The organism is Xanthomonas hortorum pv. pelargonii, assembly GCF_024499015.1.
Lineage (GTDB): Bacteria > Pseudomonadota > Gammaproteobacteria > Xanthomonadales > Xanthomonadaceae > Xanthomonas > Xanthomonas hortorum_B.
The window spans coordinates 3,507,768-3,623,110 of record NZ_CP098604.1 but is presented as its reverse complement, the minus strand read 5'-3'; the positions used below and the strand labels follow the sequence as shown (position 1 = coordinate 3,623,110).

Genomic DNA, 115,343 nt, shown 5'->3' with positions numbered 1-115,343 from the left:
GCTTAGGCATGCAATCGACCCCTGGATGCGTGTGGCGTGCTGAGTGACCGGGCCGCTCCCCCAGACCGGCTGACACCGCAAATGCGGCATGCATCGACCATAACCAGCGCAGTTCCGCCGCAAGCCGCGCGCGGAGGGTAGGGGCAGCGCGGGTGGGTAGGTTGCTGCCGAATTCAACGATCTGAATACGTAATGTCCCCACCCACCTGCGCGCATCCGGTCATACCAGCTCTCGCATGCTTGCCATGACGTCGCAGATCGACAACGCTGCGCAGCCGCATCACGAATCCGCGCATGCCGCTTGCAGCACCCTCTCTGTTACTGCTCGATTTCGATGGCGTATTGGCCTGCTACTCGCGGCCGCGCCGCGTGGCTGCACTTGCTGCAGCAGCTGCCTGCACGCCGCAACGGGTGCAACAGGTGTTGTTCGAGCAAGGCCTGGAGCGTGCCTACGATGCCGGCGCGATCGACACGCAGGACTACCTGGCGCAGTTGAGCGAGGGGCTGGGCGGCGTGATCGATCGCGCCACCTGGATCGACGCACGCGTAGCGGCGTGCCGCGCGGACCCCTCGGTGGTGGCGCAGGTGCTGGCGGTATCGGCGACGACGGCCGTGGCGGTACTCACCAACAATGGGCCGTTGATGGTGGAGGCAATCGAGCGGATCGTGCGTGCGCTGTTTCCGTTATTGCAGGGCCGCGTGCTGTGCAGCGGCGCACTCGGCGGCCGCAAGCCCGACCTGCAGGTGTATCAGCGCGCGCTTGCACAGCTGGACGCCACTGCAGCAGCGCGCACCTTGTTTGTCGACGACCTGTTCGTCAACGTGCGTGGCGCGCGTGCAGCCGGCCTGCACGCGGAGACGGTGCGCGATGCGCGCGGCTTGCGGCGGGTGTTGAAGCGGTATGGAGTGGCGTAGGAGAGCCGGGATTCGAGATTGGGGAATCGGGAATCGCCGGCGAATCTTCCTTCGCCATCGTGGCCGGCGCGGTGCCGGCCACGATGGCGCAGAAAGCGCAGCTCTGCATCACTGCTGCGCGACGTACTCGGCAATCGCAAGGCGCAAACGTTCCAACCCATCAGCCAACTCGGCATCGGTCAGATTGAGTGCCGGCACGAAGCGCAGCACATCCGGCCCTGCCTGCAACAGCAGCAGGCCATGCTTGGCTGCAAAATCCAGGATCGCCCCGGCCTGCCCGGCATACGCCGGGGCCAGCACTGCACCCAGCATCAAGCCGCGCCCGCGGATCTGTGCGAACACGCCAAACTCGTCGTTGAGCGCGTCCAGACCGGCGCGCAGCGCGGCCGACTGCCGCGCCACGTTCTCGGCGATCTGCGGCGAGGCCAGCTTGCGCAGCGCCACGCGCGCCACCGCTGCGGCCAACGGATTGCCGCCGAAGGTGGTGCCATGCGCGCCGAACTGCATGGTCTCGGCCACCTTGGGGCCGGCCAGCATCGCGCCGATCGGGAAGCCGCCACCCAGCGCCTTGGCCAGCGTCACGATGTCCGGGGTCACCTGCTCCTGCCAGTGCGCAAACAGCGTGCCGGTACGGCCCATGCCGCACTGGATCTCGTCCAGCACCAGCAGCGCATCGTGCTGATCGCACAGCGCGCGCACGCGGCTCAGAAAGCCCGGCTCAGCCGGCATCACTCCGCCCTCGCCCTGAATCGGCTCCAGCATCACTGCAGCGACATCGCCCGCCGCCATGGCCGTTTCCAGTGCCGCCACATCGTTGAAATCCACATAGCGAAAGCCGCCGGGCAGCGGCTCGTAGCCTTCCTGATACTTGGGCTGTGCGGTCGCAGTGACCGAGGCCAGGGTGCGCCCATGGAAGCTGCCGCGGAAGGTCACGATGACGCGCTTGTCGGCCGGGCGGCCCTGATTGCTTGCCCACTTGCGCACCAGCTTGATCGCCGCCTCGTTGGCCTCGGTGCCCGAGTTGCAGAGAAAAACCTTCTGCGCGAAACGCGAAGCAGTGACCAGTTCCTCGGCCAGCTTCAGCGGCGGTGCGCTGAAGAACACGTTGCTGGTGTGCCACAGCTTGCCGGCCTGCTCGATCAGCGCAGACATCAGGTCCGGGTCGTTATGGCCCAGCCCGCTGACCGCGATACCGGCGGATAGATCCACATACTCGCGGCCCTGGTCGTCCCACACGCGACTGCCCTGTCCACGCTCCAGCACCACCTGGCGCGGGCGGTAGACCGGCAGGTAGTAATGCGCGAGGGACAGGGGCGAATCGGCAGCGGTGCTCATGATGGTGGGTCGCAGAAGCGGAGGGAGAACCCGCATTCTCGCGCATTCGCCGGCCTGCGGCACAATGCGCGCATGCGCCCTTTCTCCGATCCTCAGCTCACCCCTGCCACCGACCACGGCTGGCGCCGGCAATGGTTCGACATCATCTACCGGCACGACACCCGCCCCTCGCGCAATTTCGATCTGATGCTGGTGGTGGCGATCCTCACCAGCGTGGTGGTGATCATGATCGACAGCGTGCCGCGCATCCACTCGCACTCGGCGCACTGGTTGGTGCCGCTGGAATGGGCGTTCACGGTGCTGTTCACCATCGAATACGCATTGCGCCTGGCGGTGGTGCGGCGCCCGCTGCATTACGCGCTCAGCATCTGGGGGGTGATCGATTTATTGTCGATCCTGCCCAGCTATCTGTCGTTCTTCGTGCCTGGTGCGCAGACGCTGCTGGTCGTGCGCGTGCTGCGCATCCTGCGCCTGTTCCGCATCCTCAAGCTCACCCGCTATATCGAAGAAAGCGGGCAACTGGTGGATGCGCTGTGGCGCAGCCGGCGCAAGGTGCTGGTGTTCCTGTTCAGCGTACTCACCATCACCGTGATCGCCGGTGCCACGATGTACGTGATCGAAGGCCCGCAACACGGGTTCACCAGCATCCCGACCAGCATGTACTGGGCCATCGTGACCATGGCCACAGTGGGCTTCGGCGACCTGGTGCCGCAGACCACGCTGGGCCGCTTCGTGACATCGGCCTTGATCCTGATCGGCTACAGCATCATCGCGGTGCCCACCGGCATCTACACCGCCGAACTGGCCAGCACGCTGCGCGAAGGCGGCCACGCCGGCAAGCGCGATGTCCGCAATTGCCCGCGTTGCGGGCTGGAAAGCCATGCGCCGGATGCGCGTTATTGCCGGCAATGTGCAGAGCCGCTGCCGGAACTCTCCAACGGCTAAAGTGTCTTGGAGTGGTTGGGAAGTGCGGATCGATCAGGTATAGAGCGGCTGATCTGCGGCTTGGTTGCAGGGCCCTTGCCCGCTCACCGGCGCGGGACACGCCGCAAGTACGTCCGTGTAGGCTCTTACGCGGCATCCATGCCGCGTAAGGTCCCGCGCCGGTGAGCGGGCAAGGACCCGTCGAGATGGTCGGTGTGTGTGGTCCAAGCAATGCATGATGTGCTTCTACTTTGCTGGCTCACATGTAATTCTGCGACCCGCATCAGCAGGCCAATGCAACTCGCGAGACGGCCAGCTTTTTACGCAGTTACCGACCAACGCCCTGGTGCGGTGTCCTCACCGATTGCGGGACCGTGTGGCGGCATGGATGCCGCCACCGAGCCTCCATGGACGGATTCACGGCGTGTCCCGCGAGCGGTGAGGGCACCGCGCCCTCGATCACTGAGCTTTTGACTACATCTGAATTCAGCTACCACTCGAAATAGCGCTGCCTTCGGAACTTGCACAATCACCTGTTCGATGCGCTTCCACAACGCGAGAGACGCGTGCACAGCATCAATGCGACATGCGGTTGCTCATGTCGATCAGATCGTTGTAGCTGGCCAGCACTGCCTGGCGTGTGCCACCCGGCGGCATCGAGCCGCTTTCCAGCAGCATCTGCTCGCTCTTGTTCAATGGTGTCTTGGTGCGGATACGCTCGACCAGCCGCCCCGACTCGCGCGCAAGCTTGTCGGCGGAACGTTCCATATGGCCCCACATCGCATCGCCCTGCCCGATCTTGGCCTTCTGCGCCTCTTCCAGAATGCCTTGGTAGCGCGCCAGCTGGGACTGCGCTGCGGCAAGGTCCGGCGTGTCGTTGTCGAGCACCTGCACCAGCTGCTTGCCTTCGCCGATGATCTTCAGGTGATACCAGGAGGCGCTGCGGCCTTCTTCCTTTTCGATCGCATCGATCTGCGCCTGGCGACGCGTGTCTTCATTATGTTCAAGCGCGGTATTCATGGCTTCGCCGGCTTCGAAGAATGCCTGATAGGCCTGCATCAGCGGCGCGTGCAGTGCCTTCATGCCCTTGCCGTCGTCGCGCAGATAATCCTCGCGGTCGTAGTAGCGCACCGCTTCCCCGATACGTTCGTTGAGCGTGGTGAAACGTTCTTGATAGGTCTTGGCCACCGGGTCGAGCTCGGGGTTGGCCGGCGTTTGCGCCAATGCCGCAGTCATCGGCGCGCCACATTCGTCCACGTGATGCGAGAGCACCGTGCCCGGTGCATGGATACCGCTTTCCTTGCCGGTCGGACCAGCCTCGGGGTCCTGCATCCAGCCGATATACTGCTGATAGCTCTCATGGATCGGCTGCTCGACGCCGTTGAAGCAGGTGATGTAGGCGTTGATCTTGTCGGCGCCTTCCACCGCGGCGGCGGGTGCGTTTTTCTGGCAGCCGGCAAGCAGCGCAGCGAAAGCCATCGCCGCGGCGAGCGGCGCATAACGAAGTTCATGGGTCATCTTGCGTTCCATTGATGGGGTGAAGAAGGTGGCGCCGCAGCGTGCGGCCGAATGACATCTGGCGCAGCCGATCGCCCGGCACACGAACGATGGCTAAGGACAGCAGTGTTTACTCACGATTGCTTTCGGACACCAGTGCGTTGTAAGTGTTGAGCAACTTGCGCGACGAGCCTTCGGGCGCCAGCGAGGGGCTATTCAACCAGCCCTGTTCCAGCTTGCTATAGGGCGTTTTTTCGACCACGCGTTTCACCCGCGCCCTGGCTTGTCTGCGGAAGGTTTCTGCAGCGGTTTCGAAGCTGTTCCAGGTCAGCTTGCCCGGCTCCTGATCGGCCACCTTGGCATGCGCCTCATCGGAGAGACGGTTGAAGCCGTCCAGCAGCGCGGTGACACGTGGCACGTCGAACTGATCCTCTTCCAGCGCATCGGCGATCTTCTTGGCGTCGAGCATCATCGCCAGCCGGTAGTACTCGCGCGTGCGGCCCTCGCCCCGCTCCAGCATCTTGAGTTTTTCGCGTTGCGCCGCGTCGTTTTGCAGGTCCAGTTCGGCGCTGAAGGTTGTGCTGGCATCGGCGTAGGTCGCCAGCGCATCCATCAACTCCGGATGCAGCTGTTTGCCCTTGGCGAACTGGTCGTCTTCGTAGTCCTGCCGCGTGTAGTAATCGGCCACCGCGTGACTGATCGGCTGCAGCGCCTTCAATGCCGCGCGATAGTCGCGTGCCGCCTTGTCCAACGCAGACAGCGATGGTTTCGCCGCAGCGGCCGCACTGACCGGCGCATCGCACTGCTTCATGTCGTCGTGGTCGATATCGTATGGACCGGTCATGCCGGATTCGCGACCGGTCGGGCCGGCGAACGGGTCCTGCATCCAGCCGGTGTAGTACCTGGCGCCGGCGTGCACTTTCGCGTTGACGCGGTTGAAGCAGTCGATATAGGCGCCGAGCTTGGCGTTGACGCCCTGCAAGGAATCCACCTGCTTTTCAGTCGTCTTGGTATCGGCACCGGTTGCAGGCTGCTGCGACTTGCCGCCACAGGCGGTCGCCAGCACGGACACGCAAGCCACCAGGACAAGCACACGGAACTTCGGAGACACGCGCGGTACATCCCTGTTGGAAACGTTTTCAGCCGCGCACGATAACAAACCCTACTGTGAACTTTTTGTGCTCACTTCAGGACGGACGTAAGACAGCTGCATCTCGAAAGCGCGACCGCTGGTCTGCCACATCCGATCCTCAGAATCGCGGTCCCCCGCACGCCGATTCCCGGCGGCCCTCCGTATCCAGCCAAGCGCGCTGCGATGTTCGCCGCACTCAGTCGAGAAACAGATCCGGCAGCAACGCACGCGACGGGTCGACCGCATAGCCGCTCAGGTCGGTGATGCCGGCCTGGGCCAGCACCTCGTCGTCGATCAGGAACTGGCCATGAAATCCTGCCGCCTCGCGCGTGAGCACTGCATGCGCAGCGTCGGCCATGATCTCCGGCCGGCGACACGCGGCGGCATCCACGCCATCGATCATGTTGATCGCATCGGTGGCGATCACGGTGCGTGGCCATAGCGCGTTGACCGCCACGCCTTGCGGGCCGAACTCGGCGGCCAGCCCCAGGGTCACCAGACTCATGCCCATTTTGGCCAAGGTGTAACCGGTATGCGCGCCCCACCACGCCGGGTTCAAGGACGGTGGCGGCGCCAGGGTGAGGATGTGCGGATTGGCCGCCTGCAACAGATGCGGCAGGCACGCTTGTGCACACAGAAAACTGCCGCGCGCATTGACCTGCTGCATCAGATCGAAACGCTTCATCGGCGTGTCCAACGTGCCGCGCAACCAGATCGCGCTGGCGTTATTTATCAGGATGTCGATACCGCCGAACGCCTCGACAGTCGCGGCCACCGCCGCACGCACCTGTTCTTCTTCGCGAATATCGCACTTGAGCGCCAGCGCCTGCCCACCGGCCGCAGTCACCGCCGCGGCTGCGCTATGGATGGTGCCAGGCAACTTGGGGTTGGCCACTGCCGATTTGGCCGCAATCGCCACATTGGCGCCATCGCGCGCCGCCCGCAACGCAATCGCCAGGCCAATCCCGCGCGAGGCACCGGTGATGAACAGGGTTTTGCCGTTTAAGGTCATGGGAATCGGGAATCGAGAATGGGGAATCGCAAAAGCTTAGCGCCTCCTGATTAGCCCTGACCATCAGCCGCCTGTCGCAGGATCTGCGCCGCGCTGGGTGGATGCTGCTGTCACCTGAAGCCAACGAGGTGGCGTGATGAGTATCAATGCCGTGCAGTTCCAAGCGGGATTGTCGATGCCTGAGTTCTTCGCGTCCTACGGCACCGAAGCCAAGTGCTATCGCGCGCTTTACAAGTGGCGCTGGCCGCAAGGCTTTCGTTGCCCTGTTTGTGCCGGACGCGTGCGCTCGCGTTTCAAGCGGGGTGCTGCGATCTACTACCAATGCAGCGCGTGCCGGCATCAGACCAGCCTGATTGCAGGCACGATGTTCGAAGGCACCAAGCTGCCGCTGCGCACCTGGATGCTGGCGTTGCACCTGCTGACCTCGACCAAAACCAACATGGCCGCGCTGGAGTTGATGCGGCATCTGGGCGTCAACTACAAGACGGCCTGGCGGATGAAACACAAGATCATGCAGGTTATGGCCGAGCGCGAATCCATGCGGAAACTGGCGGGTTTCGTGCAGATCGACGATGCCTATCTCGGCGGCGAGCGTAACGGTGGCAAGGCCGGACGCGGATCGGAGAACAAACAAGCGTTCCTGATTGCGGTGCAGACCGATGCCACCTTCACCGCGCCGCGCTTTGTGGTGATCGAGCCGGTGCGCAGCTTCGATAACACCTCGCTGCAGGACTGGATTGCCCGTCGCTTGGCGCCCGAATGCGAGGTCTACACCGATGGGCTGGCCTGCTTCCGCCGGCTAGAAGACGCCGGCCACGCGCACACCACGCTGGACACTGGCGGTGGTCGTGCCGCGACCGAAACGGCCGGTGCACGTTGGCTCAACGTGGTGCTGGGCAATCTCAAGCGCGCCATCAGTGGCGTGTATCACGCCATCGCGCAAGGCAAATACGCAAGGCGTTACCTGGGAGAAGCGGCCTATCGTTTTAATCGTCGATTCCGCTTGCGCGAGATGCTGCCACGACTTGCCACGGCCATGATGCAATCCACACCATGCCCAGAGCCGGTTTTACGTGCAGCGAGCAATTTTCATGGCTGAGAGTCGGGGCTAATCAGGTAGCGCCTTGAACGTTCAGCAGCCGACGCACGATCAGCTGCCGCGATGCGCCCTACCGATTCCCTACTCCCGATTCCCGATTACCAGCACTTCAAGGCTTCGGCCCCTGCCCCTCGTTGTCTTCCCAATGCAACACGCGGCGGGTCACGAAGCGATAGACCGGTTTGCCAGTGGCGAACCACAGCTCGCGGACCCAGGAGGTGCGCTTGAGCACGCGGCGTTCCACCGGGGTGATGGCGGCCGGGCAATACATGCGCTTGTGCTTGAGCAAATGGCGCAGATCCTCGCGTGCAAGCAGACGCATCCAGCGCGCACGGGGATTGCCGCGCACCGCGAGCTGGAAATCGATCACCGCCGGGCTGCCGTCGTCCTGCACCAGCCAGTTGGCTTCCTTGGCCAGGTCGTTGTGCGCCACTCCGCAGCGATGCAGCTGCTGCAGCAACTTGCGTGCGGTGCGGAAGTAAGCAAGATCGCCGCGCGGCGGGCGCTGGTACATCGCATCGCCGGCCAGATAGCTGCGATCCAGCTGGCGTCCATCCCAGCGCAGCAGCCGTGGCGTCCGCGGCAAGCCATCCAGCTGACGCAAGGCCAAGGCTTCGCGTCGTGCCAACCACCAGGCCACGCCGCGCAACAACCACGGCGCTACGCTCAGGTCGCGCCGCACGAACACGCGATCGCCTTCGCGGATCAACAGGATGCGCCCGAAGGTATCGGACTTCAGCGGCAGATGGCCGGCGGGATCGTCACTCATCCCTGCATTGTAGGCGGGCCGTCCGCCTCGCCACACAGCGCGCGTTGCCTGCGTGTCACACAAGCGTGCAACGTTGCCCGCTCGCAACCTGAGGTGAAGCAGGCAGGCCGATGTGATGACGGCGCAAGTCCCCTCGTCGCCATGCCCACCTATAATTCGGCAATGAACTCATGGATCGACGCCACGCTGGAGTGGATCGGACACCACCCCACCTTGGCTGGCGTGGTGATCTTTGCCATCGCATTTTGCGATGCGGTGATCGTGCTCGGCGCCATCGTGCCGGCGCTGCCGTTGCTGTTCGCCATCGGCGTGCTGATCGGGCTCGGCCAGATCAACGGGCCGTATGCGGTGGTCTGCGCCACGTTGGGCGCCTTCGTCGGCGATGCGCTGAGCTTTTGGGTGGGCCATCGCTGGGGTCACCAGCTGCACACCTATTGGCCGTTTCGCCGCTACCCGCAATTGCTCGAACGCGGCGAGCTGTTGTTCCGGCGCAATGCCTTCAAGAGCATCCTGATCGCCCGCTACGTGGGCGCGGTGCGGCCGTTCGTCCCGGCCATCGCCGGCATGTCGCACATGCCGTTCAAGCGCTATCTGTTTGCCAGCGGCCTGGCCTGCATCTCGTGGGCGCTGCTGTTTCTGGTGCCGGGCTGGGTGCTGGGCACCGCTTACGATGCGGTTGCGGCAGTGGCCGGGCGTTTGTTCGTGGTGGTTACGCTATTGGTCGCGGTGATCGGGCTGGCCTGGGCGGTGGTGCTGTACTCGTATCGCTGGTCGGCCGGCCATCTGGATGCGCTGCTTGCGCGGCTGCTGGAGTGGTCGCATCGGCATCCGGTGCTGGGCAACTGGTCGGTGGGCGTGTTCGACCCGCGCCGTCGCGAGTCGGTGCCGCTGGCGATGATGGCGTTGATGCTGCTGTTGCTGGGCTGGGGCTGGTTCGTGCTGTTGATGGTGGTACTGGCGCTTGGCGAGCCGCTGCGCGTGGACCTGGCCGTGCACGATCTGATGCTGGCGCTGCGCAACCCGCTGGCCGACTACCCGATGGTGGCGCTGGCCTCGCTGGGCGACTGGCAGGTGCTGCTGCCGGCGATCGCCGCAGCGATGGGCTACCTGGCCTGGCGCCGACGCTGGATGGCGGTGGCGCATTGGGTGATCGCGCTGGCCTTTGGCCTGGCGTTGACCCAGTTGCTGGGCGCCACCGTGCAGGTGGTGCGCCCGCCTGCGGCCAGCAGCGGATTCGGGTTCCCGTCGGTGGCGGTCACCATGGCCACGATTGGCTTCGGCTTCTTCGCATTGCTGATCGCGCGCGAGCTGCCCGGCCGGCGGCGGGTGTGGCCGTACCTGGTCAGCGGCGCAATCGTCTCGCTCATTGGATTCGCACGGTTGTACCTGGGCGCGCACTGGCTGAGCGACGTGGTCGGCGGCATGTTGTTCGGCATTTTCTGGCTGCTGGTGCTGGGCATCGCCTATCGCCGCCGCGCCACGCGCGCGTTCTGGGTCAAGCCGGTGTCGTGGATGTTCTACGGCGTGTTCCTGACCTGCGCGATCGTGTTTGCCCCGCGCAATCTGGAAACCAAGCTGGCCAAGTTCGAACCGCCGCCGCCGCTGCTGATGGAGTTGCCGGCCAGCGACTGGTGGGACGGCCAGTGGCGCCTGCTACCGGCGCGCCGCAACGAATTCGACGACGACCAGCGCTGGCCGCTGGACGTGCAACTGGCCGGCCCGCTCGCACCCCTGCAGCGCCAACTCGAAGCACGCGGCTGGCGGGTGCAACCACAGGCCGGTTGGGAGCAAGCGCTGCATCTGCTCGATGTCAGCGGCCGCCCGGACGAGGTGCCGATCCTGCCGGCCACGCTGGATACGCAGGTCGAAGCGCTGTTGATGGTGCGTCACGCCGCGCCCGGCCATGTGCATGTGCTGCGCCTGTGGCCGGCAGCGGCTCGCCTGCAACCAGACGCGCAACCACTGTGGGTGGGCAGCACCCAGACGCTGCGCTACAGCCGTCATTTCAGCCTGATCGGGCTGTGGTATCCGCTGCGTGGCGTGGACCCGGCGCTGAGCGCATTGCGTGAAGCACTCGGCCCATTGCCGCATCGCGTCGAACAGCGTCGGCGCTCGCAGGTACCAGTGATCTTGATCGACAGCACTTCCGGAAATGCGGTGCGGCGAGAGGACAAAGACAACGCCGCACCACAGACGGAAACCACAGGGTCCGATTCGACTGCATCGGATCCGTCACAACAGCGTCGTTGATCGATCGGGATCAGCAGCGGCGGTCGGCTGGCGAACGCGCAGTCCTGTAGATAAGAGCTGCTAATAAAACGTCTTGAACGCTGTATCGATGGCGGCAACGGGTTCGCGTCACTTGGACGCAGTCGAATGTTTAGGTCAACAGCCTAGTTGGTCGAGTGCGCGGTGCCCTCACCGCTCGCGGGACACGCCGTAAATCCGTCCATGGAGGCTCGGTGGCGGCATCCATGCCGCCACACGGTCCCGCAATCGGTAAGGACACCGCACCAGAAAGTTAGTCGGCTGCTTTCTTAAAAGCTTGTCCATTGCTCGGCCTGTGTTGGGAAGATGACCGAACGCGCCGTTATCCGGACAACGGCCGTCATGCATTGCTTGCACCATGCGCACCGACCATCCCGACTGGTCCTTGCCCGCCCACCGTCGCGGGACCTTACGCGGCATGGATGCCGCGTAAGAGCCTACACGGACGTACTTGCGGCGTGTCCCGCGATGGTGGGTGGGCAAGGGCCCTGCAGCCAAACCGCAGATCAGCCGCTCTGCAATCGACTCGCAGTCTGCTTTGCTTAAAACCATGCACACCAACCATCTCCACTGGTCGTTGCCGGCCCACCGTCGCGGGACCTTACGCGGCATGGATGCCGCGTAAGAGCCTACATGGACGTACTTGCGGCGTATCCCGCGATGGTGGGCGGGCAAGGGCCCTGCAGCCAAGCCGCAGACCAGCCGCTCCACAACCGTCGCATCCGCACCGTTCGATTACCTGAGAGCTTGCGCTTCAGCGCCGTGGATGCGCACAAGCCACATTGGTCAAGGGCGCGATGCACTCACCACAGCACACCATCCACCGGCTGCATCGGCTCCAGCGCCTGCTCGCCAATCGCCTGCAACGCATCGATTTCCACCGTGCGGCACATGCTGTCCAGCGGCAGATCGTGGATGGTGTTGGCGAAGGGATCGACCAACTCGTCGCCGATCTTGAGCACTGCCAAGAACATCAAGCCCGCAACGGTCGAACCCACCGGTGTGGCGTATTGCAGCGTCTCCACCAGGCCGATCGGCAGCAACACGCAGAACAGCCGAGTAAACAGGTTCGGATAGAAGCGATATTGATACGGCAGCGGCGTATTTTTCAGCCGTTCCATACCGCCTTGTGCGTTGGCGATGTCCACCAGAATGCGCTCGACACTGGCCTGCTGGATGCTGTCGATCCAGCCATCGCGACGCGCCTGCTCGACGCTGCGCCCGGTGTTATCGAGCAGGCCATTGGCGACATTGGTACGCGTGATTACCGAAGCCACTTCATCGGCATCCAGCCGCGATTCCAGCACCGCATCCACTGGCAAACGACGTAGCTGACAGCGCAGCGCATGCACGTACGCGATCTGGCGCAATGCGATCGTGCGCCCCAGCGCTGCGGCTTCCGGCGCAGACAACACGCTGATGCTCAGACGTACCAGGTTGCGCGATGCATTGATCATCTGGCCCCACAGCACGCGCCCTTCCCACCAGCGTTGGTAGGTCGAATTGGCACGAAACCCCAGAAACAACGCCAACGCCGAACCGAAGATGGTCAACGGCAACGCAGGCGCGCGGAACGGCAGCACGTAGTAGATGATCGTGATCAACACGTCCCAGACGAACAACACCGCCAGGGTCCGCCAGACCTGGTCGAATACATCGGATACACGCGGTTTGACATCGATGATCAAGGCACACTCCATGGATCGATAACGAGTGACGCCGTTGCGCGCATCCAGTTCATGGATGCCATCGTCAGCGCACTCAAGCGTGGCGAGTGTGCCGCTGCAGCGGTGCAAGCGCGGTGATGGGTCACCCGCGCTCCAGCATCACCGCGTTATGGCATCCACGCCAGCAATTGATCCAGGCGCCGATGCGGATCGTCCTGTTGCAACAACGACAGACGTTGTTGTTCGGTCAGCGGCAGCAACTCGGCCAACCGCCACCCTACCCAGGCCGCTTGATCGAGCAGGCCAGGCCCGGCAGATGCGAATTCGCCATCCACCTGTTCGAGCATGCGCTCGAGCACGGTGGCCAACAGGCTGTGTTCGGGGCGCAGCTCGTCATCGTTGTCAGGCTCGCACCAACTCACCTCGCCCACGACAAGTCCGTTATCGCGGATGCGCGAACGCTGCACATGGAAGCGCCGCGTGCCGCGCAAGCGCAGTACCAGCACACAGTCGGCACCAACGTCGAAATCCTCGATACGCACTTCGGTGCCGAACGCCGCCGGTGTCGCCGGTACGCCGACTTCTGCGCCATCCAGAATCAGACACACCCCGAAACTGGTGCCGGTGCGGCCGCACTCGCGCACCAGGTCCAGATAGCGGCGCTCGAACACGCGCAAACCCATCGCAGCGCCCGGCAACAGCACGTTGTGCAGCGGAAACAGCGGCAGTGCGCTGCTGTCGGCAGTGGTGGTCATTTCGTTCATCAGGACAGCTGCGCCAGAAAGCGACGCGGCGCGCCGTCGAAGCCGCCATTGGACATAAACACCACATGGTCGCCGGGCTGCGCAATCTCGCCCAGCGTGTGCAGCAATGCATCCACGTCGTGCGCCACATGTGCATCACCGCGCACCTGCGCAACGATCGGCGTCGCATCCCAAGCCAATTCGGGCCGATGCAGAAACACCACCGCATCGGCATCTTGTAACGATGGCGCCAACGCCTGCGCATGCGCGCCCAGCCGCATCGAATTGCTGCGCGGCTCCATCGCCACCAGCACACGTGCCGCCCCGACCTTCGCACGCAAGCCCTGCAGCGTGGTCGCAATCGCGGTGGGGTGATGCGCAAAATCGTCGTACACAGTGATGTCGCGTGCCTGTCCCAGCACTTCCAGTCGCCGTTTGACGCTTTGGAAGCGCGCTAGCGCCGGCATCACCGTTGCCGGATCAATGCCCACTGCATGCACGGCGGCCAGCGCCGCCAACCCGTTGAGCACGTTATGCCGACCGACCAGCGGCCAGTGCACCTGGCCGATCTCCACACCGCGATGCAACACTGCAAACACGCTGCCATCGGCGGCGATCAAGCGTGCGCTCCACTCCAGCGCCGCATCGAAACCGAAGCGCTCCACAGGCGTCCAGCAGCCCATCGCCAGCACTTCGGCCAGGCGCGCATCTTCGCCGTTGACGATCAGCCGCCCGCGCGCCGGTACCGTGCGTACCAGATGATGAAACTGGCGCTGGATCGCCGCCACGTCGGCAAAGATGTCCGCATGGTCATATTCCAGGTTATTGAGGATCGCCACCAGTGGCCGGTAGTGCACGAACTTGCTGCGCTTGTCGAAGAACGCAGTGTCGTACTCGTCGGCTTCCACCACGAATTCGCGGCCCTGCCCCAACCGCGCCGACACGCCGAAGTCTTCGGCCACCCCGCCGATCAAAAAGCCCGGCGCACGCCCGGCCGCCTCAAGCAAAAAGCTCAAAATGGTGGTGGTGGTCGTCTTGCCATGGGTGCCGGCAACCGCCAGCGTATCGCGACCCGGTAGCACCTGCTCGGCCAGCCACTGCGCACCGGAGGTGTAGCGACGCCCCGCGTCCAGCACCGCTTCCACGGCGGGGTTGCCGCGCGACAAGGCATTGCCAATGACCACATCGGTGGTCTCGGCCGAAATATTGGACGGCGCGTACCCCTGCGCCAGCGCGATGCCGAGCGTTTCCAGCTGCGTGGACATTGGCGGATAGATGGCCTGGTCGCTGCCCTCTACCGGCCAGCCCAGCTCGCGCGCAAGGGCGGCGACACCGCCCATGAAGGTCCCGGCGATGCCGAGGATGTGGAGTTTGGTCATGCCGCACATTGTCGCCGATCGCCGGAGTTACGGGACATTCCGATCCATCGCCAAAGGCGCTGTCAGGAAACTCCTACCGTACTGTCGGGAATTTCCCGATATACGAACCTCGTCACATATCTCACTATGCTGAACGCCAGTCGCAGCACCCTTTTGGTCCTACTCCCCAAGTGGCCAGAATCCCCAGGGGGCTCATGCTGTCGGGGCTCTGAGCAAGCCCATCACTGGCGTTATTCCGCCCCGGCCGTCTTGTACGGCCGGGGTTTTTCTTTTTGCGGCATCGCACATGCGAAAAAGCCGCGCAGCCTGATGGCGCGCGGCCTTGTGAACCAGGTGCGTGGGCCAGGCGTCGCGCCCGGCCCCAGCCGACTCAGCGGCCCAGTGCCTTGCTGATGCGCTCGAGCACTTCGTCCAGCGAACCCACGCCATCCACGCGCGCCAGCTTGCCGCGCTGCTCGTAGAAGCCGATCACCGGTGCGGTGGAATCGGTATAGACCTGCAGGCGCTTGCGTACCGACTCGGGGTTGTCGTCTTCGCGGCCCTCGGCCTTGGCACGACCAGCGATGCGCTCGACCAGCAACTCGCTGGCGACGTCCAACTGCACCACTGCATCCAACGGCTGACCGATCTTGCCGAGCAATTCGTCCAGCGCATTGGCCTGCGCCACATTGCGCGGATAGCCGTCGAGGATGAACCCCTTGGCGACATCGGCCTGGCCGAGCCGCGCCTCCAGCATGCCGAGCAGAATTTCGTCGGACACCAGATCGCCACGCGCCATCACTTCCTTGGCCTTCAGGCCAAGCGGTGAACCAGCGGCCACTTCGGCGCGCAGCAGATCGCCGGTGGAAATATGCGGGATCTCAAAGGTGTCTTTGAGCCGTGTCGCCTGGGTGCCCTTGCCCGAACCGGGCGGTCCCAACAGAACCAATCGCATCAGTGGACTCCACTTTCGAATAAAAACGCGTTGCGGTTGGCGGCGTTAGACTCAGGTCTTCGCCAGCGCTGACCGTATGGTCGTGCAGCTTACCGCATCCGGGGAATGTCCCGGCACTGTCCCCTGCGCCATGCCCCCATTGAGGAGCCCGTCCCCTATGACCACTGGCAACTTGTTGTATGCCCAATCCGGCGGCGTCACCGCCGTCATCAACGCCACCGCCGCCGGTGTGATCACCGAAGCACGCGCACGCAAGATCAAGGTACTGGCCGCACGCAACGGCATCCTGGGCGCATTGCGCGAGGAGCTGATCGACACCTCGAAAGAATCCGCCGCCGCGATCGCCGCGCTGGCGCAGACCCCCGGCGGCGCATTCGGCTCGTGCCGCTACAAGCTCAAGTCGCTGGAAGAAGACAGCGCCAAGTACGAGCGCCTGCTGGATGTGCTGCGTGCGCACGACGTGCGCTGGTTCCTCTACAACGGCGGCAACGACTCGGCCGATACCGCCTGGAAAGTCTCGCAACTGGCCAAGGCCTACGGCTACCCGCTGCACTGCATCGGTGTGCCCAAGACCATCGACAACGATCTGGCGGTGACCGACACCTGCCCCGGCTTCGGCTCGGCAGCCAAATACACCGCGGTCTCGGTGCGCGAGGCCGCGCTGGATGTCGCCGCGATGGCCGACACCTCCACCAAGGTCTTCATCTACGAAGCGATGGGCCGCCACGCCGGTTGGCTCGCCGCTGCGGCAGGCCTGGCCGGTCAAGGTCCGGACGATGCACCGCAGATCATCCTGCTACCCGAGCGCGCCTACGACCAGGCGGTGTTCCTGGCCAAGGTGAAACAGGTCGTCGAGAAGGTTGGCTGGTGCGTGGTGGTCGCCAGCGAAGGCATCCAGGACGCACATGGCCGCTTCGTCGCCGACGCAGGTGGCGCAACCGACTCGTTCGGGCATGCGCAACTCGGCGGCGTGGCCTCGTATCTCGCAGCGCAGGTCAAGCAGGAGCTCGGCTACAAGGTGCACTGGACCCTGCCCGATTACCTGCAACGCTCCGCACGCCACCTCGCCTCCAAGACCGACTGGGAACAGGCGCAGGCCGTCGGCAAGGCCGCGGTGCAATACGCGCTCAAGGGCATGAACGCGGTGATCCCGGTGATCGAACGCGTCAGCGACGCACCGTACCGCTGGAAGATCGTGCCCGCCCCGCTGCACAAGGTGGCCAACCACGAAAAGAAGATGCCGCCCAGCTTCCTGCGCAAGGACGGCTTCGGCATCACCGAGCGTGCCCGCCGCTATTTCGCCCCACTGATCAAGGGCGAAGCGCCGCTGGCCTACGGCAGCGATGGGTTGCCGAAGTATGTGACCTTGAAGAATGTGGCGGTGGCGAAGAAATTGCCGGCTTGGGAGGGCTGAGTTTCAGGTGTTGCCAAGCGGAAGAATCCATCGCTTCCATCGAGAGGACCGCATGCGCAACCCGTCCTAGCCTTCTCAGCATCCTGTTGCAGAAAGCCGAGAGCAAAAGGCATCGGTGGACTCGCTGATTCCGCCAATGGAGCCTGGCAGCAAGAACTCGCTTGATTGTGCAATCACTTCAGCGCTACATCGTCGGCTTTCGAAGCCGACTAAAAGACAAAACAGCGCATCCCAACATTGCCGGGGTGCGCTGTTTTTAATATCTCGAAACGAAACGAAATGGCTCGTTTACTGACAAGCCTTGCCTTCCACCGTCATCTGCGCGGCAAACATCGGCACCTGCGGCATCTTTCCAGCGGCGGCCTGTTGCTTGGCGTCTTCCAGATAGATGCGTGACTGGCCTTGACCATCGAGTTGCGGCTTTGCCTCCACCGGCTTGCGCCAGATGCGCACCACGGCCTGCTGCGCCGGGCAGGCGGCGCTCGGGACGCGGACCACGTCGTTGAAGATCCAACCCGATGCGACGCTGGGCGTGGCCTTGGCGAAATCCACGAAGCGCGCGCGTGGCTGGCAGGTCGGGCTGCTACGCACGACCGAGAAGGTGTATGGCTGCGCAGCGTTACCGGTGAACACGCCTTCTAGGCGAGCGCAGGCTTCGGGAATCTGGCGCAAGGTGTGCACGGCACCGACCGCTTGCGCGGTGCCGGCAGCGCGTTGTTTCAACTCCGGCGTTGGCTCAGCAGCAAGCGCGTAGCTGGTGAACAACAAGGCTGCAATCGTCACGGCAGACTTCGACGCGGCATAGTTCGACATACACACTCCTGGATCGGGTCGATCACGTTGGGCCGCAGGCTGTCACGCCGCGACTGAACAACGTGCCAAAGCCGTGGTGGTGGCGGCCTCACAAGGTGCGGCGCATACTCGGCCGCGATCCGGCCACATGAACATCGCGACGCGCGTTACGGTCATTGTGGCCGTCGAGTCCGTATTCGCCAGTCCACTCGCTGCGTGCATCGCCCTTGATTCGTCCCGACCGGACGACATCCATTCTCTTGGGAGGGGTCATGCTGGAACATTACGGATTACTGCTTGCACTGGGTTGTGCGGTCCTGGCAATCGTCTATGGAATTGTGTCGGCACGCTGGGTGATCGCGCAGCCGAGTGGTAACGCACGCATGCAGGAGATCGCTGCCGCGATCCAGGAAGGGGCGCGCGCTTATCTCAATCGACAGTACCTCACCATCTCGATCGCAGGCGGCGTGCTGTTCGTGTTGGTCGGGCTGTTTCTGAGCTGGTACACCGCGGTGGGTTTTGCGATCGGCGCGGTGCTGTCGGGGCTGGCCGGCTATATCGGCATGAGCGTGTCGGTGCGCGCCAATGTGCGCACCGCCGAGGCCGCGCGACATGGTATCGGCAAGGCGATGGATGTGGCCTTCCGCGGCGGCGCCATCACCGGCATGCTGGTGGTGGGTTTGGGATTGCTCGGCGTGGCCGGTTATTACGCGGTGCTGCAGGCGATGGGCCTGCCGCTGGAGCAAAACCTCCACGCACTGGTGGGGCTGGCATTCGGGTCTTCGCTGATCTCGATTTTCGCGCGCCTGGGTGGCGGCATCTTCACCAAAGGTGCGGACGTGGGTGCGGATCTGGTCGGCAAGGTCGAAGCCGGCATTCCCGAGGACGACCCGCGCAATCCGGCGGTCATCGCGGACAACGTTGGCGACAACGTCGGCGACTGCGCAGGCATGGCGGCGGATCTGTTCGAAACCTATGCCGTCACCGTGATCGCCACGATGTTGCTGGGCAGTCTGACGCTGGCCGACACCGGGCCGCATGCGGTGCTGTATCCGCTGGTACTCGGTGGCGTGTCGATCATCGCCTCGATCGTGGGTGCGGGCTTCGTCAAGGTCAAAGCCGGTGGCTCGATCATGGGCGCGCTCTACAAAGGCGTGATCGTCTCAGGCGTGCTGGCCGCACTCGCCTACTGGCCAATCACCCAGACGCTGATGCGCGACAACATCCATGGCGCGACGTCGTTGTATGTGTGCGCATTGATCGGCCTGGTGCTCACCGGCCTGATCGTCTGGATCACCGAGTACTACACCGGCACCCAATACAAGCCTGTGCAGCACGTGGCAGCGGCGAGCACCACCGGCCATGGCACCAACATCATCGCCGGGCTTGGCATCTCGATGAAATCCACTGCGCTGCCGGTGATTGCGGTGTGTGCGGCGATCTGGGGTGCGTTTTATTTCGGCGGGCTGTACGGCATTGCGACCGCCGCGACGGCGATGTTGTCGATGGCCGGCATGATCGTCGCGCTGGATGCGTACGGGCCGATCACCGACAACGCTGGCGGCATCGCCGAAATGGCCGAGCTGCCACCGGAAGTGCGCAACATCACCGACCCGCTGGATGCGGTGGGCAACACCACCAAAGCGGTGACCAAGGGCTATGCGATCGGCTCGGCGGCGCTGGCCGCCTTGGTGCTGTTTGCCGACTACACCCACAACCTGCAGGCGGCCAATCCTGGCGAAGTGTTCGCCTTCGATCTGTCCGACCACACGGTGATCATCGGCTTGTTGATCGGCGGGTTGATCCCCTATCTGTTCGCGGCGATGGCAATGGAAGCGGTGGGGCGTGCGGCAGGCGCGGTGGTGGAAGAAGTGCGCCGCCAGTTCCGCGAGATCCCGGGAATCATGGCCGGCACTGCCAAACCCCAATACGACCGCGCAGTCGACATGCTGACCCGCTCGGCGATCCGCGAAATGATCATGCCTTCGCTGTTGCCGGTCGTTGTGCCGATCGTGATCGGCCTGCTGCTCGGGCCACGTGCGCTGGGCGGGCTGTTGATCGGCACGATCGTCACCGGCCTGTTCCTGGCGATCTCGATGACCACCGGCGGCGGTGCCTGGGACAACGCCAAGAAGTACATCGAAGACGGCCACTTTGGCGGCAAGGGCAGCGAAGCCCACAAGGCCGCGATCACCGGCGACACGGTAGGCGACCCGTACAAGGACACCGCAGGGCCGGCGATCAATCCGTTGATCAAGATCATCAACATCGTGGCTTTGCTGCTGGTACCCCTGCTTTGATGCGTTCCATGCCTTCTGAACGTGTGCAACCCGGCGTCAAGCAAGCAGGCCTCCAGCATCTTGGCCGGTGACGACGGATGACGGAGTAGAGCGCGGCTGATGCGGTCATCGCAGCACGCTCCGCTGCCATTGGCATGCGGCCGGGCCGGCGACAGATGGAGCTGCGCGAGATGCGCAGCTCCATCTATCTCATGCTCAGAGGCAGCCGATCAGGCCGTCATAGATCGGCGGCGCGCCATTCGGCAGCGGCTCGAACAGCGGGTTGGTCACCGCCAAGGTGCGATACATCTCGTCCAGACCGGTCCCGGCCTTCAACGGCGCCGTGCAACGCCAGACCCGGCTATCGGAGCGCAGGTACCCGCTGCGGGGATCGACGCTGACCTCGCTGGCGCCGAAGGTCCAGATGCAGCTGCGCACCACGCCGGTCACCCGATGCACCGAGCAGCGGAAGCGTAGCGGCTGGTAGTCGCTGAATTCGCCACCGCAAAAGGTGTCGCCGCAAATATTGTCGAAATCGCGTTCCAGCCGCTGCTCCAGATCGACGAACGCCTCCCAGCCTTCGCCATTGGCGGGCCAGTCCACCGCGTCGACGAAGGTCGGCGGCGGTGTTGCCGCGGCGGCAACCTGGGCGAACACAGAAAGCAGCAGGACAACGAGCAAACGTGCGAGCTTGGACATGGCAATTCCCTTGCAGTGGATGAGCCTGCAGCGTGCGCCGCGCCTTTGGCCGCAACGATCGGGGAGCTGCTCATGATGAATGCGGACTATGCCGCGTGCCGGGGTCGGCGCATTGCCCATTCAGTGTCGCTGCACCGCAACAGCCGAACGCGTAGAATCGCGCTCCACACACTGCTGAAGCCTCGGAGCTACGCGCATGGGACTGGAACTGGTCACCGCCGGCAAGAATCTGCCGGACGAAATCAATGTCGTCATCGAGATCCCCAAGGATTCCGAGCCGGTCAAGTACGAAGTGGACAAGGCCAGCGGCGCGATCTTCGTCGACCGCATCCTGTCGACCCCGATGCGTTACCCCTGCAACTACGGCTACGTGCCCAACACCTTGTGTGGCGATGGCGACCCGGCCGATGTGCTGGTGGTGCTGCCGCTGCCGCTGGTGCCTGGCTCGGTGGTGCGTTGCCGTCCGGTGGGCGTGCTGCGCATGAGTGACGAAGCCGGTAGCGACGAAAAAATCCTGGCCGTGCCGATCGAGAAGATCTTCTCCGGCTATGCGCACATCGAGGACATCAACCAGGTGTCCAGCCACTGGATGGAGCGCATCGGCCACTTCTTCGAGCATTACAAGGACTTGGAGAAGGGCAAGTGGGTCAAGCTGGATGGCTGGGGCGGCGCGGCTGAGGCCAAACGCATCCTGGTGGAGTCGGTGGAACGCTACAATTCCGACGCAGCCTGATCGATCGAGCGTGATGCAGTCCTGCAGATGCAGGGCGATCGGGATCACGCTTTTCGCGTGATCCCGGTGACCGCCGTCGGCAGATTGGGTACATTGCCGACAGCGTATGGCCGGTGTCTGTCGCCGGTGACTCTTGGGGAAGTGTCTTGCGTATTCTGTTTGTTGGGGACGAAGCCAGCCTTCCGTCCGACCTGAGCGACTATGTCTCTGATCTGGGCGATCAGTGGCAGGCGCAGCAAGTGGCCGACGGAAATTCGGCGATCGAAGCTGCCGCGTTATCGCCGTTCGATGCCGTCATCGTTGCACCGGTGCTGCCGGATCTCACTGCCGCCACGTTACTGGGGCAAATCCGTACGTTGCGCCCGGACACCATTCGTATTGCGTTGATCGATGCGCAGGATGGTCAGCGCACCCCGCCGGCCCGCATCATCGGGGTGGCACATCGCTTCCTGCCGATGCCGCTGGCGCCGGAGGTCCTGCTTGAGGCGGTCACCAGCCTGGAAGAGCTGCGCGATCTGCTCACCAATCCGCGCTTGCGCGCCGCGATCGGGCGGATCGAGAAGCTACCGTCGCCGCCGCATCTGTATCTGAGCCTGATGCACGCGCTGGAAGAAGACGAAGGCGCCGATGCGGCCGATATCGCCAAGCTGATCGCCGGCGACCCGGCGATTGCGGCAAAAGTGCTGCAGTTGTGCAATTCGGCGTTTTTCTCCGGTGGCCGCAGCATCACCGATCTGCGCACGGCGGTGACCCGTCTGGGCGTGGCGACGCTGCGCGATCTGGTGCTGGCCAGCGAAGTATTTTCGGTGCAGACCCTGACCCCGGCCGAGCGCAATGCGATGCAACGCCGCGCCCTGCTCTCTTCGCGCCTGGCTGCAAAAGTGTTGCCACCGACCAGTGCAGAACTCGGCTCCACCGCCGCGCTGCTGGCCGATATCGGCCTGTTGCTGCCCGGCGTTCGCGACGAGCGCGAACCGCCACTGGAAGGCGGCGACGAGCGCCTGGGCCATACTGAGGCCGGTGCGTACCTGCTCGGCCTGTGGGGCCTGCCGATGCCGATCATCGAAGCGGTGGCCTTCCATCGCCACCCGCAGCGTTCCAGCCTGCGCAGCTTCTGGGTGACCGGCGCGGTGCATGTCGCCACGGCCCTGGCCAGCGGCGAAGCCGTGGACGAAGAGTATCTGTCCAAGGTGGGCGTGATCACGCGCCTGCCGAAGTGGCGCGAGCAGGCCGAGACGTTGTTGGGGCTCGCCGAGGCTTAAAACCAAGGCGCTACTGCTGATGTAGCAAGCCGATATAACAAGAAGGGCGCGACATGGTCGCGCCCTTTTTCTTTGGCTGCTTCCAGCTGTTTTTCCAGGCTATTTTCTTGAATAACTGGCTACAAAACACAGTGAATATAGCTGTCGCTCGCCTCGCATTGCTCGCGCATCGAAACACATCCATACGCACTCCATGACTCACGTAGTTGCCTGCGTCGCAGGCCTCACGCTACCTGCAGTCAAGACAAGGCAATCGACAAACGACAGACAAAAAAAAACGGGCCTTTCGGCCCGTCTTTTTTTCACCTTACGACGCTTCGATGATCAGAAGCGCTGGTTGTACTGCACGAACAGGAAGCGGTCGTAATCCAGCATCGGATCGATCGCCGCAGTGCTGCTGTTGGTGATCGAGTAGGTCACCGGCGGCTGCTTGTTCCAGATGTTGCGGGCACCCACGGTCACGCTACCATCCCACGGAGCCTGCCAGGTGACAGAGACGTCCTGGTAGGAGATCGAGCCCTTCTTGTTGGAACCGGTGCCGCCGCCCCAGCCCGGATTCGGGGTCTGGTAGTTCGGGTTGTTGCACTCGATGCCAGCCGCTGCATCCCAGCAGTAATCACGGAAACCGCCGTAGTAACGCAGGTTCCAGTTGGCCGACAACGCACCCAGCGACCAGTCCAGACCCAAGGTGGCACGCACGCGCGGGAAGTTCCAGTAGCCGGCGGAATTTGCCCACTCGGCACCGGCTTCTGCCTGCGACTTGTAGGTCGCCAGGTAGTTGGTGTCCAGGTTGACAGCGAACTTGCCGTACGCGGTTTCCGGCATGCGGTAACGCACACCGAAGTTGTAGCCTTCGGTTTCCAGACGGCCCAGGTTGACGTTGCCGCGGCTCAGCGTGGTGACCTGCCCGGTGACCGCGTCGCGACCGTAGTCGGCGCAGTAGCTGGCCAGGCTGTTGAGGTAGCAGTTGTTCAACACATCATTGGCCGTCAGCGACGTGATGATGTTGGAGATCGAAATGCGGTACCAATCCAGCGAGAAGTCCAGGCCCTGCACCCAATGCGGGCTGTACACCATACCCACGGTGCGGGTGATGCTGTATTCCGGCTCAAGCTCGGCATTACCCACGCCCGAATTGAACGGCGCATTGCCCTGCACGTCGCGACGCGTCACCGGGTTGCCTGCAGTATCGGTCTGACGGAAACCAGCCGGCAGGCCTTCGCCTGCGCAGCGCGCTGCGACACCCGCATTGCCCAGCGAACCGAAGGTCGCATCGCACGGATCGGTGAAGGTATCGAACGTCTGCGAGCCGCCACCGAAGGTGTCCGACAGGGTCGGCGCACGGAACCCGGTGCCGTAGGTACCACGTACCAGCAGGTCGTCGATCGGCTTCCAGGTGAAGCTGAACTTGCTATTGGTGGTGTCGCCGAAGCGACTGTAGTTGCTGTAACGCGCGGCCACGTCGAACGACAGTTCCTTGGCGCCCGGCAGATCCTTCAACACCGGGATCAACAGCTCCAGATAGGCTTCGTTGGTCTGGTAGCGACCTTCGGTGGCCTGCGCAGCCAGGTCGGTGGTGTAACCGGCGCTGGACAGCTGATCCGGGTAGTCGTAGCCACTGATTTCGCGGTGCTCGACGCCTGCGGCGAAGCCAAGCTCACCGGCCGGCAGATCGAACAGACCACCGGTGACGTTGGCGGTCCACTGCTTGCTCAGGCTCTGCTGCGTGGACTGACCCAGTGCATTGATGTACTGCAGCGCGTTCGGTGTGGAGGCCGACGGGCCGCCCAGGATGTTGAACGGGGTGCACTGGCCCAGCGCGTTGCTGGTGCCCAGCGGCAGCGGGCTGGCAGCCGTACCGCACTGCACCTGACCCTGTGCATTGAGGAACGACGGACCCAGCGCCTTCTGCAACGCCAACAGGTTGATGTTGCCGCGCGAAACCTGCGTCACATCGTACTTGTTGTAGTTGAAGCCGACGTCCCAGTTCCAGCCGTGGCTGCCGACGTCGAACACGCCTTCCAGCGCTGCATCGAAATGCAGGGTCTTGACGTTGCTTTCGGTGGTGCGCGGCAGTTCGACCGTGCGGCGGAACCAGCTGGTGATGTCCTGGCCGACCGGGTTGTAGTAGCTGCTGCCGCTGATCGCCACCGGGAACTGCGGCTGCGAAGAGGCCTGCAGCGGGTAGCCGGCGATCTGACGGTTCGAGTCGCGCTCGGAGTACATCGCCGTCGACTTGAAGGTGATGCTGTCGGTGATGTTGTAGCTGCCGGTGGTGAAGATCGACTTGTTGCGGCTGGACTGCTGCAACATCATCTGGTCGACGGAGTTGTAATAGTCGTCGGTGGTGATGTCATTGTGGTAGTTGGCGATGTTGCGCGAATCCGCACCCACGCCACGGCCGTCGAACGAACCGGTGTGGTTGAGGATGTAGGTTTCACCATTGGAGGTGAAACGACCCCACGGGCCGGTCGCGCTCAGGCTGTCTTCGATGTGGTTCGGGCCGGCCGAGTAACGGGTCAGCGCGCGATCCTTGGCCCACACCGGATCTTCATTGGTGTAGTTGGCGCCAAACACCAGCGACGCACGGTCGGTGGTGGTGCCGGCGGTGAAGGAGTACTGCTCCTTGGAACCGTCGCCACGACCGTTCTGGCCAAAATACGCCGAGGCTTCTGCACCGTCGTAGTTCTGGCGCAGGATGATGTTGACCACACCGGCCACGGCGTCGGAGCCGTAGATCGCCGAGGCGCCGTCCTTCAGCACTTCGATGCGCTCGATCAACGAGCTCGGGATGGTGGACATGTCGGTCAGGCCGTTCAGGCTACTGGTCCAACGCTTGCCGTTTACCAGCACCAGAGTGCGGTTTTCGTTAAGGTTATACAGGTTGACGTATTGGCCGCCCTGCTCCGGGTCGGAGGTCAGCACTGCAGCCTTGCTGTAGGTCTGGGTGCCGGCAATCGACAGGTTCTGGAGGATGTCACCAACGCTGACCAGACCCGACTTCTGAATGTCCTGCTGGGTGACGGTGAACACCGGCTGTGCGGTTTCAACGTCGACCGAGCGGATGCGCGAGCCGGTGATTTCAATGCGGTCCAACGTCGTGGTCGACGGGGCGGACTGCTCTTGTGCATTGGCGGCAAAAGCCGGCGTCAACGCGATCGCAATACCGGCGGGCAACAGGCCCAGCCGCACTGCGGAGGTGCGAAGGTTCATCAATCTCTCCAGGGTTCGTTAGTGGCGCGTTAAGCGCCCCCGTGCAAATTACGATTGCGTGAACATCGTCGCTTTGCGCGTCACGTTCCGTGGCTTTGCCGAATCTGGCGGATTTGTCGTTTGGTCGCGATGACGCGATGCGGAGACACCGAAGCGCGCACGAAAGGCACGCGCGAAGCTGCAGCAATTGTCGAAGCCGCTTGCCGCCGCAACCTCGCCGATCATCATCGAGGTGTCGCGCAACAAATCGGATGCACGCTCCAGGCGCAGACGTGCCGACAAGGCCTGCGGACTCTCTTCGTACAGGCTCTGAAACGTCTTGGAGACGTACCAACTGGAGAAGTTGGTCAGCTGCGCGAGTTCGGCGATCCGCACCACGCGGTCGCTGTTGCCTTCCAGATACATGCGTGCGCGCTGCATACGGCCAAACACCTGACGGCGACGGCTACGCGAGCGCCCCGGGCAGCGCTGCTCCTGTTCGATGAAATCGCGCTGCATCGCCGCCAAGTGCAGCAGCAACGGACGCGCCGGCGCACTGCCGTTTTGTGCGGACGCATTGCGCCATAGACGCAATGCAATGCGCAGATCGCTACGCGAGAGCTGGCTGCGACCTGGATACAAGGTCGCATCGGTCAACTCGGACAACGATTGCAGGCTTTCACTATCCAGGCTGACACCGACACAGAGTGCGTTGCGGTCCGCTTGTACCGTGGGATGGGAGTCCTTGTCGAAGGCGATCCAGTCGCCGGCACGCAGACGGAAGCGCCCTTCCTTGGATTCCACCCATGCGCGGCCACGCAACTGCACCCACAACGTAAAGGTGGTGGCCATGGTGCGGATGCTGCCCAGACGCGAGACCGCCAGACAGGTCGTCGATGTCGACTCGCTGGCACCATCCAGTGAAAGTGCGAGCCCGCGATCTGCGGTGATGACCTGTTGCATGCTGGCAGCCCCCTGTACGAAAGAGGGCGTAGTGTTTTGCCGAATCTGGCGCGAGTCAGGAAGTTATGACGAAGGTGTGCCGAAATTGACACGAAGCCTTTCCGAAAAACTTACGAAGCCAATTTCCTGAACAAGAACAATGCGTTGGAGATGAGACCGGTGGTCACCGCCGTACGTTGCGGCAATGGCATGAAGGCAATCGCGCTGCCGTCTTCTTCTGCCAACGTCACGTACATCGCGCCACTGCGCTGGTCCACGCTGAAGCCGTTGATGGTGGTGAACTTGCTCACATCCAGACACTGCCCGTGCCCGCTGCGCAAGTCGCTGTCATGCGTGGCACAGCTGTCGTTGGACGATAGGTAATGCAGTTGGCCGTGCGCTCCCGGTGCCCAACTGCGATAGCGCCAGCGCGATGGCTGTCGGGGATCGATCGACTGCAAGGTCTGGGCTGCCAAGGTGGGCGCGATCTGCCATAAGCCGCCGCCGGTCAGGCGCGTCAGCAGTACCTGCCCGGTGATGCGGTCCAGGCGCAACTGCGAGACGTCCTGCAGCGATGCGATCGCACGCCACGGACTGCTGCGTCTGTCGTATAGGGTGGCGAAGGTGTGCCCGTCTTCTGCCGCAGCGAGCACCAGCAATTGGTTGGGATCGGGAAGGTGGATCGCCTGCAACGGCCGCGGTTGCGGCACCGGCAGACGCACCACCTTGCCGCTGCTCGGGGTGACCTCGAACAACGCCGCATGCCCGTCCGCATCGCTACCGATGACCAGCACGTGCTGCGAATCGGCCGACCAATCGGCGGCCTGACGCGAATCCGGCCGCAGCCCTTCGATCAAACGCATCGAACCGGGCTTGCCGACATCGCCCCACCACAGCCCATACGCACCGGAACGATTGGAGGCAAAGATCAGCTGGCGCCCGTCCGGCGCGATCATCGGCTGGTCGTCGCGACCGCTGGAGGGGAACAGGCGGCGTCGGATGTAACCGCCATTCATCGGGTCGCGAATGACCTGGTAGACGCCGAACTGCGGTTTGCGTTGCACGAACACCAGATGGTTGTGTGCCACGTCCGGCGCCTGGGCATCGTCCACGCCCAGGTCGTGCAGGCTGCGGTCGCGCAGGTCGAGTCGATACAAGCGCGCCTCGCTGTCCACACGGCGCCCGAAAATCACTCCGCTGCCATCCGGCAACCAGCTCCAGCCGCGGATATCGGCGTTGTCGTGAGTGAGGCGCTCGGCGGTGCCGCCGGTTGCAGGGATGCGCCATAGATCGCCCAGTTGTGGATTACGCAGGAACACGATCCAGTGCCCGTCCGGCGAATAACGCGGTGCGTAATCGAAATCCTGCGGCTGCGCGCTGTAGACCAGTGGCTGCCACTGCCCGGTTTCCAGATCCAGGCGGCGAATGCGCGGTGCGCCCTGCGCGCCGGTCATGCTGCCGAACAACAAGCCGCGGCCGTCTGGCGACCAGCTGAAACTCAGCATGTCGGCACCATCGCAACGCACCACTTCACGTGCGGCAGCCGGGCCGTTTGCGGCGGCGATCATGATGCGACAGCTGCCATCCGGCGCCTGCCGCGAGAAGGCGATTTCGCGACCATCCGGCGACCAGGCCGGCAGTCGATCGGAGATGCCCGCCGCCGGCGTGTCCAACACCCGCGGATAGGCGTTATTGGTGGTCTTGACCAGGATCGAGGTGCCGGCGCGGTCGCCGGTCAGCGAGGCGTATGCCACCATCGCCCCATCCGGCGACAAGCTTGGTGTGAGATCGAAACCGCCACCTGCTGTGATGATCTGGTACGGGCGCTTTGGGCTGCCCAGCACTGCAGACGCCGCCGTGGCGCCCTCCACTGGCGCTCGCAGCCACAGCGTGTGCGCAACCAGTCCGAGCAGCACCAGCACGGCCACCGCGGCGATCACCAACGCTATCCGGCGGCGTTTGCGCGATGCGTGTCGCGCGACGGCCGACGGTGCTGCGTAGCGCTCGCTGATAGCCTCAGGTTGCCGCGACGAGGCCATGTCATTGACCGCAGTGGACGCATCGACATCGGTCTGCAGACCGCTCGACGGCACTGCAGCAAGCGCGCTTGCAACCGCATGCCTTGGAACATCCTCGGGCGCTTCCCACACCACCGGCGCCATCAGGCGATAGCCGGTCTTGGCGATGGTCTCGATATGCTCGGAGCGCTGGCCCCCGTGACTGGCGAGTGCCTTGCGCAATTGGGTGACTGCCTGGGTCACCACATCGTTGCTCGGCAAGGTGTTGGGCCAGACCTCGGCGAGCAACTGCTCGCGCGTCACCACCTGCCCTGGCTGCCGGGCCAGGGTCAGCAACACCGCCAAGGATTTCGGCGCCAGCCTTGGCGGCCTCTTCGCACCAGGAGCGTGCACTTCGCGCGAGGCGATATCGACCACGCACTGACCGACACGCAGCCGGCCCGATGACATTGCATTAGCGGAAGAAACACTCATCGGCAACAGAACGCATCGGCATGCAAGGACGACAAAGAACGCATCACGCACATTGCGCGAAACGCCAAATTCAGCAAAGGACCACGACCAACTGTGTCATGTATCCAATTGGTGCAAATTTTACGCTATGCCTCGTTGCTTCCTACGACAGGTGGCGACGTCAGGCTCTCTCTCTCTCGCCGACGAATTCAAATAATTACGACGTTCCCCTTCGCGCCTTTGGCGCGATTTTTTTATCTGCGATTCAGGTAAATGCCCTGAAATGTTGATGCGCTGTAACCGTTTGCAGGCAGGGCACGCCACGGCACTTGCGCACCGCGACGCGTTCTGTCTAATGCGAAGCTGAATTTTTCTTAAGCAGCCTTCAGATTACGCCGCCGAAACTCACTGCACACAGGTGTCACAAAGCGCGATACACCTGCGCGCCCTGCGCGAGAAACTGCACCGACTTCTCTTCCATGCCAGCAGACAAGGCATGCGCTTCGCCCATGCCATGCTCGGCCGCGTAATCGCGCACGTCCTGGGTGATCTTCATCGAACAGAAGTGCGGGCCGCACATCGAACAGAAGTGCGCCAGCTTGTGCGCATCCTTGGGCAGGGTTTCGTCGTGAAACTCCTTGGCCTTTTCCGGATCCAGCCCGAGATGGAACTGGTCGTCCCAACGGAATTCGAACCGCGCCTTGCTCAAGGCGTTGTCGCGCACCTGCGCACCGGGATGCCCCTTGGCCAGGTCGGCCGCATGCGCGGCGATCTTGTACGCCATGATGCCGTCGCGCACGTCCTGGCGGTTGGGCAGGCCTAGATGCTCCTTGGGCGTGACATAGCAGAGCATCGCGGTGCCGAACCAGCCGATCATCGCCGCGCCGATCGCGCTGGTGATGTGGTCGTAACCGGGCGCGATGTCGGTGGTCAGTGGCCCCAGAGTGTAGAACGGCGCTTCGCCGCATTCGCGCAGCTGCTTGTCCATGTTCTCCTTGATCAGCTGCATCGGCACATGCCCAGGCCCTTCGATCATGGTCTGCACGTCGTGCTTCCACGCCAGTTTGGTCAGCTCGCCCAGCGTTTCCAGCTCGCCGAACTGCGCCGCATCGTTGGCATCGGCAATGCAGCCCGGGCGTAAGCCATCGCCCAGCGAAAACGCCACGTCATAGGCCTTCATGATCTGGCAGATGTCTTCGAAGTGGGTGTAAAGAAAATTTTCCTTGTGATGGGCCAGGCACCACTTGGCCAGGATCGACCCACCGCGCGAGACGATACCGGTGACACGCTTGGCCGTGAGCGGCACGTAGCGCAACAGCACACCGGCGTGGATGGTGAAGTAATCCACGCCTTGTTCGGCCTGCTCGATCAAGGTGTCGCGAAAGATCTCCCAGGTGAGTTCTTCGGCGCGCCCGTCGACCTTTTCCAGCGCCTGATAGATCGGCACCGTGCCGATCGGCACCGGCGAGTTGCGGATGATCCACTCGCGCGTTTCATGGATGTGCTTGCCGGTGGACAGGTCCATCACCGTGTCGCCGCCCCAGCGGATCGACCACACCAGTTTCTCCACTTCTTCGGCAATACCCGAAGACACCGCGCTGTTGCCGATGTTGGCGTTGATCTTGGTCAGGAAATTGCGACCGATGATCATCGGCTCGCTTTCCGGGTGATTGATGTTGTTGGGCAGGATCGCGCGACCACGTGCGATTTCGTCGCGCACGAATTCCGGTGTGATGCGTTGCTGGATCGCGGCACCGAAGGCTTCGCCCGGATGCTGCTTGCGCAGGATTGCGTCGGTCACCGCTTCCAGCCGCTGGTTTTCGCGAATCGCCACGAACTCCATCTCCGGAGTGATGATGCCGCGCCGCGCGTAGTGCATCTGGGTGACGTTGGCGCCTTCGCGCGCCACCCGCGGCAAGTGCCGCGCAGGAAAGCGCACCGCATCCAGGCGCGCATCGTGCTCACGGCCGCGCCCGAAGCTGGAACTCAGGTCATCCAGCGCCACGGTATCGCCGCGTTCGGCGATCCAGCGCGCGCGTAGCGGCGCCAGGCCGGCGGCAAGATCGATCGCGGCGTGCGGATCGGTGTACGGGCCGGAAGTGTCGTAGACGCTGAGCGGCGCGTTGTCTTCGCCACCGAACAGCGTCGGTGTGCGGGTCAAGGCGATCTCGCGCATCGGCACCTGCAGATCGGCGCGCGAGCCTTGCACGAAGATCTTGCGGGACCCGGGCATCGGCTGGGTCACAGCCTCGGACAGCGACTGGGCTTGTTGCTGCAAAACGGTGGGCGCGGCATTCATGGCGTTCGTCCTGTGTGCTGGAAAACCAGCACCAACGGCGCTGGCTCTGCGAAGGATTCGCAGTGCGGACGAAGCGGCGGCGCTCAACACAAGGTGCCCGTGCAGCGCACGGACCATCGCATCTAACGAAGCTTCCCTACGCCGGTATCAACCGGATCAGGTTCGAAGGGACTATCTCAACCGCAGCGCGCTGCGGTACCCCCACTTCGGCGGCGATTAAACCACATCGCACCCGCTCGCGGCATGTGTCCGCGCACGTCATCGCAGGTCAATGCGGCACACGCGCATCGATGCACCGGCACTGCATGGCGCGTCCACGCATTGCGCGCGTTGCGCCGCAACAACACGCCGATTCGCGAAAAACGGTGGTGACACCCGCTCGTTAAATTCCCGCTAAGCCTTCGTGTCATGCAGATGAAATCGCATGCCACGGCGGTGTCATTCAACGGGAATCGCCTCGTCTCCTCCTCTACCGGGAACTGCCGTACACATGAATATGCCCATGCTCCACCCGACCCTGCGTCGGGGTTCGCTCGCAATCGCCATTGGCCTGTGCGTCACCAATAGTGCGGTGGCCCAGGAAGAGACCGATAAGAGTCCGACCAACCTGGACAAGATCGAAGTCACCGGCTCGCGCATCCGCTCGGTCGATATGGAAAATTCGCAACCGGTGCTGGTGCTCACGCGACAGGACATCGAAAAACAGGGCCTCACCTCGGTGGCCGATGTGCTAAAGCGCATTCCCTCCAACGGCGCGACGATGAACTCCACCGTCAATAACGGCGGCGATGGCTCGGCCACGGTGAGCCTGCGCAATCTCGGCGCATCGCGCACCCTGGTACTGGTCAACGGGCGGCGTTGGGTGTCGGGCCTGTCCGGCTCGGTGGATCTCAACACCATTCCCTCGGCAATCGTCGAACGCGTGGAGGTGCTCAAGGACGGTGCCTCGTCGATCTATGGCTCCGATGCGATTGCCGGCGTGGTCAACATCATCACGCGCAGCGATTTCGATGGTGCCGAAGTCAACGCTTATGTCGGCCAGTATGGTCAGGGCGATGGGCAGCGCACTTCGTTCGATGCCACCGTGGGCGCCACCAGCGAGCGCGGCAATCTGGTGATCGGACTGTCCAGCGTCACCGAAGATGCGGTGATGGCAGGCGACCGCGAGATCTCGGCCGAGCCGGTGTACGGCGCCGGTTCGTCCGCCTACAGCAGCTATTCGGCCAGCGGCCGTCTACGTGCAGATGGCAACAGCGGTGCGTGGACGGTGCTGCCCGGCAGCGCAACCGCCAGCGGCGACAGCAAGTACCCACGCTACGGACTGGATCAATACACCGCCTTCAACACCTCCGAGTACGGCTACAACTACGCCAAGGACAATTATCTGGTCACGCCACAGAAGCGCGATGCGCTCTATGTGCAAGGCAACTACGCACTCACCGACAACGTGCGTTTCAAGTTCGACGGGCTCTACAACCGCCGCCAATCCTCGCAGCAGTTGGCCGGCTTTCCGCTGGCCTCGGTCAACACCGGCATCCTGATGAGTGGCGACAGTTACTACAACCCCTACAACAGCGCCTATGGCGGCGATGGCCGCGCTGTGGGTTGGTCGCACCGGCTGACCGAGTTCGCGCGCACCTATCAGCAGGACGTCAAGACCTCGCACGTCTATACCGGGCTGGAAGGCGACTTCCAATTCGCGGACAGGCAATTCAGTTGGGACGTGGGCTTTGCACACAACCAGACCGACCAGACCGAAACGCAGTATGGCGATGTCAATCTGCTCAACCTCGGCAATGCACTCGGTGCATCCGGCATCGTCAACGGCACCTTGTCGTGCCTGGACAGTGGTGGCGCGGTGATCACCGGCTGCGTGCCGTTCAATCCCTTGTCGCCGGCCGGTGGCGTGACCCAGGAAATGCTGGACTACATCCTGTTCACCGCCCACAACACCTATCAGTACAAGAACAGCAGCGTGACCGCCAACATCACCGGCGACTTGTTCGAACTTCCCGCCGGTTGGATGCGCTTTGCGGCCGGCTTCGAACATCGCGAAGAAAGCGGCTTCTCCTCGCCGGATGCGTTGATCTCAGCCGGCTATACCTCGGGCAATGCGTTCACCCCGACTTCCGGCGCGTACACGCTCAATGACTACTACACCGAAGTGGCGATTCCACTATTGAAAGATATGGCCGGGGCGCAATTGCTAGAGTTGAGCGCAGCGGTGCGTTACTCCGACTACAACACCTTCGGCAGCACCACCAACAGCAAGTTCGGTTTCAAGTGGAAACCTGTCGCCGACCTGTTGATTCGCGGCAACTACGCCACCGGTTTCCGCGCGCCATCGATCGAAAATCTGTACCTGGGCGCGTCGGACAGCTTCGATACGTATTCGGATCCCTGCTCGACCAACAGCACGTCCTACACCAGCACGATCGCCGCAGCATGTGCGGCCGGTGGCGTGCCGGCCAACTACGTCGCCGAATACAACAGCGCCAACGGCAACTCCGGCCAGACCATCTATCCGTTCACCTACACCAGCAACGCCAATCTGCAGCCGGAAAAATCAAAGAACACCACGCTCGGTTTCGTCTACAGCCCCGTCGCGGTGCAAGGCCTGGATCTGTCGCTGGACTGGTGGAAGATCAAGATCACCGATGCCATCACCGAATTCAGCGCCAATCAGATCCTCTCGCAGTGCTACGAATTCAATGTCTCGGCGTTCTGCGATCTGGTCACACGCGATGCCACCGGCGCCATCACCGGCCTGGTGATCCAGCCGGTGAACGTCGGCGAGCAGCGTATGCAAGGCTACGACTTCACCGCACGCTACAAGCTGCCGGAAACCGCAATCGGCCAGTTCATGCTCACCCTGGATTCGACCTACGTGGCCGTCAACGAGCAGAAGCAGGACGACACCTCTGCATGGGAAAGCTACAACGGCATCTACCACACCGATAACCCGAACTGGCGCACGCGCGGCACGCTCACCCTGGACTGGAGCTACGGCAACCTGGCCGCCAACTGGGCCGTGCGTTACTACTCGGGCATGCGGGACGACGACTCGGAACTGGATGACGCCGGCAACTATCGCCACGTTGCGGCGACTGCGTTCAACGACATGCAGGTGTCTTACCAGCTGCCGTGGAATGCGACCGTGCGTGTGGGTTTGAACAACGTCTTCGACCGCGACCCGCCGGTGGCGCTCAGCGCGTCTGCCAACTCGTTCGATTCGGCCTACGCCATCCCGGGGCGCTACAGCTACCTGCAATACACCCAGCGCTTCTGATCCGCCGCCGTTGACGCGCTAATCCGCTGTCTGGACATGTGTGTCGTCACAACGGCCGCCTTCGGGCGTCGTTGTGTTTATGCCAGCGCTGACACGCAAGCGGCCACTTGGCACGCAGCACGGCGATGGCGGCATGCGAGGACATTTCCACGGCACATCGCACCGCTAGCCTGGAGTCACTAAAACAAGAAACCTGCTCTCTCTCCCCTGCCGCCGATTTTCGGCGGCTTTTTTGGGAGCGTGCCTGCAGACTCCAGCTACCGGGCCACGTCATTCCAGCGTATAGCCCACCCGCAGACCGCCCCAGTGCTTGCGGCCGACGAAGATCGGCGCCGACAGGTCGAACATGATCTGGCCGGTGTCGCGGCGGTAGACCTGCAGGCGATACGGGTCGGTGTGCGCGCCGACGCTGCGGCCGACGCGGTCGGTGAATTTGCGCTTGGTGCGGTTACCGACCAGATCGCGCTTGGGATCGCCGGTCAGCGGCTGGGTGAAGCGCAGATTGTGCGTGGGCACGTAACCGTCGGGATTGGCGCAGATGGCGAACACGATCCACGGGTGCGCATCCAGCAGCGGCTCCTGCAAGGCCGGTAATACCTCGTCGCACAGCGCGTCGAAATCGGTACTGAACTTGGGCGGCTCCACGCCGGCAATCGGCGTGTAGGTGCGTGCGAACAGCGAGGCTTCGTCGATTTGGCCGCGTGCGATGGCCTGCGCCAATGCGGTACCGATGCGGCCAGCCGTTGCCACGGCGAGTTCCTTGACGCGGGCGTGCCTGGGCACCTTCAGCGGGTCGGCCGGCAAGCGGAACAGGCCCACGCAATCGCGCAGGGTTTCGGTACCGCGCTCCAACGCTTCGCTGCGTTCGGCCACATGTGCGGCGTGCTGCAGATTGCTGCGGCCAAGCGCCACCACGCCATCCACGGCGCTTTCGATCCCGCGAATCTCGCTGTCCTGCGCCTGGATGCGCCCGGCCACCGTGGTCATCGCGCTGCTGGCCTGGCCGAGCACGCGAGTGATGCCATCGAGCACCGCTTCGGTGCCGCGTGCGGAGGCGGCACCCTCGCCCACTGCGGCACTGGTTTCGGCCAGGATCGCGCGCACGTCACGTGCTGCAGCGGCGGCGCGTTCGGCCAGGCGGCGGATCTCGGTGGCGACCACCGCAAACCCGCGTCCGGCATCGCCGGCATGCGCCGCTTCGATGCTGGCGTTGATCGAGAGAATATTGGTCTGGAACGCCACCGAGTCGATGACCTCAATGACCTCGCCGGCACGCGCGGCGCGACGTTCCACTTCGTGCATGGCCTGGCCCAGCGCATGGGCGGCAGCCACGCCCTGACGTGCGCTGTCGTCGGCGCTGGCGGCCAGCGCAATCACCTGCGCCAGATCCGCGTTGACGTCCTGCAGGCTGGACGACAGCCGTTCCACTGCGGTGCGGGCGCCGTCCAATGCTTCGGTCTGTGCCTGCGACTGGCGCACCATCTCGTCGTTCTCGGCCACCAGCGGCGGCACTTCGGCAGCGATCTGCACCGACAACGCCACTGCCTGGCGGATCGCCTCGGCCAGATTGCCGAAGCCGGCCTGCAGGCGACGGCCCATGTCGGTCTCCGCCAGACCGGGCGGCAACAACAGTTCCAGCTCGCAGCCGGCCAGCGCCTGTGCGGTGCGCTCGAGCACAGTGCGGTCTTCGTGTTCGGCCTGCAGGCGTGCCACCAACGGCTGCAGCAGCGGCGAGATCGGCACCGGCCGGCTGTCTTCGGCCAGGCGGGTGGCTTCGCGCAGCAAAATGGCCGTTTCCACATGCGGCAGCGACAGCATCCAGCCGCCGTGCTCGCGGTCGCGCACATAGCGCACGCGCCGGGCCGGGTCGTCGCCCGGGGCGGCCCACACGCCCTCTTCGCCGACTAGATCGGCTGCACTCAAGCCCCATAACACCGAGGCCGGCACGCCTTGCAGCTCGCTGGCGGTCTTGCCCAGGACGTCCAGGCCGGCGCGGTTGCAGGCCACCACGCACGCCTCGGCCGATAGCCGCAGCAAGGCGACCGGCGCATCGGGGAGCAGCGCCGCGCGGGTTTGCGACGGCAGGTCAGGCGGTTGCATCGAGCTCATGGGAATTCCTAATCCATCACGATCATTAGCGGCCCGCTGCGGCTGGAGTTGAGCGGCCCGACGCACCCGCAAGCGCTCGATCAGTAACCGGCAGCCTGCCCGTCCTTGCGGCTTTCCGAGGCGCCGTAATACACACCGTTGGCCGGGTCGCGCGCAATCGCCTGATACCCGCCGTACGGCCCGTCGGCAAAGATCACCCGGTGGCCTTTGCGCATCAACCCGCGAATGGTGTCGTAGGAGAAGCCGGTTTCCAGATTGACCTCGCCGCCGTCGCTCATCGCGGTGGCCTGGCCGGTCGGCTCGGTGGAGCCTTCATGCTGGATGCGCGGCGCATCGCCGGCTTCCTGCAGATTCATATGGAAGTCCACCAGGTTCATCACGATCTGCACGTGCCCCTGCGGCTGCATCGCCCCACCCATCACGCCGAAGCTCAGCCATGGCTTGCCGTCCTTGGTGACGAAGGCGGGGATGATGGTCTGGAACGGCCGCTTGCCCGGCGCGTAGCCGTTCGGGTGGTCCTTCTTCAGCACGAACATCTCGCCGCGGTCCTGCAGGATGAAGCCCAGCCCCGGCGGGGCCGTGCCGCTGCCCATGCCGCGGTAGTTGGACTGGATCAGCGACACCATCATGCCGTCGGCATCGGCTACGGTCATGTAGATGGTGTCGCCCTCTTCCAGTTGTTTAGGCGTGCCCGGCTGCACTTCCTTGAGCGCCTTGTCCATGGAAATCAGCGCGCGGCGCTGGGCGGCGTAGTCCTTGGAGACCAGCCTGGCCAACGGCGCCGGCTGGAACGCTGGGTCGGCATAGAAACGCGCGCGGTCGGCGAATGCCAGCTTCTTGGCCTCGGTGAACAGGTGCACATGCTCGGCCGAACCGAAGGGAATCTTGGAAAAATCGTAGCCTTCCAGGATGTTGAGCATCTGCAACGCGGCGATGCCCTGGCTGTTGGGCGGTAATTCCCACACATCGTAGCCGCGGTAGTTGGTGGACACCGGCTCCACCCACTCGCCGGTGTGGCTGGCCAGATCCTCGTAACTCAGGTAGCCGCCATTGGCCTTGAAATAGGCGCCGATGGTGCGCGCGATGTCGCCCTTGTAGAACGCATCGCGGCCGCCGTCGGCGATCTGCTGCAGCGTGTTCGCCAGGTTCGGGTTCTTCCACAGCTCGCCCTTGCGCGGGGCGTGGCCGTCGATGGTGAACTGCTCCTTGAAACCGGGGTATTGCGACAGCCGTGGCACCGAGCGGTCCCAGTAATAGGCGATGGTCTCGGCCACCGGATGGCCTTCTCGGGCGTAGCGAATGGCGGGGGCCAGGTTCTGTGCCATCGGCTTGCGACCGAAGCGCTCGTGCAGCGCGAACCAGCCGTCCACCGCGCCCGGCACCGACACCGGCAGCGGGCCGGTCGGCGGGATGTCCTTCAGCCCGCGACGCTGCAACTCGGCCAGGGTCAGCGACTTGGGCGAGCGGCCCGAGCCGTTGTAGCCATACAGCTTGCTGGTCTTGGGGTCCCAGACGATGGCGAACAGATCCCCGCCCACCCCGTTGCCGGTCGGCTCCATCAGGCCCAGCGCGGCGTTGGCGGCAATCGCCGCATCCACCGCCGAGCCGCCGTTCTTCATCACATCCAGCGCGATCTGGGTGGCCAGCGGTTGCGAGGTGGCCGCCATCGCATGCGGGGCGATGACTTCCGAACGGGTCGCAAACGGCTGCCCGGTGATGCGGTCCGCGGCGATGAGAGGCGGCGCGAGCAGCACCAGAGCAGACACCAACAGGACAGGTACGCGACGCATGACAGGCGGCCTCCATGACACAGCAGAATGAGTCGCCAACCATACCAGCGGCGCACGCCGCCTCGTTCGATCACCATTGTTCGGCAGCGCGAATGCCGCGCATTTAGTGACTTGCATCGATCCTCACTACCCTGCATCGATCCGGTTTCAGCGGTAACCATGCTGCTGCAATGGGGTTTCCCACGACAACTTGCACATGGACGCGGCCGTTTCACGCGCAAGGGTTGACACCTCACCTGCGGCGATGGTTATCTCAGTCCATGCCGCACCGCCACACCACCTCGAACGCCCCAGTGTCCGCGCCCTCCGGCGCATTGGCAGCGTCGCTTCTCGTGCTCGTACTTATTACCTCGCCAACCGCTGCGGGACGAGACTTCGTGTAGGCAACAGACACACAAGGCTTCGATCAGACCCCGCACCGGCAACGGCGCGGGGTTTCGCGTTTCAGGGACCACCAAAAGTTTCGAATGACATGAACGACATCACCGACATCGCCGCCATCTGCACCACCCGCGCCGGCAACTGCACCGGTGCATGTGCCTGCATGGCCAGTGCCATCGTCCATCCCCGCTTTGTTCGGCCGGCCAGTGTCTCCACTGCCGGCTGATTTCTTTCCCACTGCCAACCCCGCAAGGACTTAACTCCATGAGCAACGACATCCAACCGAAAATCGCGATCATCGGCTACGGCAGCCAGGGCCGCGCGCATGCGCTGAACCTGCGCGATTCCGGCTTCGACGTCACTGTCGGCCTGCGTGCCGGTGGCCCGACCGAATCCAAGGCCCAGGCCGACGGCTTCACCGTCGTGGCGCCGGCCGAGGCGGTGAAGACCGCCGATCTGGTCGCGATCCTGACCCCGGACATGGTGCAGAAGAAGCTCTACGAAGAGGTCATCGCACCGAACATGAAGCAAGGCGCCTGCCTGCTGTTCGCGCATGGACTGAACGTGCATTTCGACATGATCAAACCGCGCGCCGATCTGGATGTGGTACTGGTCGCGCCGAAGGGCCCCGGCGCGCTGGTGCGTCGCGAATATGAAATCGGCCGCGGCGTGCCGTGCATCTATGCGGTGTATCAGGACACCAGCGGCAAGGCCGAGCAGTTCGCACTGACCTATGCCGGCGGCCTGGGCGGCGCGCGCGCCAACATCATCAAGACCACCTTCAAGGAAGAGACCGAGACCGATCTGTTCGGCGAGCAGGCGGTGCTGTGCGGCGGCGCCTCGTCGCTGGTGCAGGCCGGTTTCGAAGTGCTGGTGGAAGCCGGCTATCAGCCCGAAATCGCGTACTACGAAGTGCTGCACGAACTGAAGTTGATCGTGGACCTGTTTTACGAAGGCGGCATCACCCGCATGCTGGAATTCGTGTCCGAAACCGCACAATACGGCGACTATGTCAGCGGCCCGCGCGTGATCGACGCCAGCACCAAGGCGCGCATGAAGGACGTGCTGACCGACATCCAGAACGGCACTTTCACCAAGAACTGGGTGGCCGAATACGAAGCCGGCCTGCCGAACTACACCAAGTTCAAGCAGGCCGATCTGGAGCACCCGATCGAGGAAGTGGGCAAGAAGCTGCGCGCCAAGATGGCGTGGCTCAACGGCGAACAACAGGCCGCTGCCGCACCTGCGAATCAACAAGCGGCGTAATGCCGCCGCACCCCCACCGCTAACACCGAAGGTCCGCAACGCATGAACACCTCCGCACACAGCACGCCCCGCAATGGCGCGCGCTGGCTGACGCAGGCCCTGGAAGCCGAGGGCGTGGAAACGCTGTTCGGTTATCCGGGCGGCACCATCATGCCGTTCTACGACGCCCTGGTGGATTCCAGGCTCAAGCACATCCTGGTCCGTCACGAACAGGGCGCCGCCCTGGCCGCCAACGGGTACGCCCGTGCCAGCGGCCGGGTCGGCGTGTGCGTGGCCACCTCCGGCCCGGGCGCCTCCAATCTGGTCACCGGCATCGCCGATGCGATGCTCGATTCGGTGCCGATGGTGTGCCTGACCGGCCAGGTCGCCACGCCCCTGCTGGGCACTGATGCATTCCAGGAACTGGATGTGTTCGGCATGACCATGCCGATCGTCAAGCACAGCTTTCTGGTACGGCGGGTGGAGGAACTTCCGCAGATCGTGCGCGAAGCGTTTCGCATCGCGCGCGAGGGCCGTCCCGGGCCAGTCTTGATCGACCTGCCCAAGGACGTGCAGATCGCCGATGCGTCGCATCTGCCCGATCACGTACCGGCAGCGGTGTTGCCGCCGCCGGCACCGGCGGATGCGAAATTGGCCGAAGCGCTGGCCGCCATCGCCAGCGCCGAACGCCCGGTGGTGTACGGCGGTGGCGGGATTGCATTGGCAGGCGCGGTGGACGCGTTCCGGCGGTTTGTCGAAGCCACCGGCATCCCGACCGCACTGACCTTGCGCGGTTTGGGCGCGTTGCCGCACGCGCATCCGGATTACCTGGGCATGCTGGGCATGCACGGTACCCGTGCGGCCAATATGGCGATCCAGGAATGCGATCTATTGGTAGTCGTGGGCGCGCGTTTCGACGACCGAGCCACCGGCAAATTGAGCGAGTTCGCTCCGTTTGCACGCGTCATCCATCTGGATGCCGACGCCTATGAGATTTCCAAGCTGCGCACTGCCGACATCGCAGTGCCCGGCGATGTGGCACTGAGTCTGAAAGCCCTGAGTGCGGCACGCGGCAACTGCCAGGCCTGGCGCACGCGCTGCTTTGCCAACCGCGAAAAATTCGGTGCGCGCTACGACGCGCCCGGCACCGACATCTACGCACCGGCGTTGCTGAAGCGCCTGAGCGAAGTGGCCCCGGCCGACACCATCATCGCCTGCGATGTGGGTCAGCATCAGATGTGGGTGGCGCAGCATTGCCGCTTCAACGATCCGCGCAATCACCTCACCAGCGGCGCACTCGGCACCATGGGCTTCGGCCTGCCGGCGGCGATGGGCGCGCAGTTCGCCTGCCCCGACCGCACCATGGTGCTGGTCTCCGGCGACGGCAGCTTCATGATGAACGTGCAGGAGCTGGTGACGATCGCGCGCTGCAAGCTGCCGGTGAAGATCGTGTTGCTGGACAACAGCTCGCTGGGCATGGTGCGGCAGTGGCAGGAGTTGTTCTTCGCCGAGCGCTACAGCGAAATCGATCTATCCGACAATCCGGATTTTGCGGCGCTGGCGCAGGTGTTCGGCATCCCGGCCAAGCGCATCATCGCGCGCGGCGATGTGGATGGCGCACTGGCCGAGCTGCTGGCACAGCCCGGCCCCGGCCTGTTGCATGTGAGCATCGACGCGCGTGCCAATGTGTGGCCGCTGGTGCCACCCAACAATGCCAACAGCACCATGCTGGACAGCAATCCCGCACATGCGGTCAAGGAGACGCCACATGCGTTACCGGCTTGATCTGGTGCTGAAGCCGGCCGAAGGCGCGCTGGTGCGGGTGCTCGGCATGACCGAGCGACGCGGCTTCCGCCCGTGCGCCATCCAGGGCGCCGCCGCGCCCGACGATGCCGGCCGCTGGCATCTGCAGTTGGACGTGGACAGCACGCGCCCACCGGAAACGCTGCGCCTGCAGTTGGAAAAGGTGTACGACTGCGAGTCGGTGGTGATCACTGCGCTGGAATCGGTCGAGGCCGCCGCATGACCACGCAGACCTCGAGCACGCAGACCTCGCGTGACCATCAGATCGCTGTCCGGAGGTGTCTTCTTCCGGATTGGCCGCGCGCGTGCCGCAATGCCTGATTCCGGCCGCCCCTCTTCGCAGGAGCCAGACGTAAGCGACGTGGCCATCAGCGTGGCCGACGTGCTGGCTGCGCAGGCGCGTCTGCGCAAATACCTGTCGCCCACGCCGCTGCATTACGCAGAGCGCTTCGGTGTGTGGTTGAAGCTGGAAAACCTGCAGCGCACCGGCTCCTACAAGGTACGCGGCGCACTGAACGCGTTGCTGGCCGGGCTGGAACGCGGCGACGAGCGCCCGGTGATCTGCGCCTCGGCCGGTAACCATGCGCAAGGGGTGGCGTGGTCGGCGTATCGGTTGGGCGTGCAGGCCATCACGGTGATGCCGTACGGCGCGCCGCAGACCAAGATTGCCGGTGTCGCGCACTGGGGCGCTACCGTGCGCCAGCATGGCAACAGCTACGACGAGGCGTTTGCGTTTGCGCGCGAGCTGGCCGACCAGAACGGCTACCGCTTTCTCTCGGCCTTCGACGACCCGGACGTGATTGCCGGGCAAGGCACGGTCGGCATCGAACTGGCCGCGCATGCGCCGGATGTGGTGATCGTGCCGATCGGCGGCGGCGGGCTGGCCTCCGGGGTGGCACTGGCACTGAAATCGCAAGGCGTGCGCATCGTCGGTGCGCAGGTGGAGGGCGTCGACTCGATGGCGCGCGCCGTGCGCGGCGACTTCCGCGAAATCACCCCGGTGCCCACGCTGGCCGACGGCGTGAAGGTCAAGATTCCCGGCTTCCTGACCCGCCGTTTATGCGCGAGTCTGCTCGACGATGTGGTGATCGTGCGCGAGGCCGAATTACGCGAAACCCTGGTGCGTCTGGCGCTGGAAGAACACGTCATCGCCGAGGGTGCCGGGGCACTCGCCTTGGCCGCCGGTCGTCGCGTTTCAGGCAAACGCAAATGTGCAGTGGTCTCTGGCGGTAATATCGACGCAACTGTGCTGGCCACCCTCTTGTCCGAGGTGCGGCCGCGTCCGCCACGCAAGCCGCGCCGTCGCAATACCGAGCGACTGCGCAACGAACGCAGCGCCAAGTCACTTCCCGAAACACCCGTTCTTTCCCGCCCATCCGCAGTCGCTCCAACGCCTGTCACCGCCATCGCCGTAGAGGAGTCTTCCTGGTGAACACGACCGTATCCAACCAGACCCCGCGTATCCGAATTTTCGACACCACCCTGCGCGACGGCGAGCAATCCCCCGGCTGCAGCATGACGCCCCAGCAAAAGCTGGTGATGGCGCGCGCGCTGGACGAGCTCGGCGTGGACATCATCGAAACCGGCTTCCCGGCCAGCTCGCATTCCGACCGCGAAGCCGTCGCGATGATCGGCCGCGAGTTGCGCCGCCCCACGCTGGCAGTGCTGTCGCGCTGCCTGCAGGCCGATATCGAAACCTCCGCACGTGCACTGGAAGCAGCCGCCAATCCGCGCCTGCACGTGTTCCTGTCCACCAGCCCGTTGCACCGCGAGCACAAGCTGCGCATGAGCCGCGAGCAGGTGCTGGAATCGGTGCACAGGCATGTGACGCTGGCGCGTGGCTACATCGACGATGTCGAGTTCTCCGCCGAAGATGCCACCCGTACCGAAGAGGATTTCCTGGCCGAGGTCACCCGCGTGGCGATCGCCGCCGGTGCCACCACGATCAATCTGCCGGACACGGTGGGCTTCACCACGCCCGAAGAAATCCGCGGCATGTTCTCGCGCCTGATCGCCAGCGTGGAAGGGGCCGACACCGTCATCTTCAGCGCTCACTGCCACAACGATCTGGGTCTGGCGGTGGCCAACTCGCTGGCGGCGATCGAAGGCGGCGCGCGTCAGGTCGAATGCACCATCAACGGCATCGGCGAGCGTGCGGGCAACTGCGCGCTGGAAGAAATCACCATGGCACTGAAGGTGCGCGGTGCGTTCTACAACATCGATACCGAGATCAACACGCCGCGCATCGTGTCCACTTCGCAGTTGCTGCAGCGCCTGGTCGGCATGCCGGTGCAGCGCAACAAGGCGGTGGTCGGCGGCAATGCGTTCGCGCACGAGTCGGGCATCCATCAGCACGGCATGCTGCGCCATCGCGGTACCTACGAAATCATGCGCCCGGAAGACGTGGGCTGGGAGTCCTCGCAGATGGTGCTGGGCCGTCACAGCGGCCGTGCGGCAGTGGAGCAGCGTCTGCGCGCGTTGGGCTATTTGCTGGAAGAAGACGAGGTCAAGCTGGTCTTCGAGCAGTTCAAGGCATTGTGCGAGAAGCAGCGCGTGGTCACCGACGCCGATCTGCAAACCTTGATGCAGGATGCCACCGTGCAGGAAGGCTACCGCCTGGCCTCGATGACCATCAGCGATGTCGGCAGCCGCGCCAATGCGCTGGTGGAGTTGTCCGATCCAGAAGGCAATCGTGTTGCCGAAACCGCGCAAGGCAATGGCCCGGTGGATGCGCTATTCGGTGCGCTGGCCTCGGCCACCGGTGTGAAGCTGGAACTGGACAGCTATCAAGTCCACAGCGTGGGCATCGGAGCGGACGCACGCGGCGAAGCCAGCCTGAGCGTGCGCCACGACGGCGTGGAATACGAAGGCACCGGCACCAGCAAGGACATCATCGAAGCCAGCGCGCTGGCGTGGTTGGATGTGGCCAATCGCCTGTTGCGTCAGCGCCAGCGTGGCGTGGTTGCCGGTAAGACGGCTGCGGTGGCGTAGCGCTGTCATCTGCTAAACGATGTAAATCTTACGGCCGGCGGAGTGATCTGCTGGCCGTCTTGGTTTTTGGTGGTTGGTGATTTGAACGTTTTCTAAGAATGCATTGCTTGCCGATCAGCAGCCGCGAAGAGTGGGAGCGCGGTGCCGCATCGACCAATCCCACGCACGACGTCTGCCGGCTTCGTGCAAATGCCTCGATCACTGCGGGCGCTTGCGCGCGTACCGGCGTGGGACACGCCGCAAGTACGTCCTTGTAGGCTCTTACGCGGCATCCATGCCGCGTAAGGTCCCACGCCGGTACGCGCGCAAGCACCTCCGAATATTGTTGGTGGCTGAAGGAGAAGCGTTACTTGGTTGATTGATCATGCTTTGGAGCGCGCCCTTCGCTGGCGGAATCATGGCAAAGCGATAGACGAAAAGCTGCATCGACTATCGACTGCGGAATCCGTAGGCATTACGCCTACAAAAGGTATTGTTTGCCGATCAGCGGCAGTGATATTGGGAGCGCGGTGTCGCGTCCAGGGGCGGGACCATGTGGCGGCATGGATGCCGCCACTGAGCCTCCACGGACGGATTCACGGCGTGTCCTGCCACTGGATGCGGCACCGCGCCATCGATAAGCCCAAAACGAAAACGGCCATCGCCCAAACAGGACGATGACCGCCAGTACTTCGACAAAACGATACACCCAACCAAAGCTTTACAGCGCAGCAACCACCGCATCACCCATCGCGACCGTGCCGACCTTGGTCGTGCCTTCCGACCAGATGTCGGCGGTGCGCAGGCCCTGGTCGAGTACCTTGCCGACAGCGCGCTCGATCGCATCGGCAGCGGCGGCCTGCGCGAAGGTATAGCGCAACATCATCGCCACCGACAGGATGGTCGCCAGCGGATTGGCAATGCCCTTGCCGGCGATATCCGGTGCCGAGCCATGACACGGCTCATACATGCCTTTGTTGTTGGCATCCAGCGAGGCCGAGGGCAGCATGCCGATCGAGCCGGTGAGCATGGATGCTTGATCGGACAGGATGTCGCCGAACATGTTGTCGGTCACGATCACGTCGAACTGCTTGGGTGCGCGCACCAGTTGCATCGCCGCGTTGTCCACGTACATGTGCGATAGCGCGATGTCCGGATAATCCTTCGCGACTTCCTCCACCACCGCGCGCCATAGCTGGCTCGATGCCAGCACATTGGCTTTGTCCACCGAACACAGCTTCTTGCCGCGCAAACGCGCCATCTCGAAGCCGGCCTTAGCGATGCGACGGATTTCGCTTTCGCTGTACGGCAAGGTGTCGTAAGCCTGACGCTCACCATTTTCCAGCGTGCGCGTACCACGCGGTTGACCGAAGTAAATGCCGCCGGTGAGTTCACGCAGGATCAGTAGATCCAGCCCCGCAACGACCTCCGGCTTGAGCGTGGAGGCATCGGCCAGCTGCGGATACAACAGCGCCGGACGCAGGTTGGCGAACAAACCCAGCTGCGAGCGGATCTTGAGCAACCCACGTTCCGGACGCAGCGATGGATCGATGGTGTCCCATTGCGGCCCGCCGACCGCGCCCAACAGCACCGCATCGGCAGCGCGCGCACGCTCCAGCGTTTCGTCGGCCAGCGGGCTGCCGTACTTGTCGTAGGCCGCGCCACCCAGTTCGTCGTAAACCAGGGTAAAGCCCAGGCCATGTTGCGCATCGATCCGCGTCAGCACCTTGACCGCTTCGGCCATGATCTCCGGACCAATGCCGTCACCGGGAAGAATCAAAATCTGCTTGCTCATGCAATCCTCGTGAGTTGGCGCCTTAGCGCCCTGAAAATCAACGTGCGGCCCATACCACCAGCACATCGGTGCTGAAGGAACCATCGGCGGCAATCTGAAAGTAGTCGCGCACCTCGTCCACCGCCGCGTTCTGCAATGCGCGAATGGCCGCGCGCAACACCTCCGGCGTGCGCATGCGGTCTACCCAGCTCAGATAGTCCAGCTGCAGCCGTTGGCAATGATGACGCTGCACCTGCAAGCCGGCATCGCCCAGCATCTGCAACCACTGCGCCACGCCGTAGTCACGCACATGGCTGGTATCGCGCAGCAGCTCGATCGCCTGCAGGTGCGTGTCCAGCAATGGCAGCCCAGGCGCCACCACATCGATAAAGGCAGCAATCCCGCCTGGACGTAGCACGCGCCGCACTTCGCGCAGTGCCTGTCCCAGGTCGCTCCAATGGTGCGCCGAGTAGCGGCTGACCACAGCATCCAGGCTGCCGCTCTCGAACGGCAAGCGCTCGGCGATACCTTGCATGGTGCGCACCTGCGTCAGCCCACGCTCGGCGGCGGTGGCCGCCACAACGGTGAGCATGTCGGCAGACAGATCATAGGCCACCACCTCGGCCATCAACGGCGCCAGCTGGAAACTCACATGCCCGGCACCGCAACCCAGGTCGAGCAATCGGCCGTTGCGATGACCGGCGAGACCAGCGCGGAGTTCGGCGAATTCAGCGCCTTGCGCATGCACGTCGCTATGCAGATAGGCCTGCGCCTGCGGCCCGAACTGCGCAGCGACATGCGCGCGCTGCGCTCCCGCATCGGTGGCGTTGGCAACCGAGTTCATTGCAGTGCGCCGAACAACCACGGTTGACGCGCGCGATGGCCTTGTTCGAAGCGGCCGATCGCATCGGCGTCCTGCAAGGTCAGGCCGATGTCGTCCAGCCCGTTGAGCAGGCAGTGCTTGCGGAAGGCATCGATCTCGAAGCTGTATTCCACGCCATCGGTGCGGCGCACGCGTTGTGCGGCCAGATCCACGGTGAGTTGATAGCCCTCGGTCGCCAGGCATTGTTGGAACAGCGCATCCACTTCCGCTTCGGCCAGCACGATCGGCAGCAGGCCGTTCTTGAAGCTGTTGTTGAAGAAGATGTCGGCAAAGCTCGGTGCAATCACTGCGCGAAAGCCGTACTCGTCCAGCGCCCACGGCGCGTGCTCGCGCGAGGAACCGCAGCCGAAGTTTTCGCGTGCCAGCAACACACTGGCGCCTTGATAGCGCGGGAAATTGAGGACGAATTCCGGGTTGATCGGGCGCTGGCTGTTGTCGCGACCAGGCTCGCCGATGTCCAGATACCGCCACTCGTCGAACAGGTTCGGGCCGAAACCGGTGCGCTTGATCGACTTGAGAAATTGCTTGGGAATGATCTGGTCGGTATCGACGTTGGCGCGATCCAGCGGCGCGACTAGTCCGGTGTGTTGAGTGAAAGGGGTCATTAGGAGTGCCGGGATTAGGGATTGGTAATTGGGGATTCGAAAAAGCTGGAATGCGCAGACCGGTCTTTACGAATCCCGAATCCCCACTCCCAAATCCCCAAGCTCACGCACATCAACGAAGTGACCACTGACCGCAGCAGCCGCTGCCATCGCCGGGCTGACCAGATGGGTGCGACCACCGGCGCCCTGGCGGCCTTCGAAATTGCGGTTGGAAGTGGAAGCGCAATGCTCGCCGCTGCCCAGCTTGTCCGGGTTCATCGCCAGACACATCGAACAACCCGGCTCGCGCCATTCGAAGCCGGCGTCCAGAAACACCTTGTCCAGGCCTTCGGCTTCGGCTTGCGCTTTCACCAAACCGGAGCCCGGCACCACCAATGCTTGCTTGATGGTGGAAGCGACCTTGCGGCCCTTGGCAACCGCAGCGGCCGCACGCAGGTCTTCGATGCGCGAGTTGGTGCATGAGCCGATGAACACGCGATCCAGATGGATCTGGGTGATCGGCTGATTTGCCCGCAAGCCCATGTATTTCAGCGCGCGCTCGATCGAGTCGCGCTTGGTCGGATCCTGTTCGGCGGCCGGATCCGGCACCTGCTGGTCCACCGCAAGCACCATCTCCGGCGAGGTACCCCAGCTGACTTGCGGCTTGATGTCTTCCGCGCGCAGTTCCACCACTGTGTCGAAGTGCGCATCGGCATCGGACACCAGCGTGCTCCACAACGCGACCGCCGCGTCCCAGTCGGCGCCCTTGGGCGCGAATGGGCGACCTTTGACGTAGGCAATCGTCTTGTCGTCCACCGCCACCATGCCGACGCGCGCGCCGGCTTCGATCGACATGTTGCAGATGGTCATGCGGCCTTCGATCGACAAGTCGCGGATCGCGCTGCCGGCAAATTCCAGCGCATGGCCGTTGCCGCCAGCGGTGCCGATCTTGCCGATCACCGCCAGCACGATGTCCTTGGCGGTCACGCCGAACGGCAGCGTGCCCTCCACCCGCACCTGCATGTTCTTCATCTTCTTGGCGATCAGGCATTGCGTGGCCAGCACATGCTCGACCTCCGAGGTGCCGATGCCATGCGCCAGCGCGCCGAACGCGCCGTGCGTGGAGGTATGCGAATCGCCACAGACCACGGTCATGCCCGGCAAGGTGGCGCCCTGCTCCGGGCCGACCACATGCACGATGCCCTGGCGCGCGTCGTTCATCTTGAACTCGAGGATGCCGAAGTCGTCGCAGTTCTCGTCCAGGGTCTGCACCTGCAGGCGCGAGACGGCGTCGGTGATCGACTCCAGCCCGCCCTGACGCTCGGCACGCGTGGTCGGCACGTTGTGGTCGGGCGTGGCGATATTGGCGTCGATGCGCCAAGGCTTGCGCCCGGCCAGGCGCAGGCCTTCGAAGGCTTGCGGCGAGGTCACTTCGTGCAGGATGTGGCGGTCGATATAGATCAGCGACGAACCATCGTCACGGCGCGTGACCTCGTGCAGTTCCCACAACTTGTCGTACAGCGTCTTGGCAGTCATTGCAGCAACCCGATTGGCGGATGGTGGGTGGCCCACCTGGCTGAGTTCGATGCTAGGAGCTTGCCTTGGATAACGCAAATTCATATTGTTTATTCAACAAATGAATTTCAGGAATAGCAATGGACCTGGGCAGCCTCAGCGCGTTCGTGGCAATTGCCGAGAGCGGTAGCTTCTCTGCCGCCGGCGAGGCGCTGCACCTCACCCAACCGGCGGTGAGCAAGCGCATCGCCTTGCTGGAAGGGCAATTGTCTGCACGCCTGTTCGATCGCCTCGGCCGCCAGGTGGTGCTGACCGAAGCCGGCCAGGCCTTGTTGCCACGCGCGCAACGCATCCTGGCCGAGCTGCAGGACACCCGCCGCGTGCTGGAACACCTTGGTGCGGCGGTCGGCGGGCGCCTGAGCCTGGCCACCAGCCACCATGTCGGCCTGCACCGTCTGCCCGCGTTGTTGCGCGGCTTTGCTGCACAACATCCGCAGGCGGCGCTGGACATCCAGCTCCTGGATTCGGAACTGGCCTATGCAGCCGTGCTGCGCGGAGAGGTGGAACTGGCGGTGACCACGCTGGCGCCAGACACGCGTGCGCCGCTACGCGCGCGGCCGATCTGGCATGACCGCCTGCAGTTCGTGGTGGCGCCGGATCATCCGTTGGCGTCACTGCGCGCAGTGACGCTGGAGGATGTGGTGGCGCACCCTGCGGTGCTGCCGGACCCGGGCACCTTCACCCATCGCATCGTCGCCGGCCTGTTCGCCGAGCGCGGGCTGGTGCCGAGCCTGCGCATGACCACCAATTATCTGGAGACGATCAAGATGCTGGTGTCGGTGGGCCTGGCCTGGAGCGTGTTGCCGGAGCGCATGATCGATCATCAGATCGTGGCGCTGCCGCTGGCCGATGTCGCGCTGTCGCGTGAGCTGGGTTGCGTGACACATGGCGGGCGCACCTTGTCGCGTGCCGCGCAGGCATTTGTTGCGCTGTTGCATGCGCAGGCGGATCAGGGGCAGCTGTAAACATCACCGCCCCACCAAGCGATCCCGCCCCTGCCGCTTGGCCTGATACAGACGGCGATCGGCCAATGCCAGCAATTCGCGCCGGCTCGGCGCTTCATCGCTCATCGCCATGCCCATGCTGGCGGTGCAACGCACGGTGGTGCCCTGCGCGTCGACATCGATCGTTGCAAGCCGTTGGCGCATGCGCTCGAACAGCGCGCGCGCCTGCGCCGCGTCCAGGCCGATGGCCGCCAGCAAGAACTCTTCGCCACCATGCCGGGCGGCAAAGCACTGTGCCTGATCGTGTTCGCTCAACGCCTCGCCAATCGCAGACAACACCGCATCGCCGACCTCATGGCCGTAGGCATCGTTGATGCGTTTGAAGTGATCGATATCCATCAGCGCCAACGCCAATGCCGCACCACCGGCGCGCGCTTCGTCGAACCATTGCTGCAGCACGCGCTCGGCCTCGCGCCGGTTGGGCAGCGTGGTGAGCACGTCGTGGCTGGCGCGATACTCCAGCTGACGCATCAACGCTTCGCGCTCCTGGCTGGCCTGCTGCAGTGCGAGGTTCTTGTCGCTCAACTCGCGTGTGCGCCGGTCGATCACGGTGTTGAGCTGACGCTGCCGTCGGCGGTAACTGGCCGTGCGCCATAAATAAAACATGTAGATCACACTGCCCAGGCCAAGGATGCCCAGCGCGATCACTTCGCCACGCCGCCACCATGGCGGCGCCAGTTCGATGACCAGGCTGGATTCGCCCAGCAACGCGGTCTGCCGCCAGTCCACCGGCAGCGACATCGCCTGCACACGGAAACGAAAACGGCCCGGCGGCAGATTGGTGTAGATCGCCTCGATGGCGCTGTCGGCATCCACCCATTCCGGATCGAAGCCTTCCAGCCGGTAGCGATAACGCACCTTGTCCGGCCCACGAAAATTCAACCCGGCATAGCCAATGGCGATACGCCGGGTGTCTGCGCCGAATCGATGCGGGTCGTTCAACGGCTGCACCATGCCATCGACCAGCAGGCGCTCGAACACGATCGGCAAGCGATGGCCTTGCAAGGTGCCCACGCGCGCCGGGTCGATCACGCCAAGCCCGGCTGCGGTAGGAAACAGCAGCTGCCCGGACTGTGTCATCCAGCCGGCCGGCGCGCTGCTGCCGTTGCCCTGATTGCCAGGCATGCCGTCGCTGCGATCCACCACTTCCACACTCAATTGGTCGCGCGTGCCCGCATCGAGCTGGTCGAAATCGCTGCGCGCGATGCGGAACACGCCATGGTTGCTCGACAACCAGAAATAGCCGCGGCCGTCGTCGATCACCCGAAACACCTTGTCGCGCGGCAGCCCGACCCGGTGGTCGTAGACGCGGAATGTCTCTCCGCGCAAGCGCAACAGGCCGCGATCGCTGGCGATCCACAGATCGCCATTGGCATCGCGCAGGAAGTCGAACGCGTTCTGCCCGGGGAAATCCTGCTCGCCCAGCCATGCGCGGGTGCTGCCGTCCGGCGACAGCGCGGTCATGCCGCGATCGGTGCCGCTCCACACAATCCCCTGCGCATCGCGATACAGCACCTGCACCGAACCGTCCGGCACGCCGTCGGCGGCGGTGTAGTGGCGCGCCTTGCCGTTGCGCCAACGCACCAGCCCGGCGGTGGTGCCGATCCACAGATCCTCGCCGTCGGGCAGCACTGCGCGCACCGACATCGACGGCAAGCCCTCGGCTGCACCGATGCGCACCAGCACGCGGCCTTGCGCATCCAGACGCACCACGCCCTGGCTATAGGTGCCGGCCCACACACCGCCGTCGCCGGCGTCGGCCAGCGCCAGCACCGACTGTTCCAGCACGCGCCCGCCCTCGCTGGGCGACAACGACACCCGGCTGATCTGCTCGCCGCGCCAGCGGTCCAGGCCCACCGCGCTGCCCACCCACACCGTGCCATTGGGCGTCTGCAACACGCTGCGCACGTAATCGGAGGTGAGGCCGTCCTCGTGGGTGACGCCATGCGCGGCGCCTTCGGCAACCCGGAACAAGCCGTGTGTGCTGCCGACCCAGATCAGGCCTTCGGCATCTTCCAGCAGGGCCGGGCTGGCCACACCGGAAATGGCGATCTGCTCGTCCGGATCGGCCGCGCCGCTATGCACCACCAGCAACCCGGTCGACAGACTCATCCATAGATGCCCGCGTCGATCCAACAACAACGAATCCACGCGCTGGCCCTGACGGAAGCGTTGCAGGCCGCCGCCGCGGCTCCACCGCCACACCCCGTCGTCGCCAGCCACCAGCAAACCGCCTTCGCGGTCGCTGGCCAGCCGTCGCACCGGCGCATCGCGCATGCCGTGCGCCTTGCCCCAGGCGGTTGCCGGGCTGCCATCCTGCGGCAGGCGATACAGCCCGACCTCGGTGCCCACCCACAGATCGCCGTCGTCGTCGGCCGAGAGCGCGGTGACGCGTGCACGCGGCAGCCCGGCCTGGCGGCCCACATCGACCACCCGCCCATCGGCCTCGATCCGGTACAGCGTCTGCGGGGTGCCCACCCACAACGCGCCATCGGCACGCCGCAGCAATGCACTCACCGCCAGATGCCGCGCGGAGGCATCGCCCAGTTGCTGCCAGTGGCCGTCCTGATAGTGGTAGACCCCATCGAACGCAGTGCCGAACAACATCCCGCCGGTGCTGTCGCGCACCACCACGAATACACCGCCCAGCTCGACGCCCGGGGTGTTCTGACGGTCGTAGACCGTGAAATCGCGGCCGTTGAAGCGCGCCACCCCTTCCCAGGTGCCGAGCCAGATCAGGCCGTCTTCGCCCTGCGCCACCGCATGCACCAGGTTGTGCGGCAGGCCGTCGTCCATGCTCCAGCGGGTGACGGTGTGATACGCGGTGTGTTTGAGCGGCTGGGCGAAGGCCGGCCAGGCGCCGAGCAGCACGCAGCACAGCAACGCGCATCGCCACAGCGACGGCCACAACGGCCCGATCCGCAGCACGTACCTGCTGCGGACGCAGCCTGTATGCGTTTGCGCCCCGACCCTGTCCACGCTTTCGTCCCTCGTCCGTCCCGTCTGAAGGTCGCCGACATACGCCGACGTACCGTCAGTCAATCTATCACCGGGGTTTTTTCAGCGCCCTAGGGGGATCCCCTACAGCGGCCAGGCGAGTAATGACACCGGGAGTCATTCAGATGAAACAATTAACGGCGATAAGCAAGCTGGTGCGCGACGCTCAGCATCGGTGGCGGGGCAGACGCCACAGTTTATGAGCGCTTCAATGCATTCCATAGGCGCCGAGTATAAATATAGAACCCGATGGTCTAGTATTGGCGATATGTCCAGTTCGCCCCCCCTCAAGTCCAAGACCAAGAGCAACGGTCCTGGGCGTCCCAAGGATCTTGGGAAACGCGCCGCCATCCTGGGCGCCGCCCGCACCATGTTCATGGAGCAGGGCTTTGCAGGGGTCAGCATGGACGGCATCGCCGCAGCCGCCGGCGTCTCCAAACTGACCGTTTACAGTCACTTTGGCGACAAAGAAAGCCTGTTTTCCGAAGCGATCCGTGCACAATGCCAACACATGATGCCGGACGATCTGTTCGACCACGCCCCCAAAGGCAACTTGCGCGACCAGCTGATCGAAATCGCCAATGCCTTCTTTACGATGGTCAGCGCCGACTCGGCGATCGCCACCCACCGCATGATGATGGCGCCCGGTACCGGCGACGTGCATGTGCGCGAAATGTTCTGGGATGCCGGCCCCAAGCGCACCCAACAGGCACTGGCGGATTTCCTCTCGGCGCGGGTCGCCGATGGCCAATTGGAAATCCCCGAGCTGGAGCGCGCTGCTTCACAGTTTTTCTGCCTGCTCAAAGGCGAGCTGTATGCGCTGATGATGTGCGGCCTGCATGGTCAGCCCACCCGCGCGCAGGTGGACGAGCACATTCAGGCCAGTGTGGATTTCTTTTTGAGGGCGTATGCGCCGCGCTGATTGCACCGAGACGTTGGTGGCGATGACTTCCGGCACTGCGTGCTTTGGCCGCGCGCGGCGATGCTAGATGCGCCAGTTGCCTCGCGCACCGGTAAAATGCCTGCCCCACTGCGTTGGATAGCCGCACAATGACGATCGATTTCTCCCAAGCCCGCGAAAAAATGGTCGAACAGCAGATCCGGCCGTGGGATGTGCTGGATCTGCGCGTGCTCGACGTGCTGGCGCGCCTGCCGCGCGAGGCCTTCGTGCCAGAGGCTTACAAGACCCTGGCCTACGTCGATGTGGAAATTCCGCTGTCGGCCGGCCACAAGATGATGAAGCCAGTGGTCGAAGGCCGCATGCTGCAGGCGCTGGATCTGCAGCCGGGCGAAGACGTGCTGGAAATCGGCACCGGCAGTGGATTTTCCACCGCCTGCCTGGCCGCACTGGCCCGCGAAGTGGTGAGCCTGGAGATCGATCCGGCACTGGCCACCGCCGCACGCGCCAATCTGGACAGCACCGGCCTGGGCAGCAACGTCCGCATCGAAACCGCCGACGTGTTCGCCTGGCAGAGCGAGCGTCGTTTCGATGCCATCTGCATCACCGGCGCAGTCGACACGCTACCGACCCAGTGGCTGCAGTGGTTGCGCCCGAATGGCCGGCTGTTTGTCGTGCGTGGTCACGAACCGGTGATGGAAGCAGTCCTGGTGCGTGGCGACGTCAACGCTCCGCGCATCGAATCGTTATTCGAAACCGACCTCGCCTATCTTCAGGGCGCGGCACCGACGCCCCGATTCCAATTCTGATTCCCAAGGAAGCTTCCCCGATGATCCGCCGATCCCTCGTTCTGGCCCTGGCCGCCGCCCTGTCTCCGATGGCAGCACATGCCACCGATCTGCTGCAGGTCTACGAAATGGCCCGCAACGGCGATCCCCAGCTGGCAGTGGCCGAGTCCACGCGGCTGGTGAATCGGGAGGGACAGGTACAGGCGCGTGCGGCGCTGTTGCCGCAGCTCAACGGTGCTTACGACTACAGTAAATCCCACCGCGAAATCGAAGGCCAAGATGGCCGCATAACCACCTCGTCGCGCTCCAGCCAAATCCAAGGCTCCCAGACGATCTTCAATTGGGCGCAGTTCTCCAACCTGCGCGCTCAGCGCGAAGTTGCAAGGGCAGCCGACTTCACACTGGCATCTGCCAATAATGACCTGATCACCCGCACCTCGGCGGCGTATTTTCAGGTCCTGGTGGGCATCGAGTCGCTGGCGGCTGCAGAGACCAACGAAGCCGCAGCCAAGAAGCAGTTCGACTACGCCGACAAACGCCTGGAAGTGGGCCTGGCCCCGATCACCGACGTGCATGAAGCGCGTGCTCAGTACGACCAGGCGCGTGCAGATACGATCAACGCCCGCAACACGCTGAAGGACTACTACCAAGCACTTACCGAGTTGACCGGCCAGCCGGTAGTTGGTCTACGTGCACTGCCGGAAGAGTTTCGCCCCGAGGTGCCTGCCGCCTACAGTGACGTCGACCAGTTGGTGGCGACTGCCATCGCAGACAACCCGGCGTTGAAGGCGCAGCAATTGCAGGTCAGCGCGGCCGAGGCCAGCATTACCGCAGCACGTGCCGGCCATTTGCCCACCGTCAATCTGACCGGCAGCGTGGGACGCAGCAATAGCTGGGGCACAGGGGCTGCGGAAAGCGGTGTGTTTACGACCCAAGGCCGCGACATCGATACCGATTCGATCGGCATCAGCGTGTCAATTCCAATCTTTGCCGGCGGCGCAACACAGTCCGCAGTACGTCAAGCACTCTCGCAGCGCGATATCCAGCAAGATACCTACGAGCAGCAGAAGCGCGCACTCGATCGCAACACGCGCAATGCGTATCAGACCGTGGTCGCCGGCATCAGCGAAGTGGAAGCACGTCGTCTGGCCGTGGTCTCCGCACAGGCCGCATACGACGCGTCGCAGGTGGGTCTGGAAGTCGGTACGCGCACCGTGCTGGACGTAGTGCAGAACCAGCGCACCTTGTTCCAGGCGCAGCTGAACTATGCGCAGTCACGCTACAACTTCCTGCAGAACCGTTTGCTGCTGGGCCAGGCGATCGGCAAGCTCGACATCACTGATCTGCAGGATGTGAACCGCCTGCTGTCCCAGGATGCCGAGTCCAAGCTGCAAGGCAGTGGTTCGCTGCAGTAAGGCGAGCGGATAGGTGACTAAAAAGGCGGGCGAAGGCCCGCCTTTTTATGTCCGATGCAAGCGCGTACCTGGCTGCGTGCGATACCTGCGATGACTGCCGCATTAGCGGGTGATCTGCGGCTTGGCTGCAGGGCCCTTGCCCGCCCCACCATCGCGGGACACGCTGCAAGGCAGAGCGGCTGATCTGCGGCTTGGCTGTAGGGCCCTTGCCCGACCACCATCGCGGGACACGCTGCAAGGCAGAGCGGCTGATCTGCGGCTTGGCTGTAGGGCCCTTGCCCGACCACCATCGCGGGACACGCCGCAAGTACGTCCATGTAGGCTCTTACGCGGCATCCATGCCGCGTAAGGTCCCGCAACGGTGGGCGGGCAAGGACCAGTCGAGATGGTCGGTGTGCTTAGCTCTTCTCAAAGCGAACAGCAAACTGTCTGGTGCGGTGTCCTCACCGCTCGCTCGACCAATGTGGCTTGAGACTCTCCAGATGACGCCGAAAACGGCTAACAAACCGACTGCGCGATCGCTACGTCTTGTTAGCAGCTCCAAGGTGGCTTGATGATGTGACTGAGCATGACTGCCACAGTTTCACCGCAACGATGCAGAGCGAACGCAGCTACATCTTCAGGACGCCACACCCTCGCTGACCACCGGCGGCAGGTCCGGCGCGATCTGCACCAGCGTGCGTGCCACTGCGCCCTTGCCGTTGGCGACCAGCGCCAGGCCTGCGGCAGCCATCGCCTCGCGCTGGGCCGGGTCGCCGAGCAGACGCGCGAGATAGTGATACACGCTGTCGGCGTCTTCGCAGATGGTCACCGCGTCGGCCTCGCGCATGCGCCGCGAGATCTCCGAGAAATTATGCAGATGCGGGCCGGTCACCGCCGGCGTGCCAACCGCTGCCGGTTCGAGCAGGTTGTGCCCGCCGATCGGCTGCAGACTGCCGCCGACGAAGGCAACCTGCGCGCAGGCATAGAAACTCATCAGCTCGCCCAAGGTATCGATGACGAATACCTTGTCGCGCGCCTGTGGCCACTGCTTGGTTTTGCGTGTGGACACCGACCAACCACGTTCGCGCGCCAGCGCCTCGACCTTGGGAAAACGCTCGGGATGCCGCGGCGCCCATAACATCAATAGATCAGGAAATTGCAGTAGCAGGCGCGCATGGATGTCGGCCACAGCCGCCTCCTCACCTTCGTGCGTGCTGGCGGCAATCCACACCGGTAGCGTTGCCGGCACGTGCGTATGAAACTGCGCGACCAGGGCCTGCAACTGTGCGGGCGCGGCGATATCGAATTTGAGATTGCCCAGCGCGATCACTTGATCTGGGCGCGCACCCAGCGTGAGAAAACGCTCGGCATCGTCGTGCGATTGCGCTGCCACGCAGGTGACGGTGCGCAGTGCCCGGCTGATCAAGGGTGCCAGCACGCGATAGCCGCGCAGCGAACGCGCCGACAGCCGCGCGTTGAGGATGTACACCGGAATGTTGCGGTCGCGGCAACCGAACAACATGTTCGGCCACAGCTCGGTCTCCAGAATCAACGCCAACCGCGGGCGGAAATGCTCCAGGAACCGGCCCACGCTGCCGGGCACGTCGTAGGGCAGATATACATGGTCCACCGCATCGCCCCACACCGCGCGCACGCGCTCGGAGCCGGTGGGGGTGATGGTGGTGATGACCCAGCGGATATCCGGACGCTGCGCACGCAAGGCATTGACCAGCGGCGCGGCGGCATTGACCTCGCCCACCGATACCGCATGCACCCACACGCGCGGGCGACCGCAGGCATGCGTGTAGGACGCATAGCGCTCGTTCCAGCGATTGAAGTATTCGCGCACGCGAAACCCGCGCCATACCAGGTGGTACACCGTCACCGGCAGCAACAGGTACAACAGCGCCGAGTACAGCCCGCGCAACAGCCATTCGATCGGGTCTTTCCGCATGCGTGCAGGATACGGGAGCGCCCACACGTGCGCATGTGCACGCTGCCCGGCGCACGCAATCACTTAGAATTAGACCATGTCCGAACCCGCCAACGTCGCCGTCCGCCCTTCCCTGCGCACCCCCAAGCACTGGCCGATGTATCTGGGCCTTGCATTGATGATGCTGGCCGGGCGCCTGCCCTGGATGCTGCAACGGGCGTTGGGCCGCGGGGTCGGCTGGCTCACGCTGCGTCTGGCGGGCACACGTCGGCGCGCGGCCGAGGTCAATCTCAAACTGTGTTTTCCCGAGCAGGACGATGCCTGGCGAGCGCGGCTGTTGCGCGATAGTTTCGATGCGCTGGGCGTGGGCCTGTTCGAATTCGCGCGCGCCTGGTGGGGCAGTATCGATGCCATTCGTCCGGGCGTGCAGATCGAAGGGCTGGAGCATCTGCAGCGTCTGCAGGAGCAGAAGCGCGGCGTGTTGCTGGTGTCCGGCCACTTCATGACGCTGGAAATGTGCGGGCGGCTGCTGTGCGATCACGTGCCGCTGGCCGGCATGTACCGCAAGCATCGCAACCCGGTGTTCGAATGGGCGGTCAAACGCGGGCGGCTGCGCTATGCCACGCACATGTTCGCCAACGAGGATCTTCGCGCCACCATCAAGCATCTCAAGCGCGGCGGCTTTCTGTGGTATGCGCCGGATCAGGACATGCGCGGCAAGGACACCGTGTTTGTGCCGTTCTTCGGGCATCCGGCTTCCACCATTACCGCCACGCACCAGCTGGCGCGGTTGACCGGTTGCGCGGTGGTGCCGTATTTCCATCGGCGCGAAGGCGGCCGCTACATCCTCAAGATCGCACCGCCGCTGGCAGGCATTCCCTCCGACGATGTGATCGCCGATACCGCGCAGGTCAATGCGGCGATCGAGGACATGGTGCGCGAGGCGCCGGATCAGTACCTGTGGATCCATCGGCGCTTCAAACGCCAGCCGGGCGGGCGCAGCGATTTCTATCGGTGATGTAGATGCAGCGCAGCTGCGTCACGCATGCGTTCGCAGATGACTGCCTTGGTTTACAGAACCAGCCAGGAGTCCGTCGCGAGTGATCGTAGGGATGAGTGCGCACGTCGCGTAAGCAACTGCAATTGACGCGCGATCCTCGTCTGCCGTGCGTAATCTGGCGCTGGGCGCAATCGTCTTGAGCGCCACGCCTATCGCGACGGTGGCTGATCTGCGTCGTCGTTGAGCAAGGCACCGGCATACAAGCCGGCCAGCATCAGGCTCAGGCCACCCCAGAAGCTGGAATAGAACGCCAGATGCGTGTTGAGCGGAAAGACCGTTGCCACCAACGCGATCATCGCCGGACGTGCCTGCTCACGCGCCGCAACGCTGGAATAGCGCCACGCGCGCCACGCCTGCGCCGCACCGGCCAGCCATAGCAGCAACCCGATGACGCCGGTTTCGGCAAGAATTTCCAGCACGATCTGGTGTGCATGGAAGGCCGGACCACCGCCCCATGCCGGCGCTTGTTCCGGTGCCGGATTGCAGGCCGGATATGCCTGGCGGAACCCGCGCGCGCCCACACCGTTGAGCGGATGCGCGCGGATCATGCACAGCGCCGCGCCCCAGATCTGCGCACGCCCGGACAAGGCCTGGTCGACGCCTTGTTCGCCATTGCTGAAGGCCAACGCGGTGCGCTGGATGCGCTCGCGCGCTTGCGGTGCCATCGCCACCACGCCAACGGCCAACAGCGCGCCGACCACCGCCACCGCGAGCAGCCGACGGCCGCCCAGCAACTGCCAGCCGGAGAGCAGCACGATCACGCCGTAGGTGATCCACGAGGCGCGCGAACCGGCCAATACCAGCACCACGCCAACAGCTGCCGCAGCGCCCGCCCACGCCCACGCAGTGCGCCGCCCGAGCGCAAGCAGCAGGAACGGCGACAGACTGGCCAGGGTCTGCCCGAACTTGAGATTGCACGGGCCCAGCACGCCGCTGAGGCGGTCGACCAGTGCCAATTCTTCCGCCGTACACAGGCCATGCCCGCTGATCAATTGCTTGATCTGATCCAGGCCGAAGAACAACGGGCTGCTGCCGAATGCGGCCTGCAGCAGTGCGTCCAGCGTCCACACCCCGCCGATCACCGCCAGGCCGATGAAGGTGCGCCGGCGGCGCTGCGCATTGGCCACCGCGATCGCGCACAACCACATGAAAGGCAGATAGCGCAGATCGGTGGCCGATTTACGCAGCGCGCGCCCTACGTCCACCGCATCGAATGCCGACAACATCTGCGGCAACCAGTACGCGAAGAACAACACACTGGTCAGCGCCCACGCCGCGCCGCTGAGCAACCGCGTGCCACCACGGAAACGCGCATGCAACAGGCGATAAGCGGCGAACACTGCGCCCAGCGACAACACCGTTTCGGCCAGCCCGGGCGTGGGCCATAGCGCCACGAACAGGATCACCCATAGCGGTGCCCAGCGACCGGCATCGGGCGTCAACGTGGGCGCGGGTGGGATGGCCTCAGCGGCGGAGTTCGTCATAGACCTTCAAGGTGGCCGATTGCATGGCCTGCAACGTATAGGGGAGCGCAGCTGGCGGTGTCGGCGCCTGCTGCAGCATGCTGAGTGCCTGAGTGCTCAGCGCCTGGGCATCGAACGCCGGCACTGCGCCGGCCGGCTGCAGTTCGGCCAGCAACTCGCCGACACCACCGTGTGCCCAGCCCAACACCGGCCGGCCCACCGACAAGGCCTCCACCACGGTGCGGCCGAACGCTTCGGGCTTGCGCGAGAGCTGCAGCACCAGATCGCTGGCCGCATAGGCCTCGGCGATGCGTGCGGTGGGCTCGGTGAAGGCGACCGCCTCGGCCACGCCCAGTCTGGCAGCCTCGGCTTCCAGCTCGCGCACATAAGCTTCGCGGCCCGGCTCGCGCGCGCCCGGCAGCCACAACCAGGCCGGCACGCCGGCAGCGCGCACGTCGGCCAGCAATTGCAGGCCGTCGGCATGACCTTTCAGGCGCGTGCCGCGGCCGGGCAGCAACAGCAATGGGGCGTCGGCCGGCCAACCGGGCAACAGGGTCTGCACCCATTTGCGTGCGCGGTGATCGGGGTGCGGGCGACGCGGGAACTGCGCGATATCGACACCGCGCGGGATGGTGCGCAAGCGCGCGCGGTCGGTCTGCGGATAGTGGGTGCACACGTACTCGCGCACCGTCTGCGAGACGCAGATCACCCGTTCGCCGTATGTCATCACCGCGCTGTAGCGGCTGGGCGAATTGAGCCCGTGCACCGTGGTAACAAAGCGCGGCCGTGTGGCCTGCGGCATGCCGCGCAACGCGTACCAGCCCAGCCAGGCCGGCAGGCGCGAGCGCGCGTGCACGATGTCGGCACCAAGTTCGGCAAATAGCCGGCGCAGGCCGACCACGTGGCGCAAGGTCAGCAGCGACTTGCGCCCGATCTCCAGGGTGAGATGTTCGCCGCCCACCTCCAGCAACGGCTGGACCAGGCGACCGCCGGCAGAGACCACCACGGCGCGGTGGCCGGCGCGCACCAGCGCAGCGGCGATTTCCAGGGTGGAGCGCTCGACGCCGCCGGACTGCAGCGCCGGCAGCAGTTGCACCACGGTCAGGCGGTGCATCCGGCCAGGATCAGTCGGCGAGCACGAACAACGCGCCGCAATACGGGCACTTGGCTTCGCAGTTGGGCTCGTCTTCGATCGGCAGGTACACACGCGGATGCGAGTTCCACAGCGCCATCTGCGGCGTCGGGCAGCTCAGCGGCAGATCGCCGCGGTGCACGGTGTAGCGCGATTCGGCATTGGCGGGCGCGGTGGCGGTCTGGCTCATGGCGGCACGATCGTAAAGGCAAGGCAGAGCGCGGATTCTAGCAGCCTGCGTGGTGATCGGCCCATTGACCGGGCTGGGTGGGTTGGGGTTGCGCTGGTCTCGGCGGGAGGCCGGGCGGCGGAAGCGGATGGCGCTGTGGCTGGTCCGGCAATGACCTGCCCCGCCGCGGCCGGCGCGGCAGCGCCACGCCACCACGCCACAACGCCACAACGCCGGAACATCGCGATTATCATCGCTGGGCAATTGCGCATCGGGATCAGATTGGGTGATCTGCAAAGACCGCGCACATCCGTCAACCGTACACGCCCTGCTACGTCGCTAGCCAAGGAGACATCACCACGTGACCTCGCCTGTCGTTCTGCTGCGTCCGCGTGGCTCGTTGTTCTCGATTGCCGTTGTCCTGGCCTGCGTCGCGCCACTGCCGGTTGGGGCGGCGACCGGCTTTTCGAGTTCGTTCGAAGAGGGGCAGCCCTTGCCGGTCAGCGCTGCGGCAGGCGATGTGCAGATGGCAATCGGCACGGGTCCGGCTGCGCCGTATGCAGCCAAGCCGAACGCCGGTTACAGCGGTGCGCATGCGTTGCGGTATGACGGCCGTGGTGCGGGCGGGCGACGCACCTTGTTTAGTAGCGATAGTTTGATAGGCCCCGATACGACGCTGTCGTGGCTGGTATTGCCGGAAAGTGTGGGCAGCGATCACGTGGCCTCGACCTATGTGTCGTTGGATCTGTTGCTGGACGACGGCACGCGTATGTCTGCCAGCGCCGCGCAGGATCAACATGGCGTCGCACTTGGTGCGCATGCGCAAGGCGATTCGAAGACGCTGTATCCACAGCAATGGGCGCGCAAGGCGGTGCGGCTGGGGGACGTGGCCGCTTTACGTGGGCGCCGCGTGGTGGCGATCGAATTGGAGGTTGCGCCGCCTGCAGGTGAGGCCAGTGCCGGTTGGATCGACGATATCGCCATTGCCGATGTGCCGCTCACTCCTGCAACGCGTCCTTCGGACTGGGTGCTGACCACGCGCGGCACACAGTCAAACGGCACGTTCTCGCGCGGCAATAATTTCCCTGCAACCGCAGTGCCGCATGGCTTCAACTTCTGGACGCCGGTGACCGATGCGGGAACGCTGACCTGGCTGTATCGCTGGAACGAACACAACGCTGCGGACAACCGCCCGCGCTTGCAGGCGCTGTCGCTCAGCCATCAGCCGAGTCCGTGGATGGGCGACCGCCAGACCTTTCAGGTGATGCCGTCGCTGAGTAAGGGAGCGCCGGAGGCCGATCGCAGCAAGCGCGCCCTGGCCTTCTCGCATGACACTGAAATCGCGCGACCGTATCGCTACGCGGTGCAGTTGGACAACGGAATCCAGGCCGAGATCGCACCGACCGATCATGCAGCGCTGTTCCGCTTTCGCTTCCCGGCGCAGGGCGATGCCAATCTGCTGTTCGACAATGTGGACGCGCGCGGTGGATTGCACCTGGATGCTGCAACACAGACGCTCTCCGGCTACACCGATGTGCGTAGCGGCCTGTCGACCGGTGCGACGCGCATGTATGTCTATGCCAGCTTCGATACGCCATGGAAAAACAACGGCCTGAGCGACACCGGCCGGCCCACCGGCTGGATCAAGTTCGATGCGGGCAGCACGCGGCAGGTGCAGATGCGCATCGCCACTTCGCTGATCTCGCTCGATCAGGCCAAGCGCAATCTGGCACTGGAGATCGCGCCGCAGGCAACCTTCGAGCAAATCGCCGCGCGTGCGCAGGATGCATGGGACGCATTACTGGGTCGCTTCGACGTGCCCGACGCCACTGCCGACCAGAAGACCACGCTGTATTCCAATCTGTACCGGCTGCATCTGTATCCCAATTCCGGCCATGAAAACGTCGGCAGTGCGACGGCGCCGGACTGGCGTTACGCCAGCCAGAGCAGCTGGTCGGACACCAACATCGATGGCAGCGCGACGCGCAGTTTCGCGCCGATCCGCGATGGCCGGATCTACGTCAACAACGGCTTGTGGGACACCTTCCGCACCGCGTGGCCGGCGTATGCGTTGTTCGCATCCGACGATGCCGGCGCATTCGTGCAGGGCTTTCTGGAGCAATCGCGTGCAGGTGGCTGGGTGGCGCGCTGGTCCTCGCCCGGTTACGCCGATCTGATGGTGGGCACCAGTTCCGATGTGGCGTTTGCCGATGCGTGGCTAAAGGGCGTGCAGGGTTTCGACCCGACCGAGGCGTACGTTGCCGCGCTGAAGAATGCGACCGTGGTGGCGCCGGATCGCCACGTCGGCCGCAAAGGCATGGCGCGTTCCACCTTTCGCGGTTACGCCGATACCGACACGCACGAAGGCATGTCGTGGTCGATGGAAGGCGCGCTTAACGACTTCGGCATCTCCAACATGGCCGATGCGTTGTCCAAGCAGGCGACGACGGCAACAGCGCGCGAGCGTTACGCGACCGAGGCGCTGTATTTTCGCTATCGTGCAGCCGGGTATTCGGCGTTGTTCGATCCGTCGATCGGCTTCTTCCAGGGCCGTACGCCGGACGGCCATTGGCGTGTGGACGCTGCACAGTACGACCCGCGCGTGTGGGGCAACGATTACACCGAATCCAGCGGCTGGACGTTTGCATTCACCGCACCGCACGATGGCGAAGGCCTGGCCACGCTGTATGGCGGGCGCGCGGGACTGGCCGCGAAACTGGATACATTCTTTGCCACGCCCGAAACCGCCGAAGCCAGGTTTGCCGGCTCGTATGGCGACACCATCCACGAGATGACCGAGGCGCGCGACGTGCGCATGGGCATGTATGCGCCTAGTAATCAGACCGCGCACCATCTTCCGTGGATGTATCTGTACGCCGGGCAGCCATGGAAGACACAGCGCATTACCCGCGAGATCCTCGCGCGCTTGTATCTGGGCAGCGAGATCGGCCAGGGGTATCCCGGCGATGAGGACAACGGCGAGATGTCGGCGTGGTATCTGTTCGCGGCGCTGGGGCTGTATCCGCTGCGCATGGGCGCACCGGAGTATGTGATCGGCTCGCCGCTGTTCACGCATGCCAGCGTGCGTCTGCCCAATGGCGGCACACTGACTGTCAATGCGCCGCAGAATTCGCCGCAGAACGTGTATGTGCAATCGCTCAGGGTAAACGGCAAACCCTGGCGCAAGACCTGGTTGCCGCATGTGGACATTGCAAAGGGCGCGACGCTGGACTTCGTGATGGGACCGACACCGTCGCGCTGGGGCACCGGGCCTGACGATGTGCCGCCGTCGCTGACTGCTCCCGGAAAACGCCCTGCCCCGCTGCAGGATCTGCTCGGAGACACCGCGCGCATTACGCTGGACAATGGTGGCGATGTCGCTGCGTTGCATGACGACGATGCGGGAACGGTCGCTGCAGTTGCATCGACATCGACATCGACATCGACATCGAAATCGAAATCGACGCTGACGCTGACGCTCAGCGGCATTGCGCGCGTTACGCCGACGCTCTACACACTGACCAGCGGCAATGCGGCGATTTCTGCAGTTGGGTGGACGTTGGAAGCCCGTGCGCCTGGTGCTGCCTGGACGATGATTGATCAGCGTCGTGATGAAGCGTTCGATTGGCCGTTGCAGACGCGGCCGTTTCGGATTGCTCGGCCTGGAGCGTATGTGGAATATCGACTGCGCTTCAGCGCGCCTGGGAAAGTGCAGCTGGCGGAGATTGAGTTGCTTGGCGTGCCGCCTGCGGTGCGTTGAAGCTAGCGCTGTACGCTATCCATCGTCGCGTTGGTATGGCATTACCATTTGCCGCACTCAGACAGGCGCAAGTTGCTCTCGCGCAGTTATGCAGCACAAGCTCTGCTGCTGTCATCGAGAATCGCGCAGGCCACGGAAACCACGACGGAGAATTCGCTTGTCTTGACTAAATCATGTCAACGACTCGCCAAGGCGGCAGCGTGGCCGGGGATTGGCGGAGAGCGGCACACGGATGTGCCGCGGCGGCGAGTCAGACAGGATGTCTGACCGAGCCGAAGAGCCGATTCCCGGACGCGCTGATGCCCCTCACCGAAGCCAGCGACTGACAGCCGTTTGCTTGGCACTAACCGGAGAAACCGTACCCTCACCCCAACCCCTCTCCCGGGGGGAGAGGGGCTTTCAAGCATTGCTTGCTCAGCCGTCGCTTTTCATGGCCTCAGCCGCTGCCTTTCCTATCGTTGCTTTATCAGCAACCGATCTCTCAACCATTCCCCTTATCGGCTACCGCTTTTTCCGCATCACGCTGCTTGCGGATCTGCGCATCCACCGCCGCAATCGCCGTCATGTTCATCACCCGGCGCGAGGTGGCGCTGGTGGTGAGGATGTGCACCGGCTTGGAAATGCCCATCAGGATCGGCCCGATCGCCACGCCGTCGGTGAACACGCGCACCAGGTTGTAGGCGATGTTGGCCGCTTCCAGGTTCGGCAGCACGAACAGGTTGGCGCGGCCCTTGAGCGTGCTGTTGGGCATGATCTGCTTGCGCAGCGCTTCGTCCCAGGCGGTGTCGCCCTGCATTTCGCCGTCGATGTTGAGCTCGGGCTTGCGCTTGAGCAGGGCTTCGCGCACAGCACGCATCTTCAAGGCATCGCGCGAGTCGTGGCTGCCGAAATTGGAGTGCGACAGCAGCGCGATGTTGGGCTCGATGCCGAACAACTTGAGGCGATACGCGGCCTGCAACGTGGCTTCCACCACTTGTTCGACCGTCGGGTCTTCCTGCACATGCGTATCCAGGAAGAAGAACACGCCCAGCTGGTTGATCACACCGGTCATCGCCGAGGTGGAGCTCACCCGCGGTTCCAGCGGAATCACGCTACGCGCGTAACCCAGCTTCTTGTGGAAGCGACCGACCACGCCGGACAGCATCGCATCGGCCTCGCCACGCGCCACCATCACTGCGGCGATCAAGGTCGGACGCGAGCGCATCAGTTCCTTGGCGGCAGTGACGGTTACGCCACGGCGTTCGGTCAGTGCGTGGTAATACTGCCAATACTCGTTGAAGCGCGGGTCGTCGTAGATGTTGGTGATTTCAAAGTCCACCCCGGCGGTCAGGCGCAGACCCATGCGTTCGATACGCGCCTCGATGACGTCCGGGCGGCCGATCAGGATCGGGAAGGCCAGGCCTTCGTCGACCACGTTCTGCACCGCGCGCAACACCACTTCTTCTTCGCCTTCGGCATACACCACGCGCTGCTTGTCGGCGCGGGCACGGTCGTAGACCGGCTTCATCATCAGGCTGGTGCGGTAGACGAACTGGCCGAGCTTGTCGCGGTACGCCTCCATGTCGTCGATGGGCCGCGTGGCTACGCCCGAATCCATCGCCGCCTGCGCAACCGCGGAAGACAACTCCACCAGCAGACGCGGGTCCAGCGGGCGCGGGATCAGATACTCCGGGCCGAAACTCGGGGTCTCGCCGCCGTAGGCAGCGCCCAGGTCGGAGGCCTCGCGCCGTGCCATCGCCGCAATTGCCTTGACGCAGGCGATCTTCATCTCTTCGTTGATGCCGGTGGCGCCCACGTCCAGCGCGCCGCGGAACAGGTACGGGAAGCACAGCACGTTGTTGATCTGGTTCGGGTAGTCCGAACGGCCGGTACCGATGATGCAATCCGGACGCACCGCCTTGGCCGTTTCCGGGGTGATTTCCGGATTGGGATTGGCCAGCGCGAAGATCACCGGCTGGCGCGCCATCGTGGCGACCATTTCCGGCTTGAGGATGCCGGCCGCCGACAGGCCCAGGAAGATATCGGCGCCCTCGACGATTTCGGCCAGGGTGCGCTTGTCGGTGTCGCGTGCGTAGCGCTGCTTGTCCGGGTCCAGATCGGTGCGGCCGGTGTGGATCACCCCGTCGCGGTCCAGCGCCAGGATGTTCTCCGGCTTCAGGCCCAGCGAGACCAGCATGTTGACGCAGGAAATGCCGGCCGCGCCCATGCCGGTGGTGGCCAGCTTGACCTCTTCGATCTTCTTGCCGGTCACCACCAGCGCGTTGAGCACCGCCGCGCCGACGATGATCGCGGTGCCGTGCTGGTCGTCATGGAACACCGGGATATTCATGCGCTCGCGCAGCTTGCGCTCGACGATGAAGCATTCCGGCGCCTTGATGTCTTCCAGATTGATGCCGCCGAAGGTCGGCTCCAGGCTGGCGATGATGTCGACCAGCTTGTCCGGGTCGTTTTCGTTGATCTCGATGTCGAACACGTCGATGCCGGCGAACTTCTGGAACAGCACGCCCTTGCCTTCCATCACCGGCTTGGATGCCAGCGGGCCGATGTTGCCCAGGCCCAGCACCGCGGTGCCGTTGGTGATCACCGCCACCAGATTGCCGCGCGCGGTGAGCTCGCTGGCCTGGGTGGGTTCTTCGACGATGGCTTCGCAGGCGAAGGCCACGCCCGGCGAATACGCCAGCGACAGATCGCGCTGGGTCAGCATCGGCTTGGTCGCGGTGACCTTGATCTTGCCGGCCGGCTGCTGGCGGTGATAGTCGAGGGCGGCCTGTTTGAAGTCGTCGTTGGACATCGGCTGTGTGAGTCTCGAAGGCGCAGGAGGGCTGAATTCTACCCTCCTGCCTGAACAAGGGCCTGTCGCGCAGCTGTCAGCGCGGCAGGGAGATTGCATGCTGCAGCGCGTCGTGCGCTGCGGCCGGGGTCTGGCTCAAAGCGAAAACGGCCCTGTATCCCGCCGGCATCACCGGCGGAATACAGGGCCGCAGGAAGAATCAGCGCGCGCTGATCGGGGCGACGACGTCGGTCGAGGCCACCGGCGCCTGCAGCGGCGGCGAACCGCCATCCAGCACCAGCTTCAACTGGTCGCGGTCCAGCGCATTTTCCCAGCGCGACACCACCACGGTGGCGACCGCATTGCCGATGAAGTTGGTCAGCGAGCGGCACTCGCTCATGAAGCGGTCCACGCCCAGGATCAGCGCCATGCCGGCCACCGGCACGTCCGGCACCACCGACAGCGTGGCCGCCAGGGTGATGAAGCCGGCACCGGTCACGCCGGCCGCGCCCTTGGAGCTGAGCATCGCCACCGCCAGCAAGGTGATCTGCTGGCCCAGGGTCAGGTCCACGTTGGTGGCCTGGGCGATGAACAATGCGGCCAGGGTCATGTAGATGTTGGTGCCGTCCAGATTGAACGAATAGCCGGTCGGCACCACCAGGCCCACCACCGACTTCTCGCAGCCGGCCTTTTCCATCTTTTCCATCAGCGACGGCAGTGCCGACTCCGACGAGGAGGTGCCCAGCACCAGCAGCAGCTCGGCCTTGAGATAGCGGATCAGCTTGAGCACCGAAAAGCCGCACAGGCGACAAACAATGCCCAGGATCACCAGCACGAAGAACAGCGAGGTCACATAGAACGAACCCACCAGCCAGGCCAGATTGACCAGCGATTCCAGCCCGTACTTGCCGATGGTGAAGGCGATCGCACCGAACGCACCGATCGGCGCGGCCCTCATCAACATGTGCACCAGACGGAACACCGGGGCGGTCAGCGCTTCCAGAAAGCTCAACACCGGGCGGCCGCGCTCGCCGACCAGGGCCAGCGCGATCCCGAACAGCACCGCCACAAACAGCACCTGCAGGATGTTGCCATCGACGAAGGCGCTGACCAGCGTGGCCGGGATGATGTCCATCAGGAAGCCGACCAGGCTCAGCTCGTGCGACTTCTGCACGTAGGTGTTGACCGCGCTCTGATCCAGCTCGACCGGGTTGATGTTCATGCCGGCGCCGGGCTGCACCACGTGCGCCACGATCATGCCCACGATCAACGCCAGCGTGGAGAAGAACAAAAAGTAGGCCATCGACTTGGCGAACACCCGGCCCACCGTCTTGAGATGGGTCATGCCGGCGATGCCGGTGACGATGGTCAGGAAGATCACCGGGGCGATGATCATCTTCACCAGCTTGATGAAGGCGTCGCCCAACGGCTTGAGGCTTTCGGCGAAGGCCGGCTCGAAATGGCCGAGCAAGGCGCCCAGGACGATCGCCACCACCACCTGGAAGTACAGCTGGCGGTAGAAGGGGACGGACGCCGGCAACGGGCCGGCAGGCTTGCTGATGTGCATGACACCACTCCGAGGGAACATAGAGGGCGCCTGAGCAGGCACCCGGTGCACGCATTCTGGCCGCACGTCACAGCCAGGGCCGATAGCCCATTGGTACTACGCACTGTCCGCGGGCTGAACGCCGTCTTACACTTCAGCGGCGCCACCGCCGGCCGTTAATTTCGTTTAACACAGACAACGTTTCCCTGTGCGTTCGATGCCCGGAACCTGCGCGCTTGCTGAAGCTGTTCATTGCGACCGCCATGGCAGGACGCCCGGCCCCTTCTCATTGCCGAAGATCATTCCTATGCGCCTCAATCCGCTCGTTCTTGCGTTGGCCATCGCCGCCGCGCCCGCTGCCGCCAATGCGGCCACCTCGATCGAAAACTGGCCGACCAAGTACACCTTCGGTGATGGCACCGAGCTGGGTCTGACCGGCAACTACGCCTACGACGACAACAACTTCTCCGGCGACGACCGCCTGGAAGACCGCACCGACTTCCGCCGCAAGGAATTCGGCGCCACCCTCAAGAAGAAGGGCGCCTACGACGCCATGGTGTATTTCGACTTCGAAGCCAAGCTGTGGCTGGACGTGTTCTTCCGCTTCGAGACCAAGGCGCTGCTGGGCCAGGATTACGGTCGCGTGCGGCTGGGCTACATGAAGGTGCCGGTGGGTCTGGAAGCGGTGCAGAGCTCGCGTGCGGGCAGCTTCATGGAACTGGGCCTGCCGGTGCAGGCCGTGTTCCAGGGCCGCCGCACCGGTGTGGAGTGGACGCTGGAGCGTCAGCAGTACCTGCTGCAGGCCGGCGCGTACGGCGGCCAGGATCTGCAGGGCGACAACCCGGGCACCACCCAGGCCGTGCATGCGGCATGGACCCCGTTCAAGGCCGAAGGCGACGTGCTGCATCTGGGTATCGCCGGCTCGGTCGAAAACCCGCGCGGCTTCAGCGACGGCCGCGGCGTGTCCTTCAGCCCGCGCGTGCGCCTGCGTGCCCGCCCGGAAGCCGGCCTGACCGACGTGCGTCTGATCGACACCGGCACCATCCTCGATGTGGATCACGTGATCCGTACCGGCGTGGAAGCGGTGTGGATCCACGGCCCGTTCTCGCTGCAGAGCGAAGCGCTGCGTGCCGAAGTGGCGCGTAATGCCGGCCAGCCGCACTTCATCGCGCAGGGCCAGTACCTCTACGGCACCTGGTCGCTGACCGGCGAGTCGCGCACCTATGCCGGCGGCGTCCCGGGCAATATCAAGCCGGCGCACGACTACGGCGCGGTCGAGCTGACCGCCCGTTACAGCCGTCTGAATCTGGAGGACAACAACGTCCACGGCGGCCGCCAGCACGACACCACCATTGGCGCCAACTGGTACCTCACCAGCCACTTCAAGATGCAGGCCAACTACAGCTGGGTGGATTCCGCGCGCAATGGCGTGCATGAGACCCCGCACGTGATGGAACTGCGTGCGCAGGTGCAGTTTTAAGCGCTGTTGAGCAGAGGCAACGCAGGCCTGATTGGCCGCGCGTTGCCTTGGTTGGCCGCTTCAACGCAGTGATGCTGTAACGCACACCAGCGTGTGTGCCTATGCGGCCGCATCCTTCCGAGGATGCGGCCGCAGTCGTTTGTCGGGGGCTTGTTTGGTGGTCATGTGGGGCTGTCGTCGGTGCGGATATCCACGGCGATAGCTGCGCGATATACCGGCGCACCGCCATACTTGCCGCATGTACGCCTCGCAACGCCGCCGCCTGCTGTTCACGCTGTCCATCGTATTGGGCGGCATGTTGGTGGCCATGTTCGCGGCCGGGCATTTTGTCGAGCAGAACGCCTTGCGCGACGAAAGCGCCACCGTGCGGCGTCAGCTGCAGCTGTATGCGCAGGCCTTGCAGCAGCGTATCGATCGTTATCGCACCTTGCCGCAGATTCTGGCGCTGGACCCGGAGTTGCGCGCTGCGGTGTCCGGGCCGTTGTCGGCCGCGCAGGTGGAACAGCTCAACGACAAACTCGAACGCGCCAACAACGTCACCCAATCGTCCACGCTGACGGTGATCGACCGCAGTGGTATCGCGTTGGCGGCCAGCAACTGGCGCGCGCCGCGCAGCAATGTGGGCGTGGACTACGCGTTCCGCCCTTATTACCAGCAGGCACTGGCCACCGGCAGCGGCAGCTTCTACGGCATCGGCATGACCACCAGCGAGCCGGGGTATTTCCTCTCGCAGGCGATCGTCGACTCTGCCGGCCAGGTGCAGGGCGTGGTGGTGATCAAGATCGCGCTGGCCGCACTGGAACGCGAATGGCTGCAGACCCCGGACATCGTGCTGGCCTCCGATGCGCACGACGTGGTGTTTCTGGCCAGCCGCCCCGAGTGGCGCTATCGCATGCTGGCACCGTTGAGCCTGCGCGATCGCAGCGAATTGCAGAGCACCCGCCAATACGCCGACCAGGGATTGCTGCCGCTGCGGCGCCGGCTGATCGAGCAGACCGGCAACGGCGGCGTATTGGCCGAGGTGCGCGAGCCAGCGCTCGCCGGCCCGGTGTTGTGGCAGACCCTGGAGGTGCCCGAAAGCGGTTGGCGCCTGCATCTGCTGCACGACACCCGCGCCAGCGCGGCGGCCGGGCGCGCCGCTGCGATTGCCGCCGCCGGTGCATGGCTGGCACTGGCCTTGCTGTGGTTGTTCGTGCAGCAACGGCGGCGGCTGGCGGCTTTGCGTCAGCGCAGCCGGGACGAACTGGAAACACTGCTGCAACAACACGCCGAAGAACTGCGCACCGCCCAGGATGGCGTGGTCACCGCCGCGCAGCAGGCCAATGCGGGCTTGAGCCGCAGCCTGGAACACCTGCCGCAAGGCGTGGTGGTGATCGACGATGCGCTCAATCTGGTGGCGTGGAATTCGCGCTACGTGGAACTGTTCCGCTTCCCGCCCGAGTTGCTCAAGATCGGCCGCCCGATCGAAGACCTGTTCCGCTTCAACGCACGCCGCGGCCTGCTCGGTCCCGGACCGATCGAAGCGGCGATCGAGCGCCGCTTGAACCACTTGCGCAGCGGCAAACCGCATATGCGCGAGAGCGAGAAGGAAGACGGCACGGTGCTGGAAATCCGCGGCAATCCGCTGCCCGATGGCGGCTTCGTCACCAGTTACGCCGACATCACCAGCTACAAGAATGCCGCACGCGAACTGCGCTCGTTGGCCGACGCGCTGGAACACCGCGTGGCCGAACGCACTCGCGACCTGGCCGCCGCCAAGCGCGAGGCCGAGAGCGCCAATCGCTACAAGACCCGCTTCGTCGCCTCGGCCGTGCACGACCTGCTGCAGCCGCTCAACGCCGCGCGCATGTTCGTCTCGGTGTTGCGTGGCCAGGTGCGCGAGACCGGCAGCGCGCGCGTGGTCGACAACATCGAAGGCGCGCTGGCCGCGCAGGACGCCATCCTCAACAGCCTGCTGGATATCTCGCGGCTGGAAGCGGGCAGCCTGAAAACCCAGGTGCGCGATTTCGCCATTGCCCCGTTGCTGGAAACGCTGGCACGCGAGTTCGGCATCCTGGCCGAAGACCGCGGCCTGGTGCTGGATTGGGTGCCCACCTCGGCGGTGGTGTTGAGCGATGAAAACCTGCTGCGGCGCATCCTGCAGAACTTTCTCTCCAATGCCATCCGCTACACCCCGCGTGGGCGGGTGCTGATCGGCTGTCGTCACCGTGGCGGCTGGCTGCGCATCGAAGTGCACGATCAAGGGCCCGGCATTCCCGAAACACTGCAACACGAAATCTTCGAAGAATTCCGCCGTCTGGACGACGGCGTGGCCAACGATCGCGGCGCCGGCCTGGGGCTTGCCATCGTCGAACGCATCGGCCGCCTGCTCGGTCACCGCATCGGCCTGCACTCCACGCTGGGGAGCGGAAGCGTATTTTCGGTAACGCTGCCGCTGGGCGAGCGTGCCGCCATCGCCAAGCAATTGCCGCCGCCCACCACCACTGCAGAAAACGCCAACGACCCGATTCTGCACGGCTGCCGCGTCTGGTGCGTGGACGATGAGCCACGCCTGTGCGAAGCCACGCGCGTCTTGCTCGAACGCTGGGAATGCCGGGTCGATTTTGCCGGTGGCCCCGACGATGCATTGGCCGCCGCCAACGCCGACGAGGTGCCGGAACTGCTGTTGCTGGACGTGCGCATGGGCGAGCACTACGGCCCCATGTTGCTGCCGCAGTTGGTGCAACGCTGGCAACGCGAACCGCGCGTAATTTTAGTCACCGCAGAACCCGATCCCGCGCTGCGCGAGCATGCGCTGGACCTGGGCTGGGGATTGTTGTCCAAACCAGTGCGCCCGCCGGCACTGCGTGCGCTGGTGACGCAGATGTTGCTGCGGCGTGGGTGATGCTGCCCGTGGCCACACATGCCACGTTCGGATCGTGCAGCACGGCTTCGTGATCGCTGGTGCAGCAACTCATAATCTGCTCGACCATTTCAGCCTGCCCCCGAAAGCTGGAAATGCGATGTTCAAGACAACGCTACCGCTGCTGATGTCACTGCTCTTTGCGAGCTGCGCAGGGGGATTTCCAGCGCAGGCGGAAACGTCCTCCGGCGTCACGCAGCCAGCGCCCCCATCGCGCGCGACCATGGATCCCTACACGGTCAATAAATTGAATGCCGTGGTGGATCAGGCCTCAAACCATAGGGGATTAAGCCCGGGCCACCTGATCGACGCGATCTCGGCAGAATTTCTAGGCACGCCCTACCGCGACCATGTCTTGCAGGGCTCGGCCACCACGCCAGAGAAACTGATCATCGACTTCACCGGATTGGACTGCCTCACTTATCTGGACTACGTCGAGGCCGCGCGAAAGGCTTACTCACAGCAGGATTTCGTCAATCACCTGGTGCTGACCCGCTACGTCGAGGGCGTTGTCAGCTTTACCCATCGCAAGCATTTCTTCACCGATTGGGCCAACAGACCGTACGAACTCGCCACCGATATCACCGCAGTGGTCAGCCCCAATGCCGTCAGCGTCACCAAAACGCTCAACCGAAAAGCCGATGGCAGCAATTATCTTCCAGGACTGCCGGTGGTTGACCGGACCATCACTTACATTCCCACCGAACGCGTCGACAGCACGGTTGTCAGCCGGCTTCGCACCGGCGACTACATCGGCATCTACACGCCTCTGGCTGGGCTGGACGTCACCCACGTCGGGTTTTTCATCATGACCGACAAGGGTCCGATGCTGCGCAACGCCTCATCCCGCAAGGAAAACATGAAAGTCGTGGACTCTCCGTTCATGGAGTATGTCGCGAGAACCCCGGGCATCATTGTCTATCGGGCCAAGAAGTGACCACGCACCACCGCCAGGCTCGATAAGCGCCAGCGCCCGGCGGCATCTCTGGCCGCAGCTACCGCACGCGTCGCGACTGCCGCATCGACGCGCGTGGGAGCCGAGCACCGCTGCAGTGCGTGCTGATGTTCAACCTGCATCAGTCGATGAGAAAGCAGCAATTATCAACATCGGCCATCTCCACCAGAATCGATCGCCTCAGATGTTCCGCACATGCATACCTGTCGTGGAGGGCGATCTATGCAGACTTCCAACCTTGAGGCAAAGGGGCAGTCGAAACTGGGAATGGTGCTGAGGGTGACCTCGGGCAATTTCCTTGAGCAGTTCGACTTTTTCCTGTTCGGTTTCTACGCAACGCAGATCGCCGCGGTGTTCTTCCCGGCAAACAACGAATTCGCTTCGTTGATGATGACCTTCGCCGTGTTTGGCGCAGGCTTTCTGATGCGTCCACTGGGTGCAGTGATCCTGGGCGCGTATATCGATGATGTGGGCCGCCGCAAGGGCCTGATCGTCACCCTGGCAATCATGGCCAGCGGCACCGTCCTGATCGTGCTGGTGCCCGGCTATGCCAGCATCGGTTTGTGGGCACCGGCCTTGGTATTGCTCGGGCGGTTGCTGCAAGGCTTTTCGGCGGGTGCCGAAATGGGCGGCGTGTCGGTGTATCTGGCCGAGATGGCGACGCTGGGGCGGCGTGGCTTCTATGCGAGTTGGCAATCGGCCAGCCAGCAGGTGGCCATCGTCGCTGCGGCAGCCATCGGGTATGCGCTCAACCAGCTCATGGCGCCGCAGGATCTGGCGCAATGGGGCTGGCGGATTCCCTTTGCCATCGGTTGCGTCATCATCCCCTTCATCTTCTTGCTGCGGCGCAGCCTGGAAGAGACTGCGGCGTTCGCGCAGCGCACGCAGCGCGTCACGATGCAGCAGGTGATGCGCGGGCTGGCCAACAATGCCGGCACCGTGATCGCCGGCGGGTTGATGGTGGCGCTGACCACGACCGCGTTCTATCTGATCACCGTCTACGCACCGACCTTCGGCAAGAGCGTGCTCAAACTCAGCACCGGCGACGCTTTGATCGTGACGCTGCTGGTCGGCATCTCCAACTTCATCTGGCTGCCGATCGGCGGTGCGCTCAGCGACCGGTTCGGCCGCAAACCGCTGCTGGTGACCATGTCGGTGGTGTGCGTACTGAGCGCGTATCCGGTACTCGCGTTCCTGGCCGCCGCACCGAGTTTTGCGCACATGTTGCAGGCGCTGCTGTGGCTGTCCTTCATCTACGGCATCTACAACGGCGCCATGATTCCTGCGCTCACCGAACTCATGCCGGCGCATGTACGGGTGGCGGGATTTTCGCTCGCCTACAGCCTGGCCACGGCGGTCTTTGGCGGCTTTACGCCGGTGATGTCCACCTGGTTGATCCATGTCACCGGCGATAAGGCCGCCCCTGGCTACTGGCTGGTGTTCGCGTCTGTGTGCGCGCTGATGGCAACGCTGTTTCTCTACCGACGCCATGGCAACGCAGCGACAGCGACCGGCCTCGATGCTGCTGCGGGAGCGGCGAAATGATGCGGGCCGTGTGGAAAAAATGGCTGGGTGCGGTTGTCGCCATTGCCCTGCTGCCGTTGGCCGCAGGCGCGCAGGATCTGACCGTGATGACCTCGGGCGGCTTCACTGCCGCCTTCGAACGCCTGGCCCCGCAGTACAGCACGCAGACCGGCACGACGCTCGAGACGCTGCACGGCCCTTCGATGGGCCAGACGCCGCAATCCATTCCCAGCCGGCTCGCCCGCGGTGAGCATGCCGATGTGGTGATCATGGTGGGCAGTGCGCTGCAGAAGCTGATCGATGCAGGAGTGGTGGACCCCGCATCGCGGGTGGAGCTGGCCGATTCCAGGATCGGCATGGTGGTGCGCAGCGGCGCACGCAAGCCGAAGATCGGCAACGTCGCACAGTTCAAGAAGGCGCTGCTGCAGGCCGATTCCGTCGCCTATTCCGACAGCGCCAGTGGCGTCTACATCGAGACCACGCTGTTCAAGCGGCTGCAGATCGAAGGCCCGATGATGGCCAAGAGCCGCAAGATCGAGCGCATCCCGGTGGGCGCGATGGTGGCCAACGGCAGCTACCAGCTCGGCTTTCAGCAGGTGGCCGAACTGCTTCCGGTGGCAGGCGTGGATTTTGTCGGCAAGATCCCCGAGCCGCTGCAGTCGGTCACGCGCTATGCGGCGGGTGTGCCGGTCACTGCGGCGCATCCGCAAGCGGCCAAGCGCCTGCTTGCCTACCTGCAGTCGCGTGAGGCGCAAGCGGTCGCGCGCGCGACCGGGCTGGATCCGGTCTCACCGTGAGCGCGCGGGCATCCGTCGCACCAGTGCAGCCAGTTCGAGCGCGGCAGGTGTCAGCGTGCGTCCACGGCGTTTGAGCATCCCGACATTACGCGCCACCTCCGGTTCGACCAGCGGCACCGCCGCCAGCACCGGATGCGGGCGGGAGGGCATTGCGATCGAAGGAACCGCGGCAATGCCGACGCCTGCTTCCACCAGCCCCAGCAAGGTGGTGACATGGCGGGTTTCGCAGATGCTGGGCCGGTCCGGCGTAAAGGCAGACAGCGCCCGATCGAGCACCAGCCGATTGCCCGATGTCTTGTCGAGCGTGATGTAGTCGTGGCCATAAGCTTCCTGCCAACTGACCTGTTCGCGCCGGGACAAGGGATGGTCGTGGCGGCATGCGATTACATAGCGCTCCTGCAGCAGCGGCTCGAACTCGACCTCCGGTGCCAGGTTGCCGCTGAAGCTGACGCCGAAATCCGCTTCGCCGGAGGCCACTGCCGCACTGACATGACTGGCGCTGCCGTCGAACAGCCGGATGCGGATTTTTGGAAACAGCTGATGCAGCCCGTGAATCGCCTGCGGCATGAAGTAGTACGCCGCAGACGGCACGCACGCCACGGTCACCGTGCCCATCCTGCTCGATCCGGCATCGCCGATGCTCATCAACGCCAGATCCAGATCGTCGAGCATGCGCTCGACCTGCGGCATGAAAGCCTGGCCGACCGTGGTGAGCGCCACCTTGCGCGTCGTACGCTCGAACAACTTGACGTTCAACGCCGACTCGAGTTTGTCGATCCTGCGGCTGAGCGCCGGCTGGGTGATCCGTATCCGTTCGGCGGCGCGGCGAAAGCTGCCGTTTTCGGCAACCGCGCGAAATGCCTGTAGATCGTTGAGGTCGAATTTGATGGTCACGGTGCCGCAGCTGCGATGTTCGATGGCGGTCGGCATAGCATAGACAGTTGCCTGCTTTGCTGCGCGAGCATGCCCGGGCAGACGCATCGCGCACAGCTTGCAGCGTGCGTGCAGAACGTCGTCGAGCTAGGCGTGCACGCGCTGCTGAGCACAGCGACTGCCTGCACTCGCATCGCAATGCTCCGGCAGCGTAACGATGCTGCCAAGGCGTGCGGTCGCATGCTCGCAGCAGAGCGGCATGCCGAACGCCGTGGCGCCCGCGCCTGCTAGAATATCGATAATGATTCCCATTTGATTGCCGCTTTCGCGTTGTCGCGCATGCCTTGTGCCTGCTGCGGCCACGCTTTGGAGTTCCTTGCCTGATGAAATCTCCCGTCTCCGCATCGGCCGGCGTGCCGTTCGTTGCCACCCTCTGCCTGCTCGCCTCTGCCAGCGCGTCCGCACAATCGGATGTCACCGATACGCTGGACACCGTGGTGGTTGCCGCCTCGCGCTCCAACATGACCGTGGCCGAGTCGCCGCAGACGGTGCTGATCATCGACAAGGCGCAGATCCAGCAACAGCTGACGATCTCCAGCAACTCCTCCGACGTGCTCGCCAACCTGATTCCGTCGTACACGCCCAGCCGCGGCAAGATGAATGGCAGCGGCGAAACGCTGCGCGGGCGCACGCCGTTGATCCTGATCGACGGCGTGCCGCAGTCCAATCCGATCCGCCCCACCGGGCGCGAAGCGCACACCATCGACTATGCGATGGTCGAGCGGATCGAGGTGATCCAGGGCGCCAACGCGATCAACGGCCTGGGCGCCACCGGCGGCACCATCAACATCATCACCCGGCGTCCGCAGGACGGTGAGCTCAACCAGCACGTCGATGTGCAGGCCACCGCGCCCACCTCGGAAACGCGTGCAGAAACCGCAAGCGTTGAGACCCGCTACCGCGTGGACGGCCGCACGGACAAGCTCGATTACCTGTTCTCGGCCAGCTACAGCGATCAAGGTCTGTATGTGGACGGACAAGGCCGGCCAATCGGTGCCGACAACACCCAGGGCGACCTGATGACCTCCAAGAGCTACGACGTGCTGGCCAAGCTCGGCTACGCGCTCACCGATGCGCAGCGCCTGAGCGTCAGCGTCAACCGCTACCGCATCAAGAACGACAACGACTACATCGGCATCGCCGGCAACCGTGCGCAAGGCCTGCCCACCACCTCGGTGCGCGGCACCCCGCAAGGCACCGCGCCGTGGAACGATGTGCTGACCTCCAGCCTGTCGTACACCGATGACGATCTGGCCGGCATGCAGCTGAGCGCGATGGTGTTCAACCAGGAATTCGAAGGGCTGTTCGGAGCCGACAATTCGTCCACGTTCCAGGACCCGCGCATCGCACCGGTCGGCAGCTTGTACGATCAATCGCGGTCGGTCGCCTCCAAATGGGGCAGCAAGATCAGCCTGACCAAGGACGATCTGCTCGACGGCCGGCTCAAGCTCACCGGCGGCGTCGACCTGCTGGCAGATACCGGCAAGCAGGATCTCTACGGCACCGGGCGCACCTACGTGCCCGAGTCGGACTACCGCAATCTGTCGCTGTTCGTGCAGGGCGAATACAAGCTGCTGCCCACGCTCACCTTGCACGCCGGCGTGCGCCGCGAAGAAGCCGAGTTGAAGATCGACAGCTACCAGACGCTGTGGCGCTACAACCGGGTCGATGTCGAAGGCGGCACGCTCGACTTCAACCAGACCCTCTACAACACCGGCCTGGTTTATACGCCGCTCGAAGGCGTGAGCTTTTTCACCAGCTATTCCGAAGGTTTCGGTATGCCGGACGTGGGCCGCGTGCTGCGCGCGATCAATACGCCGGGCACGCGCGTGGCCAACCTGAGCACGCTGGAACCGATCCTGACCAAGAGCGTGGAAGCCGGCACCCGCCTCACGCGCGGCGCCTTCGATGCGGACCTGAGTTACTTCCAGTCCAACTCGGATCTGGGCACGCGCGTGGTGCCGATCAATGGTGCCTTCATGATGAGCCGCGAGAAAACCCGCGTGCAGGGCGTGGACGCCAGCCTGGGGTATCGCCTGGATGCGACGCATCGCCTGCGCCTGTCGTACGCGTACACGCGTGGCCGCTACGACAGCGATAACGATGGGCAACTGGACGCACGCCTGGATGGCCTCAACGTGGCGCCCAATCGGGTGATCGCGTCGTGGTCGGCGCAGTGGACGCCGAAGTTCTCCTCGTTCGTGCAGGCCCAGCATGCCTTCAGCCAACCCTTCGACGAGGCCGACAAGCGCTTCAGCGGCTACACGCTGGTGGATGCGACCTTCAACTACGCGTTGCCGCGTGGTGCGATACGCATGGGCGTGTCCAACCTGTTCGACAAGCAGTACATCACCTACTACTCGCAATCGGCCCTGGTCGAACCGCTGCGCTACTTCGCCGGCCGTGGCCGTACGTTCACGCTGGGGTATTCGCTCGATTTTTAATCGCGTAGGTCGATCATCTATGTGCACGCATGCGCGCGATAGGTCTGCGCAAGCGTGCTGCTGCGAACGCGGTGACTGCGTGGCCGCTTCAGAGGCGTGACTGAAGCGATCTGCTCAGCCCTCGCCTTCCGGCTCCAATGCCTTGACCAGTACAGCCGCTTGCGTGCGGCTGTAGCAATCCAGCTTTTTCAGGATTGCGGTGACGTGCACCTTGACGGTGTTTTCCGCCAGTCCAAGTTCGTGTGCGATCTGCTTGTTGAGCAGGCCGTCGGCCAGGCTCAGCAGCACGCGGAACTGTTGCGGGGTGAGTTGAGCGAGTTTGGAGGCCAGTTGCGCGTCGGCCTCCGAGCGCTCGGCGGTCATCGGCGGGAACCAGGTGCCGCCATCCAGCACGCTGGCCACCGCGGTGCCGATCGATTCGGCCGGGGTGGATTTGGGAATGAAACCGGCCGCGCCGAATTGCTGCGCGCGCCGGATCACGCGTGGGTGATCGTTGGAGGAGATCACCACCACCGGGATGTCCGGGTGCTCGCCACGCACGTGCAACAGCGCCGAGAAGCCGCGTGCGCCCGGCATCGCCAGGTCCAGCAGCACCAGCTCGGCTTGCGGATGCGAGCGCAGCATGGCGCTCAGCGTGGCGGCGCTGGAGGCTTCCACCACATCGGCCTGCGGCAAGGTCTGCTGCAGCACGTGGATCACGGCGGCACGGAACAGCGGGTGGTCGTCGGCGACGAGGATGGTGAGATCGGCCATGCGCCAAGTCTGGCACATGGACGTGTCTGTTTCCGTCCCCGAGCGTCCACCACCACGGCGGCGCGCGTGTCAGGGCGGCGCGCCGGCGGCGGCGCATGCGTGGCGACCGCCGATTCCAGCTCCAGCACATGCACCCCGGGCGCACGCAGCGCGGACGCGCAGCGCCTATCGCCGCTGGTTACTGCTCGCGCTAGCGCGGCGGCTGCGTGCTGGCGCGCCAGGCGTCCAGAAACTGCCGGCGCTTGAGTTTGTCCAGATACACCAGCAGGCCAGGGCCCAGCGGGATCGGGCGGAACGGCGGTTGCGCCGAGCCGCCACGGCCACCGGCGGCCGGCAGGATCGGCATCAATCGCGCCTCGCGCGAGAGCACCTGCTGGCCGCGTGGCGAGAGCAGGTAGTCGAGGAATCTGCGCGCCTCGGGCGCATGCGGCGCGGTCTTGGGGATCACTGCGGTGCGCAGCGCCACCAGCGTGTAGTCCTGCGGCTGCACGATGCCCAGCGGCGCGCCGGCATCGATGCGCGTCTGCGCGTACGAGCCCAGCACGTTGTAGGCCAGCAGCAGCTCGCCACGGCTGACGCGGTCGAGCAAGGTGCCCGTGCGTTCTTCCAGCTTGACCTGGTTCGCGCCCAACGCGGCCAGCAGCGCGCCGGCGATACTGCCGACCTGCCCGTCCTGGGTGGCGAACAGATAGCCCACGCCGCTGCGCTCCACATCGTAGGTGCCCACCCGGCCGCGCAGCGGCGCATCGGGCGCGCGCAACAGGGCCAACAACTGTCTGCGCGTGCGCGGCACGCGTGCGGCCGCCAGCTTGCGCGTGTTGTAGACGATGGCCACCGGCTCGTAGCTGATGCCGAACACCTCGTGCCGCCACTGCGCCCACGCCGGCAGCGCTTCGGTCTGTGCGGAGCGGTGCGCGAGCGCGTGACCATCGTTCACCAGCTTGGTCTGCAGATCCATGCTGGCGCTGATTAGCATGTCCGCAGCAGGCGTGGCCTTGCCTGGATGCAGATAGCGCGCATAGATGTCCCAGGCGATCACGTCTTCGTAGATCACCTCGGTGCCCGGATGCAGGCGCTGGTAGTCCTGGATGACCGCGCCAAACACCTCCAGATCGGTGGAGCCCTGCACGCGCAATTGCGCCTGCATCGGGCCCTGCGCGGGAAACCGCCGTACATCGCCGGGCGCGGCGCAGGCGATGCCATGTGCCAGCAATACCACCATCAGCAACAGCACACGCATCAGCGTGTCCCTCCAGGAAAATGCAACGAGGCGATCAGCCCGCCGCCGACGCGGTTGGCCAGATCGATGCGCCCGCCATGCGCCTCGACCACGCGTTTGACGATCGCCAGCCCCAGCCCCGCACCGCCGGCCGGCGCATCCGGCCCGCGCGCGAAACGTTCGAACACGCGCTCGGCTTCGGCTGCGGGAATGCCGGGGCCGTGATCGGCGATGGTGATGACGTGGTGGCTGCCATCGCTGGTAAGCGCCACCTGCAATGGCGCGCCGCCACCGTACTTGCAGGCGTTGTCGATCAGGTTCTTGAGCGCCTCACGCAACAGCAAGGCATCGCCATGCAACAGCGCCGGTTGCGGGTCGATCGCCAGGTGCACGCGCGGCGCACTGTCGCTACGCGGCAGCGCTTCGTGCAAGGCCTGGTGCAAGACCTCGGCCAGATCCACCGTGGCAAAGCGCTGCAGATTGGCGCGGTGGATCACGCTGGCATCGCTGAGCAATTGATTGAGCAGCCGGCTCATATGGCTGGCATTGCGCTCGATCGCCACCAGGCTGCGCTGCATCTCGCGCGGGTCATCCTCGTCCATCGCCAGCTGCGCCTGCGCGCGCAAGGCAGCCAGGGGCGTGCGCATCTGGTGCGCGGCTTCGGCCATGAACGCGCGCAAGGTTTCATTGCTGGACGACAACCGCGCCATGAAGCGATTGAGCGCGGTCACCATCAACTGCATTTCCTGCGGTGCGGGCACGCTCAGCGGTTTCAGGTCGGAGGGCTCGCGCCGCGACAGATCGCGCTCGATGCGCTGCAACGGACGCAACGCGCGATACACGCCCAGCCACACCAGGCCCAGGGCGAGCAGCGACAACACGCCGATCGCCACCAAGGCATTGAGCACCACATCGCGCGCCAGCGCATCGCGCGCGCGCCGGGTCTGGCCCACTTGCACGCGCACTTCGCCCTGCCCGGACGCCGATGCCACCCGATGCATCACCACCGCAAAGCGCACCGGCTCGCCGCTGTAGTCGGCGTCGAACAACAGCGGGCGCTCGTCGCTGGGCGGGCGTGGCGGCAGCGGCAAATTCTCTTCGCCGGTGATGGTGCGGCCTTGCGCATCGAACACGCGATAGAACACGCGGTCTTCCGGCGCCATGCCGAGCAGATCCAGCGAGGCATACGGCAGATCCACCTGCCAGTCGCCGCCGACCAAGGCCACGCTGTCGATGATGGACAGTGCCGAGGACACCAGCAGATGGTCGTAGGAGCGATTGGCCGCACGCTCGCCATAATCGCGCGCGGCAAAGAACAGCACCACCGCGCCGAGCAGCGACAGGCTGCCCAGATACAGCAGCAAGGTGCGCCGGATCGACGGCGCCACCGGCAGCGGCTCAGCCATCGACGCCCGGCTCCACCGGCGCGTGCGGGTCGGCTTCTTCGAGTTTGTAACCGGCACCGCGTACGGTGACGATGCGCAACGGCGCCCCCGCCAGCTTGCGCCGCAGGCGGCCGACATACAGCTCGATCGCATTGGGCCCAGCATCGTCGTCGAAACCGAACAAACCGTTGCCGATCTCGTCCTTGCCCACCACCTGCCCCAGCCGCCCGATCAGGATTTCGAACAAGCGGTATTCGCGATTGGGCAATTCGATCGGCACGCCGTCCAGCAGTAGCGTGTGCGCGGCGTTATCGAACACGAAACCGCCGATCTGCACCACCTCGCTGGCCTGGCCGCGATTGCGCCGCAGCAGCACGCGACAGCGCGCTTCGAACTCGCGGAAGTCGAACGGCTTGCCCAGGTAATCGTCCGCGCCGACATCCAGCGCCTGCACGCGGTCTTCGATGCCATCACGCGCGGTGAGCATCAGCACCGGCGTGGTATCGCCGCGCTCGCGCATACCGGCCAGCACCCGCAACCCATCCAGCTTGGGCAGGCCGATATCCAGCACCACCAGATCGAAGCTCTGATAGCGCAACACACTCGCCGCCGCCAGGCCATCGGCCTGCCAATCCACCGCATGCCCGCTACGGCGCATGCGCCGCACGATGGCATCGGCGAGGTCGGCGTTGTCTTCGACTAGCAGCAGGCGCATTGGGCGGGGAATCGAGAATGGGGAATGGGGAATGGGGAATGGGGAATGGAGAATGGAGAATGGGGAATCGGAACGGCGGTTGGCTGCGGCCGGAAGGTAACAGGCCGCGAAGACAAAAGCTCTTAACGCTCTTGCGATTCCCCATTCCCGACTCCCCATTCCCGCCCCAACGACAGGTCCATGACAGCTTCGCCGGACTAGGCTGCTGCCAACGCGCCGCAGTGTGGTTGTGCGGTGCATCGCTGAACGTGATTCACACATGTACCTGGGAGGGTCTGTGAGCAACGACACCTTGCGTCTGCGCGTCTTCACCGCCTGCGCCGCGATCTGCCTGGCACCGGCTGTTCGCGCGGCCGATGGCGACGGTCCGGTCACCGCCGAGGTGGGCGGGCGTGTGCACTGGGATTTCACCATGTTCGACAACGACGAACGCGGCACGCCCGAGCGCAACGACACCCAGTTCCGCCGCGTGTGGCTGGATGTGGCGGGCAAGTTCTATGGCTTCAACTACAAGGCCGAAGCGGAATTTGCCGGCCTGCAGTACGAATCCGGCAGCCGCGGCATCCTGGCGCGCGATGTGTATATCGCCAAGAAGTTTTCCGCCGGTACGCTGACCGTAGGCCAGTTCAAGCAATACTTTTCGCTGGACGATCGCACCGGTTCCAACTACGGCCCGTTTCTGGAACGCGGCTATGCCTCCACCACGCTGGCGCCGATCTATCGCAAGGCGATTTCGTGGCAGGCCAATCGCCCCGATGCGACCTGGTCCACAGCGGCCTATAGCCTGGAAAGCATCGACAATTCGTCCACCAAGGGCGGTGCGCTCGGCACGCGCCTGACCTTCGCACCGGAGATGGGCGAGGCGCGGCTACGCCACCTGGGCGTGTCGCTGGCGCATGAGCGCTATTCGCATCCGGGCAGCGGCGGTGCGGCGCCGTTGCTGATCCGTCCACGTCCGGAGAACGATCTGGCCAACAACAGCCGCATCACGCTGGCGCGCTTTGCAGATGGCCGCGACACCGACCTCGACAAGTGGTCGCTGGAATACGCGGAAGTGCTGGGCCCGTGGTCGTGGCAGAGCGAATTCAGCGGCGGCCTGCTCGACGACGGCGGGCAGCATGCCAAGGTGTTGGCCAGCTACGGCCTGGTCAGCTGGTTCGTCACCGGCGAGTCGCGCGGCTACGACCGCAAGACCGGGCGTTTCAGCCGGATCAAGATGCCCAATCGTCCCTCCGGCGCGTTCGAGCTGGCCTTGCGCTACGACTACATGCGCGGCGACCAGCACATGGATGGCCAGCCCAACTTTATTGACGCCAGCACGCAGTCGTGGACGCTGGGCGGCAACTGGTATTTCAAGCCGAACCTGCGCGTGATGCTCAACGTGATCGACAGCCGCAACCGCGACCGCATGTTCGATGCGGTGGTCGACCACACGCTGGCAGTGACCGGCCGTTTTCAATACGACTTCTGATGTGTCGTTCGTGACCGCGCCAGATTTCCAGCAACTGCAAACGCGTCATCGCTTTCGCGCTGCATGCGCACGCTCCACCCTCTCCCTGTTGCACGCCTCAAAGGATTTTCCCGCATGCTGACCGCGCTCGGTTTCGGAATGGTGATCACCTTCATGTACCTGATCATGAGCAAGCGGTTGTCGCCGCTGGTGGCTCTGATCACGGTACCGATCGTGTTCGCGTTGCTGGGCGGCTTCGGCACCGGCATCAACGAGATGATGCTCGACGGCATCAAGAAGATCGCGCCCACCGGCGTGATGCTGATGTTCGCCATCCTCTACTTCGGGGTGATGATCGATGCCGGTCTGTTCGACCCGCTGGTCGGTCGCATCCTGCGCCTGGTCAAGGGCGACCCGCTGAAGATCGTGATGGGCACGGCGATCCTGGCGATGCTGATCTCGCTCGATGGCGATGGCTCCACCACCTACATGATCACCGTGTCGGCGATGCTGCCGCTGTATCAGCGCCTGGGCATGAACGCGCTCAACCTCACCTGCGTGACCATCCTGGCCAGCGGCGTGATGAATCTGACCCCGTGGGGCGGCCCCACCGCGCGCGCCGCCACCGCCTTGCATGTGGATCCGGCCGATGTGTTCGTGCCGCTGGTACCGGCGATGGCGATGGCGATCGCCGGCATCATCGCGCTGGCCTGGCTGTTGGGCATGCGCGAACGTCGCCGCCTGGGCGTGGTGCGTTTGCCGGCCGACGGCAACTGGCTGGACACCAGCCTGCCCGAGGAAAACGACGCATTGCCGCGCGTGGAAGACACCGAGGACATGAAGCGGCCCAAGCTGCTGTGGGTGAACCTGATCCTGACCCTGGCGCTGATGGCCGCACTGGTGGTGGGCGTGCTGCCGATGCCGGTGCTGTTCATGATCGGCTTTGCGCTGGCGCTGATGATCAACTACCCCAACCTGGCCGAGCAGCGCCGCCGGCTGGTCAATCACGCCGGCAATGTGTTGTCGGTGGTGTCGCTGATCTTTGCCGCCGGCATCTTCACCGGCATCCTGTCCAACACCGGCATGGTCGAGGCGATGTCGCGCAGCTTTCTGGCGGTGATCCCCGACAGCTGGGGCCCGTATCTGGCGGTGATCACCGCGATCGTCAGCATGCCGTTTACGTTCTTCATGTCCAACGACGCGTTCTACTTCGGCGTGCTGCCGATCCTGTCCGAAGCGGCCGGCCACTACGGCATCACCCCGGTGGAAATGGCCCGCGCCTCGCTCGCCGGTCAGCCGGTGCATCTGCTCAGCCCGTTGGTGCCATCGACCTATCTGCTGGTCGGCCTGGCCAAGGTCGACTTCGCCGACCATCAACGCTTCACGCTGAAGTGGGCGGTGCTGATTTCGATGCTGATGTTGGCGGGCGGATTGTTGTTTGGCTTGTTTCCGTTGGCGCGCTGATCGCCCGCCGGGAATGGGGAATCGGGAATGGGGAATCGTAAGGGCGGCGCTGTGCTGTCGTGTCGATTCCTGACTTCCACATGGACAACAGACAGACACCGCAAGCGCGGCTCCTGCTCTACCGATTCCCCACTTCCGATTCCCATTCCCAAACTCCGAAGGAGTTAAAACCAATGACACTTCGCATCGCATACGTCACCAGCGGCATGGGCAGTGTGGGCACCGCGATCTGCCAGAAGCTGGCGCGCAGCGGGCACACCGTGGTCGCCGGGTGCGGGCCCAATTCGCCGCGCAAGACCTCGTGGTTGCGTGAGCAGCGCGAGCAAGGCTTCGAGTTCGTTGCCTCCGAGGGCAATGCCGCCGATTGGGATTCCACCGTGGCTGCGTTCGCCAAGGTCAAGGCCGAGGTCGGCGAGATCGATGTGCTGGTCAACAACGCCGGCGGTAGCCGCGACACCTTGTTCCGGCAGATGACGCGCGACGACTGGAACGCGGTGATCGCCAGCAATCTGCATTCGTTGTTCAACATCACCAAGCAGGTGGTGGATGGCATGACGTCGCGTGGCTGGGGACGCATCGTCAACATCGGCTCGGTCAGCGCGCACAAGGGCCAGATCGGGCAGATCAATTTCGCCACCGCCAAGGCGGCGATGCATGGCTTCAGTCGCGCGTTGGCGCAAGAGGTCGCCTCGCGCGGCGTCACCGTCAACACCATTTCGCCGGGCTATATCGCCAGTGCCTCGATCAGCAGCTTTCCGCCCGACGTGCTCGACCGCCTGGCCACCTCGGTGCCGGTGCGCAGGCTCGGCAAACCTGCAGAAGTCGCAGGTTTGTGCGCGTGGCTGGCTTCCGATGAAGCCGCCTACGTAACCGGTGCGGACTATGCCGTCAACGGCGGCCTCTACATGGGCTAGAGCGGCCATCAGAACTACCGCGCTCACCGCCAGGCGGGCGCGGCCGGTGCACGCTACGTTTTGTCAGCCACTGTGAAGCGTCATGCTTGGCGAGTGGCAAGCACAACCTACAGGCTGTGCGCTTGCACCGATGTGCGTGCTTGCAGTTGGTCATCGCCCGCAAGCAACCGCCACTGCGATGAGTAACCCACCTGCTGCGCGAACTGATTACACTCTGGTTTTAAGCAGCGCGTTGTCATGGTCAAACCTTCAGAACGCGCAACGCCGGGCGCACGCCCGCAGATGGCCGATATCGCCCGCATGGCGGGCGTGTCCGAATCCACCGTGTCGCGCGCGTTGGCTGGCAGTCCTGTGGTGGCCGAGCGCACCCGCGCTTACATCAAGCAGATTGCCGCCGATGCGGGATATCAGGTCGATCCGATCGCGCGCAGCCTGCGCGCCAAACGCTCCAACACGGTGAGCGTGGCGGTGCCGATGATGCATGCGCTGGATCAGCCGCTGTCGGACCCCTTCATGATGACCATGCTGGCGTTGCTGGCCGAAGAACTCACCGGGCGCGGTTACAGCATGCTGCTGTCCAAGCTGGACCGGCATCAAGATGGATGGGTGGAACAACTGGCACGCGGCAGCCGCTCCGATGGCGTGATCGTGCTCGGGCAAAGCTCCGAACACGATGCGCTCGATGCCGCCGCGCGCGACGGTCTGCCGATGGCGGTGTGGGGCAGCAAGATCGAAGGGCAGTCGTACATCAGCGTGGGCAGCGACAACTTTCAGGGCGGTGCCATTGCCACCGAACATCTGATCGCCAGTGGCCGTCGCCGCATCGCTTTTCTGGGCGACGACCAACTGCCCGAGGTCGCACCGCGCTTTGCCGGGTATCGGCATGCACTTGAGCAGCATGGGCTGGAGTTCGATACACGGCTGCATGCACGCAGCCACTTCCTCAGCGAAGACGCCTACCGCCTCACACGCGCGATGCTCAAGAAGACCGACCCACCGGACGGGCTGTTCGCGGCCTCCGATGTGATCGCAGTCGGTGCGATTCGCGCCCTGGTCGAAGCCGGCCATCGTGTGCCGCAGGATATTTCGCTGGTGGGCTTCGACGATATTCCACTGGCCGCCTATAGCCAGCCGCCACTGACCACGGTGCGGCAGGACTTGGGGCTTGCGGCACGCCTGCTGGTGGATCGACTGTTGGCGCTGATCGCCGGCGAATCAGTGGAATCGGTGGAAATGGCGGTGAAGCTGGTGGTGCGCGAGTCCGCTTGAAGCGGGGATTGGGGATTGGGGATTGGGGAATCGCAAAAGCGGAGGTGCTGCGCGCAGCCGTACGTCCTCGCCTCCGCGAGCGCACTCGACGGCGCCCGGTATGCAGCAATGCAGGCGTGGCGACTAAGAGCGGCTAAGAAAACCTAGCGAGCGGTCGCCTGTCAGTGAGTGCAGTGGTTTTGTCTGCCGCATCTTGGTGGATGCAGTCAAAAGTCCAGGTCGAACGCTGAGTCGGTCGAGGGCGCGGTGCCCTCACCGCACCAGAGAGTTGACCGGTAGCTTTGTTTAAAACCCTACACACCGACCATCTCGACTGGTCCTTGCCCGCCCACCGTCGCGGGACCTTACGCGGCATGGATGCCGCGTAAGAGCTTACAAGGACGTACTTGCAGCGTGTCCCGCGAGGGTGGGCGGGCAAGGGCCCCGCAGCCAGGCAGCAGATCAGCCGGCCTGCAGTAGACCGGCGTGAAGTGGTTTTGTCAGCCGCTCTAAGCCGCCACCGCCTTGGGCTTGCGGACGCGCACGCATAGCATCGCGATCGCCGCAGCCAGCATCAGCGCGCCGGCAAGACGGATCACGTTGCGCGGGTCGCCGTGCAATAGCCGCTCGTAATACAGCGGCAAGGTGACGATCTGGATCAGCATCGGCAGCACGATGAACAGATTGAACAAGCCCATGTACACGCCGGTGCGCTCGGGCGGAATGCTGTCGGCCAGCATCAGATACGGGTTGCCCATCATGCTGGCCCAGGCCAGCCCAATGCCGATCATCGGCAGCAGCATCAACCAGCGGTCCTGGATGCCCGGCAACACCCACATGCCGATACCGGCCGCGACCAGGCAGGCCGCATGCGTGTATTTCGGGCCGAAGCGGCGCACCACCGGCACCATCGCAAACGCGGCCAGAAACGCAATGAAATTGTAGAAGCCACCGATCTGCCCGTTGACCAATCCCGCCTCACGGAAGCCGTGCGAGTTGGCCCCGGTGGTGCCGAACAACGTGGTCGACAACGACAGCACGATGTATTGCCAGTAGCAAAAAATCCCATACCACTGGAACAGCATCACCGGTGCGAGCTGGCGCATGGTGGGTGGCATCGCACGCAAGGCACCGTAGATTTCGCGCACCGTCGCGCCCAACCCTGCACCGGTCTGGCGCATGCGGGCAATCTCGGCCGGCGCAATCGCCGGCTCGCGCACGCAGCGCGCGGTGAGCAGGATCGAGGCGGCAGAAAATCCCGCGCCGATCACGAACGCAGCGATGGTGACGTAGGGAATATGGTGCGCATTGGCGGCGTCCTGATTCATGCCCAGCCACACCAGCAACGGTGGGGTGAGATAGGCCAGCGTCTGCGCAAGACCGGTGAATGCGCTTTGCGTGAGATAGCCAAGCGGCCGCTGCGGCGGCGCCAGCACATCGCTGACCAGGGCACGGTACGGCTCCATCGCCACATTGTTGGCCGCATCCAGGATCCACAGCAGGCATACCGCCATCCACAACGCGGTACTGAACGGCATCGCCAGCAGGCACAGGCTGCATACCAGCGCCCCCAGCACCATGTACGGCATGCGCCGGCCCCAGCGGGTCACCGAGCGGTCGCTCCATGCGCCCACGAACGGCTGCAGCACCAGCCCGGTGATCGGCCCGGCCAGCCACAGGTACGGCAGGCTCGCGTGGTCGGCACCCAGATAGTTGTAGATCGGGCTCATATTGCTCTGCTGCAACCCGAAGCTGTATTGCACGCCAAAAAAGCCGGCGTTGAGCGCCAGGATGCGCAGGAAGGAAAGCGGTGGAGCGTTCGACGACATACAAGATCCTGAGCTTGGGTGCGGCGATCGGTGGCCGCAGCGCACTGTACGCTGACGCTTATGCAATCGATTGTAACGCTGCGATGCAACACGCTTCCGCTTTGAAGATTGTGCCTTTTCAGCATGCATTGGATTGCTGCAATGCAGGATTGCAATCGATTGTATTGCAGCGTATTACTGCGCTCGCACTGCAGGCCACACGGCCACTCCCTGGGAGGGGACGATGCAGATATCGGCACACCACCATCCGTGAGAGAGAGAACCGCGATGTCCACTTTGCACACCCTTCGCCTGCATGCCCTGGCCTGCGCGGTCGCCTCCTGCCTGTGCGTGCCTGCCGCGCTGGCGCAGGACGCCACAAGCGCAACCACCACCCCGCCGGCTGCCAACAGCGCCGCGGTCAATCTGGATTCGGTGTTCGTCACCGGCACCTCCACTGCCACCACCAAGTTGAAGTCCAGCGTGTCGGTCAGCACCGTGGGCGCCGAGGCGATCGAACAGTCGGCGCCGCGCAGCACCGCCGAGATCTTCCGCAACATCCCCGGCATCCGCTCCGAATCCAGCGGTGGCGAAGGCAACGCCAATATCGCCGTGCGCGGCCTCCCCGTCGCTTCGGGCGGCGCCAAGTTCCTGCAATTGCAGGAAGACGGTTTGCCGGTGATGGAGTTCGGCGATATCGCCTTCGGCAACTCGGATATCTTCCTGCGTTCGGATTTCACGATGGACCGCATCGAAGCGATCCGCGGCGGTTCGGCCTCGACATTCACCAGCAACGCGCCCGGCGGCATCATCAACTTCATCAGCAAGACCGGCGACACCGCAGGCGGCAGCGTCGGCGTGAGCCGCGGCGTGGATTACGACAGCACGCGTGTGGACTTCAATTACGGCGCACCGTTTGCCGAACATTGGCAGTTCAATATCGGCGGCTTCTTCCGCCAGGGCGATGGCGTGCGCGACGCCGGTTACACCACCGAAAAGGGCGGCCAGCTCAAGGCCAACCTCACCCGCCTGTTCGAGAACGGCTACGTGCGTGTGTACGGCAAATACCTCAACGACCGCGCCGCCGGCTATCTGCCGGTGCCCACCTCCGTGCGTGGCCGCGACGGCTCGCCGGACCTGGGCGGCTTCGCCGGCTTCGACCCAGGCAATGACACCTTGTATAGCCGCAATTTCCGCAGCGATGTGGGCCTGGATGGCAACAACCAGCCGCGCCGCACCGACCTGGGCGACGGCATGCACCCGATCTCGCGCACCATCGGCGCCGAAGCCTGGTTCGACCTGGGCAACGGCTGGAACCTGAGCGAGAAATTCCGCATCGCCGACAACAGCGGCCGCTTCGTCAGCCCGTTTCCGGCCGAAGTCACCGATGCCGCCTCGCTCGCCTCTTCCATCGGCGGCGCTGGAGCGCAACTGGTGCAGGCCAGCGGCCCCGACGCCGGCCAGGCCTATACCGGCAACGCGATCCGCACGCATCTGTTCAACGTGGCGATCAACGACCTGGGCAACGTCACCAACGACCTCAGCGTCTCGCGCGCGTTCGACGGCGATGACCGCACGCTCACCCTGCGCATGGGCTATTACAGCTCGCGCCAGACCATCGACATGGACTGGACCTGGAACTCCTACGTGAAGACCCTGGGCCGCGACTCGCGCCTGCTCAATGTGGTCGATGCCGGCGGCGTGTCGCGCTCGCAAAACGGTTTGTACGCCTACGGCGTGCCGTTCTGGGGCGATTGCTGCAACACCCGCAGCTACGACGTGCGCTACGACGTCAACGCACCCTACGTGGCGCTCACCTTCGACAGTGGCAAGCTCAGCATCGACGGCAGCCTGCGTTACGACATGGGCGATGCACGCGGCAGCTATTCCGGTACCGCGATCGCACAGAACCTGGACGTCAACGGCGATGGCGTGATCCAGCCGGTGGAACAACGCGTGGCCACGGTCGATACCGCCAACGCGCGGCCGGTGGATTACGACTGGAATTACCTGTCGTATTCGTTGGGCAGCAATTATCTGATCAACGACGACCTGGGCGCATTCGCGCGCATCAGCCGCGGCGCACGCGCCAATGCCGACCGCCTGTTGCTCGGCGTGATCCGCGACGACGGCTCGGTGTCTTCCGACGAGGGCGTCAACGTGGTCCGCCAGACCGAAGCCGGTTTGAAGTGGCGCCGCGACGGGCTGAGCCTGTTTGCGACCGCGTTCTCCGCACGTACCCAGGAACAGAACTTCGAAGTGACCAGCCAGCGCTTCTTCAACCGCAGCTACAAGGCGCACGGCGTGGAGCTGGAAGCCAGCTACCGCTACGAAGGATTCACCCTCAACGGCGGCCTGACCTGGACCGATGCGGAGATTTCCCGCGACCAGATCACCCCGGAAAACACCGGCAACGTACCGCGCCGCCAGGCCGATGTTGTCTGGCAGCTGACGCCCAGCTATCGCGGCGACGGCTATCAGTTCGGCGTGAACCTGATCGGCACCACCGATGCCTACACCCAGGATTCCAACCAGCTGAAGATGCCAGGCTATACGCAGGTGAACCTGTTCGGCGATTACCGCGTGACCGATGCGCTCACTGTGGCGCTCAACGTCAACAACCTGTTCAACACGTTTGGCCTGACCGAAGCCGAGGAAGCCACGATTCCCGCCAACGGCATCATCCGCGCGCGTTCGATCGCCGGCCGGACCACCAGCATCAGCCTGCGCTACGACTTCTAAGGACCCCTCGCCGGATTCTTCCCGGCGCTTGCCAATGAGCACCTCCCCCATCGATTTCACTGTAGTGCGCGCAGCCTTTGCTGCGCCGTTGGATGCGCAGCGTGCGAATGCGCTGTTGCCGCGCTTCGATCAGCATGCGCCGCGTCTACTCGACGCGCTGCAAGCGCTGTATGGGCAGCGCCCGGACTATGCGCCGTGGTTGACGCAGTGGTTGAGCGCGCTCGGCAACACTGCGCAACAGCGCCCGCAGCCACTGCAACAACTGGACACAACGCGTCAGCCCGGCTGGTTTGGCGAACACCACATGCTGGGCTACAGCGCCTACGTGGACCGCTTCGCCGGCACCTTGCAAGGCGTGGCCGAACGTGTGCCGTACCTGCAGGACCTGGGCGTGCGCTATCTACACTTGTTGCCATTCCTGCGCGCGCGTGCCGGCGATAACGATGGCGGCTTTGCGGTCAGCGATTACGGCCAGGTCGAACCAAGCCTGGGCGACAACGACGATCTCATCGCGCTCACCACGCGCCTGCGCGAGGCCGGCATCAGCCTGTGCGCGGATTTCGTACTCAACCATACCGCCGACGATCACGCCTGGGCGCAAGCTGCACGTGCGGGCGACGCACGCTATCTCGATTACTACCATCACTTTGCAGACCGCACGTTGCCCGATCAGTACGAAGCCACGCTGGGGCAAGTCTTTCCGCATACCGCGCCCGGCAACTTCACCTGGGTGGACGACACTGCGCACTGGATGTGGACCACCTTCTATCCCTATCAATGGGATTTGAACTGGAGCAACCCGGCGGTGTTCGGCGAGATGGCGCTGGCGATGCTGCAGCTGGCCAATCTGGGCGTGGAAGCATTTCGGCTGGATTCCACGGCGTATTTGTGGAAGCGCACCGGCACCGATTGCATGAATCAGCCCGAAGCGCACACCTTGCTGGTGGCGCTACGCGCGGTCACCGACATCGTGGCGCCCTCGGTGGTGATGAAGGCCGAAGCCATCGTGCCGATGACGCAGCTGCCGCCGTATTTCGGCACAGGTGCGGATCAGGGACACGAGTGCCATCTCGCGTATCACAGCACGCTGATGGCAGCCGGCTGGTCGGCCTTGGCGCTGCAACGCGGCGACATTCTGCATACCGTCATCGCGCATAGCCCGCCGTTGCCGCACAACTGCGCGTGGCTGAGCTATGTGCGCTGCCACGACGATATCGGCTGGAACGTGCTGCAGCATGAAGCGGCCGGTAATGCCGAGCAGCCACCGTTTGCGTTACGCGATGTCGCGCGTTTCTATGCCAATGATGTGCCAGGCAGTTACGCGCGCGGCGAGAGCTTCCAGAGCAGTGGCGACGGCGTGCATGGCACCAATGGCATGGCCGCTGCGCTTGCGGGCATTCAGGCGGCGCAGGAGGCAGGCGATGCGGTGGCGTTGGACACTGCGGTGGATCGGTTGGTGTTGCTCTATGCGATCGCACTGGCAATGCCGGGTGTGCCGTTGATCTATATGGGCGACGAACTCGCCTTGCCTAACGACATCAGTTATCGAGGCGACCCGCTTCGTCAGCACGAAGGCCGCTGGTTGCATCGCCCGGCGATGGATTGGCAGCTTGCTGCTCAACGTGAGACTGCGGATAGCTTGAGCGGCAAGGTGTATCGCCGGTTGCGTGCATTGATCCGGCAACGTGCTGCGCTTTCTGCTTTGGCAGCCGATCAGGCGTTGGGCAGTGTGGCGCTGGGCGATCCGCGACTGTTTGCGTTGACGCGTGGCGATGGTTTCTTGGCCGTGCACAACTTCGGCGATCAGCCGCTGACGGTGGAGCTTGCTGCGATCGGGGATGGCCGATGGACGTTGCTGGCTGATGACAGCGACGCAGCGGTCAAATCGCTGAGCGATGACATGCGACTGGTGCTGCCGGCTTATGCGGTGCGCTGGTTGGAGCGTAGTGCCTGAGCGGTTTTGAGCAGTGGTGAAGCGCACTTCAGTGTTGAAGCGCACTTCAAAGCGGATGATCTGCCAGAGCGGATGGTCTGCGGCCTGGCTGCAGGGCCCTTGCCCGCCCACCGTCGCAGGACACGCCGCAAGTACGTCCGTGTAGGCTCTTACGCGGCATCCATGCCGCGTAAGGTCCCGCGACGGTGGGCGGGCAAGGGCCAGTCGAGATGGTCGGTGCGCTTGGTTGCGAGCACTGATTGCGTTGAGCTGTCGGATGCTGCGGCATTCTGAAAACGCACGACCAAGAGCAGCTACAGAACTACTGCTCTCACCGTCAGTCGGGCGCGGCTGGGGCTCGGCATCTGCATGTACAACTCGTACATGCCCGCTCCTCCGCCCCGTCCGCACCCACCTGCACGACTAATCGCTACGTTTTGTCAGCCGCTCCAAGTCAAAAGTCGCGGCTTTCTCCGTCAGTCGATGCACGACCACACGACAACCGCAAAATCAGCGCTTCAACAACTCTAGCAACGTCTCGGCTGCTTTTTCGGACGAGGCCGGATTCTGCCCGGTCACCAGCGTGCCATCGGTCACCACATGCACGCCCCAGTCGGCGCCCTTCTCGTAACGTCCGCCGAGTTCGGTCAGCACGTCTTCGACCAGGAACGGCACGATCTTGGTCAGGCCTACGCCTTCTTCTTCGCTGTTGGTGAAGCCGGTGACGCGGCGGCCATTGACCAGCGGTTTGCCATCGCTGCCCTTGACCCGACGCAGTACGCCCGGCGCGTGGCAGACCAGGGCATGCGGTTTGTCGGCAGCGGCGAAGGCTTCGATCAAGGCGATCGACTGCGCGTCTTCGGCCAGATCCCACAACGGTCCGTGGCCGCCCGGATAGAACACGGCATCGAAGTCCTCGGCCTTGACGTCCGCCAGACGATGCGTGCTGGCCAATGCCTGCTGCGCGTCGGCGTCCTGCTTGAAGCGCTTGGTGGCATCGGTCTGTGCGTCGGGCTCGTCGCTCTTGGGATCCAGCGGCGGCTGGCCGCCCTTGGGCGAGACCAGGGTGATGTCTGCGCCGGCATCCTTGAAGACGTAATACGGCGCGGCGAATTCTTCCAGCCAGAAGCCGGTTTTCTTGCCGGTATCACCGAGTTGGTCGTGGGAGGTGAGCACCATCAGAATTTTCATCGCATTGTCTCGTGTCGTTGCCCATCTCGGGCGAGGCGACCAGTGTCCGGATCAGCCCGTTGCAACATCGTGTAGAACACGTCGCCGCGATGCATACGGTTCAGCGCCACTTGCAGCAGGCCACGCAATCGCGAGGCCCGCTGCATCCGCAAGGGACGCACGCCTCTCAAGAGCGGCTAACAAAACGTAGCGAGCAGGCGTCAGGTGGTGCGGACGGCACGGAGGAACCGGGGTGTACGAGTGGCTATGCCGATTCCGAGCATTGGCCGCGACCGCCTGACGGTGAACGCAGTGGTTGTTTCAGCTGCGCTAAAGTCGCGGCGCGCGTTCGCACCTACCCGGCAAGTGCTCGCACCCTGTCGTAACGACGCTCAGACATTCATCGCTGGCGGCTGCAGCTGATCCATGCGGATGCGATTGGCGAACAACGAAAACGCCAGCATGCCGGCCAGCCCGCTGACCCGGCTTACCCACGGCGGCAGCCAGCGCGGTGCAACCAACACGCCGCTGTCGAACAACGGCGCAAAGCGCGCCACATCGCCCAGCGCCATCTTGCCGGCAAACAGGTACCGGCACAGCTGCAGCTGATCGCGCTGCAGGGAATGCCGGAAGAACGTATGCACCGCGACCAGGCCACGCAGGTACACGGTGTCCTTGGTGAAGGCGCCGCCACCCGACGTAGGCACGCCGCGGAATACGCGCTGCGCCGAGGAAAAACTTTCCGCCACGCTCTGCCCGCCTTCGGTGAAATAGCGGAACACGTCTATGAAGTCCGCACCCGAGCGCGCCATCGCAATCGCCTCGATGCGCAGGCTGATGCGCTTCATGCGCTCAATGTCGATGCTGCCGGTGATCTGCTCGGCGAAGGTCGCCAAACCTTCCTGCGTTGCGGTAGTACGCGGCGACGAAATACCCAGACTGGGCAGATGCACCTGCGCGCGCCCATTGAGTGCTGTGAGCGAATGCACCAGCGCTTCGTGATGGAACAACTGCGCGCGGTCGTAATCGCTGAACGTCGCACCGCTGCGCAAGCGGATGCGGTGCGCACCGGCCGCCGCCTTGGCGAGCAGATCCGGGTCCAGCGTGACCGTGATGACGCGGCCTTCGAAGAACGCATCCAGATCGTTCTGCAACTGCATGCGCAAGGCCGTCGCCGACACCGGCACCTGTTCTTCGGGCGCCAGCAGTTCGCGGTCCAGTTCCTGCGCAATCTGGATGAAGTGGCGTGCGGCCTCGCGCGTGGTCGGGCCGTTGCCCGGCATCGGGTCGTCGGGCACACCAAACAGCTGCGCCGAGTAATCGCTGACTGCGGTAGTGCCCAGCGACTCCAGCAGGCCGGCAGCCAGGCCCCAGCTATGCGCCGAGTCGATCAGATACGCGCCCAGCGGATGATGCGGATCGGCGGCCTTCGCAATCGCCGCCAATTCGCGTCGGGTATCGCCGAAATCCAGCGCCGGATACTCCACCTGCGGCAGTTCCGGCTGACCACGCGCCACGCTCTGCAGAAACGGCTCCTGCAGCGAGCGCGGCCAGCTGGCCAGGGCCAACAAACGCACGCCGCGCACCGTCTTGACCAGGCGCACATCCAGCGCCGCGTGATGGACGATGTCCGGCGGCGCCTTGCGCAGCGGCATTTCAGCGGCGTCCGGTGCGATCGACGCTGGCAGGCCGCCGGCCCGATCCCTTGCCCCGGTTGTTCTGCGCCAGGCGCGTGGCGAGTTTTTCGGCCGCAGCGGCCACTTCCACTCGCAGCTTCATGTAGTTGGCCACCCGCTCGGGATCCAGCGTATCGGCCTCGATCGCCGCACGTACCGCGCAGCCGGGCTCGGCGATATGCGCGCAATCGTTGAAGCGACATTGCGCTGCCAAGGCTTCCACATCGGAGAAACCGCCTTCGGCCAGGTCTTCTTCGCCGGTGGGCTTGAGCTCGCGCATGCCGGGCGTATCGATCAGGCAGGCACCGGACGGCAGCGGAATCAACGCACGGTGCGTGGTGGTATGCCGGCCGCGCGAATCGTTCTCGCGCACCGCATTGGTCTTCATTCGTTCCGTGCCGAGCAAGGTGTTGGTCAGCGTCGACTTGCCGGCGCCCGATGAGCCCACCAGCACGGCGGTGCGGCCATCGCCCAGCCACGGCCGCAGCGCAGCCACGCTCTCGGGATCCTTCGCATTGACCGCGCGCAACGCGATGTTCTGCGCTTCCAATTCCTCCAGCACCGCCAACGCATCCTCGGCGTATTCGGTCTGATCGGCCTTGGTCAGCACCACCACCGGCTCGGCACCGCCGCCGCCGACCAGCAACAGATAGCGCTCGATGCGGCGCGGATTGAAGTCCGCATCCAGCCCGCACACGATGAACACCGTATCGATGTTGGCCGCGATCACCTGCTGGTGGTAATGCTCGCCGGCCGCCCCGCGCTTGATCGAGGTACGCCGCGGCAGCAGCGCCACGATGCGCTTGCCCTCCATCAGCACCCAATCGCCCACCGCCGCCCGCTCATGGCTGGGAAACCGCGGCCGCTGCCACTCCGGCAAGGATTCGGCCTTGAGACTGGCCTCCGGCGTATCGGCCACCACATAGCCGGTGCGATGCTGCTCCACCACCCGCGCCGGCAGCGCCTGCGGATGCGCGGCAAAGACCGCCTGCCAGGACGGGTCCTCGGGAGGGCCAGGCCAGGGCCAGCCGATGGATTGGAGGGTGGGGTAATCGGGGGGTGCGTTGCTCATGGGGCGATTCTAGCTGGCTGGCCGCAGTGGCTTGTGCAATCGGGCCCTGCGCCTGGACTGAAGCGCCCCTTGACATCGTTGCCGATGCAAGCATGCCCGCCTGTCATATTTCCGCTACCATGCCAAGCCTCACGCCTACAACCGGCCTGCCGTATGTCCACAGCCCAGCAAAAGCCGCTCGTCATTCGCGAGCGTCTGTCCGAAGTCCGCTACGAGATCCGGGGCGAGCTGGCGCGGCGAGCGCGGGAATTGGAGGCGCAGGGTCGCAAGCTGATCAAGCTCAATATCGGTAACCCGGGTGCGTTCGGGTTCCGTGCGCCGGAGCATCTGCAGCGCGCGATCGCCGACGACATGGGCCGCACCGATCCGTACACCCATCAGCAGGGCCTGCCCGAAGCGCGCGAGGCGATCGCCACCGCATACGCGCGGCGCCAGCATCCGGATGCGCATCCTGACCGCATCTTCATCGGCAACGGCGTCAGCGAGTTGATCGACCTGTCGCTGCGTGCGCTGCTCAATCCCGGCGACGAAGTGCTGGTGCCCTCGCCCGACTACCCGCTGTGGTCGGCGGCGACTATCCTCAACGATGGCCGCCCGGTGTATTACCGCTGCGCGCCGGAGAATGGCTTCCAGCCGGACCCGGTGGAGATCGAGACGCTGGTGTCTTCGCGCACCCGCGCCATCGTGCTGATCAATCCGAACAACCCCAGCGGCGCCAGTTATTCGCGCGAGTTGCTGGAGCGCATCGTGGCCATCGCCACCAAGCACAATCTGTTGCTGATGGTCGATGAAATCTACGACCAGGTGCTGTACGACGATGCCGCCTTCGTGCCGGTCGCGCCATTGGCCGGTGCGCACCCGTGCATCACCTTCGGCGGCCTGAGCAAGGTGCACCGCGCCTGCGGCTGGCGCGTGGGTTGGGCGCTGCTGTCGGGAGAGCAATCGCGCATCAACGATCTGCGCAACGCGATGGACCTGCTTGGCGCGTTGCGCCTGTGCGCCAACGTGCCGGGCCAGTACGCCATCGATGCGGCCGTCAACGGTCCAGACACCATTTCAGCGCTGTGCGCGCCGGGTGGGCGTTTGTACGAAACCCGCCGTGCGGTGATCGAGGCCTGTGCGGCCAGTGAGCATCTCTCGCTGGTGGCGCCGGCCGGTGCGCTGTACGCGTTCCCGGCGGTGGTCGGCCCGGCCGCGCGCAACTTCGACGATCACGAATTCGCGCTCGAGCTGATGAACGAGGAGGGCGTGTTGGTGGTGCCGGGCTCCAGCTTCAACGTGCCGTACCGCCACCACTTCCGCGTGACCTTGCTGCCGGAGGCGACGGTGATGCGCGATGTGTTCGCACGCATTGACCGCGCCCTGGCACGCCGCGCCGAGGCAGTGACCAAAGTGGTACCGCTCAAGTCGCGCAGCGTGGCCTGATGGCGGCGCCTGGTACGCCGGCGCGCTATCTGGCGCTCGGCGATTCCTACACCATCGGCGAAGGCGTTGCTCCCGCGCAGCGCTGGCCGGTGCAACTGGCCGACGGTTTGCGTGCCTACGGCTGGAACGTGGCGCCGCCGCAGATCATCGCCACCACCGGCTGGACCACCGACGAGTTGCAGGCCGGCATCGATACGGCCGCACCGCAGGGCCCATTCGACCTGGTGAGCCTGCTGATCGGCGTCAACAATCAATACCGCGGACGGTCGCTGGACGAGTACCGCAGCCAGTTCGATGCGCTGTTGCAGCGTGCGATCGGGTTCGCGGGCGGTCGTGCAGCGCACGTGTTCGTGCTGTCGATTCCCGATTGGGGGCTGACGCCGTTTGCGCATGCGCAGGGCGCCGATGCGGCGCTGATTGCCGCGCAGATCGATGCCTTCAACAGCGTCGCCGCCGATCTCTGCGCCAAACGTGCCGTGCGCTTTGTCGACATCACCGCCACCAGCCGCGATGGCGGCGATGCGGCAGACATGCTGGTCGACGATGGCCTGCATCCCTCTGGCGCGATGTATGCGCGCTGGACCGCATTGGCACTGCCTGCGGCGCGCGATGCCCTAAGCTAGCCGCGCAACACGCTCACTGCCAAGGAACGACATTGCAGACCACCGCCACCCAACCCATGAGCCGCGCGCAGGCGCTGGCGATCGCGCGCGCGTTTCTGCCGCCGCATCCGCTGGGCAATCGCTACGATTACTACTACACGCAGGCCAAGCTGCGCACCGATCCGCTGTATCCGGGCGTGCTGGCCGAACTGCGCAGCACCAACGCGCCGGTACTGGATCTGGGCTGCGGGCTGGGCCTGCTCGCGCATGCATTGCGTGCCGACGGTCAGGCACTGGCGTATCACGGGGTGGATGTGGATGCGTCCAAGATCCGCCGCGCGCAACACATCGCGCAGCGCTCGGCACTGGGCAACACGCAGTTCGCCGTGGTCGATCTGAGCGTGGCATGGCCGCAACACCGCGGCAGCGTGACCATCCTGGATGTGCTGCAGTATCTGCAGGACGACATGCAGGCCAACCTGCTGCGCAGCGTGGCGCAGATGCTGACGCCGGGCGCGAAGCTGGTGATCCGCAGTGCCTTGGGCGATGCCAGCAGCCGTGGCCGCACCAGCCGCGTCACCGACGTGCTGGCGCATCTGAGCGGCTGGATGCAGCGCATGCCGCGCAGCTACCCCACCCGCGACAGCCTGCAGGCGCAGTTGGATGCCGCCGGTCTGCGCGCAACGTTTGCGCCGTTGTATGGCAATACGCCGTTCAACAACTGGTTGATCGTGGCCGAACCGCGCGGAGGCGGTGCACGAAGTGCTCGGCTCGATTTAGAACGGCCAACAGAACGTAGCGAGCAGTCGTCAGGTGGGTGCGGACGGCGCGGAGGAACCGGAGTGTAGACGTGGTAAATGCCGCAGCGATCTGGCGGCCGCGTAGTCCGTTCTTAGCGCGATGTGGATGACCCCAAGCGGCGTTGGTCGAGTGCGCGGTGCCCTCACCGCTCGCGGGACACGCCGTGAATCCGTCCCTGGAGGCTCGGTGGCGGCATCCATGCCGCCACACGGTCCCGCAATCGGCGAGGACACCGCACCAGAAAGTTGGTCGGTCGTTTGATGAAAGCCTGCCTGTTGATCGCGTTGCGTTTTGCGTTGTGAAGCTGATCGGCCGCAGCGTTATCCGAACAGCGCACCTGATGCATTGCTTGCAACATGCGCACCGACCATCTCGACTGGTCCTTGCCCGCCTACCGTCGCGGGACCTTACGCGGCATGGATGCCGCGTAAGAGCCTACACGGACGTACTTGCGGCGTGTCCCGCGATGGTGGGCGGGCAAGGGCCCTGCGGCGAAGTCACAGATCAACCGCTCTGTAACTGATCTATCCGCACTCTCCATGCGTTTCAAGACAACCGAGATTTCGAGTCGTAGCGTCATTAGATGCAGTGACAAGCTAGCTAGTCGAGCGCGCGGCGCCCTCACCGCACCAGAGAGTTCGCTGATTGCTTTGTTGAAAGCCATGCACACCGACACTCTCGACCGGCCCTTGCCCGCACACCGTCGCGGGACCTCTGGCGACATGGATGCCGTCAGCGGCTGGCGCCTTGAGCGAGATCAGAACTTCCAGGACACGGTCAGCTCCACATCGCGTGGGTCGCCATAGATCAGCTGGCTCTGATAGACGATGTTGGCGTAGTACTTGCGGTCGAACAGATTGCGCACGTTGAGCTGCGCCGACCAAGCCTGGTTGATGTCGTAGCGAGCCATCGCGTTGGCCAGCAGCACGCTGCCCTGGGTCAGCCGTTGCGTGTTGCCCTGTGGCCCGGACATCAATTCGTGAATGGCCGACTGCCAACTTAGACCACCACCAACGCGCCACGGCCCGGTTTGCCAACTGGTGAACAGCGTCGCTTCCCGACGCGGACTGGTTGGATTCACGTCGACGCCACTGGCGTCGTTGGCATCGAACTGGGCAAAGCCGAAAGCGATGCGCCATTGCTCCGAAAGCTGGCCATCGAGCTGGAATTCCACGCCCTGGCTGACTGTGCCCTTCGCCGCGAGATAGGCCTGATCGGTGGTGCCGGGCACCAACTGGCCGGGGTCGTTGACGGCGAGGTTGTCCTGCTCGATACGGAACAGCGCCAACGCCGCATTGAGTTGGCCGCCGAGGTACTCGCCCTTTGCGCCGACCTCGTAGCTGTTGCCTTCCAGCGGTTCGATATACCGCCCGCTACGGTCGCGATTGCTCTGCGGTTTGAAGATGCCGGTGTAGCTGGCGTAGAGCGAATGGTGATCGTCCACATCGAAGATCAGACCCGCGTACGGCGTGGTGCGGCCGCGGCGTTCGTACGAGTTGGCCGGCACCAGTTGGTCGGTGTTCTTCCAGTCGGTGATGCGTGCGCCGACAATGGCCTTGAGCGCATCGGTCAGGTTGAAACGGCCGGCAACGTAGGCGGCAACCTGGCGCACATCGCGCTCTTCGCCTTTGGTCAGCGGCGTCCACTCCGGCTGCGCCATGCGGCCGGTCCAGGCGTAGACGCTTTCGGCAGTCAGTTGCTGCAGCGGCAGCGGCCCGTTGGACCAGCTGCGCAGGTTGCGATTCATCCAGGTGGCGCCGGCCACCAATTCGTGCTCGCGGCCCCACAGCATCAGCGGCACCGTGGCGTAGGCATCCAGACTGTTCTGCGCGCTCAAGGTGGGATAGCGGCCACCAAAGTTGCTGGCAAGGCCCAGGCCGGTGTCCCTGTCCGGATAATCGAGATAGCCGAACAGCACCGATTTCCAATCGGCCTCGAAACGCTGATGCGAATACTCCACGTGCAGCTGCGCACCGTTGTCGAAGCGATGGGTCAGGCCGGCGAAGGCATTGGTGGTGTCGGCCACGCCGCGCGCCCAGCGCGGAGTGAACGAATCCGAGCGCGCAAAGTCGGTACGGCTGCCATCGCTGAAGTACGCCGGCACGCCGCCCCAGGTGGTGCCGCGACCGTCGTTGCGCTGCTTGTTGACGCCGATATAGCCACTGGTGGCATCGCTGAAATCGGCATCGACAATGCCGTAGAACAGCGACGATTGCTTGCTGTAGTAATCGCGGAACGATTGCTTGTCTTCGTAACTGGTCACCACCCGTCCGCGCACGTTGCCTGCCGTGTTCAATGGCGATTGCAGGTCCACGGTGCCGCGATAGCGGTCCCAGCGCCCCGCCGACAGATCCACGCGGCCGGTGAACACGTCGCTGTCGGCATGCTTGCGCACCAGATCGATCGACGCAGCCGGGCTGCCCGCACCGGAGGTCAGTCCGTTGGCGCCACGGATGATTTCCACACGGTCGTAGATCGCCATGTTCTGCTGCACATCGCCGCTGTAGTCGGTGGGGATGCCGTCGATGCGGTAGTAGTCCACTTCGAAGCCGCGCGCGTTGATATAGGTACGCTCGGTATCCCAGGTCGGTGAGTTGAAACCGGCCACGGTGTCGGTGACGTCCTGCAGCGATTGCAGATTGCGGTCGACGATCTGCTGGCGGGTCACCACCACCACCGATTGCGGCGTTTCGCGCAGCGAGAGTTGCAGCTTGGTCGAACTGCGCGCGACATCGGCGGTGTAGGAGTCGGTGCCCTCGGTGGCGGCGCCGCGATGCGCGTGGATCTGCATGCGGTCCAGATCGACCGGATCGCGCGTGCTCGACTGCGCCATCGCAGACAACGGCCATGCGCAGGCCAGCGCCAGCAAGGAATACGACAGGCGAGACTTCAACAAACAGACATCCGCACGCACAACAGCGCGCGCAGGAACAATGCGGTAAGACATGGTGTCAGCCTCATGAGCGAAACATTGCCGTCCGGGACGGCCGCTGAGGCTGGCGTCACGCATGCGATCGAAAGGCACGCACCATTTGCTGGCTGGGCGCGCATGTTCGATCCAGGTGAAAGGGCTGTCAATAGATCAGGGCACAAGGTCTGCCGCTGACGGCTGTGAATTGGTGTCTGTTTGTTGCAGCGAGTGATGGACCCAGCGGCGACACCGCGACAGGCATTGGCTCTGCGCGCGCGCATCACATCCGGCGCTGTGTCAGCTGCATCCTGGCGCAGCTCACAGAGCGCAGCGAGCGGCCTCAGGCGGGCATACACGGCACAATCAGCACGACGTGCCGGGATCGAGGACTAAGCACCGGGCGCACCTCGCGGTGAACGCAGCCGCTTTGCCGGGAACCTTCAGTCCGGACGCCGCCCAACTAACCCACGCTCCTGCATCGCCTCCAGCACGCCACGCAGGATGGTCAGGTTGTGGCCGTGCGCGGCACCTTCGTGCAGCAGCACGATCGCGCCGGGGCGCAGGTCGCGCACGATGCGGGCGACGGTGGCGTCCGGCTCGCAATGCACGCCATCGAAGCCGCGTGCGCTCCAGGCCACACGGGTCAGGCCGTGCGCACGCAGCGGCGAGGCGACGAACGGGTTGGTCATGCCCACCACCGAGCGGTACAGCCGTGGCGCCTGCCCGGTGATGGTGGCCAGCACGCGCTGCGCCTGGCCGATTTCCTGCGCCATGCGGCGCGGCCCCAGCGCCCAGAACCAGGCCTGCGGATGGGTATGGCTGTGGTTGCCGATGCCATGCCCGCGGCGCACGATCTCGCGCACCAGTTCAGGCCGCTGCTCGGCGCGTGCGCCGACCACGAAGAAGGTGGCCTTGGCATCGTAGGCGTCCAGCAATTCCAGCATCGCCGGGGTGTCGTCGGAGGGGCCATCGTCGATGGTCAGCCACACCTGCGGCGCGTGTCCGGGCAGGCGTGCCAGTACCGGCGCATACAGGCGCGCGCGCGGCAGGAATACCGGCACCACGAACAGCGCGTGCGACAGCAACAGCGCCGGCACGCCCCAGATCCAGCCCATGTGCCACCACAACAGCGCCACTGCAGCCTGCGAGAGGGCGAGCAGGCCAAGCCAGCGGTAAGGATGTGAGGGAATGCGATACAGCGTTTGCAGCGTGGTCATACCGCATGATGCCACGCGGCGTAGAATGGTCCGCCTCCACGATCTGACCGAAGTGCTGCCATGTCCCTCGATCCCGCCCTGCGTTCCCGTATCGATACGCTGCTGCAATCCAGCCGCGTGGTGCTCTTCATGAAAGGCCAGCCCAGCATGCCGCAGTGCGGTTTCTCGGCCAAGGCGGTCGGCGTGCTGGACGGCCTGGGCATCGACTATGCCCACGTCAACGTGCTGGCCGACCAGGACATCCGCGAAGGCATCAAGGCCTATGGCGACTGGCCGACCATTCCGCAGTTGTACGTGGACGGCGAGTTGGTCGGCGGCAGCGACATCATCCTGCAGATGGCCGACAGCGGCGAGTTGAGCAGCATGCTCGGCCTGCAGGCGCCAGACCGGACTCCGCCCAAGATCACCGTCACCCCGGCGGCGGTCGAGATGCTCAAGGGCGCGCTGGCCGATGCGCCGGACGCCTCGCTGACGCTGTCCATCGACGCCGACTTCCAGCCGAACTTCCAGCTGGCGCCGACCAACCCCAACGCCATCGCGGCCGAATCCAACGGCCTGCGCGTGCAGTTCGACCTGGCCAGCGCGCGCCGCGCCGACGGCATCACCATCGACTGGGTGGACGACATCCGCGGCCGCGGCCTGGCCATCGACAACCCCAACGCGCCCAAGCCGGTGCAGGAGCTGTCGGTGCGCGATGCCGACGACCGTCTCAAAGCCGGCACGCTGACCCTGGTGGACGTGCGCCCGGCCGACGAGCGTGCGCTGGCTTCGGTTGCCGCCCCGTTCCGCACGCTGGACGCGCACGAGCGTGCCGCCATCGAGCAGTTGCCCAAGGACACCCCGCTGGCGTTCCTGTGCCACCGCGGCGGCCGCAGCCTGCAGGCGGCCGAGCACTTCCGCAGCCTGGGCTTCAGCAACGTCTACAACGTCACCGGCGGCATCGATGCGTGGTCGGACCAGGTGGACAACGGCGTGGCGAAGTACTGAGTACCACGACCGATCGCGCAGCAGTGGTGACGTAGCTGTTGATTCGCCTGTGCGCGCTGTTGCTGTCTCGGTTTAGAGCTGTGGTGTTCCATCGAGGGGAGAGGGCGCGGTGCCCTCGCCGCTCGCGGGACACGCCGTGAATCAGTCCACTGGAGGCTCGGTGGCGGCATCCATGCCGCCACACGGTCCCCGCGAGCGGCGAGGACACCGCACCAGAAAGTTTGTAGGTTGCTTTGTTGAAAGCCTGCATACCGACCATCTTGATTGGTCATTGCCCGCCCACCGTCGCGGGACCTTATGCGGCATGGATGCCGCAGAAGAGCCTACAGGGACGTACTTGCGGCGTGTCCCGCGATGGTGGGCGGGCAAGGGCCCTGCACTGAAGTAACAGCCCTAGGAACGCTGTAACTTAAACAGCGCCGAGAAACCCGCCACCGCGCCTCAACCGGAAAATCCACCGTCATCGAGAAACTGCCGTTCTTCCGCAGTGCTCTCCCGCCCCAGCACCGCATTGCGATGGGGGAAGCGCCCGAAGCGCTGGATGATCTGCTGGTGATGCACCGCCCAGTGCGTGGTTTCGGCATCGTCCAACGCGGTGATCAGCTGCACCGCGCGCGCCTGCTCCTGCAGATCTTCGGCATGCCCGAACGGCAAGTAGAAAAATAGCCGCAACTGCGCGGAGACCTGTCGATCGAAACCGCTGGCGAGCGCCTGCTTGGCATGCTGCAGCGCCAGGCCGTCGGTGGCATAGGAATGCGCGCTGCCGCGGAAGGCGTTACGCGGAAACTGGTCGAGCAGAATCAGCAAGGCCAATGCATCTTCGGCACCTTGCATCCAGTGCGCGTACTCGCCGCGAGCGGCCGCAAAGTGCTGCTCGCTGAAATGCTGGCGGAAGTTGGCATCGAACGCATCGTTGTGCGTGAACCAGCGGGCCGAGCCGGCCAGCTCCCAGAAAGCCAACACCACATCGGCCTGTTTGTTGCGCTCTGATTTGGCAATCATCGACGTTTCCCCTGACGAATACGGCACAGCATGCACGCGCGTATGTGATGAGGCCGCCGCCACCGAGAGCGCAGCACTTGGCAAGCACCTCGCCGGCCGCTAGGTTTGCTGCTGACGTTTTCGTTGCACCGGGGAAATCCATGCGTTCCATCCTGTTCGCCGCGCTCGGCGCGGCTGTGCTGTGCGGGCCTGCGTCTGCGGCATCGCGGTTCGTGCAAGACCCATATCCCAGCACCTATAACGCGCTCGCCTCTGGGCCGGTGCTGATCCAGCACGCCACGGTCCTCACCGGCACCGGGCAGCGCCTGGACGATGCCGACGTGCTGCTGCGCGACGGCAAGGTGTCTGCGGTCGGGCGCGGGCTGGAGGCGCCGGCCGATGCACGTCGCATCGACGGCACCGGCAAGTGGGTCACGCCCGGCATCATCGACGTCCACTCGCATCTGGGCGTGTATCCCAGCCCCGGCGTCAGCGCGCACAGCGATGGCAATGAGATGACCGCACCGGTCACGCCCAATGTCTGGGCCGAGCATTCGATCTGGCCGCAGGACCCGGGCTTCGGCACCGCGCTGGCCGGTGGCATCACCTCGCTGCAGATCCTGCCGGGCTCGGCCAATCTGATCGGCGGGCGTGGCGTCACGCTCAAGAATGTCGCCTCCACCACCTACCAGGGCATGAAGTTTCCCGGCGCGCCCTGGGGCCTGAAGATGGCCTGCGGCGAGAACCCCAAGCGCGTGTATGGCGAAAAAGGCGGACCGGCGACCCGCATGGGCAACGTGGCCGGTTATCGCGCCGCGTTCATCGATGCGGCCGAGTACCTGCGCAAGAACGCGCCGAAAAAGAACAGCGAGAAACGCCACTGGTGGAGCCGCGGCGGCGACAACGACAGCAGCGGCGATGCCGGCGGCAAGCGCGATCTCAAGCTGGATACGCTGGCCGGCGCCATCAACGGCGACATCCGCGTGCATATCCACTGCTACCGCGCCGATGAGATGGCGACCATGCTCGATCTGTCCAAGGAGTTCGGCTTCCACATCGCCGCCTTCCACCACGGCGTGGAGGCCTACAAACTGGCCGACCGCCTGGCGCAGGAAAACGTCTGCGGCGCGCTGTGGGCCGATTGGTGGGGCTTCAAGATGGAAGCCTTCGACGGCATCCAGGAAAACATCGCGATGGTCGACCGCCCGGCCAACAGCTGCGCCATCGTGCATTCGGATTCAGAAGAAGGCATCCAGCGCTTGAATCAGGAAGCGGCCAAGGTGATTGCCAATGCGCGCCGCAGCGGCACGGAGATTGCGCCCGAGCGCGCGATCCGCTGGCTCACCAGCAATGCCGCCAAGGCGCTCGGCATTGAGAAACAGACCGGCGCATTGGAGCCGGGCAAGATGGGCGATGTGGTGGTGTGGAACGGCAATCCTTTCAGTTCCTACGCGCTGGCCGAACAGGTCTATATCGACGGCGCGCAGGTCTACGACCGGCATAACCGCGCACTGCAGCCGGTGTCGGACTTCATGCTCGGCCAGGAGGTGGCACGATGAGCCGCGCGACCTTCGTTCGCCCGCGTCTGCGCGCGATCTCGGCAGTGGTCATTGCAGTGCTTGCACTACCCGCATTCGGCCAGCAGGTGCTGATCCGTGGCGCCACCGTCCACACTGCTACCGCACAAGGCACGCTGCGCAATACCGATGTGCTGGTGCAGGGCGGGGTAATCCGCGCCATCGGCACTAACCTGGCCGTACCCACCGATGGACGCGTGGTCGAGGCCCGGGGCCGCCCGTTGACGCCGGCCCTGTTCGGCGGCATCACCGAGATCGGCATCGAAGAAGTCTCCGGCGAAGACAGCACCGTGGACAGCGGCGTCAAACTGAGCGATCAACCGATGCGCCCGGAATTCGACGTCACCCTGGCCTACAACCCCGACTCGGTGCTGGTGCCGGTAGCGCGTGTGGAAGGCATCGGCTTCACTGCGTTGGGTGCGACCACCAGCGGCGCGTTCATCGCCGGACAAGGCGGCATCGTACGGCTGGATGGCAGCCCCGACCCGATCGGCCCGCACGCCTTGTTTCTCCGCATCGGTGCAGCCGCATCCGATCTCACCGGCAGCTCGCGCGCGGCGCAGTGGATGTTGCTCGATCAGCTGGTTGCCGAAGCGCGCGGGCGCGTGCCGGCCGACTCGCCGCATGCGCTGCTGACCCCGGTCGGCCACAACGTGCTGGCCAAGTATCTGGCCGGGCAAGGTCGCATCGTGGTGCAGGTAGAACGTGCCGCCGACATTCGCCAGTTGTTGCGCTGGGCGCAGCGCGAAAAGGTACGCATCGCCATTGCCGGCGGCACCGAAGCCTGGAAGCTCGCACCGCAATTGGCGCAGGCCAAGGTGCCGGTGCTGGTGGACGCATTGGCGGATCTGCCATCCACCTTCGACCAGATCGGCGCGACCCTGGAAAACGCCGCACGTCTGCGCGCGGCGGGTGTAGAGGTCAGCTTCACCCAGAGCGGCGATGCCTCGCATAACGCGCGCAAGCTGCGCCAGTTGGCCGGCAATGCGGTGGCCAATGGATTGCCGTGGGAATCCGGCCTGGCCGGGCTGACCCGCGTGCCGGCGGAGATCTTCGGTGTGGCCGATCGCATCGGCAGCATCGCGGTCGGCAAGCAGGCCGATCTGGTGCTGTGGGACGGCGATCCGCTGGATGTCGCCCACTATGCCGAACAGGTGTGGCTGGGCGGCCGCGACATCCCGATGCGCTCGCGCCAGACCGACCTGCGCGACCGTTACATGCAACAGGCAGGACCGTTGCCGCGTGCGTATCTGAAGTGAGCGTGCTTGTAACGGGCGTGCTTGTCACGAGCATGTTCGTAGTGAGCGTGTGTGTGATGTGCTGCAACGTGATGCAGTGGAAGGTAGCGCTGGCGCCGCGCGGCGCCAGCCTTGCCGAGAGCACACACGGCTGTCATCTGGCAGGCACACCCTGATGCCGATGTCTCCACGCGCACGCATGCTGTACCTGCTGCTTGCACTCGCCGTGCTGCTGATCGAAGTGGCGATCGGCGCCGGTCGGCTCGGTGGGCCGTGGGTGCGCGGCAGCCTGGGCGATGTGTTGGCAGTGATCCTGGTCTACTGCGGATTGCGCGGTGTGCTTGCGCTCTCACCGCGTTGGGCGGCGGTTCTGGCGGTGGCGACCGGATGCGTGATCGAAGGCTTGCAGGCGATCCATCTGGCCGACCGGCTCGGCCTGCGTCCCGGCAGCGCCGCATCTATCGCGCTCGGTAACACCGCAACCCTGCACGATCTGGCGATGTATCTGGTCGGCGGTGGCGTGGCGTACATTGGCGATGTGCTGTCATGCCGTGTCGCTGCAGCTTCCGGGCGACAGTCGCAGCAGTGATGCACTCCCCCGGGTCTAGCGTATGTCTTGCGTTTCACCATCGGCCCTGATCGAAACAGTCGCGACCTTGCACCGGCAGACGCCGTCGATCTGCATGGCAGGGGTACCGCGGTGACCTCGCTGTTCCAGGGCAGCGGATTGCGCTCGATCGATCGCGTCGTGCTGCGCCAGGCACCCGCCAATCTGCAACGTGGTCTGGCAGCGGTGGGCGGGCGCTTGATCCTCACTGCCGATGCGCTGCACTTTCAGCCGCATGCCCTCAATATCCAGACCCAATCGTTGACCGTGCATCTGGCGCAGATCGAGGCGATGCAACTGCGCTGGACACGCTTGTTCGGCTTGCTGCCGGTTGCGCCGACCTCGCTGGTGGTTCAACTGGACGATGGCGGCGAACATCGCTTCGTGATCGGCAAACGCGAACAGTGGGTGCTGGCGATCCAGTCGGCGCGCGACGCGCTGCACTGACGCATGTCACCGCAGTGAAATGCAGGCAGCACCGTCCATCGGTCGCTTCGCGCCTCCAGGTTGCAGACAGAGAGCGTGACCTCCACTGCGTTTCGGCACGCCACTTCGAACAGGGCGCACGCTCTGCACGCGTGGTCATCGTTGTCGCTGTCCAGCTCGCCTAGCATCGCGCGTCGGCATCACAACGCGCCCCACTCGGAGATCGATATGCCCCGCCCTACCCTGCGCATCCTGGCATGCGCACTGTTGTTCTACGGCAGCGTCAGCGCACCTGCCATGGCTGCCTTCGGCGTCACCCGCAGCGGTGATCGCTTCATCGTGGACACCGGCGCCCAACTGGTGTTTTCGGTCAACGCCAGCAATGGCGACATCGTGTCGATGCGTTATCGCGACAACGAGTTGCAGACCACCGAGTCCAAGGGCACGCAGCTGGCCTCGGGGCTGGGTAGCGCCAGCGTGGAGGCGCGCACGGTAGGTGGGGCGATCGTGGTCTCGGCCAAGGCCGGCGACCTGACCCAGTACTACATTGCACGCACGGGCCGCAACGCGATCTACATGGCAACGTATGCACCGACACTGTCGAAGGTCGGCGGCGAAGAGCTGCGCTTCGTCACCCGCTTGAATGTCGCCAAGCTGCCGAATGCACAGCAGGAACCCGATTCCAACGTGGGCACGCCGGTCGAGAGCGAGGATGTGTTCTTGCTGCCGGATGGACGCACCAGTTCCAAGTTCTACTCGGCACGCCGCATGATCGACGACAAGGTGCATGGGGTCAGCGGTTCGGGGGTTGCGGCGTTCATGCTGATGGGCAATCGCGAGCGCAGTTCGGGCGGGCCGTTTTTCAAGGACATCGCCACGCAAAAAACCCGCGTGACGCATGAACTCTACA

81 protein-coding genes, 3 other RNA genes, 1 pseudogene and 1 riboswitch (2 of these 86 cut by a window edge) are annotated in these 115,343 nt (G+C 64.4%); of the genes and pseudogenes, 42 read left to right on the top strand and 43 right to left on the bottom strand.

Annotated elements, in window-relative coordinates:
- A protein-coding gene (locus tag NDY25_RS15660) for a TonB-dependent receptor (protein ID WP_168958733.1) crosses the window boundary here: on the bottom strand, positions 1–10 show its start. Its footprint begins 2,285 nt before the window's first position; the window shows 10 of its 2,295 coding nt (coding positions 1–10); it begins with the start codon at positions 8–10; the stop codon falls past the left edge of the window.
- A 284-nt stretch (positions 11–294) separates the two neighbouring features.
- Between NDY25_RS15660 and NDY25_RS15655 the strand changes: the two genes are divergently transcribed.
- Entirely contained in the window at positions 295–915 is a 621-nt protein-coding gene (locus NDY25_RS15655) for an HAD-IA family hydrolase (protein ID WP_256627553.1), read from the top strand.
- Between the two features lie 108 nt (positions 916–1,023).
- On the opposite strand, the gene NDY25_RS15650 is transcribed toward NDY25_RS15655, so the two are convergent.
- The gene (locus tag NDY25_RS15650; protein WP_168958731.1) at positions 1,024–2,250 is read right to left on the bottom strand and encodes an acetylornithine transaminase; all 1,227 of its coding nucleotides are present in this window, start codon (positions 2,248–2,250) and stop codon (positions 1,024–1,026) included.
- 72 nt (positions 2,251–2,322) lie between these two features.
- Here NDY25_RS15650 and NDY25_RS15645 point away from each other — a divergent pair, with 72 nt between their 5' ends.
- Entirely contained in the window at positions 2,323–3,195 is an 873-nt protein-coding gene (locus NDY25_RS15645; RefSeq protein WP_168958730.1) for an ion transporter, read from the top strand.
- 555 nt (positions 3,196–3,750) lie between these two features.
- On the opposite strand, the gene NDY25_RS15640 is transcribed toward NDY25_RS15645, so the two are convergent.
- The 3 genes from NDY25_RS15640 to NDY25_RS15630 form a co-directional block, all read right to left on the bottom strand.
- On the bottom strand, positions 3,751–4,692 hold the full coding sequence (locus NDY25_RS15640) for a YiiG family protein (RefSeq protein WP_233366536.1): 942 nt from the start codon (positions 4,690–4,692) through the stop codon (positions 3,751–3,753).
- 109 nt (positions 4,693–4,801) lie between these two features.
- Positions 4,802–5,782 (bottom strand): YiiG family protein, encoded by a 981-nt coding sequence (locus NDY25_RS15635; protein WP_168958728.1) that lies wholly within the window; start codon positions 5,780–5,782, stop codon positions 4,802–4,804.
- A gap of 217 nt (positions 5,783–5,999) precedes the next feature.
- The gene (locus NDY25_RS15630; protein WP_168958727.1) at positions 6,000–6,815 is read right to left on the bottom strand and encodes an SDR family oxidoreductase; all 816 of its coding nucleotides are present in this window, start codon (positions 6,813–6,815) and stop codon (positions 6,000–6,002) included.
- Positions 6,816–6,951: 136 nt separating this feature from the next.
- Here NDY25_RS15630 and NDY25_RS15625 point away from each other — a divergent pair, with 136 nt between their 5' ends.
- Positions 6,952–7,914, top strand: coding sequence for an IS1595 family transposase (locus NDY25_RS15625; protein WP_006448937.1), 963 nt, complete (start codon positions 6,952–6,954; stop codon positions 7,912–7,914).
- A 109-nt stretch (positions 7,915–8,023) separates the two neighbouring features.
- Here the strand turns inward: NDY25_RS15625 and NDY25_RS15620 are convergent, their stop codons facing one another.
- Positions 8,024–8,683: a serine/threonine-protein kinase gene (locus NDY25_RS15620; RefSeq protein ID WP_006448836.1), complete on the bottom strand. Its 660-nt coding sequence runs from the start codon at positions 8,681–8,683 to the stop codon at positions 8,024–8,026.
- A 162-nt stretch (positions 8,684–8,845) separates the two neighbouring features.
- Here NDY25_RS15620 and NDY25_RS15615 point away from each other — a divergent pair, with 162 nt between their 5' ends.
- The gene (locus NDY25_RS15615; RefSeq protein WP_251755274.1) at positions 8,846–10,933 is read left to right on the top strand and encodes a bifunctional DedA family/phosphatase PAP2 family protein; all 2,088 of its coding nucleotides are present in this window, start codon (positions 8,846–8,848) and stop codon (positions 10,931–10,933) included.
- Positions 10,934–11,754: 821 nt separating this feature from the next.
- On the opposite strand, the gene NDY25_RS15610 is transcribed toward NDY25_RS15615, so the two are convergent.
- The 4 genes from NDY25_RS15610 to NDY25_RS15595 all read right to left on the bottom strand — a co-directional run bounded on the left by NDY25_RS15610 (position 11,755) and on the right by NDY25_RS15595 (position 15,674).
- On the bottom strand, positions 11,755–12,639 hold the full coding sequence (locus NDY25_RS15610; RefSeq protein WP_168958283.1) for a bestrophin family protein: 885 nt from the start codon (positions 12,637–12,639) through the stop codon (positions 11,755–11,757).
- A 146-nt stretch (positions 12,640–12,785) separates the two neighbouring features.
- A complete protein-coding gene (locus NDY25_RS15605) occupies positions 12,786–13,382 on the bottom strand; it encodes an LON peptidase substrate-binding domain-containing protein (protein ID WP_168958282.1) in 597 nt (198 codons plus the stop codon).
- On the bottom strand, positions 13,382–14,749 hold the full coding sequence (gene mpl / locus NDY25_RS15600; RefSeq protein ID WP_180336547.1) for a UDP-N-acetylmuramate:L-alanyl-gamma-D-glutamyl-meso-diaminopimelate ligase: 1,368 nt from the start codon (positions 14,747–14,749) through the stop codon (positions 13,382–13,384). The genes NDY25_RS15605 and mpl overlap by 1 nt, the downstream gene beginning before the upstream one ends.
- Before the next feature lie 361 nt (positions 14,750–15,110).
- The gene (locus NDY25_RS15595; protein WP_006451255.1) at positions 15,111–15,674 is read right to left on the bottom strand and encodes an adenylate kinase; all 564 of its coding nucleotides are present in this window, start codon (positions 15,672–15,674) and stop codon (positions 15,111–15,113) included.
- Between the two features lie 157 nt (positions 15,675–15,831).
- Here NDY25_RS15595 and NDY25_RS15590 point away from each other — a divergent pair, with 157 nt between their 5' ends.
- Positions 15,832–17,088 (top strand): 6-phosphofructokinase, encoded by a 1,257-nt coding sequence (locus NDY25_RS15590; protein ID WP_168958280.1) that lies wholly within the window; start codon positions 15,832–15,834, stop codon positions 17,086–17,088.
- A gap of 288 nt (positions 17,089–17,376) precedes the next feature.
- Here the strand turns inward: NDY25_RS15590 and NDY25_RS15585 are convergent, their stop codons facing one another.
- Entirely contained in the window at positions 17,377–17,901 is a 525-nt protein-coding gene (locus NDY25_RS15585) for a hypothetical protein (protein WP_168958279.1), read from the bottom strand.
- A 251-nt stretch (positions 17,902–18,152) separates the two neighbouring features.
- Here NDY25_RS15585 and NDY25_RS15580 point away from each other — a divergent pair, with 251 nt between their 5' ends.
- A complete protein-coding gene (locus NDY25_RS15580; RefSeq protein WP_168958278.1) occupies positions 18,153–20,180 on the top strand; it encodes a sodium-translocating pyrophosphatase in 2,028 nt (675 codons plus the stop codon).
- Positions 20,181–20,375: 195 nt separating this feature from the next.
- Here the strand turns inward: NDY25_RS15580 and NDY25_RS15575 are convergent, their stop codons facing one another.
- Complete coding sequence (locus tag NDY25_RS15575; protein ID WP_023905018.1) at positions 20,376–20,858, bottom strand: hypothetical protein; 483 nt, start codon at positions 20,856–20,858, stop codon at positions 20,376–20,378.
- A gap of 196 nt (positions 20,859–21,054) precedes the next feature.
- On the opposite strand from NDY25_RS15575, the gene ppa reads away from it, so the two are divergent.
- Complete coding sequence (ppa, locus tag NDY25_RS15570) at positions 21,055–21,591, top strand: inorganic diphosphatase (RefSeq protein ID WP_006449843.1); 537 nt, start codon at positions 21,055–21,057, stop codon at positions 21,589–21,591.
- A 113-nt stretch (positions 21,592–21,704) separates the two neighbouring features.
- Positions 21,705–22,853 (top strand): HDOD domain-containing protein, encoded by a 1,149-nt coding sequence (locus NDY25_RS15565; RefSeq protein WP_168958277.1) that lies wholly within the window; start codon positions 21,705–21,707, stop codon positions 22,851–22,853.
- Positions 22,854–23,177: 324 nt separating this feature from the next.
- On the opposite strand, the gene NDY25_RS15560 is transcribed toward NDY25_RS15565, so the two are convergent.
- From NDY25_RS15560 to thiC, 4 genes are all read right to left on the bottom strand, one after another.
- Positions 23,178–26,066, bottom strand: a complete 2,889-nt coding sequence (locus tag NDY25_RS15560; protein ID WP_023905020.1) for a TonB-dependent receptor plug domain-containing protein — start codon at positions 26,064–26,066, stop codon at positions 23,178–23,180.
- A 48-nt stretch (positions 26,067–26,114) separates the two neighbouring features.
- Positions 26,115–27,008 carry a helix-turn-helix domain-containing protein gene (locus tag NDY25_RS15555; RefSeq protein ID WP_168958276.1) on the bottom strand — a complete coding sequence of 298 codons (894 nt, stop codon included), beginning with the start codon at positions 27,006–27,008 and terminating at the stop codon, positions 26,115–26,117.
- A gap of 110 nt (positions 27,009–27,118) precedes the next feature.
- A complete protein-coding gene (locus NDY25_RS15550; protein WP_168958275.1) occupies positions 27,119–29,455 on the bottom strand; it encodes a winged helix-turn-helix transcriptional regulator in 2,337 nt (778 codons plus the stop codon).
- A gap of 424 nt (positions 29,456–29,879) precedes the next feature.
- Positions 29,880–31,757 (bottom strand): phosphomethylpyrimidine synthase ThiC, encoded by a 1,878-nt coding sequence (gene thiC, locus NDY25_RS15545; protein ID WP_168958274.1) that lies wholly within the window; start codon positions 31,755–31,757, stop codon positions 29,880–29,882.
- A 115-nt stretch (positions 31,758–31,872) separates the two neighbouring features.
- Positions 31,873–31,970, bottom strand: a riboswitch (TPP riboswitch).
- Between the two features lie 304 nt (positions 31,971–32,274).
- On the opposite strand from thiC, the gene NDY25_RS15540 reads away from it, so the two are divergent.
- Positions 32,275–35,046: a TonB-dependent receptor gene (locus NDY25_RS15540; protein WP_168958290.1), complete on the top strand. Its 2,772-nt coding sequence runs from the start codon at positions 32,275–32,277 to the stop codon at positions 35,044–35,046.
- A 270-nt stretch (positions 35,047–35,316) separates the two neighbouring features.
- On the opposite strand, the gene NDY25_RS15535 is transcribed toward NDY25_RS15540, so the two are convergent.
- Positions 35,317–37,155, bottom strand: a complete 1,839-nt coding sequence (locus NDY25_RS15535; protein WP_168958273.1) for a methyl-accepting chemotaxis protein — start codon at positions 37,153–37,155, stop codon at positions 35,317–35,319.
- Between the two features lie 80 nt (positions 37,156–37,235).
- Complete coding sequence (gene ggt, locus NDY25_RS15530) at positions 37,236–38,945, bottom strand: gamma-glutamyltransferase (protein WP_256627552.1); 1,710 nt, start codon at positions 38,943–38,945, stop codon at positions 37,236–37,238.
- Between the two features lie 645 nt (positions 38,946–39,590).
- Between ggt and ilvC the strand changes: the two genes are divergently transcribed.
- The 5 genes from ilvC to NDY25_RS15505 all read left to right on the top strand — a co-directional run bounded on the left by ilvC (position 39,591) and on the right by NDY25_RS15505 (position 45,365).
- Entirely contained in the window at positions 39,591–40,592 is a 1,002-nt protein-coding gene (gene ilvC, locus NDY25_RS15525; RefSeq protein ID WP_168958271.1) for a ketol-acid reductoisomerase, read from the top strand.
- Between the two features lie 42 nt (positions 40,593–40,634).
- Complete coding sequence (gene ilvG, locus NDY25_RS15520) at positions 40,635–42,356, top strand: acetolactate synthase 2 catalytic subunit (protein ID WP_256627551.1); 1,722 nt, start codon at positions 40,635–40,637, stop codon at positions 42,354–42,356.
- Entirely contained in the window at positions 42,340–42,597 is a 258-nt protein-coding gene (locus tag NDY25_RS15515; RefSeq protein WP_006451059.1) for an ACT domain-containing protein, read from the top strand. Before ilvG ends, NDY25_RS15515 begins: the two co-directional genes overlap by 17 nt.
- Positions 42,598–42,735: 138 nt before the next feature.
- Complete coding sequence (locus tag NDY25_RS15510; protein WP_228996136.1) at positions 42,736–43,806, top strand: threonine dehydratase; 1,071 nt, start codon at positions 42,736–42,738, stop codon at positions 43,804–43,806.
- A complete protein-coding gene (locus tag NDY25_RS15505; protein ID WP_023905033.1) occupies positions 43,803–45,365 on the top strand; it encodes a 2-isopropylmalate synthase in 1,563 nt (520 codons plus the stop codon). Before NDY25_RS15510 ends, NDY25_RS15505 begins: the two co-directional genes overlap by 4 nt.
- Before the next feature lie 700 nt (positions 45,366–46,065).
- Here the strand turns inward: NDY25_RS15505 and leuB are convergent.
- The 4 genes from leuB to leuC form a co-directional block, all read right to left on the bottom strand.
- Positions 46,066–47,139, bottom strand: coding sequence for a 3-isopropylmalate dehydrogenase (gene leuB, locus NDY25_RS15500; RefSeq protein WP_168958269.1), 1,074 nt, complete (start codon positions 47,137–47,139; stop codon positions 46,066–46,068).
- A 37-nt stretch (positions 47,140–47,176) separates the two neighbouring features.
- Positions 47,177–47,962, bottom strand: a complete 786-nt coding sequence (locus NDY25_RS15495) for a class I SAM-dependent methyltransferase (protein ID WP_168958268.1) — start codon at positions 47,960–47,962, stop codon at positions 47,177–47,179.
- A complete protein-coding gene (gene leuD, locus NDY25_RS15490) occupies positions 47,959–48,606 on the bottom strand; it encodes a 3-isopropylmalate dehydratase small subunit (protein WP_168958267.1) in 648 nt (215 codons plus the stop codon). The genes NDY25_RS15495 and leuD overlap by 4 nt, the downstream gene beginning before the upstream one ends.
- 66 nt (positions 48,607–48,672) lie before the next feature.
- On the bottom strand, positions 48,673–50,121 hold the full coding sequence (leuC, locus tag NDY25_RS15485; RefSeq protein WP_168958266.1) for a 3-isopropylmalate dehydratase large subunit: 1,449 nt from the start codon (positions 50,119–50,121) through the stop codon (positions 48,673–48,675).
- Between the two features lie 119 nt (positions 50,122–50,240).
- Between leuC and NDY25_RS15480 the strand changes: the two genes are divergently transcribed.
- A complete protein-coding gene (locus NDY25_RS15480; RefSeq protein WP_168958265.1) occupies positions 50,241–51,125 on the top strand; it encodes a LysR family transcriptional regulator in 885 nt (294 codons plus the stop codon).
- 3 nt (positions 51,126–51,128) lie between these two features.
- Here the strand turns inward: NDY25_RS15480 and NDY25_RS15475 are convergent, their stop codons facing one another.
- The gene (locus tag NDY25_RS15475) at positions 51,129–54,143 is read right to left on the bottom strand and encodes a ligand-binding sensor domain-containing diguanylate cyclase (protein WP_168958264.1); all 3,015 of its coding nucleotides are present in this window, start codon (positions 54,141–54,143) and stop codon (positions 51,129–51,131) included.
- A 286-nt stretch (positions 54,144–54,429) separates the two neighbouring features.
- Here NDY25_RS15475 and NDY25_RS15470 point away from each other — a divergent pair, with 286 nt between their 5' ends.
- The 3 genes from NDY25_RS15470 (at position 54,430) to NDY25_RS15460 (ending at position 57,262) form a co-directional block, all read left to right on the top strand.
- Positions 54,430–55,083, top strand: coding sequence for a TetR/AcrR family transcriptional regulator (locus tag NDY25_RS15470; RefSeq protein WP_006451155.1), 654 nt, complete (start codon positions 54,430–54,432; stop codon positions 55,081–55,083).
- A 128-nt stretch (positions 55,084–55,211) separates the two neighbouring features.
- Positions 55,212–55,868 (top strand): protein-L-isoaspartate O-methyltransferase family protein, encoded by a 657-nt coding sequence (locus NDY25_RS15465; RefSeq protein WP_168958263.1) that lies wholly within the window; start codon positions 55,212–55,214, stop codon positions 55,866–55,868.
- Between the two features lie 20 nt (positions 55,869–55,888).
- Complete coding sequence (locus tag NDY25_RS15460) at positions 55,889–57,262, top strand: TolC family outer membrane protein (RefSeq protein ID WP_168958262.1); 1,374 nt, start codon at positions 55,889–55,891, stop codon at positions 57,260–57,262.
- A 619-nt stretch (positions 57,263–57,881) separates the two neighbouring features.
- On the opposite strand, the gene waaA is transcribed toward NDY25_RS15460, so the two are convergent.
- The gene (waaA, locus tag NDY25_RS15455) at positions 57,882–59,198 is read right to left on the bottom strand and encodes a lipid IV(A) 3-deoxy-D-manno-octulosonic acid transferase (RefSeq protein WP_168958261.1); all 1,317 of its coding nucleotides are present in this window, start codon (positions 59,196–59,198) and stop codon (positions 57,882–57,884) included.
- A gap of 76 nt (positions 59,199–59,274) precedes the next feature.
- On the opposite strand from waaA, the gene NDY25_RS15450 reads away from it, so the two are divergent.
- Complete coding sequence (locus NDY25_RS15450; protein ID WP_168958260.1) at positions 59,275–60,195, top strand: LpxL/LpxP family Kdo(2)-lipid IV(A) lauroyl/palmitoleoyl acyltransferase; 921 nt, start codon at positions 59,275–59,277, stop codon at positions 60,193–60,195.
- Positions 60,196–60,386: 191 nt separating this feature from the next.
- Here NDY25_RS15450 and NDY25_RS15445 read toward each other — a convergent pair whose 3' ends face one another.
- From NDY25_RS15445 to NDY25_RS15435, 3 genes are read right to left on the bottom strand one after another with little or no spacing between them, the layout of a single operon-like run.
- The gene (locus tag NDY25_RS15445) at positions 60,387–61,721 is read right to left on the bottom strand and encodes an O-antigen ligase family protein (protein ID WP_006451052.1); all 1,335 of its coding nucleotides are present in this window, start codon (positions 61,719–61,721) and stop codon (positions 60,387–60,389) included.
- Complete coding sequence (locus tag NDY25_RS15440; RefSeq protein WP_168958259.1) at positions 61,702–62,814, bottom strand: glycosyltransferase; 1,113 nt, start codon at positions 62,812–62,814, stop codon at positions 61,702–61,704. Before NDY25_RS15440 ends, NDY25_RS15445 begins: the two co-directional genes overlap by 20 nt.
- Before the next feature lie 10 nt (positions 62,815–62,824).
- Positions 62,825–63,022, bottom strand: coding sequence for a zinc-finger domain-containing protein (locus tag NDY25_RS15435; protein WP_006451050.1), 198 nt, complete (start codon positions 63,020–63,022; stop codon positions 62,825–62,827).
- Between the two features lie 340 nt (positions 63,023–63,362).
- On the opposite strand from NDY25_RS15435, the gene NDY25_RS15430 reads away from it, so the two are divergent.
- Entirely contained in the window at positions 63,363–66,761 is a 3,399-nt protein-coding gene (locus NDY25_RS15430; RefSeq protein WP_168958258.1) for a GH92 family glycosyl hydrolase, read from the top strand.
- Between the two features lie 481 nt (positions 66,762–67,242).
- Here NDY25_RS15430 and NDY25_RS15425 read toward each other — a convergent pair whose 3' ends face one another.
- Together NDY25_RS15425 and NDY25_RS15420 are read right to left on the bottom strand one after the other, a co-directional pair.
- On the bottom strand, positions 67,243–69,552 hold the full coding sequence (locus NDY25_RS15425; RefSeq protein WP_104549774.1) for an NADP-dependent malic enzyme: 2,310 nt from the start codon (positions 69,550–69,552) through the stop codon (positions 67,243–67,245).
- 199 nt (positions 69,553–69,751) lie between these two features.
- Complete coding sequence (locus NDY25_RS15420; protein ID WP_168958257.1) at positions 69,752–71,098, bottom strand: dicarboxylate/amino acid:cation symporter; 1,347 nt, start codon at positions 71,096–71,098, stop codon at positions 69,752–69,754.
- A gap of 286 nt (positions 71,099–71,384) precedes the next feature.
- Between NDY25_RS15420 and NDY25_RS15415 the strand changes: the two genes are divergently transcribed.
- From NDY25_RS15415 to NDY25_RS15395, 5 genes are all read left to right on the top strand, one after another.
- A complete protein-coding gene (locus NDY25_RS15415) occupies positions 71,385–72,557 on the top strand; it encodes an OprO/OprP family phosphate-selective porin (RefSeq protein ID WP_168958256.1) in 1,173 nt (390 codons plus the stop codon).
- Between the two features lie 238 nt (positions 72,558–72,795).
- The gene (locus NDY25_RS15410; RefSeq protein ID WP_168958255.1) at positions 72,796–75,441 is read left to right on the top strand and encodes a hybrid sensor histidine kinase/response regulator; all 2,646 of its coding nucleotides are present in this window, start codon (positions 72,796–72,798) and stop codon (positions 75,439–75,441) included.
- Between the two features lie 34 nt (positions 75,442–75,475).
- Complete coding sequence (locus NDY25_RS15405) at positions 75,476–76,396, top strand: N-acetylmuramoyl-L-alanine amidase-like domain-containing protein (protein ID WP_233366476.1); 921 nt, start codon at positions 75,476–75,478, stop codon at positions 76,394–76,396.
- Positions 76,397–76,609: 213 nt separating this feature from the next.
- The gene (tcuC, locus tag NDY25_RS15400; protein WP_168958254.1) at positions 76,610–77,959 is read left to right on the top strand and encodes an MFS transporter; all 1,350 of its coding nucleotides are present in this window, start codon (positions 76,610–76,612) and stop codon (positions 77,957–77,959) included.
- A gap of 8 nt (positions 77,960–77,967) precedes the next feature.
- On the top strand, positions 77,968–78,735 hold the full coding sequence (locus NDY25_RS15395) for a substrate-binding domain-containing protein (protein ID WP_180336549.1): 768 nt from the start codon (positions 77,968–77,970) through the stop codon (positions 78,733–78,735).
- On the opposite strand, the gene NDY25_RS15390 is transcribed toward NDY25_RS15395, so the two are convergent.
- Positions 78,727–79,629 (bottom strand): LysR family transcriptional regulator, encoded by a 903-nt coding sequence (locus NDY25_RS15390; RefSeq protein ID WP_168958288.1) that lies wholly within the window; start codon positions 79,627–79,629, stop codon positions 78,727–78,729. The two genes, NDY25_RS15395 and NDY25_RS15390, sit on opposite strands and share 9 nt — an antisense overlap.
- A gap of 362 nt (positions 79,630–79,991) precedes the next feature.
- Here NDY25_RS15390 and NDY25_RS15385 point away from each other — a divergent pair, with 362 nt between their 5' ends.
- The gene (locus tag NDY25_RS15385) at positions 79,992–82,112 is read left to right on the top strand and encodes a TonB-dependent receptor (protein ID WP_218974017.1); all 2,121 of its coding nucleotides are present in this window, start codon (positions 79,992–79,994) and stop codon (positions 82,110–82,112) included.
- A gap of 114 nt (positions 82,113–82,226) precedes the next feature.
- On the opposite strand, the gene NDY25_RS15380 is transcribed toward NDY25_RS15385, so the two are convergent.
- The 4 genes from NDY25_RS15380 to NDY25_RS15365 form a co-directional block, all read right to left on the bottom strand.
- Positions 82,227–82,865: a response regulator gene (locus NDY25_RS15380; protein ID WP_168958252.1), complete on the bottom strand. Its 639-nt coding sequence runs from the start codon at positions 82,863–82,865 to the stop codon at positions 82,227–82,229.
- Between the two features lie 190 nt (positions 82,866–83,055).
- On the bottom strand, positions 83,056–84,105 hold the full coding sequence (locus NDY25_RS15375) for an ABC transporter substrate-binding protein (RefSeq protein WP_168958251.1): 1,050 nt from the start codon (positions 84,103–84,105) through the stop codon (positions 83,056–83,058).
- Complete coding sequence (locus tag NDY25_RS15370) at positions 84,105–85,490, bottom strand: sensor histidine kinase (protein WP_168958250.1); 1,386 nt, start codon at positions 85,488–85,490, stop codon at positions 84,105–84,107. The genes NDY25_RS15375 and NDY25_RS15370 overlap by 1 nt, the downstream gene beginning before the upstream one ends.
- A complete protein-coding gene (locus NDY25_RS15365) occupies positions 85,483–86,184 on the bottom strand; it encodes a response regulator (protein WP_104549768.1) in 702 nt (233 codons plus the stop codon). The genes NDY25_RS15370 and NDY25_RS15365 overlap by 8 nt, the downstream gene beginning before the upstream one ends.
- A 277-nt stretch (positions 86,185–86,461) precedes the next feature.
- On the opposite strand from NDY25_RS15365, the gene NDY25_RS15360 reads away from it, so the two are divergent.
- From NDY25_RS15360 to NDY25_RS15345, 4 genes are all read left to right on the top strand, one after another.
- Positions 86,462–87,655: an OprO/OprP family phosphate-selective porin gene (locus tag NDY25_RS15360; protein ID WP_168958249.1), complete on the top strand. Its 1,194-nt coding sequence runs from the start codon at positions 86,462–86,464 to the stop codon at positions 87,653–87,655.
- 114 nt (positions 87,656–87,769) lie between these two features.
- Entirely contained in the window at positions 87,770–89,098 is a 1,329-nt protein-coding gene (locus NDY25_RS15355) for a CitMHS family transporter (protein WP_115040946.1), read from the top strand.
- A gap of 173 nt (positions 89,099–89,271) precedes the next feature.
- Positions 89,272–90,012 (top strand): acetoacetyl-CoA reductase, encoded by a 741-nt coding sequence (phbB, locus tag NDY25_RS15350; RefSeq protein WP_023905067.1) that lies wholly within the window; start codon positions 89,272–89,274, stop codon positions 90,010–90,012.
- A gap of 237 nt (positions 90,013–90,249) precedes the next feature.
- Positions 90,250–91,281 (top strand): LacI family DNA-binding transcriptional regulator, encoded by a 1,032-nt coding sequence (locus tag NDY25_RS15345; protein WP_168958248.1) that lies wholly within the window; start codon positions 90,250–90,252, stop codon positions 91,279–91,281.
- Positions 91,282–91,769: 488 nt separating this feature from the next.
- Here NDY25_RS15345 and NDY25_RS15340 read toward each other — a convergent pair whose 3' ends face one another.
- Positions 91,770–93,089, bottom strand: a complete 1,320-nt coding sequence (locus NDY25_RS15340) for an MFS transporter (RefSeq protein ID WP_168958247.1) — start codon at positions 93,087–93,089, stop codon at positions 91,770–91,772.
- 267 nt (positions 93,090–93,356) lie between these two features.
- Here NDY25_RS15340 and NDY25_RS15335 point away from each other — a divergent pair, with 267 nt between their 5' ends.
- The 3 genes from NDY25_RS15335 (at position 93,357) to NDY25_RS15325 (ending at position 98,189) form a co-directional block, all read left to right on the top strand.
- The gene (locus NDY25_RS15335) at positions 93,357–95,810 is read left to right on the top strand and encodes a TonB-dependent receptor (RefSeq protein ID WP_251755230.1); all 2,454 of its coding nucleotides are present in this window, start codon (positions 93,357–93,359) and stop codon (positions 95,808–95,810) included.
- Positions 95,811–95,844: 34 nt separating this feature from the next.
- On the top strand, positions 95,845–97,764 hold the full coding sequence (locus tag NDY25_RS15330) for an alpha-amylase family protein (RefSeq protein WP_168958245.1): 1,920 nt from the start codon (positions 95,845–95,847) through the stop codon (positions 97,762–97,764).
- 348 nt (positions 97,765–98,112) lie between these two features.
- Positions 98,113–98,189, top strand: a non-coding RNA gene (locus tag NDY25_RS15325) — sX9 sRNA.
- 64 nt (positions 98,190–98,253) lie between these two features.
- Here NDY25_RS15325 and NDY25_RS15320 read toward each other — a convergent pair.
- The 4 genes from NDY25_RS15320 to rsgA form a co-directional block, all read right to left on the bottom strand.
- On the bottom strand, positions 98,254–98,934 hold the full coding sequence (locus tag NDY25_RS15320) for a type 1 glutamine amidotransferase domain-containing protein (protein ID WP_168958244.1): 681 nt from the start codon (positions 98,932–98,934) through the stop codon (positions 98,254–98,256).
- 174 nt (positions 98,935–99,108) lie between these two features.
- Positions 99,109–99,182: non-coding RNA, sX9 sRNA (locus NDY25_RS15315), on the bottom strand.
- Positions 99,183–99,305: 123 nt separating this feature from the next.
- Positions 99,306–100,568, bottom strand: coding sequence for a flavohemoglobin expression-modulating QEGLA motif protein (locus NDY25_RS15310; RefSeq protein WP_168958243.1), 1,263 nt, complete (start codon positions 100,566–100,568; stop codon positions 99,306–99,308).
- Position 100,569: 1 nt separating this feature from the next.
- Positions 100,570–101,661 carry a ribosome small subunit-dependent GTPase A gene (gene rsgA / locus NDY25_RS15305; protein ID WP_168958242.1) on the bottom strand — a complete coding sequence of 364 codons (1,092 nt, stop codon included), beginning with the start codon at positions 101,659–101,661 and terminating at the stop codon, positions 100,570–100,572.
- A 153-nt stretch (positions 101,662–101,814) separates the two neighbouring features.
- On the opposite strand from rsgA, the gene NDY25_RS15300 reads away from it, so the two are divergent.
- From NDY25_RS15300 to NDY25_RS15290, 3 genes and pseudogenes are all read left to right on the top strand, one after another.
- A complete protein-coding gene (locus tag NDY25_RS15300) occupies positions 101,815–103,086 on the top strand; it encodes a pyridoxal phosphate-dependent aminotransferase (protein WP_168958241.1) in 1,272 nt (423 codons plus the stop codon).
- Positions 103,086–103,709 (top strand): SGNH/GDSL hydrolase family protein, encoded by a 624-nt coding sequence (locus tag NDY25_RS15295; RefSeq protein WP_168958240.1) that lies wholly within the window; start codon positions 103,086–103,088, stop codon positions 103,707–103,709. Before NDY25_RS15300 ends, NDY25_RS15295 begins: the two co-directional genes overlap by 1 nt.
- A gap of 56 nt (positions 103,710–103,765) precedes the next feature.
- A pseudogene (locus NDY25_RS15290) lies at positions 103,766–104,434 on the top strand (methyltransferase domain-containing protein); the annotation flags it as partial.
- A 37-nt stretch (positions 104,435–104,471) separates the two neighbouring features.
- Here the strand turns inward: NDY25_RS15290 and NDY25_RS15285 are convergent.
- The 3 genes from NDY25_RS15285 to NDY25_RS15275 all read right to left on the bottom strand — a co-directional run bounded on the left by NDY25_RS15285 (position 104,472) and on the right by NDY25_RS15275 (position 108,617).
- A non-coding RNA gene (locus tag NDY25_RS15285) (sX9 sRNA) lies at positions 104,472–104,547 on the bottom strand.
- 699 nt (positions 104,548–105,246) lie between these two features.
- The gene (locus tag NDY25_RS15280; protein ID WP_168958239.1) at positions 105,247–107,436 is read right to left on the bottom strand and encodes a TonB-dependent siderophore receptor; all 2,190 of its coding nucleotides are present in this window, start codon (positions 107,434–107,436) and stop codon (positions 105,247–105,249) included.
- A 404-nt stretch (positions 107,437–107,840) separates the two neighbouring features.
- Positions 107,841–108,617 carry a polysaccharide deacetylase family protein gene (locus NDY25_RS15275; RefSeq protein WP_168958238.1) on the bottom strand — a complete coding sequence of 259 codons (777 nt, stop codon included), beginning with the start codon at positions 108,615–108,617 and terminating at the stop codon, positions 107,841–107,843.
- Between the two features lie 60 nt (positions 108,618–108,677).
- On the opposite strand from NDY25_RS15275, the gene grxD reads away from it, so the two are divergent.
- Positions 108,678–109,604 carry a Grx4 family monothiol glutaredoxin gene (gene grxD, locus NDY25_RS15270; RefSeq protein WP_023905083.1) on the top strand — a complete coding sequence of 309 codons (927 nt, stop codon included), beginning with the start codon at positions 108,678–108,680 and terminating at the stop codon, positions 109,602–109,604.
- A gap of 441 nt (positions 109,605–110,045) precedes the next feature.
- On the opposite strand, the gene NDY25_RS15265 is transcribed toward grxD, so the two are convergent.
- Positions 110,046–110,606 (bottom strand): DUF924 family protein, encoded by a 561-nt coding sequence (locus tag NDY25_RS15265; protein WP_168958237.1) that lies wholly within the window; start codon positions 110,604–110,606, stop codon positions 110,046–110,048.
- 140 nt (positions 110,607–110,746) lie between these two features.
- Here NDY25_RS15265 and NDY25_RS15260 point away from each other — a divergent pair, with 140 nt between their 5' ends.
- From NDY25_RS15260 to NDY25_RS15240, 5 genes are all read left to right on the top strand, one after another.
- Positions 110,747–112,144, top strand: a complete 1,398-nt coding sequence (locus NDY25_RS15260; protein WP_256627550.1) for an amidohydrolase — start codon at positions 110,747–110,749, stop codon at positions 112,142–112,144.
- Positions 112,141–113,421 (top strand): amidohydrolase family protein, encoded by a 1,281-nt coding sequence (locus NDY25_RS15255; RefSeq protein ID WP_168958235.1) that lies wholly within the window; start codon positions 112,141–112,143, stop codon positions 113,419–113,421. The genes NDY25_RS15260 and NDY25_RS15255 overlap by 4 nt, the downstream gene beginning before the upstream one ends.
- A gap of 151 nt (positions 113,422–113,572) precedes the next feature.
- Positions 113,573–113,989 carry a ribosomal maturation YjgA family protein gene (locus NDY25_RS15250; RefSeq protein WP_425510793.1) on the top strand — a complete coding sequence of 139 codons (417 nt, stop codon included), beginning with the start codon at positions 113,573–113,575 and terminating at the stop codon, positions 113,987–113,989.
- A gap of 138 nt (positions 113,990–114,127) precedes the next feature.
- Positions 114,128–114,454, top strand: a complete 327-nt coding sequence (locus tag NDY25_RS15245) for a hypothetical protein (protein ID WP_180336548.1) — start codon at positions 114,128–114,130, stop codon at positions 114,452–114,454.
- A gap of 207 nt (positions 114,455–114,661) precedes the next feature.
- Positions 114,662–115,343: the 5' portion of a rhamnogalacturonan lyase B N-terminal domain-containing protein gene (locus NDY25_RS15240; protein WP_168958232.1), read on the top strand. 926 nt of this gene lie beyond the right edge of the window; only the first 682 of its 1,608 coding nucleotides appear in the window; the start codon lies at positions 114,662–114,664; the stop codon falls past the right edge of the window.

Coding starts and splice junctions, on each gene's coding strand:
- NDY25_RS15460 (WP_168958262.1), top strand. CDS start 55,889: ATGATCCGCCGATCCCTCGTTCTGGCCCTGGCCGCCGCCCTGTCTCCG.
- ppa (WP_006449843.1), top strand. CDS start 21,055: ATGGGACTGGAACTGGTCACCGCCGGCAAGAATCTGCCGGACGAAATC.
- NDY25_RS15295 (WP_168958240.1), top strand. CDS start 103,086: ATGGCGGCGCCTGGTACGCCGGCGCGCTATCTGGCGCTCGGCGATTCC.
- ilvG (WP_256627551.1), top strand. CDS start 40,635: ATGAACACCTCCGCACACAGCACGCCCCGCAATGGCGCGCGCTGGCTG.
- leuC (WP_168958266.1), bottom strand. CDS start 50,121: ATGACTGCCAAGACGCTGTACGACAAGTTGTGGGAACTGCACGAGGTC.
- NDY25_RS15470 (WP_006451155.1), top strand. CDS start 54,430: ATGTCCAGTTCGCCCCCCCTCAAGTCCAAGACCAAGAGCAACGGTCCT.
- NDY25_RS15420 (WP_168958257.1), bottom strand. CDS start 71,098: ATGCACATCAGCAAGCCTGCCGGCCCGTTGCCGGCGTCCGTCCCCTTC.
- grxD (WP_023905083.1), top strand. CDS start 108,678: ATGTCCCTCGATCCCGCCCTGCGTTCCCGTATCGATACGCTGCTGCAA.
- NDY25_RS15655 (WP_256627553.1), top strand. CDS start 295: ATGCCGCTTGCAGCACCCTCTCTGTTACTGCTCGATTTCGATGGCGTA.
- rsgA (WP_168958242.1), bottom strand. CDS start 101,661: ATGAGCAACGCACCCCCCGATTACCCCACCCTCCAATCCATCGGCTGG.
- NDY25_RS15320 (WP_168958244.1), bottom strand. CDS start 98,934: ATGAAAATTCTGATGGTGCTCACCTCCCACGACCAACTCGGTGATACC.
- NDY25_RS15410 (WP_168958255.1), top strand. CDS start 72,796: ATGTACGCCTCGCAACGCCGCCGCCTGCTGTTCACGCTGTCCATCGTA.
- NDY25_RS15625 (WP_006448937.1), top strand. CDS start 6,952: ATGAGTATCAATGCCGTGCAGTTCCAAGCGGGATTGTCGATGCCTGAG.
- NDY25_RS15280 (WP_168958239.1), bottom strand. CDS start 107,436: ATGTCTTACCGCATTGTTCCTGCGCGCGCTGTTGTGCGTGCGGATGTC.
- NDY25_RS15560 (WP_023905020.1), bottom strand. CDS start 26,066: ATGAACCTTCGCACCTCCGCAGTGCGGCTGGGCCTGTTGCCCGCCGGT.
- NDY25_RS15445 (WP_006451052.1), bottom strand. CDS start 61,721: ATGACGAACTCCGCCGCTGAGGCCATCCCACCCGCGCCCACGTTGACG.
- NDY25_RS15365 (WP_104549768.1), bottom strand. CDS start 86,184: ATGCGCCTGCTGCTAGTCGAAGACAACGCCGACCTCGCCGATGCCATC.
- leuB (WP_168958269.1), bottom strand. CDS start 47,139: ATGAGCAAGCAGATTTTGATTCTTCCCGGTGACGGCATTGGTCCGGAG.
- NDY25_RS15590 (WP_168958280.1), top strand. CDS start 15,832: ATGACCACTGGCAACTTGTTGTATGCCCAATCCGGCGGCGTCACCGCC.
- NDY25_RS15480 (WP_168958265.1), top strand. CDS start 50,241: ATGGACCTGGGCAGCCTCAGCGCGTTCGTGGCAATTGCCGAGAGCGGT.
- NDY25_RS15310 (WP_168958243.1), bottom strand. CDS start 100,568: ATGCCGCTGCGCAAGGCGCCGCCGGACATCGTCCATCACGCGGCGCTG.
- NDY25_RS15575 (WP_023905018.1), bottom strand. CDS start 20,858: ATGTCCAAGCTCGCACGTTTGCTCGTTGTCCTGCTGCTTTCTGTGTTC.
- NDY25_RS15595 (WP_006451255.1), bottom strand. CDS start 15,674: ATGCGATTGGTTCTGTTGGGACCGCCCGGTTCGGGCAAGGGCACCCAG.
- NDY25_RS15385 (WP_218974017.1), top strand. CDS start 79,992: ATGAAATCTCCCGTCTCCGCATCGGCCGGCGTGCCGTTCGTTGCCACC.
- ilvC (WP_168958271.1), top strand. CDS start 39,591: ATGAGCAACGACATCCAACCGAAAATCGCGATCATCGGCTACGGCAGC.
- NDY25_RS15640 (WP_233366536.1), bottom strand. CDS start 4,692: ATGACCCATGAACTTCGTTATGCGCCGCTCGCCGCGGCGATGGCTTTC.
- NDY25_RS15495 (WP_168958268.1), bottom strand. CDS start 47,962: ATGAACTCGGTTGCCAACGCCACCGATGCGGGAGCGCAGCGCGCGCAT.
- NDY25_RS15435 (WP_006451050.1), bottom strand. CDS start 63,022: ATGAGCCAGACCGCCACCGCGCCCGCCAATGCCGAATCGCGCTACACC.
- NDY25_RS15465 (WP_168958263.1), top strand. CDS start 55,212: ATGACGATCGATTTCTCCCAAGCCCGCGAAAAAATGGTCGAACAGCAG.
- NDY25_RS15355 (WP_115040946.1), top strand. CDS start 87,770: ATGCTGACCGCGCTCGGTTTCGGAATGGTGATCACCTTCATGTACCTG.
- NDY25_RS15260 (WP_256627550.1), top strand. CDS start 110,747: ATGCGTTCCATCCTGTTCGCCGCGCTCGGCGCGGCTGTGCTGTGCGGG.
- ggt (WP_256627552.1), bottom strand. CDS start 38,945: ATGCGTCGCGTACCTGTCCTGTTGGTGTCTGCTCTGGTGCTGCTCGCG.
- NDY25_RS15330 (WP_168958245.1), top strand. CDS start 95,845: ATGAGCACCTCCCCCATCGATTTCACTGTAGTGCGCGCAGCCTTTGCT.
- NDY25_RS15415 (WP_168958256.1), top strand. CDS start 71,385: ATGCGCCTCAATCCGCTCGTTCTTGCGTTGGCCATCGCCGCCGCGCCC.
- NDY25_RS15340 (WP_168958247.1), bottom strand. CDS start 93,089: ATGTCGTCGAACGCTCCACCGCTTTCCTTCCTGCGCATCCTGGCGCTC.
- NDY25_RS15615 (WP_251755274.1), top strand. CDS start 8,846: ATGAACTCATGGATCGACGCCACGCTGGAGTGGATCGGACACCACCCC.
- NDY25_RS15650 (WP_168958731.1), bottom strand. CDS start 2,250: ATGAGCACCGCTGCCGATTCGCCCCTGTCCCTCGCGCATTACTACCTG.
- NDY25_RS15265 (WP_168958237.1), bottom strand. CDS start 110,606: ATGATTGCCAAATCAGAGCGCAACAAACAGGCCGATGTGGTGTTGGCT.
- NDY25_RS15380 (WP_168958252.1), bottom strand. CDS start 82,865: ATGGCCGATCTCACCATCCTCGTCGCCGACGACCACCCGCTGTTCCGT.
- NDY25_RS15450 (WP_168958260.1), top strand. CDS start 59,275: ATGTCCGAACCCGCCAACGTCGCCGTCCGCCCTTCCCTGCGCACCCCC.
- tcuC (WP_168958254.1), top strand. CDS start 76,610: ATGCATACCTGTCGTGGAGGGCGATCTATGCAGACTTCCAACCTTGAG.
- NDY25_RS15370 (WP_168958250.1), bottom strand. CDS start 85,490: ATGGCTGAGCCGCTGCCGGTGGCGCCGTCGATCCGGCGCACCTTGCTG.
- leuD (WP_168958267.1), bottom strand. CDS start 48,606: ATGACCCCTTTCACTCAACACACCGGACTAGTCGCGCCGCTGGATCGC.
- NDY25_RS15555 (WP_168958276.1), bottom strand. CDS start 27,008: ATGCAACAGGTCATCACCGCAGATCGCGGGCTCGCACTTTCACTGGAT.
- NDY25_RS15425 (WP_104549774.1), bottom strand. CDS start 69,552: ATGTCCAACGACGACTTCAAACAGGCCGCCCTCGACTATCACCGCCAG.
- NDY25_RS15345 (WP_168958248.1), top strand. CDS start 90,250: ATGGTCAAACCTTCAGAACGCGCAACGCCGGGCGCACGCCCGCAGATG.
- NDY25_RS15375 (WP_168958251.1), bottom strand. CDS start 84,105: ATGCGTGTGCTGTTGCTGATGGTGGTATTGCTGGCACATGGCATCGCC.
- NDY25_RS15605 (WP_168958282.1), bottom strand. CDS start 13,382: ATGAACGAAATGACCACCACTGCCGACAGCAGCGCACTGCCGCTGTTT.
- mpl (WP_180336547.1), bottom strand. CDS start 14,749: ATGTGCGGCATGACCAAACTCCACATCCTCGGCATCGCCGGGACCTTC.
- NDY25_RS15580 (WP_168958278.1), top strand. CDS start 18,153: ATGCTGGAACATTACGGATTACTGCTTGCACTGGGTTGTGCGGTCCTG.
- NDY25_RS15645 (WP_168958730.1), top strand. CDS start 2,323: ATGCGCCCTTTCTCCGATCCTCAGCTCACCCCTGCCACCGACCACGGC.
- phbB (WP_023905067.1), top strand. CDS start 89,272: ATGACACTTCGCATCGCATACGTCACCAGCGGCATGGGCAGTGTGGGC.
- NDY25_RS15535 (WP_168958273.1), bottom strand. CDS start 37,155: ATGAGCTCGATGCAACCGCCTGACCTGCCGTCGCAAACCCGCGCGGCG.
- NDY25_RS15335 (WP_251755230.1), top strand. CDS start 93,357: ATGTCCACTTTGCACACCCTTCGCCTGCATGCCCTGGCCTGCGCGGTC.
- NDY25_RS15255 (WP_168958235.1), top strand. CDS start 112,141: ATGAGCCGCGCGACCTTCGTTCGCCCGCGTCTGCGCGCGATCTCGGCA.
- NDY25_RS15620 (WP_006448836.1), bottom strand. CDS start 8,683: ATGAGTGACGATCCCGCCGGCCATCTGCCGCTGAAGTCCGATACCTTC.
- NDY25_RS15275 (WP_168958238.1), bottom strand. CDS start 108,617: ATGACCACGCTGCAAACGCTGTATCGCATTCCCTCACATCCTTACCGC.
- waaA (WP_168958261.1), bottom strand. CDS start 59,198: ATGCGGAAAGACCCGATCGAATGGCTGTTGCGCGGGCTGTACTCGGCG.
- thiC (WP_168958274.1), bottom strand. CDS start 31,757: ATGAATGCCGCGCCCACCGTTTTGCAGCAACAAGCCCAGTCGCTGTCC.
- NDY25_RS15440 (WP_168958259.1), bottom strand. CDS start 62,814: ATGCACCGCCTGACCGTGGTGCAACTGCTGCCGGCGCTGCAGTCCGGC.
- NDY25_RS15585 (WP_168958279.1), bottom strand. CDS start 17,901: ATGTCGAACTATGCCGCGTCGAAGTCTGCCGTGACGATTGCAGCCTTG.
- NDY25_RS15300 (WP_168958241.1), top strand. CDS start 101,815: ATGTCCACAGCCCAGCAAAAGCCGCTCGTCATTCGCGAGCGTCTGTCC.
- NDY25_RS15515 (WP_006451059.1), top strand. CDS start 42,340: ATGCGTTACCGGCTTGATCTGGTGCTGAAGCCGGCCGAAGGCGCGCTG.
- NDY25_RS15630 (WP_168958727.1), bottom strand. CDS start 6,815: ATGACCTTAAACGGCAAAACCCTGTTCATCACCGGTGCCTCGCGCGGG.
- NDY25_RS15550 (WP_168958275.1), bottom strand. CDS start 29,455: ATGTCATCGGGCCGGCTGCGTGTCGGTCAGTGCGTGGTCGATATCGCC.